The organism is Paenibacillus sp. LX16 (assembly GCF_036252815.1).
Classification (GTDB): Bacteria; Bacillota; Bacilli; order Paenibacillales; family Paenibacillaceae; genus Paenibacillus; species Paenibacillus polymyxa_B.
Map to the genome: position 1 here is coordinate 4,307,304 of NZ_CP141152.1, position 115,343 is coordinate 4,422,646.

General features: G+C 46.9%; 99 protein-coding genes, 11 tRNA genes, 3 rRNA genes and 1 other annotated feature (2 of these 114 cut by a window edge). Of the genes, 11 read left to right on the forward strand and 102 right to left on the reverse strand.

What is annotated here, in order from left to right; all coding sequences use genetic code 11:
• The 7 genes from glcT to T3H97_RS19240 form a co-directional block, all read right to left on the reverse strand.
• Nucleotides 1-570: the 5' portion of a glucose PTS transporter transcription antiterminator GlcT gene (gene glcT, locus T3H97_RS19210; protein WP_103049339.1), read on the reverse strand. The gene continues 291 nt to the left of window position 1, outside the view; 570 of the gene's 861 nt are visible here — the first part of the coding sequence; its start codon is at nucleotides 568-570; its stop codon lies off the left edge, out of view.
• 191 nt (nucleotides 571-761) lie between these two features.
• Nucleotides 762-2,297: a flotillin lipid rafts scaffold protein FloT gene (locus tag T3H97_RS19215; RefSeq protein ID WP_103049338.1), complete on the reverse strand. Its 1,536-nt coding sequence runs from the start codon at nucleotides 2,295-2,297 to the stop codon at nucleotides 762-764.
• Between the two features lie 48 nt (nucleotides 2,298-2,345).
• A complete protein-coding gene (locus tag T3H97_RS19220; protein ID WP_025723288.1) occupies nucleotides 2,346-2,864 on the reverse strand; it encodes an NfeD family membrane protein in 519 nt (172 codons plus the stop codon).
• A gap of 174 nt (nucleotides 2,865-3,038) precedes the next feature.
• The gene (locus tag T3H97_RS19225; RefSeq protein ID WP_103049336.1) at nucleotides 3,039-4,202 is read right to left on the reverse strand and encodes an iron-containing alcohol dehydrogenase; all 1,164 of its coding nucleotides are present in this window, start codon (nucleotides 4,200-4,202) and stop codon (nucleotides 3,039-3,041) included.
• Nucleotides 4,203-4,387: 185 nt separating this feature from the next.
• The gene (locus T3H97_RS19230) at nucleotides 4,388-6,031 is read right to left on the reverse strand and encodes a UDP-glucose--hexose-1-phosphate uridylyltransferase (protein ID WP_103049335.1); all 1,644 of its coding nucleotides are present in this window, start codon (nucleotides 6,029-6,031) and stop codon (nucleotides 4,388-4,390) included.
• Between the two features lie 17 nt (nucleotides 6,032-6,048).
• Nucleotides 6,049-7,038, reverse strand: a complete 990-nt coding sequence (galE, locus tag T3H97_RS19235; RefSeq protein ID WP_328800593.1) for a UDP-glucose 4-epimerase GalE — start codon at nucleotides 7,036-7,038, stop codon at nucleotides 6,049-6,051.
• A 1-nt stretch (nucleotide 7,039) separates the two neighbouring features.
• Nucleotides 7,040-8,218 carry a galactokinase gene (locus T3H97_RS19240; RefSeq protein WP_328800594.1) on the reverse strand — a complete coding sequence of 393 codons (1,179 nt, stop codon included), beginning with the start codon at nucleotides 8,216-8,218 and terminating at the stop codon, nucleotides 7,040-7,042.
• 221 nt (nucleotides 8,219-8,439) lie between these two features.
• On the opposite strand from T3H97_RS19240, the gene T3H97_RS19245 reads away from it, so the two are divergent.
• Nucleotides 8,440-9,306, forward strand: a complete 867-nt coding sequence (locus T3H97_RS19245) for an AraC family transcriptional regulator (RefSeq protein ID WP_134902634.1) — start codon at nucleotides 8,440-8,442, stop codon at nucleotides 9,304-9,306.
• Nucleotides 9,307-9,433: 127 nt separating this feature from the next.
• Here T3H97_RS19245 and mgrA read toward each other — a convergent pair whose 3' ends face one another.
• From mgrA to T3H97_RS19265, 4 genes are all read right to left on the reverse strand, one after another.
• Entirely contained in the window at nucleotides 9,434-10,432 is a 999-nt protein-coding gene (gene mgrA / locus T3H97_RS19250) for an L-glyceraldehyde 3-phosphate reductase (RefSeq protein ID WP_039272878.1), read from the reverse strand.
• Nucleotides 10,433-10,516: 84 nt separating this feature from the next.
• Complete coding sequence (locus T3H97_RS19255; protein ID WP_328800595.1) at nucleotides 10,517-11,257, reverse strand: NAD-dependent protein deacylase; 741 nt, start codon at nucleotides 11,255-11,257, stop codon at nucleotides 10,517-10,519.
• Nucleotides 11,254-12,024 (reverse strand): HAD family hydrolase, encoded by a 771-nt coding sequence (locus tag T3H97_RS19260; RefSeq protein ID WP_328800596.1) that lies wholly within the window; start codon nucleotides 12,022-12,024, stop codon nucleotides 11,254-11,256. Before T3H97_RS19260 ends, T3H97_RS19255 begins: the two co-directional genes overlap by 4 nt.
• Before the next feature lie 14 nt (nucleotides 12,025-12,038).
• A complete protein-coding gene (locus T3H97_RS19265; RefSeq protein WP_328800597.1) occupies nucleotides 12,039-12,845 on the reverse strand; it encodes an alpha/beta fold hydrolase in 807 nt (268 codons plus the stop codon).
• 312 nt (nucleotides 12,846-13,157) lie between these two features.
• Between T3H97_RS19265 and T3H97_RS19270 the strand changes: the two genes are divergently transcribed.
• From T3H97_RS19270 to ilvD, 3 genes are all read left to right on the forward strand, one after another.
• Nucleotides 13,158-14,192, forward strand: coding sequence for an acyltransferase family protein (locus T3H97_RS19270; RefSeq protein WP_328800598.1), 1,035 nt, complete (start codon nucleotides 13,158-13,160; stop codon nucleotides 14,190-14,192).
• A 176-nt stretch (nucleotides 14,193-14,368) separates the two neighbouring features.
• Nucleotides 14,369-14,617 (forward strand): KGG domain-containing protein, encoded by a 249-nt coding sequence (locus tag T3H97_RS19275; protein ID WP_029515716.1) that lies wholly within the window; start codon nucleotides 14,369-14,371, stop codon nucleotides 14,615-14,617.
• A gap of 344 nt (nucleotides 14,618-14,961) precedes the next feature.
• Nucleotides 14,962-16,650 carry a dihydroxy-acid dehydratase gene (ilvD, locus tag T3H97_RS19280; RefSeq protein ID WP_246772683.1) on the forward strand — a complete coding sequence of 563 codons (1,689 nt, stop codon included), beginning with the start codon at nucleotides 14,962-14,964 and terminating at the stop codon, nucleotides 16,648-16,650.
• A gap of 99 nt (nucleotides 16,651-16,749) precedes the next feature.
• Here the strand turns inward: ilvD and T3H97_RS19285 are convergent, their stop codons facing one another.
• Nucleotides 16,750-18,135 (reverse strand): polysaccharide deacetylase family protein, encoded by a 1,386-nt coding sequence (locus tag T3H97_RS19285; protein ID WP_328800599.1) that lies wholly within the window; start codon nucleotides 18,133-18,135, stop codon nucleotides 16,750-16,752.
• A gap of 178 nt (nucleotides 18,136-18,313) precedes the next feature.
• On the opposite strand from T3H97_RS19285, the gene T3H97_RS19290 reads away from it, so the two are divergent.
• Nucleotides 18,314-19,468, forward strand: a complete 1,155-nt coding sequence (locus T3H97_RS19290) for an AI-2E family transporter (RefSeq protein ID WP_307347744.1) — start codon at nucleotides 18,314-18,316, stop codon at nucleotides 19,466-19,468.
• Here T3H97_RS19290 and T3H97_RS19295 read toward each other — a convergent pair.
• The 11 genes from T3H97_RS19295 to T3H97_RS19345 all read right to left on the reverse strand — a co-directional run bounded on the left by T3H97_RS19295 (nucleotide 19,456) and on the right by T3H97_RS19345 (nucleotide 32,752).
• A complete protein-coding gene (locus T3H97_RS19295; protein WP_328800600.1) occupies nucleotides 19,456-21,231 on the reverse strand; it encodes a peptidoglycan D,D-transpeptidase FtsI family protein in 1,776 nt (591 codons plus the stop codon). The genes T3H97_RS19290 and T3H97_RS19295 overlap by 13 nt on opposite strands.
• 126 nt (nucleotides 21,232-21,357) lie before the next feature.
• A complete protein-coding gene (locus T3H97_RS19300) occupies nucleotides 21,358-23,607 on the reverse strand; it encodes a methyl-accepting chemotaxis protein (protein ID WP_328800601.1) in 2,250 nt (749 codons plus the stop codon).
• Between the two features lie 224 nt (nucleotides 23,608-23,831).
• Nucleotides 23,832-25,163 (reverse strand): peptidase U32 family protein, encoded by a 1,332-nt coding sequence (locus T3H97_RS19305; RefSeq protein ID WP_328800602.1) that lies wholly within the window; start codon nucleotides 25,161-25,163, stop codon nucleotides 23,832-23,834.
• A 37-nt stretch (nucleotides 25,164-25,200) separates the two neighbouring features.
• Nucleotides 25,201-26,130, reverse strand: coding sequence for a peptidase U32 family protein (locus T3H97_RS19310; RefSeq protein ID WP_328800603.1), 930 nt, complete (start codon nucleotides 26,128-26,130; stop codon nucleotides 25,201-25,203).
• An 11-nt stretch (nucleotides 26,131-26,141) separates the two neighbouring features.
• Nucleotides 26,142-27,170 carry an endolytic transglycosylase MltG gene (gene mltG, locus T3H97_RS19315; RefSeq protein WP_328802852.1) on the reverse strand — a complete coding sequence of 343 codons (1,029 nt, stop codon included), beginning with the start codon at nucleotides 27,168-27,170 and terminating at the stop codon, nucleotides 26,142-26,144.
• Between the two features lie 94 nt (nucleotides 27,171-27,264).
• Nucleotides 27,265-27,570: a DUF1292 domain-containing protein gene (locus T3H97_RS19320; protein ID WP_328800604.1), complete on the reverse strand. Its 306-nt coding sequence runs from the start codon at nucleotides 27,568-27,570 to the stop codon at nucleotides 27,265-27,267.
• Nucleotides 27,567-27,863, reverse strand: coding sequence for a DUF1292 domain-containing protein (locus tag T3H97_RS19325; RefSeq protein ID WP_069290188.1), 297 nt, complete (start codon nucleotides 27,861-27,863; stop codon nucleotides 27,567-27,569). Before T3H97_RS19325 ends, T3H97_RS19320 begins: the two co-directional genes overlap by 4 nt.
• 13 nt (nucleotides 27,864-27,876) lie before the next feature.
• On the reverse strand, nucleotides 27,877-28,293 hold the full coding sequence (gene ruvX / locus T3H97_RS19330) for a Holliday junction resolvase RuvX (RefSeq protein ID WP_014282932.1): 417 nt from the start codon (nucleotides 28,291-28,293) through the stop codon (nucleotides 27,877-27,879).
• Nucleotides 28,294-28,302: 9 nt separating this feature from the next.
• Nucleotides 28,303-28,563: an IreB family regulatory phosphoprotein gene (locus tag T3H97_RS19335; protein WP_007431624.1), complete on the reverse strand. Its 261-nt coding sequence runs from the start codon at nucleotides 28,561-28,563 to the stop codon at nucleotides 28,303-28,305.
• Between the two features lie 136 nt (nucleotides 28,564-28,699).
• Nucleotides 28,700-31,333 (reverse strand): alanine--tRNA ligase, encoded by a 2,634-nt coding sequence (gene alaS, locus T3H97_RS19340; RefSeq protein WP_328800605.1) that lies wholly within the window; start codon nucleotides 31,331-31,333, stop codon nucleotides 28,700-28,702.
• A 351-nt stretch (nucleotides 31,334-31,684) separates the two neighbouring features.
• Complete coding sequence (locus T3H97_RS19345; RefSeq protein WP_328800606.1) at nucleotides 31,685-32,752, reverse strand: AI-2E family transporter; 1,068 nt, start codon at nucleotides 32,750-32,752, stop codon at nucleotides 31,685-31,687.
• A 225-nt stretch (nucleotides 32,753-32,977) separates the two neighbouring features.
• Here T3H97_RS19345 and T3H97_RS19350 point away from each other — a divergent pair, with 225 nt between their 5' ends.
• The gene (locus T3H97_RS19350) at nucleotides 32,978-34,951 is read left to right on the forward strand and encodes a methyl-accepting chemotaxis protein (RefSeq protein WP_328800607.1); all 1,974 of its coding nucleotides are present in this window, start codon (nucleotides 32,978-32,980) and stop codon (nucleotides 34,949-34,951) included.
• A gap of 167 nt (nucleotides 34,952-35,118) precedes the next feature.
• On the opposite strand, the gene T3H97_RS19355 is transcribed toward T3H97_RS19350, so the two are convergent.
• The 4 genes from T3H97_RS19355 to cymR form a co-directional block, all read right to left on the reverse strand.
• Nucleotides 35,119-35,331, reverse strand: coding sequence for a hypothetical protein (locus T3H97_RS19355; RefSeq protein WP_013311529.1), 213 nt, complete (start codon nucleotides 35,329-35,331; stop codon nucleotides 35,119-35,121).
• Between the two features lie 10 nt (nucleotides 35,332-35,341).
• Nucleotides 35,342-35,863, reverse strand: a complete 522-nt coding sequence (locus T3H97_RS19360) for a PRC-barrel domain-containing protein (protein ID WP_069290192.1) — start codon at nucleotides 35,861-35,863, stop codon at nucleotides 35,342-35,344.
• Nucleotides 35,864-35,998: 135 nt separating this feature from the next.
• Nucleotides 35,999-37,150, reverse strand: coding sequence for a cysteine desulfurase family protein (locus tag T3H97_RS19365; protein WP_328800608.1), 1,152 nt, complete (start codon nucleotides 37,148-37,150; stop codon nucleotides 35,999-36,001).
• A gap of 11 nt (nucleotides 37,151-37,161) precedes the next feature.
• Entirely contained in the window at nucleotides 37,162-37,581 is a 420-nt protein-coding gene (gene cymR, locus T3H97_RS19370) for a cysteine metabolism transcriptional regulator CymR (protein WP_013311532.1), read from the reverse strand.
• A gap of 299 nt (nucleotides 37,582-37,880) precedes the next feature.
• On the opposite strand from cymR, the gene mnmA reads away from it, so the two are divergent.
• Nucleotides 37,881-39,008, forward strand: coding sequence for a tRNA 2-thiouridine(34) synthase MnmA (gene mnmA / locus T3H97_RS19375; protein ID WP_061829363.1), 1,128 nt, complete (start codon nucleotides 37,881-37,883; stop codon nucleotides 39,006-39,008).
• Nucleotides 39,009-39,157: 149 nt separating this feature from the next.
• Here the strand turns inward: mnmA and T3H97_RS19380 are convergent, their stop codons facing one another.
• Both T3H97_RS19380 and T3H97_RS19385 read right to left on the reverse strand, forming a co-directional pair.
• On the reverse strand, nucleotides 39,158-39,508 hold the full coding sequence (locus T3H97_RS19380; RefSeq protein ID WP_013311534.1) for a hypothetical protein: 351 nt from the start codon (nucleotides 39,506-39,508) through the stop codon (nucleotides 39,158-39,160).
• 14 nt (nucleotides 39,509-39,522) lie between these two features.
• A complete protein-coding gene (locus T3H97_RS19385; RefSeq protein WP_328800610.1) occupies nucleotides 39,523-39,786 on the reverse strand; it encodes a hypothetical protein in 264 nt (87 codons plus the stop codon).
• A gap of 462 nt (nucleotides 39,787-40,248) precedes the next feature.
• Between T3H97_RS19385 and T3H97_RS19390 the strand changes: the two genes are divergently transcribed.
• Nucleotides 40,249-41,079 carry a PPK2 family polyphosphate kinase gene (locus T3H97_RS19390; RefSeq protein WP_328800611.1) on the forward strand — a complete coding sequence of 277 codons (831 nt, stop codon included), beginning with the start codon at nucleotides 40,249-40,251 and terminating at the stop codon, nucleotides 41,077-41,079.
• A gap of 114 nt (nucleotides 41,080-41,193) precedes the next feature.
• On the opposite strand, the gene crcB (T3H97_RS19395) is transcribed toward T3H97_RS19390, so the two are convergent.
• The 14 genes from crcB (T3H97_RS19395) to T3H97_RS19460 all read right to left on the reverse strand — a co-directional run bounded on the left by crcB (T3H97_RS19395) (nucleotide 41,194) and on the right by T3H97_RS19460 (nucleotide 58,539).
• Nucleotides 41,194-41,550 carry a fluoride efflux transporter CrcB gene (gene crcB / locus T3H97_RS19395; protein WP_328800612.1) on the reverse strand — a complete coding sequence of 119 codons (357 nt, stop codon included), beginning with the start codon at nucleotides 41,548-41,550 and terminating at the stop codon, nucleotides 41,194-41,196.
• Nucleotides 41,547-41,948, reverse strand: coding sequence for a fluoride efflux transporter CrcB (gene crcB, locus T3H97_RS19400; protein ID WP_328800613.1), 402 nt, complete (start codon nucleotides 41,946-41,948; stop codon nucleotides 41,547-41,549). The genes crcB (T3H97_RS19395) and crcB (T3H97_RS19400) overlap by 4 nt, the downstream gene beginning before the upstream one ends.
• 87 nt (nucleotides 41,949-42,035) lie before the next feature.
• Nucleotides 42,036-43,346, reverse strand: coding sequence for a replication-associated recombination protein A (locus T3H97_RS19405; RefSeq protein ID WP_328800614.1), 1,311 nt, complete (start codon nucleotides 43,344-43,346; stop codon nucleotides 42,036-42,038).
• Between the two features lie 359 nt (nucleotides 43,347-43,705).
• The gene (locus T3H97_RS19410; RefSeq protein WP_328800615.1) at nucleotides 43,706-45,847 is read right to left on the reverse strand and encodes a HelD family protein; all 2,142 of its coding nucleotides are present in this window, start codon (nucleotides 45,845-45,847) and stop codon (nucleotides 43,706-43,708) included.
• A gap of 294 nt (nucleotides 45,848-46,141) precedes the next feature.
• On the reverse strand, nucleotides 46,142-47,959 hold the full coding sequence (locus T3H97_RS19415; protein WP_328800616.1) for an ABC transporter ATP-binding protein: 1,818 nt from the start codon (nucleotides 47,957-47,959) through the stop codon (nucleotides 46,142-46,144).
• A gap of 97 nt (nucleotides 47,960-48,056) precedes the next feature.
• The gene (locus T3H97_RS19420) at nucleotides 48,057-49,355 is read right to left on the reverse strand and encodes an NCS2 family permease (protein ID WP_061829368.1); all 1,299 of its coding nucleotides are present in this window, start codon (nucleotides 49,353-49,355) and stop codon (nucleotides 48,057-48,059) included.
• A gap of 174 nt (nucleotides 49,356-49,529) precedes the next feature.
• The gene (locus T3H97_RS19425) at nucleotides 49,530-50,279 is read right to left on the reverse strand and encodes a tRNA threonylcarbamoyladenosine dehydratase (protein WP_328800618.1); all 750 of its coding nucleotides are present in this window, start codon (nucleotides 50,277-50,279) and stop codon (nucleotides 49,530-49,532) included.
• 152 nt (nucleotides 50,280-50,431) lie between these two features.
• Nucleotides 50,432-52,210: an aspartate--tRNA ligase gene (gene aspS / locus T3H97_RS19430; protein WP_328800619.1), complete on the reverse strand. Its 1,779-nt coding sequence runs from the start codon at nucleotides 52,208-52,210 to the stop codon at nucleotides 50,432-50,434.
• Between the two features lie 83 nt (nucleotides 52,211-52,293).
• The gene (hisS, locus tag T3H97_RS19435) at nucleotides 52,294-53,538 is read right to left on the reverse strand and encodes a histidine--tRNA ligase (protein WP_328800620.1); all 1,245 of its coding nucleotides are present in this window, start codon (nucleotides 53,536-53,538) and stop codon (nucleotides 52,294-52,296) included.
• Between the two features lie 690 nt (nucleotides 53,539-54,228).
• Entirely contained in the window at nucleotides 54,229-54,699 is a 471-nt protein-coding gene (locus T3H97_RS19440) for a hypothetical protein (protein WP_328800621.1), read from the reverse strand.
• Nucleotides 54,700-54,760: 61 nt separating this feature from the next.
• Nucleotides 54,761-55,267 carry a type 1 glutamine amidotransferase domain-containing protein gene (locus T3H97_RS19445; RefSeq protein ID WP_025720221.1) on the reverse strand — a complete coding sequence of 169 codons (507 nt, stop codon included), beginning with the start codon at nucleotides 55,265-55,267 and terminating at the stop codon, nucleotides 54,761-54,763.
• Between the two features lie 230 nt (nucleotides 55,268-55,497).
• Nucleotides 55,498-55,659, reverse strand: coding sequence for a hypothetical protein (locus T3H97_RS19450; RefSeq protein WP_167686443.1), 162 nt, complete (start codon nucleotides 55,657-55,659; stop codon nucleotides 55,498-55,500).
• 118 nt (nucleotides 55,660-55,777) lie between these two features.
• The gene (dtd, locus tag T3H97_RS19455) at nucleotides 55,778-56,224 is read right to left on the reverse strand and encodes a D-aminoacyl-tRNA deacylase (protein ID WP_013372633.1); all 447 of its coding nucleotides are present in this window, start codon (nucleotides 56,222-56,224) and stop codon (nucleotides 55,778-55,780) included.
• A 137-nt stretch (nucleotides 56,225-56,361) separates the two neighbouring features.
• Nucleotides 56,362-58,539, reverse strand: a complete 2,178-nt coding sequence (locus T3H97_RS19460) for a RelA/SpoT family protein (RefSeq protein ID WP_025720225.1) — start codon at nucleotides 58,537-58,539, stop codon at nucleotides 56,362-56,364.
• Nucleotides 58,540-58,807: 268 nt separating this feature from the next.
• Between T3H97_RS19460 and uraA the strand changes: the two genes are divergently transcribed.
• Complete coding sequence (gene uraA, locus T3H97_RS19465) at nucleotides 58,808-60,118, forward strand: uracil permease (protein ID WP_061829372.1); 1,311 nt, start codon at nucleotides 58,808-58,810, stop codon at nucleotides 60,116-60,118.
• Between the two features lie 457 nt (nucleotides 60,119-60,575).
• Here the strand turns inward: uraA and T3H97_RS19470 are convergent, their stop codons facing one another.
• From T3H97_RS19470 to T3H97_RS19495, 6 genes are all read right to left on the reverse strand, one after another.
• A complete protein-coding gene (locus T3H97_RS19470) occupies nucleotides 60,576-61,088 on the reverse strand; it encodes an adenine phosphoribosyltransferase (protein ID WP_023989926.1) in 513 nt (170 codons plus the stop codon).
• Nucleotides 61,089-61,157: 69 nt separating this feature from the next.
• Nucleotides 61,158-63,554: a single-stranded-DNA-specific exonuclease RecJ gene (gene recJ / locus T3H97_RS19475; RefSeq protein WP_328800622.1), complete on the reverse strand. Its 2,397-nt coding sequence runs from the start codon at nucleotides 63,552-63,554 to the stop codon at nucleotides 61,158-61,160.
• A gap of 33 nt (nucleotides 63,555-63,587) precedes the next feature.
• Nucleotides 63,588-64,544, reverse strand: a complete 957-nt coding sequence (locus tag T3H97_RS19480) for a cation diffusion facilitator family transporter (RefSeq protein ID WP_023989928.1) — start codon at nucleotides 64,542-64,544, stop codon at nucleotides 63,588-63,590.
• 158 nt (nucleotides 64,545-64,702) lie between these two features.
• A complete protein-coding gene (gene secF / locus T3H97_RS19485) occupies nucleotides 64,703-65,620 on the reverse strand; it encodes a protein translocase subunit SecF (RefSeq protein WP_013311568.1) in 918 nt (305 codons plus the stop codon).
• Entirely contained in the window at nucleotides 65,610-66,866 is a 1,257-nt protein-coding gene (gene secD / locus T3H97_RS19490) for a protein translocase subunit SecD (RefSeq protein WP_190297823.1), read from the reverse strand. Before secD ends, secF begins: the two co-directional genes overlap by 11 nt.
• 91 nt (nucleotides 66,867-66,957) lie before the next feature.
• A complete protein-coding gene (locus tag T3H97_RS19495; RefSeq protein ID WP_013311570.1) occupies nucleotides 66,958-67,215 on the reverse strand; it encodes a post-transcriptional regulator in 258 nt (85 codons plus the stop codon).
• Nucleotides 67,216-67,522: 307 nt separating this feature from the next.
• Between T3H97_RS19495 and spoVB the strand changes: the two genes are divergently transcribed.
• The gene (spoVB, locus tag T3H97_RS19500) at nucleotides 67,523-69,097 is read left to right on the forward strand and encodes a stage V sporulation protein B (RefSeq protein WP_328800623.1); all 1,575 of its coding nucleotides are present in this window, start codon (nucleotides 67,523-67,525) and stop codon (nucleotides 69,095-69,097) included.
• A gap of 4 nt (nucleotides 69,098-69,101) precedes the next feature.
• Here spoVB and T3H97_RS19505 read toward each other — a convergent pair whose 3' ends face one another.
• Nucleotides 69,102-69,878, reverse strand: coding sequence for a DUF421 domain-containing protein (locus T3H97_RS19505; RefSeq protein ID WP_328800624.1), 777 nt, complete (start codon nucleotides 69,876-69,878; stop codon nucleotides 69,102-69,104).
• A 206-nt stretch (nucleotides 69,879-70,084) separates the two neighbouring features.
• Here T3H97_RS19505 and T3H97_RS19510 point away from each other — a divergent pair, with 206 nt between their 5' ends.
• Complete coding sequence (locus tag T3H97_RS19510; RefSeq protein ID WP_061829378.1) at nucleotides 70,085-70,474, forward strand: TIGR04086 family membrane protein; 390 nt, start codon at nucleotides 70,085-70,087, stop codon at nucleotides 70,472-70,474.
• An 88-nt stretch (nucleotides 70,475-70,562) separates the two neighbouring features.
• Here the strand turns inward: T3H97_RS19510 and yajC are convergent, their stop codons facing one another.
• From yajC to hemB, 52 genes are all read right to left on the reverse strand, one after another.
• Nucleotides 70,563-70,898, reverse strand: coding sequence for a preprotein translocase subunit YajC (yajC, locus tag T3H97_RS19515; protein WP_061829379.1), 336 nt, complete (start codon nucleotides 70,896-70,898; stop codon nucleotides 70,563-70,565).
• Nucleotides 70,899-70,932: 34 nt separating this feature from the next.
• Nucleotides 70,933-72,072, reverse strand: a complete 1,140-nt coding sequence (gene tgt, locus T3H97_RS19520; RefSeq protein ID WP_039275028.1) for a tRNA guanosine(34) transglycosylase Tgt — start codon at nucleotides 72,070-72,072, stop codon at nucleotides 70,933-70,935.
• 20 nt (nucleotides 72,073-72,092) lie between these two features.
• Nucleotides 72,093-73,121 (reverse strand): tRNA preQ1(34) S-adenosylmethionine ribosyltransferase-isomerase QueA, encoded by a 1,029-nt coding sequence (gene queA, locus T3H97_RS19525; RefSeq protein WP_061829380.1) that lies wholly within the window; start codon nucleotides 73,119-73,121, stop codon nucleotides 72,093-72,095.
• A gap of 7 nt (nucleotides 73,122-73,128) precedes the next feature.
• On the reverse strand, nucleotides 73,129-75,222 hold the full coding sequence (locus T3H97_RS19530; RefSeq protein WP_328800625.1) for a SpoIID/LytB domain-containing protein: 2,094 nt from the start codon (nucleotides 75,220-75,222) through the stop codon (nucleotides 73,129-73,131).
• A 227-nt stretch (nucleotides 75,223-75,449) separates the two neighbouring features.
• On the reverse strand, nucleotides 75,450-76,457 hold the full coding sequence (ruvB, locus tag T3H97_RS19535) for a Holliday junction branch migration DNA helicase RuvB (RefSeq protein ID WP_023989937.1): 1,008 nt from the start codon (nucleotides 76,455-76,457) through the stop codon (nucleotides 75,450-75,452).
• 50 nt (nucleotides 76,458-76,507) lie between these two features.
• Nucleotides 76,508-77,122, reverse strand: coding sequence for a Holliday junction branch migration protein RuvA (gene ruvA / locus T3H97_RS19540; RefSeq protein ID WP_311079489.1), 615 nt, complete (start codon nucleotides 77,120-77,122; stop codon nucleotides 76,508-76,510).
• The gene (gene ruvC / locus T3H97_RS19545; protein WP_025716926.1) at nucleotides 77,119-77,622 is read right to left on the reverse strand and encodes a crossover junction endodeoxyribonuclease RuvC; all 504 of its coding nucleotides are present in this window, start codon (nucleotides 77,620-77,622) and stop codon (nucleotides 77,119-77,121) included. Before ruvC ends, ruvA begins: the two co-directional genes overlap by 4 nt.
• A 229-nt stretch (nucleotides 77,623-77,851) precedes the next feature.
• Nucleotides 77,852-78,556, reverse strand: coding sequence for a BofC C-terminal domain-containing protein (locus T3H97_RS19550; protein WP_328800626.1), 705 nt, complete (start codon nucleotides 78,554-78,556; stop codon nucleotides 77,852-77,854).
• A gap of 114 nt (nucleotides 78,557-78,670) precedes the next feature.
• Nucleotides 78,671-78,744, reverse strand: a tRNA-Pro gene (locus T3H97_RS19555).
• 7 nt (nucleotides 78,745-78,751) lie between these two features.
• A tRNA-Leu gene (locus T3H97_RS19560) sits at nucleotides 78,752-78,831 on the reverse strand.
• Between the two features lie 12 nt (nucleotides 78,832-78,843).
• Nucleotides 78,844-78,920 (reverse strand) — tRNA-Arg (locus T3H97_RS19565).
• A 5-nt stretch (nucleotides 78,921-78,925) separates the two neighbouring features.
• Nucleotides 78,926-79,000, reverse strand: a tRNA-Gly gene (locus tag T3H97_RS19570).
• A 35-nt stretch (nucleotides 79,001-79,035) separates the two neighbouring features.
• A tRNA-Lys gene (locus T3H97_RS19575) sits at nucleotides 79,036-79,111 on the reverse strand.
• A 28-nt stretch (nucleotides 79,112-79,139) separates the two neighbouring features.
• Nucleotides 79,140-79,216 (reverse strand) — tRNA-Asp (locus tag T3H97_RS19580).
• 26 nt (nucleotides 79,217-79,242) lie between these two features.
• Nucleotides 79,243-79,319 (reverse strand) — tRNA-Met (locus T3H97_RS19585).
• Between the two features lie 29 nt (nucleotides 79,320-79,348).
• Nucleotides 79,349-79,424: transfer RNA gene (locus tag T3H97_RS19590), tRNA-Val, on the reverse strand.
• A 10-nt stretch (nucleotides 79,425-79,434) separates the two neighbouring features.
• Nucleotides 79,435-79,506 (reverse strand) — tRNA-Glu (locus T3H97_RS19595).
• Between the two features lie 17 nt (nucleotides 79,507-79,523).
• Nucleotides 79,524-79,615, reverse strand: a tRNA-Ser gene (locus tag T3H97_RS19600).
• Between the two features lie 3 nt (nucleotides 79,616-79,618).
• Nucleotides 79,619-79,694, reverse strand: a tRNA-Asn gene (locus tag T3H97_RS19605).
• Between the two features lie 19 nt (nucleotides 79,695-79,713).
• A 5S ribosomal RNA gene (gene rrf / locus T3H97_RS19610) occupies nucleotides 79,714-79,830 on the reverse strand.
• A 152-nt stretch (nucleotides 79,831-79,982) separates the two neighbouring features.
• Nucleotides 79,983-82,910: ribosomal RNA gene (locus tag T3H97_RS19615) — 23S ribosomal RNA — on the reverse strand.
• 353 nt (nucleotides 82,911-83,263) lie between these two features.
• Nucleotides 83,264-84,819 (reverse strand): 16S ribosomal RNA (locus T3H97_RS19620).
• The 16S, 23S and 5S rRNA genes sit together here with 11 tRNA genes alongside, the layout of an rRNA operon.
• Before the next feature lie 490 nt (nucleotides 84,820-85,309).
• The gene (locus tag T3H97_RS19625; RefSeq protein WP_328800627.1) at nucleotides 85,310-86,920 is read right to left on the reverse strand and encodes a LysM peptidoglycan-binding domain-containing protein; all 1,611 of its coding nucleotides are present in this window, start codon (nucleotides 86,918-86,920) and stop codon (nucleotides 85,310-85,312) included.
• A 158-nt stretch (nucleotides 86,921-87,078) separates the two neighbouring features.
• The gene (ilvE, locus tag T3H97_RS19630) at nucleotides 87,079-87,963 is read right to left on the reverse strand and encodes a branched-chain-amino-acid transaminase (protein ID WP_025722735.1); all 885 of its coding nucleotides are present in this window, start codon (nucleotides 87,961-87,963) and stop codon (nucleotides 87,079-87,081) included.
• Nucleotides 87,964-87,980: 17 nt separating this feature from the next.
• Nucleotides 87,981-88,880, reverse strand: a complete 900-nt coding sequence (gene pheA / locus T3H97_RS19635) for a prephenate dehydratase (protein WP_328800628.1) — start codon at nucleotides 88,878-88,880, stop codon at nucleotides 87,981-87,983.
• Nucleotides 88,877-89,848, reverse strand: coding sequence for a homoserine kinase (thrB, locus tag T3H97_RS19640; protein WP_328800629.1), 972 nt, complete (start codon nucleotides 89,846-89,848; stop codon nucleotides 88,877-88,879). Before thrB ends, pheA begins: the two co-directional genes overlap by 4 nt.
• 27 nt (nucleotides 89,849-89,875) lie before the next feature.
• Nucleotides 89,876-91,162: a homoserine dehydrogenase gene (locus tag T3H97_RS19645; protein WP_274482419.1), complete on the reverse strand. Its 1,287-nt coding sequence runs from the start codon at nucleotides 91,160-91,162 to the stop codon at nucleotides 89,876-89,878.
• A gap of 43 nt (nucleotides 91,163-91,205) precedes the next feature.
• Nucleotides 91,206-91,643 carry an ACT domain-containing protein gene (locus T3H97_RS19650; RefSeq protein WP_013311587.1) on the reverse strand — a complete coding sequence of 146 codons (438 nt, stop codon included), beginning with the start codon at nucleotides 91,641-91,643 and terminating at the stop codon, nucleotides 91,206-91,208.
• 156 nt (nucleotides 91,644-91,799) lie between these two features.
• Complete coding sequence (obgE, locus tag T3H97_RS19655; RefSeq protein ID WP_328800630.1) at nucleotides 91,800-93,110, reverse strand: GTPase ObgE; 1,311 nt, start codon at nucleotides 93,108-93,110, stop codon at nucleotides 91,800-91,802.
• 13 nt (nucleotides 93,111-93,123) lie between these two features.
• Nucleotides 93,124-93,861: a Spo0B domain-containing protein gene (locus T3H97_RS19660; RefSeq protein WP_328800631.1), complete on the reverse strand. Its 738-nt coding sequence runs from the start codon at nucleotides 93,859-93,861 to the stop codon at nucleotides 93,124-93,126.
• Nucleotides 93,862-94,007: 146 nt separating this feature from the next.
• Nucleotides 94,008-94,325 carry a 50S ribosomal protein L27 gene (gene rpmA / locus T3H97_RS19665; RefSeq protein ID WP_039272574.1) on the reverse strand — a complete coding sequence of 106 codons (318 nt, stop codon included), beginning with the start codon at nucleotides 94,323-94,325 and terminating at the stop codon, nucleotides 94,008-94,010.
• A gap of 5 nt (nucleotides 94,326-94,330) precedes the next feature.
• Nucleotides 94,331-94,669 carry a ribosomal-processing cysteine protease Prp gene (locus T3H97_RS19670; protein ID WP_013311591.1) on the reverse strand — a complete coding sequence of 113 codons (339 nt, stop codon included), beginning with the start codon at nucleotides 94,667-94,669 and terminating at the stop codon, nucleotides 94,331-94,333.
• Between the two features lie 13 nt (nucleotides 94,670-94,682).
• Complete coding sequence (rplU, locus tag T3H97_RS19675) at nucleotides 94,683-94,994, reverse strand: 50S ribosomal protein L21 (RefSeq protein WP_013311592.1); 312 nt, start codon at nucleotides 94,992-94,994, stop codon at nucleotides 94,683-94,685.
• A 13-nt stretch (nucleotides 94,995-95,007) separates the two neighbouring features.
• Nucleotides 95,008-95,095 (reverse strand) — a sequence feature (ribosomal protein L21 leader region).
• Between the two features lie 101 nt (nucleotides 95,096-95,196).
• A complete protein-coding gene (locus T3H97_RS19680; protein WP_029518425.1) occupies nucleotides 95,197-96,381 on the reverse strand; it encodes an Rne/Rng family ribonuclease in 1,185 nt (394 codons plus the stop codon).
• A gap of 48 nt (nucleotides 96,382-96,429) precedes the next feature.
• Entirely contained in the window at nucleotides 96,430-97,308 is an 879-nt protein-coding gene (locus T3H97_RS19685) for a M50 family metallopeptidase (RefSeq protein WP_328800632.1), read from the reverse strand.
• A complete protein-coding gene (locus T3H97_RS19690) occupies nucleotides 97,301-98,146 on the reverse strand; it encodes a M23 family metallopeptidase (protein ID WP_328800633.1) in 846 nt (281 codons plus the stop codon). Before T3H97_RS19690 ends, T3H97_RS19685 begins: the two co-directional genes overlap by 8 nt.
• Before the next feature lie 254 nt (nucleotides 98,147-98,400).
• Complete coding sequence (minD, locus tag T3H97_RS19695; protein WP_061828810.1) at nucleotides 98,401-99,198, reverse strand: septum site-determining protein MinD; 798 nt, start codon at nucleotides 99,196-99,198, stop codon at nucleotides 98,401-98,403.
• Between the two features lie 3 nt (nucleotides 99,199-99,201).
• The gene (gene minC / locus T3H97_RS19700) at nucleotides 99,202-99,864 is read right to left on the reverse strand and encodes a septum site-determining protein MinC (protein ID WP_013311597.1); all 663 of its coding nucleotides are present in this window, start codon (nucleotides 99,862-99,864) and stop codon (nucleotides 99,202-99,204) included.
• A gap of 82 nt (nucleotides 99,865-99,946) precedes the next feature.
• Nucleotides 99,947-100,477 carry a rod shape-determining protein MreD gene (mreD, locus tag T3H97_RS19705; protein WP_069290212.1) on the reverse strand — a complete coding sequence of 177 codons (531 nt, stop codon included), beginning with the start codon at nucleotides 100,475-100,477 and terminating at the stop codon, nucleotides 99,947-99,949.
• Nucleotides 100,477-101,298 (reverse strand): rod shape-determining protein MreC, encoded by an 822-nt coding sequence (gene mreC / locus T3H97_RS19710; protein ID WP_043882320.1) that lies wholly within the window; start codon nucleotides 101,296-101,298, stop codon nucleotides 100,477-100,479. The genes mreD and mreC overlap by 1 nt, the downstream gene beginning before the upstream one ends.
• A gap of 55 nt (nucleotides 101,299-101,353) precedes the next feature.
• On the reverse strand, nucleotides 101,354-102,388 hold the full coding sequence (locus T3H97_RS19715; protein ID WP_013311600.1) for a rod shape-determining protein: 1,035 nt from the start codon (nucleotides 102,386-102,388) through the stop codon (nucleotides 101,354-101,356).
• Nucleotides 102,389-102,493: 105 nt separating this feature from the next.
• Nucleotides 102,494-103,186 (reverse strand): RadC family protein, encoded by a 693-nt coding sequence (radC, locus tag T3H97_RS19720; RefSeq protein WP_274482429.1) that lies wholly within the window; start codon nucleotides 103,184-103,186, stop codon nucleotides 102,494-102,496.
• A gap of 13 nt (nucleotides 103,187-103,199) precedes the next feature.
• A complete protein-coding gene (locus tag T3H97_RS19725; RefSeq protein ID WP_061828812.1) occupies nucleotides 103,200-103,808 on the reverse strand; it encodes a Maf family protein in 609 nt (202 codons plus the stop codon).
• Nucleotides 103,809-103,830: 22 nt separating this feature from the next.
• Nucleotides 103,831-104,073, reverse strand: a complete 243-nt coding sequence (locus T3H97_RS19730) for a DUF4321 domain-containing protein (protein WP_023989955.1) — start codon at nucleotides 104,071-104,073, stop codon at nucleotides 103,831-103,833.
• 121 nt (nucleotides 104,074-104,194) lie between these two features.
• A complete protein-coding gene (locus T3H97_RS19735) occupies nucleotides 104,195-105,460 on the reverse strand; it encodes an SPOR domain-containing protein (protein ID WP_328800634.1) in 1,266 nt (421 codons plus the stop codon).
• 165 nt (nucleotides 105,461-105,625) lie between these two features.
• Entirely contained in the window at nucleotides 105,626-107,005 is a 1,380-nt protein-coding gene (gene murC / locus T3H97_RS19740) for a UDP-N-acetylmuramate--L-alanine ligase (protein WP_328802853.1), read from the reverse strand.
• Nucleotides 107,006-107,011: 6 nt separating this feature from the next.
• Nucleotides 107,012-108,388 carry a bifunctional folylpolyglutamate synthase/dihydrofolate synthase gene (locus tag T3H97_RS19745; protein WP_328800635.1) on the reverse strand — a complete coding sequence of 459 codons (1,377 nt, stop codon included), beginning with the start codon at nucleotides 108,386-108,388 and terminating at the stop codon, nucleotides 107,012-107,014.
• Between the two features lie 36 nt (nucleotides 108,389-108,424).
• Nucleotides 108,425-111,091 carry a valine--tRNA ligase gene (locus T3H97_RS19750; RefSeq protein ID WP_328800636.1) on the reverse strand — a complete coding sequence of 889 codons (2,667 nt, stop codon included), beginning with the start codon at nucleotides 111,089-111,091 and terminating at the stop codon, nucleotides 108,425-108,427.
• Nucleotides 111,092-111,500: 409 nt separating this feature from the next.
• Nucleotides 111,501-112,832, reverse strand: coding sequence for a LysM peptidoglycan-binding domain-containing protein (locus T3H97_RS19755; RefSeq protein ID WP_328800637.1), 1,332 nt, complete (start codon nucleotides 112,830-112,832; stop codon nucleotides 111,501-111,503).
• Nucleotides 112,833-112,958: 126 nt separating this feature from the next.
• Nucleotides 112,959-113,873: an RluA family pseudouridine synthase gene (locus T3H97_RS19760; protein WP_328800638.1), complete on the reverse strand. Its 915-nt coding sequence runs from the start codon at nucleotides 113,871-113,873 to the stop codon at nucleotides 112,959-112,961.
• Nucleotides 113,870-115,174 (reverse strand): glutamate-1-semialdehyde 2,1-aminomutase, encoded by a 1,305-nt coding sequence (gene hemL / locus T3H97_RS19765; RefSeq protein ID WP_025722720.1) that lies wholly within the window; start codon nucleotides 115,172-115,174, stop codon nucleotides 113,870-113,872. The genes T3H97_RS19760 and hemL overlap by 4 nt, the downstream gene beginning before the upstream one ends.
• A gap of 30 nt (nucleotides 115,175-115,204) precedes the next feature.
• Nucleotides 115,205-115,343: the end of a porphobilinogen synthase gene (hemB, locus tag T3H97_RS19770; protein WP_028541574.1), read on the reverse strand. It continues 860 nt past the right edge of the window; the window shows 139 of its 999 coding nt (coding positions 861-999); its start codon lies off the right edge, out of view; it ends in the stop codon at nucleotides 115,205-115,207.

Genomic DNA, 115,343 nt, shown 5'->3' on the forward strand with positions numbered 1-115,343 from the left:
CTCGACAACCTGAACCATATCAGCAATCAGACGAGAATCCTTCCTAACCTCGGAGATATGCTGGTTTGTCATGGCGCTATAAATATGCAGGGCCACGAATCCGATTTCATCTTCTCCCAGATCTACATTCATCTTATCCCTAATTAAAGCAACAGCCTGCTCAGCCATCTTGTATTCCTGAGGATATATTTCCCTAGTCTCATACAAAAACGGATTATGAATCGTAATTCCCTGTTTATGACGGTTGATGGAAAAAGCAATATGATCAGTTAAAGCAATCAGTATGTGCTCATTTAGAGGCTTCTTTGCTTGAAGCTGAACAAGATGAAGCACCTCACCGATGACCTCAATGAGCTTTTCATCCAGCTCAGGAAGCAACCGTTTGTATTGCTCCTGTTCTTCATGGCTTTTTAATATAAATAATTTTTCAACTGAATCCAACGGCATAAGATCGCCGGGTCTGCGATTGAAACCGATTCCTTTTCCAATCACGACAACCTCATCATGCTCGGGATGCATCCCTATAATCACATTGTTATTCAGCGCTTTGGCCACTTTTAGGCTGCTCACATCCGCACCTCTTTTATCAGAACCTTGATCCTAAGAATTATAGCATGAAGCTCAGAGGAATCCACGTTAAAGTACCAAATATTCGGCTAAAGGTCAATAAAAAGAAAACGCTTTTCATCACATTGCCGGGAAATGCTGTGATGAAAAGCGGTCTTTTTGGTTAGGGATAGATGCTCCCCAAAGACTTATCGTTATTCTTTATCTGCTAGTGCTGCCTCCACCGAGGCTGGAAGAGGCTGCTTATTCGCTTCACCGGAGGACGGCACCGAATGAAGGCCTTTTTTCCCAGTGGTCAGCCCCTTGATTAACTGCTCCACATCAATACCGGATACACTCTTCAGCATCTCAGGTGCCGTAGCCATCAGTTCGGTGACATAATTGCTGACACGCGCTGCTCCTTCTCCTTTTCCCGTATCAACTACGGTGAGTTTATCAATGGACGCGATCGGTTCAGCAATACGTCCAGCCAGATCAGGCAGCATTTTCACGATAATATCGAGCACGGCGGCCTCTCCAAACTTCTGGAACGCCTCCGCCAGTTTTTCCTTGGCCTCCGCTTCTGCAAGTCCACGCAAACGGATAACATCTGCGTCTGCCGTACCTTTGGCGCGTTCTGCATCTGCTTCTGCTTGCCCGTTTAGACGTTTTTGTTCAGCTGACGCTTTAGCCTGGGTCTCAATCGAGTATTGCAGCGATTCAGCCTCACGCATTTTACGCGATTTATCTGCTTCCGCCGCTTGCTCGACCGCATACCGATCGGCTTCGGCCTTCTTTTTCACTTCCGCATCATATTGCTTTTCACGTACCTGTATTTCCTTGGTTTGAAGATCAATTTCCCGTTCCTTGCGCACCAGCTCGACCTTCATCTGCTCCTCGACAGCAGTCTGCTTGGCACGGGCCTCCTGAATGTGATAAGCCTGATCGGCTTCGGCCTTCGCTGTATCCTGTTCTTTCTTAAACGAAGCCACTTTGAGTTCCTTCTCCTTGGCTGCCTCGGCAATGTTGGTATCCCGCAGCAGTTCGGCCTTCTGGCCTTCCTGTTCCGCACGCGCCTTCTGAATCCTGGCATCCCGCACAGCCTCGGCTTCCGCAATCTCAGCATCCCGTTTCACAGCGGCAATTCTCGGCTTACCGAGTGCATCCAGATATCCGTGCTTATCACGCACATCTTTGATGGTGAATGAAACGATTTGTAAGCCCATTTTTTTCAGATCGCGAGCAGCTACGCCCTGTACTTCCTGCGCAAACCGATCCCGATTACGATATACTTCTTCCACTGTCATCGAGCCAAGGATTGCGCGCAAATGTCCCTCCAGTACTTCCTGAGCCTCTCCCCTAAGAGCCTCCAGTGGCTTCCCGATGAACTGCTCGGCTGCTGTGGCTACATCCTCAATGGAACTGCCGACCTTGATGATCGCCACACCATCCGCAATTACGGGAACTCCTTGCTCCGTATACACTTCCGGTGTGGTTACGTCCAGTTTGTGGGATAACAGAGAGATAAATTCGGACTGCTGGAAAATAGGCCAAATGAAGGCGCCCCCACCTCGTACAATTTTAATTTTGCGACCAGAGTCATCCTCGGAAATATTTTTATTTCCCAGAAAAGAACCTGTCACGATCATCCCTTCATCCGGTCCTACCGTTTTGTAGCGGGCCCAAAAAGCGATCCCTAATATGACGATAACGATAACAACAATCCCAGGGACCAACACAATATCTTGCAAATTTGACACTCCCGATCACGCTCCCTTCAAGTTAAGCGAATGCGCCGTCTATGTGTCCAGGTACGCTACGCGGACGACGCCCTCTGCGACCTCAACCACGACGATACGGGTTCCCGCAGCAAGCGGTTTGTGATCGAAGCTCGATGCTGTATGTATGGTGTTGCCTGCACCCAAGCGGATCATAACCTCCCCGTAACCAACCTCAGGTACAGGAATGGTGACCTCACCGATTCTGCCAGTCAGCTCACGCATGGAGAAGCCGCTGGATACCTCCGAATTCGCCATGGGCTTGATAAACGCAAAAAATACGAGCACTCCAATAACAAGTGCAATCCCTAAAGCAAGCACAACGACCCAGCCCATGGTCAGCTCGGTATACTTTGTCAGTAGTACACCAGCCCCGCCAAAAGCGGTCATGGCTCCAAGTAATACGACAGGCCTGAACCAATCAAGGCCCGGTAGCTCCAATGCACCATCCAGCCAACTACCGAGTACATCCCCGATCAGCACACTGACTACGGTAAAGATAGCGCCCCCTGCCAATAGCCACCAAAATATGGTTTCCATGCGACTCCTCCTTCCATGTACCTTTTCAGCCTGGTTTCCAGTCTATAACTATGTTTACGTATTCAACCTAAAAAAGTTTCAAAATTTTCCTCTAATATCCCAAATGAAACCCAAAAAAGCACGTTCGTACGTCTAATGACGTACAAACGTGCTTATAATGATATAAATGTCGGTTTACAGGGATGCTTTGTAAATTTCGACTACATCTTCGCGATTGAGCTTGTTAAAGCCACCAAAAGATCCGAATTTCACAGCTTTATCAGCCATAACATCGATTTTGGACGCATCAATATCGTAATCAGCCAGACGGCTTGGTGCACCAATCGAGTTCCAGAAATCACGCAATGCCTGAATACCTTCCAGCGCCACTTCTTCATCACTCTTGCCTTCTGGGTTTACATGGAACACATTGACGGCCAGTTGTTTGAAGCGTTCAGGCTTCACATGCAGATTGTGTTTCATCCAGTTCGGGAACAGAATAGCCAGTCCTCCACCATGTGGAATATCATAAACAGCAGACACAGCATGCTCAATATTGTGAGTAGCCCAGTCACCTGTTAGCCCCATGTTCAGGAAACCGTTCAGCGCCATCGTACCACAATACATAATCGTTTCACGCAGCTCATAGTTTTCCAGATCGTTGACCAGACCTGGAGCCGCATCCATGACCGTACGCAAAATCGTTTCGCACCAGCCAAGTTGGACCGGAGTATTGGATTCCAAATGAAAATAATGTTCCAGCGTATGTGACATCATATCTACGATTCCGTAAACGGTTTGATTTTGTGGCAGTGAGTATGTGTTCACTGGATCAAGAATGGAAAACGCAGGGAACGCAAATACGCTACCCCATCCCAATTTTTCCTGTGTTTTTTCATTTGTAATAACAGAACCCGCATTCATTTCAGAACCGGTAGCTGCCATGGTCAAAACCGTACCTAATGGCAATGCTGCCTGTGGTGCCGCTTTACGCTCTGCAAAATCCCACATGTCGCCATCATATTTTGCACCAACAGCAATGGCTTTGGAACAATCCAGCACACTACCGCCGCCTACAGCCAGAACGAGGTCGATTTGATGTGTTTTACACAATTCCACGCCTTTATGTACTGTAGATAAGCGAGGATTCGGTTCCACACCAGCCAGTTCCGTTACCTCTGCACCGATTTCACCAAGCAAACTTATTACATTATCGTACAAACCGCTGCGCTTAATGCTGCCGCCGCCATATACAAGCAGTACACGTTTACCATATTTAGGAACTTCACGCTTGAGAGCCTCCAATTGTCCTTTACCGAAGATCAATTGTGTAGGATTATAAAATTCGAATGCTTTCATCGCAAACGCCCGCCTCCAATAGTTCTAAAGTTTAATGTTAAGAAACTACTCTATTATAACCTTTTCGGTTACAGGAAACAAATATGCTTTATTTTCAGAAAAAAACCACACTCCTTGAGGGAGCATGGTTCCATGTCATATCTTGGGAGGGTTCTCGTAGTGTATTATGTGCTGCACAAGCAATTTTATTCTCCCAAAGTATATCCCAATTGTTTCATAAAACGACCAAACGCTTGCTGCCCGGATTCATTCCGCTTATACACTCCTGCATGCTCTAAAATTTCACTGAATTTCAGTCCAACTTCATTTTGTACGGTACGAACAGCCGTCTCCTTGTCAGGCAAACGACCGAACCGGGTATTTAACTGGTAAATCCAGTCTGCATGCTTAAACAGTGGATGTCCTTCCTGCTGCATAGCCACAGCCAGTTTGTCATCCCCACACAAAATATCTGCAATTCCATCCAGTTCATTCTTGAGCCGCCCTGGTAATATGGCAAGTCCCATAACTTCGATCAGACCGATATTTTCCTTCTTGATGTGATGCATCTCGCGGTGAGGATGGAAAATCCCCTCCGGATACTCTTCACTCGTTCGGTTGTTACGCAGTACGAGATCCATCTGATACCTGCCTTCGGAATCACGGCGCACAATCGGCGTCACAGTATTATGCGGAATCGTTTCCCCCTCCTGCTCTGTGTGAGAGAGGACATCGGCTACAGGATCACTATAAGCTTTCCAAGCTTCAAAAGCAGCATTTCCCGCCTCCAACAGAGCCTCGGCATCTGTTGACGTAAAACGGATGACCGACATCGGCCAGTTTACAATCCCTGCTGTAACCTGCGGGAACGCTTCATTATGGTATACGCCGTCCACACCCGCTTTTTCAATTGGGAATGTATGACGACCACCCTGAAAATGATCATGGGTCAGAATCGATCCGCCGACAATCGGCAGATCCGCATTGGAGCCAATAAAATAATGCGGAAACGCTTTCGTAAAGGCCAGCAATCGGCGCAGTGTATCCTTTGTAAGCTTCATCGGTACATGATCATGATGGAACACAATGCAGTGCTCGTTGTAATACACATAGGGTGAATATTGAAAAAACCACGGTTCCCCATTCAATTCCACCGGAATGATGCGCAAATTTTGACGGGACGGATGATTTACTCTGCCTGCATATCCGACGTTTTCACGGCATAATTGACACTTGGGATAAACAGGCGGCGGCAAAAGCTTCGCCATCGCAATTTCCTTGGGACTTTTTTCTGGCTTGGACAAATTAATCGTGATTTCCATATCTCCGTAAGATGTCGACTGATTCCAGTACACATTGCTGGCAACCCGATCCATTCGGATGTAGTTCGAATCGATGGATAATTGATAAAAAGCATCTGTCGCCGCCTCTATGCCACGTTCAGTCTCCGTTTGATGAAAGTCACGGATGACTTCAGACGGTCTTGCCATCAACAGTCCCATGATTTTGGAATCCAGCAAATCACGATACGTATCTGTGTTTTCAGGGATAAGTCCAGTGGCAAAACCATAATCTATCAATACATTAAGCACAGGCTGGAGAGCTTCGGGGGCCATAACGCCCCCTGCTTCCCCACCTGAATAAGGCTCCGAAAACCCAAACTGCTCCAATAGCAGATTACGGCTATAATCTGTATCCTGCGGACCGATCAAGCCCTTGTTTTGTGCGAATGCAACCAGTTGCTCCACCGCATATAGAGCCGATTGCTGCACAGTTTCGTCGATGTCATGGGCCAAATGCCGGGAATGTTCCCGGCCTTGGCCTTTATCTGCGGATTGGCGCTCGCTCATATGTCATCGTCTCCCGTCTATTCGTCGCCGTAGCCGTGAGGGTGCGACTGATGCCATCCCCATGCTCCGCTAATAATATCCTCCAATTGGGTACGTGCTGGACTCCAGCCCAACACTGAACGAGCCTTGTCAGAAGATGCAACCAATATCGCTGGATCGCCTGCGCGGCGTGGCTCTGTAACAACTGGAATGTCGAGTCCAGTGACCTTGCGTGCCGTCTCAATAACTTCTTTCACAGAGAAGCCCTGTCCATTGCCCAAGTTGAATACGTTGCTGTCATTGCCTTCGCGCAAGTAATTTACTGCACGCACATGAGCATCCGCCAGGTCACTCACGTGAATGTAATCCCGAACACACGTGCCGTCAGGTGTCGCATAATCCTCACCAAACACAGCGATGTGTGGACGTTGTTTCAAGGCTGTCTGGAGCACTAACGGGATCAGATGGCTTTCTGGTCGGTGATCTTCACCGATCTTGCCGCTCTCATGCGCACCAGCTGCATTAAAATACCGTAAAGACACATATTTGATGCCTAAAACTTTATCAAACCACGACATCATGCGCTCCATCATCAGCTTTGTTTCACCATACACATTGGTTGGCTCTGTACGGTCACCCTCTTCAATCGGCACTTTTTCCGGTTCGCCGTAGGTAGCCGCAGTAGAGGAAAACACGATTCGGCGCACTCCAGCATCCTTCATCGCCTCCAGCAAGCTCAGCGTGCCAAATACATTGTTGTCATAGTATTTACCAGGATTTTGCATACTTTCTCCAACCAGCGAGTTAGCTGCAAAATGGATAACTGCGTCGATACTATTTTCAGAGAAAAGTTTGGACAGTAGTTCTTTATCCCTCAAATCCCCTTCATACAACTTGCCTCCAAGCAATGCTGCTTTGTGCCCGGATTGCAAATTATCCAGCACCACAACTTCTTCTCCCAGATCCAACAGTTCTGCTACGGTATGTGAACCGATATATCCAGCTCCACCTGTGACTAAAATGGCCATGTTATTCGTCCTCCTTCAGTTCTTTTACTCCGTCTCCTGCCTTGCATACATAAAAGCTGGCTTCCAGCCCTGTGCGGGTTTGATAAGCTTCGCCGACTTCCTTCACAAAACGTTCCACATCGTCCTCATGAACCAATGAAACCGTACAACCTCCAAATCCGGCTCCTGTCATACGGGCACCCAGCGTGCCAGGAATACGGCGTGCTTCTTCAACCATGACGTCCAGCTCCGTGCAGCTGACCTCATACAAGTCGCGTAATGAATCATGAGAAGCATTCATTAACTGACCAAAAGCTGCAAGTTCATTCGCTGCGAGAGCATCGACAGAGGCCAACACACGAGCGTTTTCCTCCACTACATGCTGTGCCCGCCGACGCACTGTTTGGTCCGCGATGTGATGCTGAAGCTCTCCGAAACGCGTCTCATCCAGCTGAGCGAGGTATTCCAGTGACGGCTCCTGCTGCTGTAAAATGGACAGTGCTTCGGCACACTGGCTACGACGCTCGTTATAGGCTGAGTCCACCAAACCGCGACGCTTGTTTGTATTGCCGATCACGAGCTTATAAGCCCCCGTGCGGAATGGCACTTTACGGTACTCCAACGTATCGCACATCAGCAGAATTGCATGATCAGCTGCTCCGTTCGCTACAGCGAACTGGTCCATAATACCGCAATTGACACCAACGTAATTGTTTTCTGCCCGCTGGGACAACAAAGCGATTTCGACCGTATCTGTTTCCTGTTTCTCGATCGTGAGAAACGCGTATCCTGTGACAACCTCAATGGAGGCTGAGGAGGATAATCCAGCACCATTCGGTATTTCTCCATGATAGAGCAGGTCATATCCGTTAGACGGATAAACTCCCTTTTCAGCCAACTCCACCAGCACACCCACCGGATAATCTACCCACTCATCCGTTTTGTTTTTACCTAGTTCTTCGCGGGAAATAGACACTTCATACGACAGGTTTGTCGAAGCAAAATGAATTTCATCATCATTGCGCGCACGAAGGATCAGCGTCGTTCCAAATTCCAGCGCAGCCGGGAGTACATAACCACCGTTATAGTCGATATGCTCTCCAATCAGATTGACACGTCCAGGTGCATGAAATATCCGCAGTTCATTGCTGCTTTCACCATATTTTTCAATAAAATGTTTCTTTAATTCAGTAGAGTTCATATCCGCATCCACCTCATATACCGTTAGTAAAGTGCCCTCCTGATTTCCCTGTAACATCTTAATCAGGTTGACATCTCTTATGATTTCAGTATAAATGAAAGCGTCACACAATGTAATGCATCCATGTGTTTAAGCTATGGATAAATGTGACTTGGATATGTACAATGTAAGTATACCGCATCCGCTAAACCATTCACAAATGCAGGAAGGATGACCCTATTTTGCAAGCGCATTCATATAGTTATGCCGTCGCCTCTAATCCGGTGTTTTATGAAAATAGCCCGCTTCATGTGCTTTTTGCAGGAGAGAGCCAAACCAAATCCGGTCATGCCGTAGGGCCGAAAATCTATGATTACTATCTGCTTCACTTTGTAGAATCGGGCAAAGGCATCTTCCGAACGGAACAGCACACATATCAGCTGGAAGAAAACGATTTTTTCCTTATTCATCCCGGTCAGCTGGTGAGCTATACCTCTGATCAAGACGAACCGTGGCGTTATCGTTGGTCTGCGTTTACCGGACACCATACTGAGCAGGTGGTGCAGGAGGCCGGGCTACGTGTTCACCAGCCTGTCTTTCATGCTTCCGATCAAAGTCCCATCCCCGGTTATTTGGAGCAAATGCAATTGGCCTTTTATAGCAGAAAATCTAGTTCTCATCTATCAGCCTTGGGCTATTTGTATCTGATTATGGGGGAAGCAGGCAATTACCTGAGTGACTGGACTGATCCGTCCGGGGCGGATTCGCAAATTCAACGTACAGTCAAGCAGATGGTTCAATATATGTCCACTCAGTACGCACACCCCGTTTCCATTGAGCAAATGTCTGAAGGACTTGGTTATAATCGTGCGTATTTGTCGCGGATATTCAAAAAGGAAACGGGCATCTCACCCGTCACCTATCTGCTTAAGCTAAGAATCGACAAATCACGTCAACTGCTGCGTGAGCGTCCTGAACTATCTGTAGAGCAAGTGGCCGCTTCGGTCGGACTAACCGATGCCTTATATTTCTCACGTCAATTCAAACGCTTCTGTGGTCAGTCTCCAACCGAGTACCGAAGCAAGGTTAAGCAGTATCCACAGTCGTAAAACAGACTTAAACAGCCCACATCCTTCAAACCGATGCGGGCTGTTTAGTATATATTGTATAAGAGAATGCGAAATTAGACCGATGACTACAAATTAACCTTCGCCATTAGGGTGTGCCGCCGTCCTGTCAGTTCCCGGCATTCAGAATCGAATCAATCCGATCCAATTCCTCCTGAGAAAAGTCCAGATTGGATAAGGTAGCAACATTTTCTTCAATTTGGCTTACACGGCTTGCCCCAATCAAGACAGAGGTCAGACGTTCGCCGCGCAGAGCCCAGGCCAGCGAGAATTGAGCCAAACTTTGTCCCCGTGCAGCAGCCATCTGATTCAGGGCGCGTACCTTGCGAAGTGTCTCTGGCGTCACATGGTTCTCATTCAGGAAAACCGATGTACTCGCTGCACGTGAATCCTCGGGAATTCCGTTCAAATATTTATTGGTCAGCAGTCCCTGCGCCAGCGGGCAAAAGGCAATGCTGCCTACCCCGTTTTCGTCCAGCACATCTTGTAATCCATTTTCAATCCAGCGGTCGAGCAAGGAGTATTTCGGCTGATGAATCAGAAGCGGTGTTCCCAGCTCCTTCAGAATGCGAGCTGCTTCTGCGGTTTGCTCCGCACTATAATTGGACACACCCACATACAGCGCTTTGCCGGATCGTACGATATGATCCAGTGCTCCCATCGTTTCTTCCAGCGGCGTATCAGGATCAAATCGGTGAGAGTAGAATATATCGACATAGTCCAGCCCCATCCGCTTCAGGCTCTGATCCAGACTAGATATCATATACTTGCGGGATCCCCAGTCACCATAAGGTCCTGCCCACATATTGTAGCCCGCTTTGGTGGAGATGACCAACTCATCCCGGTACGGTTTCATATCACTGGCTAATACTTGTCCAAAAAATTCCTCAGCTGATCCCGCAGGAGGGCCATAGTTATTAGCTAAATCAAAATGCGTAATTCCCAGATCAAAGGAGCGGGTAATCATGCTACGGCCATTCTCCGCGTTGTTAATCCCGCCAAAATTGTGCCACAAGCCCAGCGAAATAGCCGGCAGTTTTAGACCTGATCTCCCTGTACGGTTATATTTCATACTTTCATAACGATCTTCGCCAGCTAAATAAACCATGCTATCCCAGCCTCTCTCGAAACATTGTAATGTCCATCACAACATCATCATAGCGCTTTTATCCAGGCGTTGACAAGAAAACGATTACAGACCTAATTGATGAGCAAGTTTTTCCATAACTTTACCGATTGGATCGGTGATTAAAAGATCCGCCTTATGATCATACGAGGTGGGATCTGTATTCAGCAGCACCGTATGTTTGCCACGAAAATAAGTAATCAAGCCCGCAGCAGGATGTACTGTCAGCGACGTTCCTCCAATTAACAGCAGATCAGCCTGCGAAATAGCCTGAACGGATTGAATAAGGATATCCTGATTCAGCTCCTCCTCATATAAAACGACATCCGGTTTGATAATTCCTCCATCTATTGGACATTTAGGTACAACCTCAGAGCTGTTCATCACTTCATCTAGACTGTAAAAGCGTCCGCATTCCATACAGTGGTTCCGATGCACCGAGCCGTGAAGTTCCAATACATTCACACTGCCGGCAGCTTGATGTAAACCGTCAATATTTTGGGTCACAACCGCTTTTAGACGGCCTTGTTTTTCCAATGACGCGAGGAAATGATGACAACCGTTCGGCTCCGCATCGGGATGCAGCATTTTGCTGCGATAGAAGTCGAAGAACACCTCAGGATGCTTCACAAAAAATGAACGGCTCAGCATAACCTCAGGGGAATAAGGCAATTTCTCCTCACTTTGATACAGGCCTGCTGCCGAACGAAAATCCGGAATACCGCTTTCCGTCGATGTGCCTGCTCCGCCGAAAAAAACAACATTCTGCGATTGCTGTATCCATTCCGCCAACGTATTCACTTTCATACCCTACGCACCTCCAGTTCTTCATATCCACGAACAACCTTATCCGCATCCAGTAAATGACCAGAACGTTCTGCTTCTGGCGCAAATCCAATAGCGAGCCGCACTCCGGCACGTTTGCCCATCTGCATGTCCCCATTACTGTCTCCGATGACTACCACGTCCGCCGGCGACAATCCTAGTAATGCGCAGGCTTTTTCAGCCATTTCCGGGTCAGGCTTACCGTATGTAACCCTATCGTGTCCGATGACCTCGTCAAAATAGGATGTCAGCCCCATCCACTCCAAATGCTCCTGTGCAGCCTCTGTACTGTCAGAGGTCACAACCGCTAGTTTCAGCCCGGCATGGCAGCTTTGCTCAAGCAACGTCCGCAACCCTGGAAACACCTTCGCTGCCCGATGTCGCCGAATATCAGCCATCGCCGTTTTATTAAAGTCGCGGACAAGCCGTACAGCCTCATTCCACGGTACACCAGCAGTATAAAGCTGCCAAGCCAGTATCCCCGTACTTTCGTCCACCGTCCCCATGGCCAGCGGGCCAGAAGGATCGTAACCGATCACACGTCCCTCCTGATCGTGAACAGTACCTAGAATACTGCCTTTTTCCACCGTAAAACCAGCACCCGCCACGGTAAGATGCTGCTCCATCATATCCAGTATAGAACGAGCCCAGGGGCCCCACAACTGAATAAAATCCAGCAACGTTCCATCTTTATCTAATAAAATACCACGGCATGGGTACCGCTCCCCCTGCACGATCAGCTCAGACATGCAGCACACCTCCTTTACTGATTCTTAGGAGCCACATCCACACTCTCTTTCATCCAGTCCTGTAAAGCCGTTACCGTCTGATTCCATTGCTCAACAGCGCTAATTTTTGCAGGATTATCTCCTTTTTGGACACCATAACTGCCGAATTGGGCATGGTTTCCCCCTTCGACTGTAAAATACAGCGTGTTGGCCGGTAAATAAGTTCTTCCACTTTGGACATTTTCCATCTTGACGACTCCATCATCACTTCCCAATAGAGAAATAACGGGCAGATTTTTATCCTTTAAATTACCCTTGTTATCCGGGTAGGAGGCAAGGAAAAATACACCTTTGACCTGATCGGGATGTGCAGCTGCATATCGGGCCGCCATCACACCGCCTAACGAATGGCCTCCAATAACAAACGCTTCTTTCGGATATGCCTTCAGCACTTCATTCGCTAGATCCGGGGAGATCAATGCAAGGTTCAGTGGCATTTTTGCAATGATCACATGATGACCCTTTTCCGCCAGACGGCGTGCCAAGGGCGCATAACTTTCGGGCTTCACCAACGCCCCTGGATACAAAATGACTCCAGTTCCGCTTCTTTTTACAGGCTCAAAACCAACCCAATGTTCTTGTTCATTTACTTTTACAGCATCCGCTACTTCGGCTAATGCAGCAGCAGCCGTCTCGTCAGGCTGATAAGGCGTAAATATCTTCCATGCTCCCCACCCTGCGATCAGTGCAATAACAATCAGGACGCCTAACAGAACTTTCCATATTTTCCGAGGACCACGTGTCCCATATGAGTTGTATGATCTTCTTGTTCTTCTTCTCATTTTAAAAGTTCCTTTCGCCTTTTGTACCTCGTAATTTGTAATTTGAATATAAAATATGCCGCTGTATTCATCAGCGTAACTAGCCTTGTTAGGGTAACATCGTTGTACATACAGGGTCAAATCAGCATACATTTCCAGATATTAGCCCATCTTTGTCCGGTGTTCAAGCATTCGCCACACAATAAGGTCATGGTAGCGCTTACTATTGTGAAAAAAATCACAATGATAAAGTCCAGAGTATCGTACCTTGTTCCTTGTAAAGAATTATTTTTTAAATAGTTTAGTCGGCAGAAGCCGTTCGGAGGGAAACACATGACGACAAGCCATGATGTACAAGGGGAAAGCTTCTTTCTCAATTTGCGATTTCTGTTGATCATATGCGTATTTGCAGGAAATTCTCTGGAGCCTCTAGTCGGTTCACTTCATATTGCCCAACAATGGTTCAGCTGGATATTCATGTTCCATATGCCGTTGTTTGTACTCGTTACAGGCTACTTTGCCAAATCATCTTTGACCGGACCCGCAGGCCAAAAAGTTCTGCTTCAGATCGGTATGCAATATCTTATTTTTCAATCGCTCTATTCGATCTTGGATGTTGCACTCTTCCACGTTCCCCATATCCATCATTCTTTTTTTGCTCCTTATCTGCTACTCTGGTTCCTCGCCAGTCATATCTGTTGGAGACTGCTGATGCTCGCTCTTCAGAAAGTACCGCCTGTCTTCCAATTAGGTATATCCGTGCTGCTGGGTATCCTCGTCGGGTATCTCCCTGTGGATGGTATATGGCTGAGCGTATGCAGAACCTTTGTTTATTTGCCTTACTTTGTAGCAGGTTATCATTTGAATTATGCGGACGTTCGACGGTTCTTCACAACACCAGTCCGCATAATCGCTGGCATGATATCTCTTCTGCTTATGATGCTGGCGGGAACGTCGTATTTTGGCATCCCAGCAGGCTGGCTGTATGGCAACATGACTTACGGTGAATTGGGCCATACCGAATGGTACGCAGGAATTTACCGCATCGGAATTTATGGAGTTCAATGGATAGCATCGATGGCGTTTCTGAGCTTTGTTCCGGCCGTCACAGGACGTATAACCGAGATGGGAAGACGGACACTATATGTCTTTTTACTCCATGGCTTGATCGTCCGTACCGTTGTTGCGAAGGGAGTCTACGAATATATAGATACTCCAGTGGAAGTCATGTTGATTGTAGTGTGTGCTGCAGGTCTGTGCTGTATGTTGACCATGCCTTGGGTTCGAACCGCAACACGACCTCTGATTGAGCCACAGGTAGAATGGATGCTAAAGCCAGCTCCTTATCCTTTTAGACGATCCGCGTAATCTTTTTATCCATTTTTTATTTAACATTGAATACGCGACAACCCACTTACAGACGAACATGTAAGCGAGTCTATCCCCTCTTTACTCCACTTGGAGCCTGTTTCATACAGGCGTGATGTGGTAAGTAAAGGATGCGCGCAACAAAAAACAACTTTTTTATTAAGGAGTGATTTGTAATGGCACGTAATCAAAATCAGGAGAAAATGAGTCGCGAAGAAGCAGGTCGTATGGGTGGAGAAGCTACTTCCAAGAAGCACAATAAGGAATTTTATCAGGAGATTGGTAAAAAAGGCGGGGAAGCAACCGCAAACTCTCATGATAAAGAATTTTATCAGGAAATCGGCAAAAAGGGCGGCGATGCTACAGCTGAGTCGCATGACAAAAATTTCTACAGAGACATCGGTCGTAAAGGCGGCAGAAATTAAGGTGTAGTGTCATATTCGCCCTCCTTTAACATAAAAACAAGCCTGAGCCCATCCGCTTTATTGCGGAATGGGCTCTTTCATATTTTACCTGATACGCAAACCTATCAGTATACGTATTTCTAAGAGAATCACATTCTAACCTCTTCTAAATGCAATATATAGACAAATAAAACTGCTCATATCTATATATTGTTGATCACAGAACACTTCTTGTACTTTTTCAAAATCTTCATATATGTAGAAAAAAGCTCACATCTATGATAGACTCTTTAGAAAACATCTGCGCTATTACGGCGTCCATTGAACGCCATACTATTTTTATACTTTGGGGGGAAACCAGCATCATGACAGCTAAGACGAAAATGCGTTCCGATATGATTAAAAAAGGCTTTGACCGCGCTCCTCACCGCAGCTTGCTGCGCGCAGCGGGTGTCAAGGAGGAAGATTTTGACAAACCGTTTATTGCGGTATGCAACTCGTATATTGATATCGTACCGGGCCACGTCCATTTGCAGGAATTTGGCAAAATTGTCAAGCAAGCCATTCGTGAAGCAGGCGGTGTACCTTTCGAGTTTAACACCATCGGTGTAGATGACGGCATTGCCATGGGACACATCGGTATGCGTTATTCTCTGCCAAGCCGCGAAATTATAGCTGACTCTCTGGAAACTGTCGTTTCTGCTCACTGGTTTGACGGTATGGTTTGTATTCCTAACTGTGATAAAATTACCCCTGGCATGATGATGGGCGCATTGCGCGTTAACATTCCAACTATTTTCGTCAGCGGCGGCCCTATGAAAGCTGGTAAAGACAAGAACGGACGCTCTATTTCCCTGACCTCCGTCTTCGAAGGCGTAGGTGCATATCAGGCTGGCAAAATCGATGATCAAAGCTTGCTTGAATTAGAACAATATGGCTGTCCGACATGTGGCTCCTGTTCAGGGATGTTCACAGCGAATTCCATGAACTGTCTCGCAGAAGCGATGGGTCTGGCTATGCCGGGTAACGGCACCATTCTTGCAGTAGCAGAAGAACGTAAAGAATTCGTTAAACAATCTGCACGCCAATTGATGGAATTGATTAAGCTGGATCTTAAACCACGTGATATCGTGACTAAAGAAGCTATTGATAATGCATTTGCATTGGATATGGCAATGGGCGGTTCCACGAATACCGTATTGCATACATTGGCACTTGCCCATGAAGCAGAAGTTGACTACCCTATCGAACGTATTAATGAAGTGGCAAACCGCGTGCCTCATTTGTCCAAATTGGCACCTGCTTCCGACTATCATATTGAGGATGTTCATAATGCAGGCGGCGTAAGCGCAGTGTTGAATGAATTGTTGAAGAAACCGGGCGCACTGCATGGAGACTGTATTACTGTAACCGGAAAAACCATTCGTGAAAACGTAGAGGGTCAGGAAATTCTGGACACTAACGTCATCCACAAACTGGACAACCCTTATTCCGAACGCGGCGGTCTGGCTGTATTATTCGGTAATCTGGCACCGCAAGGCTCCATCATTAAAGTCGGTGCAGTTGATGCTTCGGTTGGTGGTTATCACAAAGGTCCTGCTATCTGCTTTGATTCACAGGAAGATGCACTGGCAGGTATCGCCAACGGTAAAATTAATGAAGGACACGTTGTTGTTATTCGTTATGAAGGTCCAAAGGGCGGACCTGGTATGCCTGAAATGCTCGCTCCAACTTCACAAATCGTGGGCATGGGGCTTGGTGCCAAGGTGGGTCTGATTACAGACGGGCGTTTCTCAGGTGCTTCCCGTGGTATCTCCATCGGTCATATTTCCCCCGAAGCTGCAGAAGGCGGACCTATCGCTTTTGTTGAGGACGGCGATATCATCGAGCTGGACTTGAACAATCGTAAGATTGAGCTCCAGATTACGGACGAAGAATTCGAACGTCGTCGCGCCAACTGGAAAGGCTTTGAGCCGAAGGTGAAAACGGGTTACCTGGCGCGTTATTCCAAGCTGGTGACGAACGCAAGTAACGGCGGAATTATGAAAATCTAAATGTTTTGCCAAGATAGGATTACTTTATGAACGGCTAAAGAGCCTCTCGATCCCTAACAAGGGATCGAGAGGCCTTTTTTATTAGGTCATTAGGTTAGCCTATTCAGTCAGTTCGCTGTTGAGTATATGGACATCATCTCTCTGAGCTGTTTGCTCAAGAGCTTCGTCTGAGCAGTGTGAGTCTCCCTGATGAAAACGGTCAAACAAGGTATCCATTGGCATCACAATCAGTTTCGGTACCATTACATCTTTTTTTTCACTCAATTGCTCTGAACCCGAAGGATGGATAATACGAAATAACAGCTTTAGATATACAGTGGATACATGCTTGAACAGTCCTTTGGGAAGCTCCCGAACTTGAAATCCCAACTTCTCTGGTCCCCGATGAATCATACTAACTGCATAGATCGCCTTTACACCCTTCATTTCAGAATCATGTACAATGCGTTGGGCCAGATCAGGAAGTTGTTTTTTTACAATCCGAATTAATTGAATAGCTAGATGTACCATCGACTTTGCCGTCGAACCCAAGTGAAACAACTTTTTATTATCAAAATGAAGCTCGATTACCGAGTCCCCTTTTTCTAGCCACCTGCTGTTCTCCATATCTACATTTGGCCCATGATAGATACGGCGACGATAATAAAAGATCGTATCCTCCTTGCTTACGGGACGAAGACGAAACAAAACATGGAATAGCCGCTCATACTGGAGCCATCCATATACCAGCGTTCTTTTTGACCAGCTCGTACTGGACATCTCGGAGGCAGTAGGTTGATTGACAGACTGACGGCAAAACAATGTATCTACCCGTACGCTGCGTAATTGTCGTTCTTGGGCGACCCTCAGCAGCTTCTCCAGTGCGATTAGCATATTTTGGGGCGCTTCCGCGTCCGCCCCCAATGTCGTACCACAGTCATGGAGCAGCATCACCTCGCCACCCCTCAGCTTTTTAAGCATTCTCTCCGCTAATTGTTTCGCTCCAATGCTTGCCTTCCAGTCCCCGAACATGGAGGACCATAATACGATTCGACGACCATGGGTGTTGGAAATATCAAAAAAGTTCACTATCCCCCAAGGTGGGCGATAAAAGGTCGTTCCCTCACCAGTTACTCGACGAATGACTGACTCTGTCTGGGCAATTTGTCTTCTGACCGTAACAGGCCGCATAAGCCAATTCGATTTGTGCACGTAATTATGAATACCGATCAGATGACCTTCATCATGCATGCGCTTCAGAAGCTCAGGGTGTTTTTCTGCATTTATCCCAACAACAAAAAAAGTAGCCTTGGCATCAAAACGCTTCAGTAAATCAAGCAGCTGTGATGTATACACTGGATCAGGGCCATCATCAAAGGTGAGCGCATATTCTTGCTCACTTTTGCCGCGCCTGAACACCCGAAAACCAAATATACGACTAACCAGCGCCGGAATAAAAGCATAAAAAGTTGAAATGTAAAACATCCATAACAGCATAGTCTGCACGTTTTATCCCCACTTTTCTATTCTGAACTCCCCAAGCAGGCTTCCTGAGAAAAACTCACTTACTTATATGTTATCACAATGACGTACACATGCCGAGATTTCGCTACTCATATGGTCAGCATTGAGGTCCAATTTAGTGTACAATAAGTAAAAATCTAAAAGGAGTCGTTGTATACATATGCTTCCATTGTACAAAAAATATTGGCGTACCGTTTTTGATATCGGTCTGATCGTATTAACCGTGTATTTAATTATGTTCGTATCCAGCAAGCTGTATCAACTTGCCGCACCTGTGTTCCTTTCGTTTGTTGTGTTCTGGTGCATTGAACCTGCTGCCCGTTATTTTCATCGGAAAGGAATGAAAAAGCCTTTTGCCTCCGCACTCTCCGTATTGCTGTTTATCATCCTTTTACTTGCTATTTTTTTCGGATTGGGCTTGATTCTGGTTACGCAATTTACGAAAGTCGCGCAAAACCTCCCACAATATACTCAGATTATCCAAGCGGAATTCACACGATATCTTCATCTTTCTCAAGATAAAATCGCTGCTTTACCTCCGGGTGTTACCGAACGTGTGAATGAATATTTTGCGACTGCCACTACCATTGCTACGAAATGGGCACAGTTAGGATTATCCTTTTTCATACAGTTCCTCAGTTCTTTCACTGTTTTTATGGGCAACTTTGCCATTGCAATCATTTTAGCGTTCTTTTTAAGTATGGAAATTAATCTTTGGAAGGGCATTGCCCGTAGTAAAACACCCAAGACACTAAAAACTGCTTACCTTTTTCTAAAAAATCACGTACTTAAAGCCATCTCCGCTTTTCTCAAGGCTCAAGCTCTGCTGGTAGGGATTACCTTTGTTCTCGTATTTATAGGTTTACTCATTTTGCAAGTGGATAATGCCCTCTCATTGGCGCTCGTGGCGGCTTTGTTTGATATCCTGCCCTTGTTGGGTGTGCCTGTTATCTTTATTCCGTGGGCAGTGTATCTGTTCATCACAGGCAATACCGGCCTGGCTGTAGGCCTGCTTATTGTCATGGCTGTCACGGTGATCGTCCGCCAGCTGGCAGAGCCTAAAATCACTGGTAATTCCATCGGTGTTTCATCTGCCTATCTGATGCTTTCCTTTGCCATTATATCGTTGTCCATCTTTGGACTGGCTGGATTAATCCTGTCTCCCATTCTGATCATTTTGCTCAAGGAATTGTGGCAGCAAGGCTATCTGCAGAAATGGATTCGGTTTCCGACAGAGGAATTTGACGAGCCTCCGTTTATCGTTAAAATCCAGGAGGAAGATCGTGAAGCTACCCGTGGAACTCAGGAGGATTGAGCTAACAGATCCATGACTTGACCAAACAGTGCTGTAGCTTGATTTGCAGAATGTGTTGAAGCATTTTGCACAAGGACGGCGACCGCATAACGAGGCCGCTCTATCGGACCATACCCTATAAACCACTGGTGATTGATAGGTTGATCGTTCTTCAAAGCTTGGGCCGTACCCGATTTGCCGGCCAGATTCCATGATTTATTACGCAAGGAGGCACCAGTGCCCTGTGTCACAACCTTTTTCATTGCTTCACGAAGCATGCGAGCCGTCGATGTGTGAATCGAACGGCTACCCTCGGATGAAGGTACAGCGTGAGCAGGTAGTTCCAGTAAGGTGCTACCGTCTGCGTAGCTAATACGTTTTACAATGCGTGGTGCATGTACTTGACCATCGTGCAGCAAGGTGACGATGAGATTAGCAGCTTGGAGAGGCGTTACCAGCACATCGCGCTGACCGATAGCTGTCTGTACACGTACGCCCGGATCAGACGCGTTCGTATGGGAGCCGAATACGGCTCCCTTTTCTTCGTGATCCAGCGGTCTGAATTGAGGTAGCCCTGCAAGATTCCGCTCCTGCCAGCCCACAGTTCGGCTCAATCCCAGTGCAGTGGCTGTAGCCTGAATTTGCTCAGGATTAAGTCGTTCGCCGAGATGAGCGAACACACTATTACAGGATACGGCAAGCCCTTCCTCTAGATTCAGGGTACCGTGTCCTTCTTTTTTCCAGCAAGCCAAACCGTACTTGCCATAAGTTCCATGACAATGGAATTGTTCCTGCGGTTGGACAACACCTGATTCAATTGCAGCAGCAGCCGTAACCAACTTAAAAATGGATCCAGGCGTTATCGCCTTGAGGGCACGATTAGACCAGTCTGTTTTTTTCTGGGGATCAACATGACCGGGATTATAAAAAGGGCGAGACACCATCGCCAGTACATCCGCGTTGCCTGCATCGAGCACTACCACCGCCCCTTCTGCCAAATGACTAGATTCCGTCAGCTTTTCAATCTGTTCCTGTATAGGTAGATCAATTGTAGTCTGTACCTGCAATGGATAGTGACCATTGGATGGAGCACTGACACGCAGCGGTATATGAGTCAATGGACGACGCTGCGCATCTACAAATCGGGAGACGAACGTTTCACCGACGCCGCTCAGCAGCGGCTCCAGCGTTCTTTCCAGTCCGGCTGCTCCCATCGGCAGTTCACTCGCTCGGTCGGCACGTTGATACAGAAAGCCAAGCCATTGCCTGCCATTGGGCAAATCCCTGTAACGTTTCGCATAAGGTACAAGCTCGATAAGCGAAGGGGCTAGCTTCAGCAACTTGCCTGCTTCATGCGGATTGATTTGTACTGGCTCTCCGCGCCCATCACGCCATAAGAGCGGGGATTGCAGTCCTTTCCAGCGTGTCAGTAGTTGATTCTTGTTCGTACGCAGTAGTTCGGCCAGTTCTTCGCCATGTATAGCCGCTTTGCCATCTACATCGGGAAAAAGCACTGGCGCCCATACGACTCCGCCAGTCAAGGGTTGCCCATGCCGGTCCGTAAACTGTCCACGTCCAGAGTCGATAGAAATGCCCTCCTGTCGCTGACGTGCTGACATTTCCTTAAGCGAATGCCCTCCATAAACAGACATATGAATGCCCGCTGTCCCCTGAATCCACGCCAGTCGGAATAATAAAATCAGGAGTAGCGCCATCACCCCCAAGGCCATATATGCAATTCGACGTTTTCGTATGAAACTGCTACCACGCCTCGGCACACCCATCCTTCTTTCATCTTTTTTCCAGTAGTATGTCCTGTAGTTGAAAAAGAAAACCCACTCAACTTTTAACGTTGAATGGGTTAACCACGGAGATCAGTGACAATCCTGATTCCCATGGTTTAGTTATATCTACACCGTAAACCGCGAAAGCTGTTCCTTCAAATTCACCGATACTCCTTCCAGCTTATCCGACAAACCTACCAGTTGATTACCAATATTGGCCTGCTCAGTGCTGAGCGAAGCGACTTCCTGCGAAGTAGCTGAGGATTGCTCGGCCACCGCACTTACATTGGTCATGGCCTCGGACAAAGTGGTCTGCGATTCACTCAGATGATGAATGGAGGCAGTGACCGTTCCTAATCGAAGCGCGAACTCTCCCATTTGCTGCTGCACCGATTGGAAAATATCCGTCGTTTCCTGCACGGCTCCCATCTGCTCCCGGAACAGCGGGTACACTTCAGATAACGCCTGTACCGTTTCATTCATCTCATTGACGATGTTATTAATAATACCCGTAGCCGTGCGAATGGCTTGACGTGATTGTTCAGCCAACTGCCGAACCTCATTGGCTACCACCATAAAACCACGCCCGGCCGTCCCTGCTCGCGCTGCTTCAATCGTCGCATTCAGTGATAGAATATTCGTTTGTTTCGCAATATCCTGTAGTACATCCAGCACTTTAAAAACATCGGAAGTGGTCTTCTTCAGTTCATCTACTTTGCCCACCAGAGCATGCGTAGTTTCTTCCGTAACCTTAGTCTTGCTCAATAGATTTTTCAGTTGAACTGTTCCTTGTTCACTGGATTGTTCAACTTCTTGTGCGACCAGACTCATTTCATGATTGGAAGCCATAACCGTATCCATTTGCTGAGATATATTCCCGGTTAGTCCGCTGCCACGTTCAGCCTCAGTTGCCAAACTGGAGGCGCCATGAGCAATTTCTTCCGTTGCTGCTGCAATTTCTTTGGCTGAAATAGCTGTCTTCTTCGAGGCATCACCTAGTTCTGTCGCTGTATTCAGAACCTCCTGAGCTGAGGCATTCGTCTGTTGTACCAGCAATGTAATTTGCTCCATCATCATATCAAAGCTTTCTGACAACTGCCCAATTTCATCCTGAGCCTTATAGTTCGTTCGAATTTGCAAGTTGCCTTTGGCGCCTTCGACCATTAAATCCTTTAGATGTGTCAATGGACGAGCCACGAGGCGCACGATCCACAGGCCAATGAACAATGCAATGAGTGCAGCCACTGCAGCAAATATCCAGGTTGTGGTTAGAATCCCCTTAGCATCTCTCACCAGCTCAGATACAGGTACTACACCCACGAGAATCCACTTGGAAGTTCCCAGTGTATTATGAACCGTAAGCACATTTTGCTCTTTGCCGTCTGCTTCCTGCTCCATAATTTGATTTCCTTCGATCCCTTCAAGCTTGGAAACGTAATCCAGCTTTGTCTTTCCTCCTGCCAAGCTCTCATTATTAGAACCTACAAACTCACCCTTGTCTGTCACAAGGCTAATCATACTGCCTGAGCCCAAATTAACACCTTTCAACTCGTCCTCCACCGCACTGGACTTTAAATCCATAACCAGAACGTAAGTCCCTCCCAACCCGGACATACTGTTCATGGAGCGTGCTAGGCGAAAAGTCTTGCTGCCATTGTCATTCACCTGCGTAGGTAGCCAAACAATTCCCTTGTTTTTCAAAACATCCTTAAACCACGCTTCCTGCCGTACATCCTTTTGTGTTCCGGTGCCCATTGCAGCTAACTTGGTTTCTTCCGGGTACAAGTACAATGAATCGATTGCTTTATTCGTAAAAGCAATATTCGTTAATTTCTTGTTTACTTCGCCCATAGCAACAAAAGATGCAAAAGGATTTTTATCTTGCTTTACAGCCTTTTGCAACTGATCACTTAATTCAGTATCGAAAAATACCTGTGTCGATGTGTCTTGAAAACGCTCTAGAATAATATCAAGCTTTTCTGAAGTTTGCTGAACGGTCTGCTGATAAGCCGTAGCTGCATTTTGCTCAATCGTACTTTTAGCCTTGTAGTATGAGAGCATCCCCAAGCTGACCACAAATAACATAATTGCCGCAAAAAAGATCAGAAACAACTTCATTCCAACCGAACGTATCGGATTATAGTTTTTGACCAAATGCATGAAATCTTTACTGTACCTTTCCGGCTTAAGTAAACGCTTTAAATTGTGTGTACCTTTACGAGTCGCCTTAGCTACCCAGGGGGCAACCTTCGATGACACCGCAACCTTTTGTTCCTCTTTATCCGTTGTCACTTTACTGCCTTTCAAACCCTGCATTTGATCCGTTTTCTTGGGTTGCCTTTTTGCTGTAGTCCCCTCTTTTTTCCGTAAACCCATTTCTCTCACCTACCACCATATAATTAGTTTCTAATTCCACGTCATCCATTATGTATCTATTATCTATATAACTTCTATCGGAACTATTCGACAAGGAATGTAGCTTTCCTTTGAGTATCAACTAAATTTTGTGAAACTTTTTTCCTAGAAAACTATTCAAAAAAAAGCCTCTCCAACCGATAGGAGAGGCTTTTGAATCTTTTCACCTGTGACTTAAGGCTTATTTACTTCTTTTTACGCATCATATCAAAATACGATACGGGTTGATCTACCTTCATTCTAATTCGTTGAAGCGGGTGACGAGCAGCATCCAATTCGTTGCCTTCCTCATCCCAGATCGTTCCGACCGTTTGTTTAAAAAATGTTCCGTTCGGACCGAAAAATTCAATTTCATGCCCTGGTTTAAAATGGTTCCGTTGTTGAATGGTTGCGATGCCACTCGCGGCATCGTAGTCCATGACCAGTCCGGCAAAATCATAAGGGACTGCTTTTTCTTCCGGCTCATAAATATGATCCTCATGATCCGGTGTATCGTAGAAAAATCCTGTATTCAGCGGACGATTGGCTGCCTTGTTAATTTCCTCAATCCATTCTGGTTTGAGCACATAATTTTCAGGATCAGCCATATAGGAATCAATCGCTTGACGATAGACATTCACGACCGTAGCCACATAGTGTATAGACTTCATACGTCCCTCTACTTTAAAACTGTCTACACCCACATCAATCAGATCAGGGACATTTTCAATCATACACAGATCCTTGGAACCCATAGAAAAAGCATTATCGCTCTCTTCAAACAGTGGAAGCTGGTTAACACCAAGCTGGAACTGTTTCAGTGCATTACTCTCCTGTGCCTCTTCCTCAGATATCCAAACCTCACCTGAGCGGGCATCCTCAAACAAATCGTATTTCCAGCGGCAAGACTGACAACATCCCCCACGATTGGAATCACGGTCTGTAAAGTGATTGGACAACACGCAGCGGCCAGAAAATGAAGAGCACATCGCACCATGGACGAATGCTTCGATTTCGATGTCCACATGCTTTTTAATTTCTTCGATTTCCTCCAGACTGGTCTCACGTCCCAATACCACACGCGGTAGCCCCTCATTTTTCCAAAACTTTACCGCTTGCCAGTTCAGCGTGGACTGCTGTGTGCTCAAATGCACTTCCAATCCGGGAACAGCACGCAATGCCACGGATACAATAGCCGGATCAGCTACGATAACGGCATGAATTCCTGCCTCGTACAGATTGCGCAAGTATTCCTCGATTCCGGCAATATCTTCATTGTGGGCATAGATATTGGTGGCCACAAGCACTTTAGCACCATACTTGTTCGCAAATTCTACACCTTCGCGCATTTCTTCAAAACTGAAATTATCGGCGTTAGAACGCAGACCATATTTTTGTCCACCAATATATACAGCATCCGCGCCATAGTGAACGGCAAACTTCAGCTTTTCCAGATTTCCGGCAGGAGCCAACAGCTCCGGCTTATCCAGACGATTCCGTTTACCTATATATTTTCTCGTTTTAGTTATCGTCCCCATGACGTTCCCCCCTCTGTGAATTCAATTCATTTTAAAATTAATAAACCTGCTCTTTATAGAAAAATCCGAAGGAGAGTTCCCGTTCTGGATCTTGAAGACGGCGAACTTCATCCAGCCAGCTTTCATCATAAGCATAAGCATCCGGGTCAGCTGTATAACTATCTATTGCTTTACGATAAGCACGAACAACCGCCTCGTTGTAAGCCGTAGGTTTCAATAAGCCCTCGATCTTAAAGCTATGCACGCCCGCCTCCATTAGAATATGCAGGTCCTCCATGATACAAAAATCATCTGAACTCATAATATGTGTCCCATTCATATCCTCGTAGATGGGGAACTTCTCTTCTTTCCGCTCTGCTTCAATCAGAAACAAGCCACGCCCTCTGCCCAAATCGCCTTCTACATTACGTCCCTGGTGCAGCATATAACTTTGAACAAGCTTACGCTTGGAGTGATAAATATTGGTCATGCCATGTACCTGAACCTGTGCTTCTATGTTCAACTTTGGTATCATTTCGGTAATTTCATCCATACTGAGCTCACGAGCCAAAATAACCCGGGAAGCCCCTTTTTCACCCCAATAGTTGGCGGTTGCGAAGTTGGTGGAGATCATCTCACCGTTCCAGAACAGCTTAAGATGCGGAGCATACTCCTTCACGGCCATGAGCACTGCGGGATCATTAAATTCAATGGCATCAATGCCGCATCCAGCTAGGGTCTGCACATATTCGGGAAGGAGCGGCAATAGCTCGTTCGTCATCAAATTCGTCATGGATACATATACCTGTGCCGTATGCTTGCGTGCCTCTTCCACCACTTCACGGATTTGGTCCGGTGTAAAATGTCCCGGCAACCGCATTCCAAAGCGGTCATCTCCAATAAGCAATGCAGTAGCTCCAGCCTCCAGCATATGGCGGGCATCCTCTGGAGAGCTGGCAGTTGCCAGTAGTTCGGGTTTGTAAGCCATAGGCTCACCTCCTAATTTGTCTTACGGTTACTTACCTGAATGTTATGCAAATGTTCTTTATACGTTTTGGCAAACAAATGTTCATGTGTTCCATCTTTTTTGGTGACATAAAATAAATAATCTGTAGCTTTTGGCTGTAAAGCCGCTATCACTGAGTTTAGACTGGGACTTGCAATCGGCCCTGGCGGAAGTCCCAGATGCAAATACGTATTATAAGGGCTTTCCACAGCCAAATCCTTGTAATACAGCCGTTCTTTTTGCTTGTCCAGCATATATTGAACCGTAGCATCAATTTCCAGCTTCTTACCCTGTTTGAGTCGGTTATAAATGACGCCAGCTACTACAGACCGCTCATCTTCTACAACCACTTCGCGCTCTACAAGAGAAGCAACTGTCAGCAGTTGATGCAGCGTTTCACCCCGTTGTTTCAGCTTGGCATCCAAATCGGAAACAGTCTCCAACCGCTTTTGTGTCTGTTCTAGCATCACCTGTATAATATCTTTGGCCGTACTGCCCTTTTTCAGCTCATAGGTTTCCGGGAAAAGATAGCCCTCCAGCGCATAGCGAAGCCCCGCCTGCTTTGGAATGTCCCGCACTAGCGCGACGTCAAAAGCGGACGGATCGTTGGCCAGCTGCAAAAATTGCTGCCGGTCTGCCAATCCTTCCTTTTGCAGCTTATCAGCCATCTGTCTAATCGTAAAACCTTCCGGGATTGTAAAACGAATCATTTCCTCTTTGACAACATCTCCAGCCGATAACTTAGTAATCAACTGATCAAAGGTTGCGCCAGGTTGCGCCTCATATTTTCCAGCCTGAAATGCGCTTCCTTGCTGTTTGAATTTCACATAAGCCTTAAACACGAGCGCATTACGTATAAGTCCCTTTTGCTCCAGCGTATCTGCAATAGCCGATGTTCCTGTTCCCTGCACCACCGTAAAAGCAACGGGTTGTGTTTGGGGCTGAACAGGCTGCATGGAATTCCAAATGTAGAGGGTTGCCCCTCCTGCTATAATGATAAGCAGTAGAAACAACGTAAACATCCTCGTCCTTCGCTTCACATCCACCCAACTCCTTCACAGCCAAAAAGGGCGGACTGGTCCGCCCTTTCAGGTTTGATCTCATCGCTATCCAGACTTACAGTTCTTCCGGCAACGTACATTCATCGTACAGTTCGGAAATATCTTCCCACTCATCATCATCTTCAATGGTGGTGATAGAGATTTCGCCGTCTGCGGATGAGCTTACATGGTATAGTTCATGTTCGCCAACAGCAGCCCCAGGTCTACGCAATACAGCGTACCGTTGTTCGCCTACCTTGAACTCTGCTTCCAATTCCATGCGAATTGCATGGCCCTGTTCATCCTGCAACTCTACATCGCCGTTGAACGTTTCCTTCAAATCAGAGGTCCAACTCAGGTCTTCACGTGAATAGCTCGTCATTTCCCGTCTTCCTCTTCCTCTACAAATGTATTAAAGGTCTCTTCGACGATTTCCCATTCGGCATCGTCTTGGATCACAAACAATTTAATATCATCGCCTTCTTCCTCGTAACGGAAGGCGTACACATCGGACTCATCAGCTTCAGGGTCCACTGGCGCAACCATCATGTACTTCGCTTCGGAACCATCTACCTCAAACTTCATAATGACCTCGAACTCTTCCTCGTTGCCCTCGTCATCGGCAATATAAATAATTTCCGGCTCTTCTTCCATACCCACTTGATTTTCAGCCATTACGAAATCCCCCTCACCTTGTACTGTGTGCGTCCAAATAGTTTTGCAAGATCAGGCTTGCGGCCAGTTTATCTACCACCTGCTTGCGTTTTTTTCGGCTGACGTCGGCCTCCAGAAGCGTACGCTCCGCCGAACGCGTCGTCAGCCGTTCATCCCAAAGGTGAACGGGTAAACCCAGTAACTCCTTGAGTCGGTTCGCAAACTCGATGCAAATCTCACCGCGTGGACCCACGGTTCCGTTCATGTTTTTCGGCAAGCCTACAACAACCTCACCGACCTCATTGTCACGAACCAAATTTGCAATTTTACCGAACTCGCTGTCGTCACCGCGTCGTTCTATGACTTCCAATCCTTGGGCGGTCCAGCCGAAGGCATCACTTACGGCGACCCCAATTCGGCGATCCCCGTAATCCAATCCCATTACTTTCATGCCTGTCTCCTAACGGTGCTTGGCGAGATAGAAACGAACCAATTCTTCAATCAACTCATCGCGCTCTTTTTTACGTACCAGGCTTCTGGCATTATTATGCCGTGGCACATAAGCCGGATCACCGGATAGCAAATAGCCGACAATTTGATTGATCGGATTGTATTCTTTTTCCACCAGCGCATCATATACGGTCAACAAAATCTCCTGAGCAGAAGCTTCCTTCTCATCTGCCTTGACATTAAATTTGACCGTTTTGTCCATGGAATCCATTGTTGACACCTCGCTTCCACAAAACATGTGTACATGTTTATGCCAGCTTATTCTTTTACATCATACCATAAGCAAAGCCCTACAAGGAAATATCTAAGCCCGTTTTTTTCCAAAAATCCGCAAAAATTATCGAACTTTATCCTTGTGAGGCTGCCGACACCAGTTCATGCGCACGTTGAAGTGCTTCGTCCAGCTTGCTGGCATCCTTACCACCGGCTTGCGCCATGTCAGGTCGTCCGCCACCACCGCCACCGCATACGGCAGCAATTTCTTTCACGAGCTTGCCTGCATGAAGTCCAGCCTTGGTATGCTCTGCCGGAACTGCTACGACAAAATTAACTTTGTCGTCCATTGCAGCGCCGAGCACCAGCACAGCAGCCGGAAGCTTCCCTTTCAGTTCATCAGCAATCGCACGCAACGCATCCATGCTGGAAGCCTGCACGCGTGCAGCCAACAGCTGCACCCCGCCTGCTTGCACGACCTGATCGGTCAGCTGGCCTGCCTCAATAACGCTCAGCTTGCTTTGCAGCGATTCATTTTCACGACTGAGGTCTTTAATTTGTTGCTGCAAAGATTCGATACGCTTTGGCACCTCGGACAGCTTAGATTTTACAAGCCCAGCCGACACCTTCAACAGTTCTAATTGACCTTCCATATATTCAAAGCCAAAACGTCCGGTCACCGCTTCAATACGACGTACACCTGATCCAATGCCGCTCTCGCTGACAAGCTTGAACAAGCCAATTTGCGAAGTATTGCTGACATGACAGCCACCGCATAGTTCAATGCTGTAATCGCCTACCTTAACGACCCGTACGATATCTCCATACTTTTCACCGAACAGCGCCATTGCTCCGAGAGCCTTGGCTTCATCAATCGGTTTCAGTTCAATATTAACGTCCAGTTGGCTCCAGATGGCACGGTTTACACGCAGTTCAATATCCGCCAGCTCTTCTGGTGTAATGCTTCCAAAATGGGAGAAGTCAAAACGCAGACGCCCAGGCTCTACCAAAGAACCCGCCTGATTGACATGGTCACCCAGCACTTCTTTAAGCGCTTTGTGAAGCAAATGCGTAGCCGTATGGTTTTTCTCAATTTCTCCACGTGAAGCTTGATCTACTTCTGCTTTCACCGTATCGCCAACGTTCAGCTCACCGGCTTCTACAACAACCTGATGCACATGCTGACCTTGTGGCGCCTTAAACAGCCCTTCGACCTTCGCAGTTACCGTACCTCCACGCAGCAAGCCTTGGTCACTGACTTGTCCTCCGCTTTCGGCATAGAAAGGAGTCACATCCAGCACGACCTGACAAGACTGCCCTTCATTAACACTGTCCACCAGTACATCTTCATATACAATCGCCACAATTTTAGACTCAGTTACGAGGTCATTATATCCAACAAATTCACTTTTAACCGCCAGATCGGACAAAGCTCCGCCCTGAATCTTCATGCTGGCGTTGTCCTGATGAGCATCACGGGCACGTTTGCGTTGCTCCTGCATCGCTTCATCAAAGCCTTCACGATCTACTTTCAAGCCCTGCTCGTCCGCATAATCCTCTGTGAGATCGAAAGGGAACCCGTACGTATCATACAGTTTGAAGGCATCTGCTCCGCTAATGACATTGCGACCTTCGGCCTTCGCCTGAGCACTGATATCGGACAAAATGGCCAATCCATCTGTCAGTGTTTCATGGAAGCGTTCCTCTTCCGTTTTGATCACTTTGATGATGAAATCACGTTTGTCCACTACCTCAGGGTAATACACACCCATGACATCCCCAACGGTTTCCACCAGTTCAAACATAAATGGACGGTTCATGCCCAGCATTTTTCCATAGCGCACAGCCCGGCGCAGCAAACGGCGAATCACATAACCCCGTCCTTCATTAGAAGGCAGCACACCGTCACCAATTGCAAAAGCTACGGTCCGGACATGGTCAGCAATAACCTTAAGAGCCACGTCACTGTCCACATTTTCGTTATATTTTACTCCTGCCATCGCCGCTGTTTTTTGGATTAGCGGCTGGAAGATATCCGTATCAAAGTTGGAATCCACATTTTGCAAAATGGATGCAAAACGCTCCAATCCAGCCCCCGTATCAATATTTTTGTTTGGAAGCGGCGTATAGCTGCCGTCTTTGTTATGGTTGAATTGTGAGAATACGAGGTTCCACACTTCCAGATAACGCTCATTTTCTCCCCCCGGATACATTTCAGGGTCCGTCATGTCGCTACCGTAGGCTTCGCCACGATCATAAAAGATTTCCGTACAAGGTCCACAAGGACCTTCACCGATATCCCAAAAGTTATCTTCCAGTTTGATGATACGTTCGGCAGGAAGTCCAACTTTTTCGTTCCACAGCTTGTACGCTTCCTCATCCTCAGGATACACAGTTACAGCCAGACGTTCCGGATCAAAACCAATCCATTTTGGATCCGTCAGAAACTCCCATGCCCATGTAATGACTTCTTCCTTAAAATAGTCACCAATGGAAAAGTTGCCGAGCATTTCGAAAAAAGTATGATGACGGCGCGTTTTACCAACATTCTCAATGTCGTTCGTCCGGATACATTTTTGCGAATTAGCAATACGTGGATTCTCCGGCTTCACACGTCCGTCAAAATAAGGCTTAAGCGGCGCCATACCCGCATTAATCCACAGCAGGGAAGGATCTTTATGTGGAACAAGCGGTGCGCTTGGTTCAATCACATGTCCCTTGCTTTCAAAAAACTCCAGCCATTTGGAGCGGATTTCACTAGCTTTCATATAAGTAGCCTCCTAATTATGGTGTCACTGGTTCCTGGCACTGGCCATAAAAAAACAGAAAAACGCCCCTGAACGGATCAGGGACGATTGTATCGCGGTACCACCCTGGTTAACGCCGTCCCCTCTGTACGAAATGCCCATGCGCAAGCTGCACACCAACATTTGCTTAACGGACGATCGATCGCCTTGTTTTCACTGGTAACGGGAGCATCCCGGCGGGTTCAGCCCGCACTTCGAAATGAGCTTTCCCTACTGGATAAACACATTTAAACATACTCAATTCAGTATATCCGTGTCATTTAGCCGTGTCAACGCGATTTCAGACAAGATACATACGGTGTATGGACAAAATCAGATCGTTTTCCGCTTCACGTAATAAGCAAAAAAATGCTGAAGCCCTACCTTTAATACCGCCATCACGGGAACCGCTAAAATCAAGCCGGTAATTCCCGCAATTTCACCACCCACTAGCAGAGCGAAAATAATGGCTATCGGATGCAGATGCAGCGTTCGTCCTACCACCTGGGGAGAAATGACATTGCTCTCCAACACTTGAATACAAGTGTTAACGACCACGACAAAAAGCACCATTTTGAAGGATATTGTAGAAGCCATGATTACTGCCGGAGCGGCTCCCAAAAAGGGCCCCAAATATGGAACGATGTTAAAAATCGCTACCACTCCTGCCAGCAACAGCGCATAAGGCATGCCAATCAGCATATATCCGAGATAAGCCAGCACTCCAATAATCACGCATACCAGTAACTGTCCCCTGACATAGTTGCCAAGCGCCTGATCAATTTCCTTAAGTACCGTTACAATCGCCTTACGACGAGATCGCGGGAGGTAAGACACAATCGTCCGCTCGAACACATCAAAATCTTTCAAAATATAAAAAATGAGGAACGGTACAATGAATACATTGAACAGCATGTTGATCATCCCGCCGATGTTATCCATAAAGGTAGAAATTCCGGTTGCCATCCGATTCTCTAGTTGGAAAAACCATTGATTCATACCCGTTCGCACCCCTTGGGGCAAAATGCCGCTATCCATATTCGTCATTAATCCCTGTGCATGCATGGTCAGCTCAGGCAGATGCTCATTCAGCTCATCCAGTTGTTCAATGAACATCGGAATCAGGTTCATCAGAATCACAACGAGACTGGCCAAAAATACAGCATAGATGAGCAGCACAGCTACGCTTCGAGGCACCTTGCGACCGCCCAGCATATTGACAACAGGATTAAGTACATAGGAGATGATCATCGCTACCGCAAACGGAGCAATGATTGTTTTCAGAAATTCATACAAATGAAAAAACAAAGGTCGCAGCAGCCAGATAAAATATAGAATGACAAGTCCCAGCAGCGTCCATATTCCGTATCGGAACAGTCTACTTTTCGTTAATTGCTCCATTTCGTGCCTCCTTACCGGACTAGCCTCCTTTAAGTATATGCCTGTACCTCTGCTTTAATCCTTCCCCTGACTCTGAGGCCTTAACTTGGAAAAACTTTCAATAATGATTATGAAGAAAGAATGAAAACCATTGAAAATGATTAACAAATTCAAATCTATCTGACGATATAAGTACAAAGCACTATATTAAGCTTTCACATTTCTGAAACACCGGGGGGTCGTTACATGAACTTAAAAATCAAACTAATTCTCCTTTTCACTTGCATTGTTATCGTTGCAGCGGGGCCTTTGTCCGTCATTAGTATGACAAGCGTTAAAAATCAGGCCAACCATGATATCCAAGAGCTTATGAACAGCAAAGCCTCCGAAACCGTCCATCAGCTCGACGGATGGATAGGTGGTAACGCCAAAATTATTGAAACACTGACTGCAAGCCTGGAATCCAGCGATATTTCATCAGATGCCAAAGCCGTATCTCTAAAAGCAGCTTTTCAAAACTATAAAGATCAAAATATTTCTAATATTTATGCGGGCTTTGAAGATGGATCTTACTGGGATGGATCCGGCTGGTTTGAAGCAGGTTATGATCCTCGCGCTCGTCCGTGGTACAAGGACGCCAAAACCAAGGGAGAAATGTATTATTCCTCACCTTACACTGATGCAGGCAGCAATGACTTCACCATTTCCATTGCTAAACCTCTCAAGAATTCCAACGGCTCTATCACCGGGGTAGTCAGCGAGGATATTATGCTCAACGATATGACAAAAATGATTAAAAGCATAGATCTGAACGGATTAGGCTACGCATTTTTGATTGACCAAAATGGAGCCGTGATCGCGCACCCAGACAACAAACTGGCTGGTAAAGATCTCAAGGACAACCCCGAGTTGGGTTCATCAACCGCGGCCTTACTGAGCACAGCTTCGGGAAAAACAGACTATAGCTACAATGGTAGTGAACGTCAGCTTTATTTTAAAAAGATGCCTAGCACAGGCTGGATTGTAGGGTTGTCTATTTCCAAAGATATTGCTTTTCAGGAGTATTACTCCACTCGTAATACGTTGATTATTACGGTTGCTATCATCTTGGTCGTCGCTATGCTGCTAGCAATCTGGGCGGCAAACAACTTTATTAAGCCGATTCACAGACTCCAAGCGAATGTCAAACGTATAGCTGAGGGGGATATGACCGCTCGTGTGGATATTAAGGGTAAAGATGAAATTGCCAGCCTGGGGACAGATTTTAATATCATGTCTGATAATCTCTCTCACCTGCTGCGCAAGGTATCAGATACTGCGGGCGATGTCAGCTCAGCTTCCCATGATATGCATCAGCATGCTAAGGATACTGGAACCATTGCGTCACAAATCTCCAGCGCAGTTCAGGAGCTTGCCCAAGGAGCGAGCGATCAAGCTGAGGCTGTATATTCCGGCTCCGAGAAGCTGACTCACATGACAGGCTCCATCGACCAGATTGGCGAAAGTGTCAAACGGACCCAAACTGCCGTATTCGAAACAGATTCTGCTGTGCTTGCAGGGTATGAAACAGCAGAACGTCAAGCGAAACTGGCCGCCGAGTCCAGACAAACGACGACTGCGGCAGGAGAAGCCGTAGATTCGCTCGCGCTGAAAACTCAGGATATTGAGCGGCTGGCCGGGGCCATTCACGATATCGCCGCACAAACAAACCTGCTGGCCCTTAATGCATCCATCGAAGCAGCACGGGCCGGGGAACACGGACGAGGTTTTGCCGTCGTCGCGGGAGAAGTAAGAAAGCTGGCTGAGCAAGCGGGCAGTTCCAGTGACAGTATCATGAGTAAGCTGGAAGAAATTAAAATTGCAGGAGTACAAAGCGCAGAGGAAATGAAGAAGGCTCTTGCTGTAACTGTAGAACAGGAGCATGCTGCCATTGCAACGAGACAGGCTTTTGAATCCATTCGTGGGGCTTCTCAGCATATGCTTGCCCAAATTGAGGACGTTACCGCCGCTGCAGATCATCTCCGTGTGAATGCTGGACATATTTCCGATGTCATTTCCAGCGTTGTCGCTGTTTCTGAACAAAGTGCAGCATCTACAGAGGAAGTGGCTTCTTCTGTACAAGAACAAGGTCATGCCATGAACAATATTGCCGACCTTTCTGCCAAACTCGATTCTCACGCTGATCTTCTATTGGAAGAGGTCAAACGCTTTAAATTGTAAGACTAACCATCTTCATAAATATGGTATACAAAAGAGGGTGCCCCGAACGGCCATATGGCCGTTCGGGGCACCCTCTTCGTTGTTTTTTATCAAGCGTTATCCAACCTACTAAGCCGTATGTAGACTACACCTCTTAGTAAGAAGCCTGTCCACTTTCGGTGTCCAGCTTAGGAAGAAGCGTGAATTTGCGGCAAGTCCTGTTGTGCCATCTCATCTCCAAAGAATAGGTCGTCCAGCGAACTGAGCGTTCCATCCTCTTCCACTTGGTAGACAGACATTTTTTCACCATTCACCTGAAGTTCGATAAAGCATCCCCAGCAATAAAATTGATGGGAGCCGATTTTGCCGATATCTTTGGAATTACAATTCGGACATCTCAATAAACTCACCCTATCCATTAACAGAATATATGGCTTTTTCCAGACGCTGCTCGCTTAACGGGGGAACCATAACAGCATTTTCCCCGATGGACATATCTTCGGTGCAGGGCAGCCATTTCCGCCCTTCTATAATATCCGATACAAAACCATCGCTGATTTCCAAGCCTATTATGTTATTGCCCATTTCCTGGTCAAAATAAACATCCGAGATGTGCCCGAGCATAAGCCCTTCCTCTGTTAGCACGGATAGATCCTTCAGTTTACCGGGTCCAAGCAAGTACGTATGTTGTATATCATGGGCCTCCGTTTTACGGACAGCCTGCTGATTGCGAATCATGATCGCATCCTCACCGTAAGCAACGATGTCATCCCAAGCAACCATTTTCACGTGAGAAGAAAAAAGCCCTTTTCCTTCCAACTCGATCCCTGTGATTCGCCAATCAGCTGTCACCATAAAGTCATGTATTTTGCCAATCTGCTTCCCGTTCTCCACATCGAAAACGGCAAGTCCGATCATATCTTGAAGCTTCATATATAGGGTACCTCCTCATTCTGCAATCCGAACGAAGGTGCGGTCCTTTTCCTACATGCCTGTCAGACCTTGCTTCCGTTCATGCAATGAAATGGAAAACCGCCCCTCCCTTCTTATTAAAATGCGGAGAAATCCCTAGTACCTAGTACGCAGCCGCTTCCATATGGTTTCAATTTTCTTGGCCGTGTATTCCATTTCTTCCGTAGTATTACCCAAACCGAAGCTAAACCGAATCGCTGAATGTAAAACATCTTCAGGAAGATCCATCGCTTGCAATACATGCGATAGCTCTAGAGATCCGGAAGTGCAGGCTGATCCGCTTGCTGCTGCGATTCCTTCCATGTCAAGGTTCATCAGCATGGTCTCTGTACCAATGGCCGGAAAGCTAACATTGAGGACATTAGGTAAAGAATGATCAGGATCACCGTTAATTACAAAATTTTGGCTGCCCAGAGTATCTTCCAACCCTTTAAGCAACGTCTGACGAAGAACCGTATCGTGCGCACCACGCTCCTCAATGGAAGCATTAGCAAGAGTCGCAGCTTTAGCCAGACCCGCAATACCAGCGATGTTTTCTGTTCCGGCGCGGCGTTTCTTCTCCTGAAGTCCCCCATGCATTAGCGGCTGAATGCGTGTACCCGGACGGATATATAATGCACCCACCCCTTGCGGTCCGTTAATCTTATGACCCGACACACTCAGTAAGTCAATCGGGAGATTCCGGCAGTCGATGGATATATGACCGAAAGCTTGAACCGCGTCTACATGGAATACAATGCCATGTTCTCTCGCAATCTGCCCTACTTCTGAGATCGGCTGAATGACGCCCACCTCATTGTTGGCATACATCATGCTGATCAAAAAAGTGTCCGGTCGAATGGCAGCCTCGATATCCGCAGGGTTCACGCGTCCAAAACCGTTGACCGGGACATAAGTCACCTCATACCCCGCTTTTTCCAGCTCATCACAAGCATGAAGCACTGCGTGATGTTCAACCGCGGTTGTAATCATATGCCCGGAAGTACGGCCGTCTGCCGTAGCCGTCCCAAACAGGGCCAGATTATCGCTTTCTGTCCCTCCGCTCGTAAATATAATTTCTTCAGGCTTACAGCCCAAAGAGGCCGCAACGGCATCCCGAGCAGCGCTGACGGTGCGCTTGGCATCGCGACCAAAGGCATGAACGCTCGAAGCGTTGCCAAATTGGCCGGTCATGATGTCCATCATAGTCTGCGCAACCTCAGGATGCATAGGAGTCGATGCGGCATGATCCAGATAAATTCTGTTCATGTTAATCCACCTCAAATATAGAACATATAATTGTCCAATTCATCATGTTCTTGGTATGTGATCAAGTCCTTAAGTGTAGTAGAATCCAACACTTCAGCGATGCTGTCACGAATTCGCAGCCACAGCTGACGTTTTGCCGGATCGTCTTCTTCCGTGAAATCGACCGGAGAAATCGGACCTTCCAGTACACGAATGATGTCTCCCGCTGTTACTCCTGCCGGTTCATTCGCCAAAATGTAACCGCCGTAAGCACCACGGATACTTTTTACCAAACCTGCATTACGCAAAGGCGCGATGAGCTGTTCCAGATAATGCTCTGACAGCTGATTTTTTTCGGCAATACTTTTCAAAGAAGTTGGACCTTCGCCAAACCTGGCTGCAAGTTCCATCATAATGGTCAGGCCGTAACGGCCCTTCGTTGATATTTTCAATTGTGCCACCTCACTTATAGTAACAATTCCGTTAAACACGCGGAATAACTGGTGTTGTAAACCTCTCTATTCCGATCCTAACCCTCAGCTTATGTTAACATATTAGGGCAGGTAAAGGGAAACATTACGGTAACAATCTTAAAAAAAGTTGCTTTCGGGCGATTTGGAACAGCTTTAGCCCGTTTTATGTAGCTTTCTTCCATCGTTCGCCGTGTCGTTGGATCGTCCAAACATCGTATCTTATTATCGTTTATGTTACAATAGGTGGGTTCTACAACTATATTGAAAAGAATTGGGTGATGACCATGGCTAAAGCCAATCATGAAACCCGTGTCGTCGTCGGGATGTCCGGTGGCGTCGACTCATCCGTTACTGCGCTGCTGCTGAAGGAGCAGGGCTATGACGTAATCGGCATCTTCATGAAAAACTGGGATGACACGGATGAATTTGGCCGTTGTACGGCTGAGGAGGATGCGGAGGATGTGCGCCGTGTCTGCGAACAGATCGACATTCCTTACTATACCGTCAATTTTGAAAAAGAATACTTCGATAAAGTATTCTCCTATTTTCTTGATGAATATAAAGCTGGACGCACACCCAATCCGGATGTCATGTGCAACCGTGAAATTAAATTCGGCGAGTTTCTAAATAAAGCGCTGGATTTGGGTGCAGATTATGTTGCTACTGGACATTATGCACGGGTTGTGGAAGAAGACGGCCACTTTACTTTGCTGCGAGGCGTGGACAGCAACAAGGATCAGACTTATTTTCTGAACGCGTTAAGCCAAACACAGTTGTCCCGAGCCATGTTTCCCATCGGTCATCTGCCGAAGCCAGAAGTGCGTAAAATTGCGGAAGCTGCGGGACTGTATACGGCCAAGAAGAAAGACAGCACGGGCGTATGTTTTATCGGCGAACGCAATTTCAAGGAGTTTCTGAGTGGATATCTGCCTGCAAAAGGTGGAGATATGGTGGATATCGCTACTGGTGAAGTCAAAGGACGCCACGATGGTCTGATGTACTATACACTGGGTCAACGACAAGGCTTGGGCATTGGCGGCTCAGGTTCAGGCGAACCGTGGTTCGTAGCGGATAAGGATCTGGAGAAGAATATTCTGTATGTGGTACAAGGTGATCGTCACCACAGCCTGTATTCTACCAGCCTGATTGCAACAGATGTGAACTGGATTGAAGGCGCAGATACTCGTCCGTCCGGCGAATTCCGTTGTACAGCCAAGTTTCGTTATCGCCAACCTGATCAGCAAGTAACTTTACAATGGCTTGCCGATGGAACCGTGCATGTCATATTCGATGTACATCAGAAGGCCATTACGCCTGGACAAGCTGTTGTATTTTATGATGGAGAACGCTGTCTGGGTGGCGGAACCATTGATAAGGTTGAAAAACTTCAGCCTGAAACAGTTTAATAAATGACCATTTTGCATTGATATAGCAGGAAATAAAAAAGTCGTCTCTCCAGATTGGGAAGGGACGACTTTTTTATGAAAGTTGTTTTTATTTAATGGATTGAAAAGAGTTCATGATCTGCTCTTTAAATGGACTTCTAGCATAAATATTAACTTATTCCCTCTGTAATTCTTTCAACTATTCCTTTATCAAAATCGTCGAGTTCAGACATTAACAGCTCGTACTGTTTTATAGATTCAGATGTGTTCAATACTCGAAGCACAGCAATACTATAGTGTCCAAGCGTATCAATACCAAAAAGCTTATTTACCTTAGGGTCTCTGAACTGGCTAATATGTTTCAATTTTTCGATTATTTTCTCATTGCATAGTTTCTTTTTAGCGATCTGACTCATTGCATTCAACTGTACCTGATTATGCTGGATATCCAAACATTCCACCAATTGATCGTCACCTATTTTTCCCTCTCGTATTTCTTTTGATAAAGTAAGTAGCTTCATTTTATTATCTTCCATCAATCTAGTTTAACTGGCCCATAATTCTCTAAGAGATACTGCCGTTCATCCCTGTAATTGTTCCAAAGGTGTTCTGCAAGTGCCTTATTTCCAATCCTCTCTGCTTCTTTTATCTCCACCATATAGGCTCTTAGTTCCATGATAATCCTATTTTTGAATTCAAATGTTACATCCAAACTAGGAAATCCTTTAGCATTATTATCAAGAAAATGTTGGTACTCATGCCGCAGTGCACTAATTGAAGCATCCTCATATATATTCAATTACCCAGGCTTTCCTGATCCTTTGGGTGCATACGCCATAATGTCTCTATCTAGAATCCTAACTTCAACTCATGGCTGCTTGCGTATTCTTAATAATGGTACTCCACTCTTCTGAATGAGAAAGTCGTCCGGGACCATATATATCCCTAAATGGATCAGCATCATTCTTACCTAACATAGTATCAGATAATCGATCGAAGTCCCTTTAACTTCAATAGTAGCCTCAGATTTCACCTCATATTTTATTAACAGCCCAATCCAATCTTAGGTTTAATTACTGATGCCTAAAGACTTAAAACTTGACTTTTTAATTGTTGAACCTGAAGAAAATTTCGTGCCCAGAGGCATCACCAGTAGAAAAATCGCTAATAAAGACCATACATAAGAAACTTTTGATAACATCCTCATTTGGGTATATGATGTAGACAAGATCATACTTCAATTGAAAAGGAGCGTGCCTTTATGTCTGATTCATTAGGAATGCTGACACCGGGTAAAAAAGTTTCTTTGAAAGAATGGGACCCCAAGGATACGAAGAATATCAAAAATAAAGAAGAAATCCGACAGGAAACAGATCAATTGAAGGAACGCTTCACGGAATTACAAAGCAAATTATTTACAGAGAAAAAACAATCCGTTTTGTTTGTATTTCAGGGTATGGATTGCAGCGGCAAAGATGGCGTCATCAAACAGGTATTTTCCAACCTTAACCCTGCGGGGGTGACTGTCCACAGCTTTAAATCACCTACGGCTGAGGAATTAAGTCATGATTTCTTGTGGCGTGCTCATAGCGTTACCCCAGGACGTGGATATATTGCAGCATTTAACCGTTCTTATTATGAGGATGTGCTGATTACACGTGTTCACGGACAGATATCCGATAAGCAGGCCAAACGGAATATTAAGCATATCAAGCATTTTGAACAGTTGTTGCTGGATAATGGTGTAAAGGTGGTTAAAATCTTTTTACATATTTCAAAGCAATTTCAGTTAGAAAAGCTGATCGACCGAATTGAAAAGCCTCATAAAAACTGGAAACTCGATCCAAGTGACTTGCAGGAGCGAAAATTTTGGAAGCAATATATCCAGTATTATGAGGATGTATTAGAGCTAAGCGCAACCAAACAAGCTCCTTGGTATGTCGTTCCTTCAGACAACCGTTGGTATAGGGATTATACTGTGCTACGGATTGCCGTTCAAACGCTGGAGGAAATGAAGTTGTCTGATCCTGATCCAAGACCTGAACTTGAATCCCTTTTACCTGAATTGTACAAAGAACGAGATAAAAAATAGCTGTATAGGTACAGCACTAAGCTTCCAAAACCGTATCACGGCTGAGAATGCCTTGAGTCGAGATTGGAAGCTTTTTATTGCATTTTTACATATTATTTCGAAAATGTATAAAGCTTAACTGACTCTGTACCCGATAGCCGCAGCTACAACTCCTACCACAACAGAAGACAGTACATACGTAGCCATGCGTCGGTATTCTTTACGCTCCATCAGTTGAAGAGATTCATAGCCGAATGTAGAGAAGGTGGTGTAGCTGCCACAAAAACCTGTTCCTAGCAGCATCCAGAGTGCAGGCGACAGATGATTTTGCGTAAACTCGCCATAGAGCCAGCCTAGCAGCAATGAACCGCTGATGTTAATAATCCACGTCCCCCACGGGAATACGGTACCCAACCTCTTTCCGGCCCACATGCCAAGCCCGTATCTCGCCAGTGTACCCATGATCCCGCCTGCCGCCGCCCACCAGATCATAAGCGTTCCTCCTTGGGGGCAGCCTGTGTCATTTTTGTACCTAGGCGGATACCTGTCCATGTCAAAAACAGCCCTCCACCTACGCTAAGCAGCAGGTACAACATAGCCGTCAGCATTCGATCATGAACCGTGAGGCGTACAGCATCTACTGCAAAAGTGGAAAAGGTGGTAAAGCCCCCTGTAAAGCCTGTTCCGATGGCAAGTCGAAATCGCGGCTTGATCCGCCATGATCGCAAGGTTACCGTAAAGAACCAACCAAGAAACAGGCAGCCGATCCAATTGATTAGCAGCACACCAAGTGGAAAATCCGCACCCGCCGCAGGCAGCAGCGATTGCAGGCCATAACGGGTAGAGGTTCCAAGCGCTCCGCCCACGGCAACGAATAGCACGTCTTTCATCTTTTTATCCCCTTCTTCGCTCTTGCACGATCATGGTGTAACGTGACGATTTCATACACACCCTGTATATTAAGTCGCATATATATATTAAGTCTGTGAATCCCGCCAGCGCTGGTTTTGCCTGATTTTGGACTCATTCCCCTGCTCAGTAGCCTGATAGAAGGTTTGGTCTGCTATCGAATCGGGCAAATATTGCTGCTTCACATAATGATTCGGATAATTATGTGGATATTGATAGCCAACATGACCGAGCTTTTCCGAGCCTTTGTAGTGTGCGTCACGCAAATGGAGTGGCACCTCGGCCGATTTGATATCGTCCATAGCCGACATGGCCCGTGAAATCGCCGTATATACAGCATTCGATTTGGGGCTTTCCACAGCGAACAAAATGGCCTGTGCAATGTTCAGCTTGGCCTCGGGCCAGCCGTTATTGCGATAGGCTTCAAGCGCACTCACCGCTTGCACCATTGCCTGCGGGTTCGCCAGGCCAATGTCCTCGCTGCTCGCCGCGATGAGGCGGCGGATAAAGGTCATTGGGTCCATGCCGAGCTTTTCTACGGCGTACAGGAACCAGAACAGCGCGGCGTCGCTGGAGCCGCGAATGCTTTTGTGAAAGGCCGACAGCACGTCATACTGTGTGGACTCATCTGCTTTGACAATCGGGCGACGGATGGATTCCTCTGCGACTTCCAGTGTCACGTGAATCGTGCCGTCTGCCAGCGGAGGCGTCGTGAGCGCCGCCAGTTCCAGCGCGTTCAAAGCGCGGCGGATATCACCGTTCGCCATGGACGCGATGTGATCCAGTGCAGCTTCATCTACCTGAAGCTGCATGTAGCCGAGCCCTTTGTCCGCATCGCTCAAGGCGCGGCGCATAGCAGCCAGCGAATGCTCCTGCGTTAGCGCTTCAAGCTGGAACAGCGTAGAACGGCTCATTAAAGCGCCGTTGACGTAGTGAAAGGGATTTTCAGTCGTGGCGCCAATAAACACGATCGTGCCCTTTTCCACCGCAGGCAGCAGTGCATCCTGACGCGAACTGTTAAAACGATGTACCTCGTCGAGAAACAAAATGGTTTTTTTGCCATACATCGATTTATTCGTCTGTGCACGGTCAATGACTTCTCTTACGTCTTTCACAGATGCTTCTACAGCATTCAGACGTACAAAATCGCCTTGCGTGTGTTGCGAGATGATATGTGCCAGCGTTGTTTTGCCGCACCCCGGTGGTCCGTACAACAAAATAGAAGAGACCTGATCTGCCTCTATAGCTCTTCGCAGCAGCTTGCCCGGACCCACAACATGCTCCTGTCCAATATATTCATCCAGCGAAGTCGGACGCAGGCGATCTGCAAGCAACCGATTGCTTGGCGTTGAGTCTTGGGAATATGAAAATAAGTCCATTTCATTCACTTCCTTATGGTTTATGAACGAACACTTTCTTTTATCTTTGAAAACATACTATATTATGTTCGCTCATACGGTTGAAAATCTTGAAAATTCAAGTCATCTATAATCCTGATACGGTGTAAACCGCCTTTTATTCTATCATATTCGTTAACAAGTTGCAGATAGCATGGTCACGGGATAACTGTAGACTTACAAGTCAGCCGCCCACAAAAAAGAAAGAACAGCCTTAGACGAAAGATGAATTTCGTGGCTGTTCTTCGGCTCGCATGACTTCATAATGTCCTTTACTAAGATAAACAGTAAACAAAAAGGAATACACCAACTCAGGCGATGCTTTACAACGCTTTTTCTGCTTACTCCGTCTGTGCCTGTACGTAACTAGGAAGTGAGCCATCATGCAATAGCCACAACTCATGCAGCGCACGGGTACATCCTACATATAGCAACTTGGCATCCCATGCCCGTTCTCCATAATGCTCATGGTCGGCATCCGCCACAATAACTGCATCGAACTCCAGACCTTTAGATAGATACACAGGCAGTACCGACAAACCGCCTTCATATTGCTTTTTACCACCGTCAATCAAATTCACATCTAACCCCGCACTTGTGAAAACCTCATGCAGTTCCACAGCCTCTTTTAAGGTACGGGTCAGCACAGAAACAGTACGATACTCCTTGGAGGACAGCTCTTTTAGAGCGGTGAGCAAACTCTGCTCACGCACCGATGAGTCGTAAGACATCGTACGCACCGGATCGCCACTACGAAATACCGGAACTGCCGTAATACCGCCGCGAACTCCCTGCTCCAAAATCGTGTTTGCAAATTCTATAATTTCCAAGGTTGATCTATAGCTCCGCGTAAGTGCAAAATACCCTGTATGTTCCGGCGCAAAAAGAGAACTCATTTCCTCCCACGCATGTACGCCACGGTATTCATGAATGCCCTGCGATAAATCGCCCAGTATCGTAAAGGAATGCCCTTTCACGAACAAATCCAGCAATGCGATATGAAAAGGTGAAAAATCCTGTGCTTCATCAATGACCACATGGTCAAAACGTTGAGATGACTCTACCTCATGAATCAGCACGTGGAGATACACTAACGCAGTTAGATCTTCTTCACGGATAATCTGTTTTCGCAGATCCGACTGTGTGGCCTTAAAAATAGCAGTCGGCAGAGAAGCCTTCATCTCCGCAGCCGTATCTGCGGGTAACCCTTTAGCTGTCTGAAAAAGCTGCTTGTAGAGCGTCAGTGCATCGTATTGTGGCCATTTTTTAGCATATGCCTTTTCCCGTGCCCCTGCCTTTTTCTTGCGTTCCTTGAGCGCTGCCGCTGAAGGCGACTTTTTCAGCTCCATTTCAATCCAGCGGTGCACTCTTGCCAGCACACGCTCCTTCCGCTTCGCGAGCGGATAAGGCTTATATTCCTCATTGAACCAATTCAGAATCTCAGCTTGTGGCAGTACCGCTCCATCCCATGGTGAAAAATCCCCCTCGGGCACGGAGATGGGCTCCAGTCGTTCAACAAAAGCTTGAAGCAACTCCATAAAATGAACCGAACCCTTGAATCTCCCCGGCGCCTCATCCATGGATTCCTTTCTCAGACTGCCACTCTCAAACCAATAAGATAACGTTTCGGCAGGATCAGCCAAAGGTAAATCCAAACCCAACAAATCCAATGCCCAGTCTGCAAATGTACTTTGCTGAATATTCCCGACCCCCAGCTCTGGAAGTACATCTGAAATATAGTCGAGAAACATATGGTTTGGTGCGAAAATCACCATTTTGTCCGCCGATACCTGATCCTTGTATTGATACAGCAAAAATGCGAGACGATGCAGCGCTACCGTCGTCTTGCCACTACCCGCTACCCCCTGAATAACGAGGGCTGTATTTTTTGCCGCGCGGATGATCTGATCCTGCTCCGCCTGAATGGTAGATACGATATCCCGTAAACGGTTATCCTTGTTTTCTCCCAAACGATAAACGAGAAACTCATCGGAAACAGCAGGCTCGTCGCTTTCACGATTATACGTATCGGCTACCCGTTCCAAGATTTTTTTCCGAATGACAACGTTGCGCTTCAGATAGACCAAGCCCTCAATGGTTCCCTCGGGAGCTTCGTAGGATGCGGTTTCTTCACCACCTGTAAACGAATAAAACAAGCTGGCAATTGGAGCACGCCAATCAATAACCAGTGGATATGCCGACGTTTCTTCACGCTCCACTCCAATTTTACCGATATATAGTGGCTTCCGCTGCCCTCTGCCACGTTCGTCAAAATCCATACGACCAAAATAAGGCTCCTGCGAGCTTTTGGCCAAAGCCTGACGTTTTTCCTCCCGAGCCGATTCTAGCACTTGCTCCGTAAAATCATGCCCGGTGTACACCGGCGTATTGCGAAGCCGTTCCAATCTCCGATCAATTTCCTCCATAGCAAGCGACAGCCTGTGCTGTTCTTCTTGATAGGCACTTTGAAACTCATTCTCCATTTCAGTTACCTCCTAAGAATATCAAGTCTCGATTTCTGCATCGCATTCACTTGCTCCGACACAAAAAGGAAAGTAAGCGTAACACATTTAACCATAAAAATCCAACCCTATTTCCTAATACGCCTATTTCCCTACTCTTTCACAAAAGTATGAAGCTTTGCGGCACCAGTGGAGCGGGTGATTTGAATCCGAAGAAGCGGAGCATTTGCCTCTGGATTCCCCCTGTCCTCATCACAATAAGAGGAATTCAGAGGCAACAGCGATCGGAGGATCAAATCACACGCGAAGCGGCCACTAATACTCCATACTTCTCTCCCCCATCTCCACAAACTGCTTTTGAGCCAGCTCACGGTACACCTGATGTGACTCTAATAACTCAGTATGAGTTCCTGCACCGGTCACCTTGCCCTTGTCCAACACAATAATCTGATCGGAGTGAACCACCGTAGACAAACGATGAGCAATGACAATTGTCGTGCGTCCTTCCATCAAGTTCGCTAGGGCCTTCTGTACCTCATGCTCAGATGAGCTGTCCAAACTAGATGTAGCCTCATCCAGCATGAGAATGTCAGGGCTACGAAGAAGCGCACGCGCAATAGCGATCCGTTGACGCTGCCCTCCGGACAGCTTCATTCCCCGTTCTCCCACCTCAGTATTGTAGCCTTGAGGTAGATCCATAATAAATGTATCCGCATACGCCATCGTGGCTGCTCGTCTCACTTCTTCCAAGTCAGCTTCGCGCCCCAAGCCATATGTAATGTTATCTCTGACCGTTCCGGTCATCATTGAGCTTTCCTGCGATACATAACCAATTTTGGAGCGCCAGGAGGAAAGTGTATATGACGATATCGGTTCGTCTCCATAACGAATTTCCCCTGTATCTGGCACATAAAAGCGTTCCAATAATGAAAACAAGGTGGACTTCCCACTCCCGCTAGGACCCACGAATGCTGTCGTCTGGTTAGCCGGAATGACCAAGTTCGCATTATGAAGGACCTCTTCACCTTCGGTATAAGAAAAGGCAACATCACGAAGTATAATATCTCTGCTCTCTTTTGCCGCTTCCTGCTTCAACTCGAGCGGTTCCTCTTCATGATCTAAAATCGTCTGAATCCGTTCAGTAGCCCCAACCACCTTTTGTAGACGTGAATACAGGGTCGTGAATTGTGCCATCGGTGTGATCACCTGAAACAGCAGCAAAATAAAAGCCACCAAATCCCCAGCGGTCAGCACACCCGATGCGACACGAACACCACCAACACCCAATATAATGACCAGCACTGCAGTCAACAAGAAGGTAGAAATGGGACCTACAAGGGCCAAGATACGTGACTCTTGCAGACCAAAGCGGAACATCCGGTAAATACGATCCTCCCCGGCCTGTGCTTCTCTGCTTTCGGTTCCATAAGCCTTCACCAGTCTGATTTCGCCGATAACCTGACTCAACACTGAGGTTAGATCTGCCATCTCATCCTGCTGTTTTTTGGAGATGCGGTACATTTTTCTGCCCACCGGAAATAAAATCAGGGCTGTTAGCGGAACAATGGCCATAATAATGAGTGTCATCACCCAATCCAGATAAAATAACAATGCAATACCACCAATAATTGCGATCACATTAGAAATCAGATTGACTAGATACTCTGTAATTAAGTTCATAATCAGGCTTGTGTCATTGGTGACGCGACTCATCGTATCTCCTGACCGATTCCGATCAAAGTAAGGGATAGGTAGAGATAAGATTTTATGCCATAAGCGTTTGCGCAAATTAGCCACAATCTTATGCCCTGCGTAGTTCAACATATAAATAGAAACCGCCGAAGCCACCGCTTGAAGCACAAAAGCGCCAAGCAGACCAACAATGACCATACGGTTTAGTGAAGAAAAGGTCAAGCCATCAATCAACCCTTTGGTCATCATGGGTACGATTAAACCAGCCATGGTCTGAATCAGCGTCAGAATCAGGGCGATGATCAGAATAGCCTTGGGCGGATGCGCACTCGCAATCAATTTGATAAACCGCCCCATGCCAGCCTTATCCGGTCTTTTACCCGGCTTTTCCTTCATCTGGTCCTCCTGCTCATCTTGGTGTATATGATGTTCTTTTTCCATATGCCATCAACCTCGCTTCCTGTCTGACCATTCTTGTTCAAACAACAACACCCGCGCTCTGCGCGGGTATGAACAGTACAATCTATCTTCGAGTTTACTACACCAGAGAATGAAGCACAAAGTTAGCCACAAATAGTACAGAAATGATATATAATGCGACAGGCACTTCCTTGCCCCGTCCTGCTGCCAGCTTGGCTACGGGGTATGCAATAAAACCAAAGGCCATCCCGTCTACAATACTGTAGGTAAAGGGCATCATCACCATGATCAGAAATGCAGGAAACGCTTCAGTAAAATCACTGAAATCCATCTCTCGCACATTTTGCACCATTAGACCCCCAATGATGATCAACACGGGCGCAATGGCACTGTCAGGAATATAAGCCAACAGAGGAATAAAGAAAAACGTCGCTCCGAATAAAATAGCAGTTACCAGCGGTGTCATTCCCGAGCGTCCCCCCGCTGCAATGCCAGCCGTCGATTCCGCAGCAGCTACCGCCGGACTGCTGCCCAAAATACCGGCAAAGATATTGGTTACAGCCAACACACGCAAGCTGTTTTTAAATAAATCCGGTCTTCCAATCATGTTGGTTTGTGCAGTAATCATACCAATATTCTCGAATAGCACAATGAGTAGTAGCAAAAAGACAGCGATCCAGAAAGCTACCGAGACAATGCCTGAAAAGGAAAGCTCTCCAAACAATTGCCCGTACTGTCGCACCGTTTCAGAGGTTCGTACCGTGCTTGTAGGCTCTACAGCTCCCAGTATATACGCAAGCCCAGTTCCCGCCAAAATGCTAATTAGTAAACCTCCCTGAACGTTACGCACAAACAATACAATAGCGAGCAGCAACGTTACACAAGCCGTAATTACCTTGGGATCATTAAAATGGCCAATAGCCACAAAAGTCGTCTGATGAGCAATCACGATGCCGCTTTTTTGCAAGCCGATAAAGGTTAAAAACAAACCAATGCCCACCGTAATTCCGTGCTGCAAATTATGGGGAATCGCTTGGCTAATCAGCTTGTACAATGATGTAAAAGCCACAATGGCGAACAAAATCCCTGTGACGGCAACCACCATCAGCGCTTCCTGCCAGCTCAGCTTCATAGAATGTACAAGCGTATAAGTGAAAAAGGCATTAATCCCCATCCCTGGTACAACGACCATTGGAGATTTCCCACCAAAAGCCATAAGCAGGCAGCCGATCATCGATGTCAGAAGCGTCCCGAGCATCGCCCCTTGGAGGGGAATCCCGGCATCTGCCAAAATAGTTGCATTAACCATAACAATGTATACAACGGAAAAATAAGAAATGGCCCCAGCGGCTAATTCTTTTTTCCAATGATGCTCGGGCTTGAAACCGAGACTTCTGGACCACAGTCCATCCTTCATACCAAAACCCTCCAGCAAGTTGTTCAATCTGTTTGCAGTAAGCTGCGCTTTTTCAAAACAAAAAAGAGCTGTAGCAACTGTGACACAAAGGATGTGATGCACAGAACTACAGGTCTTAAAGTGAATATATACTGCTGTAAATCTACGAATGCACTGCCATGCTATTTTTGCAACTTACACACCAGCGTGTTCTAACAAATCCTTCACGGCTACACTAACCATGATCAGTCCTGCTACCGGAGGTACAAATGCATTGCTTGCAGGCGGCTGCTTCGCCTTCCGGATTTCAGGCGCGTTTGCAGGTACAATTTTTTTTGTAATTTCTTCACGCGGCTTCATGGGTTCCTCATCGGAGAACACAACTTTGACGCCTTTGGTAATACCTTCCTTGCGCAACTTAGTGCGGATGACACGGGCAATCGGGTCCATTTTCGTCTGGGAAATATCCGCTACTTGAAAACGACTTGGATCCATTTTATTCGCAGCGCCCATACTGGAGATCAGTGGAATCCCCCGTTTTAGGCATTCCTTAATCAAATGAATTTTGTAAATAATCGTATCCGAAGCATCCAGCACATAATCTAGTTCGTACTTGAACAGCTCCTCATATGTTTCTTCCGTATAAAACATGTTCAGTGCAATCGCTTCACATTCAGGATTAATCAGCTTCACACGCTCTACCATTAGATCAGCCTTTTTTTGACCTACCGTCGTCGTCAACGCATGAATCTGGCGGTTAATATTGGTGATATCTACAACATCTTTATCAATCAAAATGATACGTCCAACACCCGTGCGCGCCAGTGCTTCCACTGCAATCGAACCGACACCGCCGATACCCAGCACGGCCACCGTGCTATTTTTCATAACCTCTAGACCTTCAGTTCCGATAGCCAGTTCCGTTCGTGAAAATTGATGCAACAATATGGTATATCCTCCCTCACTGATTTAAACTCTATGCCTGAACTCCAGCATACAAACCACGAACCCATTATCCATAAAAGGGTAACGGGTTCACGGCACTCTATAATCTATCCACAAGCCATTGGGTGCACTTGCAAAGTCAAACGTTCATCTTAAGCTTTAGGAGTAACAGGTTTCGGGGCAAGACGGATGTGAAGCTGTTCCAATTGAGCTTGATCCACTTCGCTTGGTGCATCCATAAGCAGGTCTGTCGCACTGGCTGTTTTCGGGAATGCTATGGTTTCACGCAGGTTTGTACGACCTGCAAGCAACATCACAAGACGGTCAAAGCCGAAGGCAATGCCACCATGTGGAGGCGTACCATATTCGAACGCATCCAACAGATAGCCGAATTTATCAGTAACTTCTTCCGGCGCCAGGTTGAGAGCTTTGAACATTTTCTCCTGAACATCACGTTTGTAAATCCGCATCGATCCGCCACCCACTTCGTAGCCGTTCAGCACGATATCATAGGCTTGAGCGCGAACTTGACCTGGATCGGTATCCAAGAGGCCAAGGTCTTCGTCCTTCGGACGGGTGAACGGATGGTGTTCCGCCACATAACGTTTTTGTTCTTCGTCATAGCCGAGAAGCGGGAAGTCTACAACCCAGGCAAATTTGAATTTGTTATCGTCGATCAGTCCCAAATGACGGCCAATTTTCAGACGAAGCGCGCCCAATACATCAGCAACTACCTTTTTATTATCGGCAGAGAAGAGTAACAGATCGCCTTCTTCGGCTCCTGTGCGCTCCTTCAATGCTTCGATTTCTTCCGGTGTGAAGAATTTAACGATAGGCCCCTTGAATTCGCCTTCCTTCACTTGAATCCAAGCCAAGCCTTTAGCTCCATAACGTGCAGCATAAGGACCCAGGTCATCAATGTCCTTACGACTCCAAGTGCCACATCCTTTGGCATTGAGGACTTTTACCTCGCCACCCTTTTCAATTACGGAAGCGAACACTTTTACACCACTAGTTGCCACGATATCATTGACTTTAATCAACTCCAGACCAAAACGCAGGTCCGGCTTGTCCGAGCCGTATTTGTCCATTGCATCGGCATGTGTAATCCGTTGGAACGGTGTTTCCAGTTCTACCCCAACGGTTTCTTTGAACAATTTCACCATAAGGCGCTCCATCATTGGCAGCAAGTCGTCCTGTTGCATAAAGGAGGTCTCAATATCGACCTGCGTAAATTCAGGCTGGCGGTCAGCACGCAAGTCTTCATCACGGAAACAACGTGCAATTTGGTAATAGCGCTCCAGGCCACCCACCATCAGCAATTGCTTGTACAGTTGTGGCGATTGCGGCAAGGCGAAAAACTCACCTTCATGCACCCGGCTAGGTACCAGATAATCACGTGCGCCCTCTGGGGAGCTTTTCGTCAAAATTGGCGTTTCCACCTCGACGAACTCTTCTCCGTCCAGGAAGTCACGGAATATTTTTGCTGCTTTGGAGCGCAGTTTCAACGTCTGGTACATTTCCGGACGACGCAGGTCCAAATAACGGTATTTCAAACGCAGAGACTCGTCCACTTCTACACCATTTTCAATGAAGAACGGAGGTGTTTTAGATGCATTCAATACTTCGATTTCAGTGACGCGTACCTCAATTTCACCTGTAGGCAGGTTCGGATTAATCGTTTCTGCATCACGCTTAACAATAGTACCAGTAACCTCAAGCACATATTCACTACGAACACGATCCGCAATTTGCAGTGCGTCACCGGAATATGCCGGATTAAACACGATTTGTACAATTCCGCTACGATCACGAAGGTCTATAAAAAGTACGCCCCCCAAATCACGACGGGTTTGTACCCAACCGTTCAATGTAACTGTTTCTCCGATATGCGCATGAGTCAATGCGCCGCATTGATGACTCCTTTTCATAATACACACTCCTGTTTATGTTTAGTAGTTAAGCTATATGACAACCAGAGGAAGCTCCACCGATTGATGTTACATTATTTTGTTTATCCTAATTCTTCCACCAGCTGATCCAGCTTAACGGTACGCTGCTCGCCGGTTTCCATGTTTTTCAGTGCAATTTCACCTTGAACCAGCTCATCCTCGCCCAGAATCGCAGTATACCTTGCTTTAAAGCGATCGGCTGATTTCATCTGGGCCTTCATTTTACGCCCCAAATAATCTCGCTCTGCGGAAAATCCGGCTTGACGCAACTTGAATAGTTGTTTGGTTACTTCCGTTTCTGCTGCTTCTCCCAACGCTACCATATAGATATCTAACGGTTTGGCTTCGTTTAGTTTGACACCTTGATGCTCCAGGATCAGCTGAATTCGCTCCAGCCCAATGCCAAAACCAATGCCCGGCTGGTCCGGTCCGCCCAGATCTCCAACCAATCCGTTGTAGCGGCCGCCTCCACCAATTGTGTCTATGGCACCAATTCCTTCAGCTTTGAATTCAAAGGCTGTCAACGTATAATAATCCAGCCCCCGTACCAAACGCGGGTTAACTGTATATTCCACGCCCATGGCATCCAAATTTTGCTTCACTTTCTCGAAGTGCGTACGGGACTCCTCGTCCAAGCTATCCAAAATCGAAGGTGCCCCGTCAAATTTGTCCTGATCGTCTTTGCTATCCAGCACTCGCAACGGGTTACGCTCAATACGTGCTTGGCTCTCCTTGGTCAACGTATCTTTCATCGGCATCAGGAAGTCCACCAAATGCTGCCGATAAGCTGCCCGGCTGGCTGCATTACCGACGGAGTTAATCTCCACCTTTACCCCTTTCAGGCCCAGTTCACGGCAGAATTGATACCCGAAAGCAATAACTTCTGCATCCAGCGCCGGATCGACCGCACCAAATGCTTCAATTCCAAATTGGTGAAACTGGCGCTGACGCCCAGCCTGTGGACGCTCATACCGGAACATCGGGCCGATATAATACAGCTTAGTTACATCCGGCTCCCCGTATAGTTTGTTCTCCACATAGGAGCGGACAACCCCTGCTGTTCCTTCCGGACGCAAAGTCATGCTGCGCTTCCCTTTATCCTCAAAAGTATACATTTCTTTTTCCACCACATCCGTCGTTTCTCCCACACCTCGAACGAACAAATTCGTTTGTTCGAACATTGGCGTACGAATCTCTCGGTAATTAAAGCGGCGGCTAATCTCACGGGCTTTTTCCTCGACCACTTGCCATTTTTCTACACTGCCCGGCAGCAAATCTTGTGTACCCGTTGGTTTTTGAAAGGCCATTAACGTATCCCCCCATCGTTGTATTTCGTATTGTGCACTTTCTTCTTGCTCCACTTTCAATATAAAACAAAAAATCCCTCGTCCTGTTAACATTAACAGGGACGAGGGATTGTCGTTTACAATCACCCGTGGTACCACCCACATTCCGGAGTTTGCCCAGACAACCAGCATAAGAATCACTCATTGCCCGTCAGCATTATACTGACTCCGCTCATACGTATAACGCCCGTAACGCGCAGTACGGCTATTATGCAGGACCATCCACTGTCGGCACAGTTGCAATGTACTTTCAGTAGGGTTTCCTCAATTGTTCGCCGCCTGTTCTCGGGGAGGTCATTCATCCGCTCATCAAGGGAATTTTTACAGCCTGGAAATTCCTCTCTGCGCTTGTGGGTTCGGAGTACTTGGTCCCGTCATCAAATCATTTTTCATTATTTTATGATTTTAATGAACCGCTTCGACAAAGTCAAGACATTCTCCCTATAATCGGACAAATAAGGCTTATAAAAAGAAAATAACCTGCGGAAACGGTCCGCAGGTTTAAAAAAAGATATATCAAAAGGGGGTCATGCTGTTATTATAAACAACGAATATTAAGGAATGATGTTTCGAATATTACAATTGTATTACAGTCACTCTTTTGTAGCTAAATTCCTCAAGTATCGTCAATCTTGTATCGCGCGCTCAGCTTTAATCCAACTGCGATACATATCCACGATTGGAACGTAGCTTATAAATGACCTCATCATAATCGGCATCATTTACCTTTGCTGATAATACATACCGCAATTCATCTTGATCACCGTTAATATACACATCTGTCGCACGGAGCAACCCTCCGTCATGATTCGTTGTTCCGCTCCGATCTTCATCCAGATCCCTTTGGGCTGAGACAGAGTTAATCTGGCCATTCTTCGCATCTGGTAGAATATTCTCGCCATAAGCACCCGCCGAAGGGATTGCCGCACCTGCAGAGCCTCCTGTGCTCACCGAGCCTGTATTGTTATAGGGGACCTGCGGAATTAAAACTCTCGTCTCACGACCGAGCGCCTCATCCAAAGCACCTACTTCCAAATGTTCGGTTCTATAAGCTTGAAGCGAAGCTCTGGCACCCTCAGCTTCATCTTCTGTGCGAAAATAAGCCTGAATCTGTTTAGCCATATCAAATCCTCCTCATTTGGGAATTGTACTGGCATAAATCTACAGAAGCACTCACGGTTAATTACAATGCCTTTAACAACTCACGCACAAAAGCAGGCTCATCCTTAGGGGTCCGAGACGTAATAAAGTTACCGTCCACAACCGCCTCTCGATCCTCAAAATGAGCACCCGCATTAATCAAGTCATCCTTCAACGGAGGATAAGCTGTAATCGTCCGGCCTTGTAACAAATCGGCACTTGCCAAAATTTGCGGCCCGTGACAGATAGCGCCAATCGTTTTTTTGGACTCATTAATTTCAGTCACAAATTTCAGAACATTTGCATCCAAACGTAGATTTTCCGGAGATGATCCACCAGGAATAACAACTGCATCATAGTCACTTGATTTCACATCTGCAATGGCTTTTTCAATAGTGTAGCTTGCTTTACCTTGCTTACCGCTCACTTTCTCACCTTGCTTCAGCCCAACAATATCTGCCTCATGTCCAGCCTTTTTTAATTCATCATAAGGTACCTTCATTTCGGAATCTTCAAATTGGTCAGCTAATAAAAATGCAATTTTACTCATGAATGTTCAGATCTCCTTTCCGGTTATCCTCGAAACAAGTTAAAATTAAGTTTGTTTGTCTACCACGATTTGTTATTACCCGCTTGATCTGTTTTTATAACAATTCGCAGCGGTGGAAAAGAAAAAGGAGCCTTTCGGCTCCTGCACTAATTCAATGCTACATATTTTATTTTTGGCCTCTTTATGCTACTTTCGGGTAGCACCTCATTAACGCTCCATTTAACCTGATGTTACCTGCGCGGCAAAGCACCGCGTCCTGGCTTGTCGATGGCTGTTGCAACATGCTGTAATAACGTATCAGCATTACGAGTAAGGCTGATTGCCTCCTGCATGCTACCAGGGAAAAGCATCACAGTGCTTCGATGCCCGTCCATTTTTGGGGTTTGACGCATAGCTTCGTCTCTCCTGTCACCCTTAGGCTATCCGCCTGGCTAATCACCAATCGGGATGACATTATGGTCCCTCTGAACAGCTATTTTATTCTACTCAGGTCAAGCCATGAACGCATAGCTACGAACGCTCGCTATCCAAAATCAGTGTCACTGGGCCCCAGTTCGTCAATGAAACATCCATCATAGCTCCAAAAATCCCCGTTTCTACCTCCAGGCCCTTGGCTCGAAGCTGGCTGTTGAAGAAATCATACAGCTTCTCCGCTTCCTCAGGTTTGGCCGCCCCCATAAAGTTAGGCCTTCTTCCTTTACGGCAGTCACCGTACAACGTAAATTGAGAGACAGACAAAATAGCTCCACCGACATCCAGAACGCTGTCATTCATTTTACCTTCAGCATCCTCAAATATACGTAATCCCGCTGTTTTATCCGCCAAATAAACGGCATCTGCTGCTGTATCTCCCTGACCAATACCGACCAACAGCATTAATCCGGTTCCAATCTTGCCGACCACCTTTTGATTCACCGTTACTTGAGCGTCTTTACAGCGCTGAATAATAATCTTCATCGCCTATCCGATATCTCCTTTAACCTTCCCTTTTAAAAGGTGCTCACAGCCGTATTACGGCTCTTTTAGCAGCCTATGGGTCTTTCTACCCAAGATGTGTTACAAAGGCTATAGACCTATCTGTACGCTTAATAAGGTTATTGCATAATACGATGCACAGTGTATACATCCTTCACCCGTTTAATCCGTTCGACAACAGAATGCAAATGATCCGTGTTGCGAATGAGAATCGTGATGTGAATCATCGCCATTTTATTTTTATCTGTACGACCTGTAACGGCCGAGAAGCTGGTTTTGTTCTCAGAAATGGCCTGAAGCACTTCATTCAGCAAACCGTTGCGATCATGCCCCGTAATCTCAATATCGACACTGTAGTTGACTTCCGCTGCTTCTTCCCACTCTACTTCAATCACACGTGCCTGGTCTTCGCCCGTACCCGAAGGAATATTCGGGCAATCCGTCCGGTGAACGGATACGCCGCGTCCACGTGTTACATAGCCAATGATGTCATCTCCCGGTACGGGATTACAACATCGTGCAAAACGAACGAGTAAATTATCGACGCCTCTGACGCTGACACCGTTGGTCGGTGTTTTTTTCCGTTCGCCCTGCGGCTTGTACTCCTTGACCTCGGTCGTCAATTCGATCAACCGGGCCTCTTCTTGTTCCTTACGCAGCTTCTCTGTCAAACGTGTACAGACCTGCGCTGCGGTTATACCACCAAAGCCAATCGCAGACAGCATATCTTCGGAATCGTTAAAAGAGAACTTCTGTGCCACTTCCTGAAGCTTGTCGTCGCTCATCCACACCGATGGCTCGATATCACGTTTTCTCAGTTCGCGTTCCAGATTTTCGCGGCCTTTTTCAACATTCTCCTCACGCTTTTCTTTCTTGAACCATTGTTTGATTTTACTGCGCGCGTGAGAGGACTGAGCAATTTTGAGCCAGTCCTGACTAGGTCCATAAGAGTGCTTGGACGTCATAATTTCGACAATATCACCGGTTTTAAGCCGATAATCCAAAGGTACGATTCTTCCATTTACCTTAGAGCCAATCGTTCGATTGCCAACTTCGGTATGAATACGGAAAGCAAAGTCCAGCGGAACGGATCCGGCCGGCAACTCAATGACCTCTCCCTTAGGAGTAAACACAAACACAAGGTCTGAGAAAAAGTCCATTTTGAGCGATTCCACAAATTCCGACGCATCCTTCGCTTCATTTTGCAGCTCCAGAATTTCTCGAAAAAAGGTGATTTTATCCTCAAAGTTAGTGTTGTTTGCTCCGTTGCCTTCTTTATAGGCCCAATGGGCCGCAATCCCGAATTCAGCGGTACGGTGCATATCCACTGTGCGAATTTGTACCTCGGTAGGCTCCCCGTTGGGACCTACTACTGTCGTATGAAGGGACTGATACATATTGGCCTTAGGCATAGCGATATAATCCTTAAACCGCCCCGGCATCGGCTTCCACAACGTATGGATAATCCCCAGTGTGGCGTAACAGTCTTTAATGTTATCCACAATAATTCGAATCGCCAGCAAATCATATATTTCATTGAATTGCTTGTTCTTCGTCGTCATTTTTTTAAACACACTGTAAATATGTTTAGGGCGTCCGGACAGATCAGCCTGAATGCCCATCTCTTCCAGCTTTTCTCTGATACGCTGTATGACATTATCAATAAACTGCTCCCGCTCTGCCCGCTTTTTATGCATCAAATTGGCGATGCGATAATACTGCTGAGGATTCAGATAGCGTAAAGCAATATCTTCCATTTCCCATTTAATGGCCGAAATACCCAGTCGGTTTGCAACCGGACAGAAAATCTCTAACGTTTCATAAGCAATCCGACGCTGGCTTTCCTCTGACTGATATTTCAAAGTACGCATGTTATGCAGACGATCTGCTAACTTAATGACGATGACACGAATGTCCTGCGCCATAGCAATAAACATTTTTCGATAATTTTCGTTCTGTTGTTCTTCCTTGGAACGGAACTGAATACGCTCCAGCTTCGTCAGACCATCGACAAGCATCGCACATGTATCGCCAAAATGCTCGCGAATCTGCGCCAAAGACACCGTCGTATCCTCCACAACGTCATGTAAAAGAGCGGCGATAATGGAGATGGTATCCATCTGCATATTAACGACGATATCAGCAACCGCAAGCGGATGCAGAATATAAGGTTCACCGGACTTACGAGTCTGGCCGGAATGGGCCTGCTCGGCAAAATCATAGGCGTCCCTGATGCGGATAAGATCTGCTTCTCTGGTATAGGCCCCGGCCTTTTTAAGTAATTGCTCTATCCCCATTCTGCTCTATTCCGTGTCCTTTCTATGCAAAATGGAACCCGCCGATCAATGTCGCGCAAAGGTTCCCTTTTAAAAGTGATTTCCTACAATTATGACGGTTAGCACGTCACACGTCAACTATTACAGGTTTGGCATTGTCGCATTATTCTGTCACACATGGTAAGTAAAATCAGGATTGTTGACGAAATGAAACGAATTATATTGAAAAAATTACGAAAAGTAATTAATGTATATAAGAATAATTGAAAGAACTAAGGAGTGAACTGCGTTGCAACGCGAAATTCAAGTTAATGAAAAGCTTCCGGCAGGACCTGGGTTCCTGCTCAGCGTACAGCATTTGTTTGCCATGTTTGGCAGCACTGTGCTGGTGCCGAATATTTTCGGCGTCGATCCCGGCATGATTTTGCTAATGAACGGTATTGGCACATTGTTGTACATATGGATCTGCCGCGGCAAAATTCCCGCCTATCTCGGCTCCAGCTTCGCTTTTATCGCTCCCGTCAGTCTTGTGCTTAAAAACAATCCCGGCGGCAACGGCTATGCTATGGCCCTCGGTGCTTTCATCGTTACAGGTATTATTTTCTGCCTCGTCGCACTGGTGATCAAATATGCCGGAACCCGTTGGCTGGACGTCGTTTTTCCTCCAGCTGTTATGGGCTCCATCGTAGCCTTAATCGGTCTGGAACTGGTTCCGGTTGCAGCAGGCATGGCAGGCATTATCAATGCCGATCCTACTAAGGCCTGGACTCCAGATCCCAAAACGATTACTCTTTCGCTCGTTACACTCGGGGTCACTGTTCTGGGTGCGGTATTGTTTCGCGGGTTTGCCAAAATCATTCATATTCTGATTGGTATCGTAGTGGGCTATGTACTTGCTTATTTTATGGGCATGGTCAATACACAAGCCATTGCAGACGCTCCTTTTTTCGGACATCCTGCAATTACCACTCCAGTTTTTAATACCTCTGCTATGCTGACGATTCTTCCTGTTGCTCTGGTCGTCATCGTAGAGCATATTGGTCACTTGCTTGTGACTAGCAACATTGTCGGGCGCGAACTGTCCAAAGATCCTGGTCTCCATCGCTCTCTGCTAGGTAACGGTATTTCCACCGTCATTTCCGGTTTTGTGGGTTCTACACCTAATACGACTTATGGTGAAAATATTGGTGTCATGGCATTAACTAAAGTGTACTCTGTATGGGTCATTGGCGGAGCAGCTGTCATTGCCATCCTATTGTCCTTCTCAGGCACGTTCTCAGCGATTGTTTCTAATATTCCAGCTCCAGTTATGGGTGGCGTATCCTTACTATTATTCGGTGTCATCGCTGCCTCCGGTCTAAGAATCTTCGTTGAGCAAAAGGTTGATTTCGCCAAGCCAACCAACATGCTGCTTGCGACCATCGTGCTTGTTGTCGGAATCAGCGGTACTACGCTCACTTGGGGCGCTGTAACCTTGAAAGGTATGGCATTGGCTACAATCATCGGCATCATCCTCAGCTTGTTCTTCAAGCTGATTGACGTGCTCGGCTGGTCCAACGATAAATCGCAGGAACCTTTAACCGAGAAAACACCAGATTGATATCTGTTTTTTAACTTTACCGCCGCTCCATGAGGTCACGGATTAATACGCTTGAGCTGTTAAGATAAGCGTGTAAGGATCCGTCTCCCATGGTGTCGGCGTTTTTTATGCACAGCCTTTTTTTTAAAAATAGATACTCCTTCAACCTTCTCCAAAGCACCCATCCACGTTAGTTGCAATATCCGCTTTAACCCTCGATAAGCAACGAGTAGCATTTTTGACTTATTTCCGTATCTAGCTTCTGATTAGTAAAAATAAAAAACTGAAATGAATCCAATATGACCACCTTTGCTCCTTTTTTATTGTTCATAGACATTTCCGAAATTTTTTTATACCTATTTCCAACAAAGAAACAAAATAGTCCGATGGAGCAACTCTTTAGAAAAGAGATGTTCCATCGGACTATTTAGGCGATCCGCACATAATTATTTCCCGGGAAACCCGGGTTTTGAAATACTTAATACGTAATCAGGGTGAATACATCTACATCAGGCAGTTTCGCCCGACCGTTTAGATCAGACAGCTCGATAAGAAAAGCAGCCCCTGCCACATTGCCACCAAGCTGGCGTACCAAGTTCACGGATGTAGCAATGGTTCCACCTGTAGCAAGCAGGTCATCAGCAATCAGAACATTTTGTCCCGGCTCAATAGCATCCTTATGCATCGCCAGCGTATCTTTACCATACTCCAAACCGTATGCTTCCTCAATGGTTTCCCCAGGGAGCTTGCCACTTTTACGGATGGGGATAAAACCAACACCAAGCGCATAAGCCAAAGGAGCACCAACAACGAACCCACGTGCTTCTGGCCCTGCAATCAAATCAATTTTCAAATCCGATACCAGTTCCTTCATATCGTTGATAGCCTTGCGGTACAGTTCACCATTTTTCATCAGGGTCGTAATGTCCTTAAAACTAATCCCTGGTTGTGGAAAATCGGAAATCACCCGAATATATTCTTTGTAGTCCAACTTAGTTCCTCCTACTGTAAACTTCAAATTAGTATATACATTTTACAACATAAATAGCGAAATAGTATCTCAAGACGCACCCTTCATAAGCGACATAATCCAGCTCGTCATCTGGGTAGTGTCCGCATCCAGCAAATACTTCTCCATCTCAGCCATATTATACAATTCCTGATAGCGTGGAGAAGCTGTTAAATCCCGCTTAGGCGGATTAGATACAAATTGGAATTGACCATCTGTACGCGTCATAAACTCAAGCTCTTCGAAGATGTCCAATACTTTGGATAACATGCGTACTGAACAGGAACACTGTCGGCTAAGAGCAGGCAGCATTGCTTTTTCATCAATAGGCTGTGTCCCCATTCGGGAAAGCACAACGTAAATACGCTTGAACAGCTCTCTGTCGGGGCTTACGAGTCGACCGCCACGCTCACTGACCGAATGAAGGAGAAATACATTCTCTACATTCTCAAAGGTAGACCATAAAGCCTGAAACTGATCCGGTGTATCCGGCGGCTCCAGTACGAACAGCGACTTCACAGAGTGCTGTGCATCTCTTTGACCATCACTGGGAATAACGTTGCCGTCTTTATCGTATAACCATAAGGATTCAGCGTCCATGGAGCCCGATGAACGAAGCCTAGATGAAGGATGGATCAATACCGCTACGTCTTTCTTTCTTTCCTCTATGCGTGGATGAAAGATCTTCAGTCCCCGCTCTAATTCGGCAAAAGGGTCCGACACTCCACGATAATCAAAAATTTGCGGCGCTTGCACTCGAATGTCCTGCATCATGAGCTGGAGAGACCTTTTACCGTTCCATTCGTTAATTGACAATTCACCCAGGAGATCTATCTCCGTTTGTTGCTGTAAAAAATCAGCCAAATCGCCACGACGGAAGGCAATCGCGTCCAGCGATAAACCGTTCTGCTCCAGCAGGAGCTTCACATGGTTTTTCTCACGTCCCATTTTACGAGCCTCGCGCAATTGTAGACCCTGTAATACGAATCGTGGAGAAGGATTCCCCATACCAAAAGGCTGAAGCAACTCCAGTTCTTCAACCACTTGTAAAGATACCTCGTCCAGACGACAGACCATATCGGCCTCAGCTACAGGAATGAGATCTTCTGGTGTCAGAATGGAACCCGCATAGCGGTTCAGCTGCTCTTCAAACAATTTCAGATTGTCACGGGACAGCGTCATACCCGCAGCCGAAGGGTGACCCCCAAAATGCTCCATAAACTCATGGCTGTCCGTAAGAGCACTGTAAATATCCAATGCAGGAATAGACCGGGCAGAACCTTTGCACGTGCCTGTCTCAGCATCTATACCAAGAATAATGGTTGGTCGATAATAGCGATCCAATAGCTTGGATGCCACAATTCCGACAACGCCGACATTCCAGCCTTCACCAGCCAACACAATAACTGACGGTAGCTTGCCTCCATTAAGTTTGGATGCCAATTGTTGCTCGGCTTGCTCCACAATACGTTCGACCACCTGTTGACGCTCACGATTGAGCAGGTCCAGCGCATGCGCAAGTTGGTCTGCTTCTTCCTCTTTTTCTGTCGTCAGCAGAGAAACTGCTCGTCCCGCATGATCCAGGCGCCCGCTGGCATTAATCCGCGGAGCCAATGCAAATGCGATGTTGACTGAAGTCACTGTAGATATATCCACGCCCGCTACATGGAGCAACGCACGAATACCCGGAAATGCAGAGTTTCTCATGGATTGAATCCCTCTTCGTACCATCGTCCGATTTTCACCATGTAGTGGCATCAGATCGGCTACCGTGCCGATAGCAGCGATTTCAAACCATTCCTCCGGCACCTCACCCAACAGCGCCTGAGCGAGCTTCAGGGCAACACCAACACCTGCAAGACCTTTAAATGGATACGGGCAACCGGGTAGCTTCGGATTAATCAAAGTATACGCCTCGGGAAGTACAGCAGGCGGCTCATGATGATCTGTCACAATAACATCTATACCCAAGGAAGTTGCATAAGCAATTTGCTCTACTGCACTAATTCCCGTATCTACCGTAATGACCAGTGTAACTCCCTGCTGATGAGCCCAATCAAGGGCATGGTTATGCAGACCATATCCCTCATTAGAGCGATGGGGAATATAAATATCATAAGAAGCCTTCAGAAAACGCATGAGCTGAATCATCAATGATGTACTGGATACGCCGTCCGCATCATAATCACCATAGATTAATATATGCTCGCCACGTTCCAGAGCCTGGCGAATTCTCGGCACGGCCTCTTTCATACCAAGAAGCAGAAAAGGGTCGTGTACATCGTCCACACTTCCGTACAAAAAGCGGTTTGCTTCCCCGGCGGTAGTGACGCCCCGGTTCACTAAAAGCCGGGACAACAATGGTGAAATCCCCAGCTCTTCTGTCAACAGCTGAGCCGCTTCCAGGTTAGCCTCTGGGGTCTTCCATCTGTACTGCGAATGAAGCAATCCTATTCACCTTTCTTTCATAGTCGTCCTGCTCTATTGAAGCAACGACGACACATCATTATCTGGCAGTTCATGATTGGATTTGTAAGGATACCCGGCTTGATAAGAAATGAACTGCATTTGTACATGGGTCACCTGTGGAAAACGGGCTAACAGTAGATTTTTGGCTCGATCGGCGATTTCCTGCGCTTCCTGTACCGTAATCCGCGGGTTCACACTTATCGTTACATCCACTGTTATGAAATGGCCTGTTTCCTGGGCATGTAAGTGTTCAACCGTCACAATACCATACACCCGTTGAATCGTCTCCATAAAGCGTCGGGAGTCTTCCTCCTGCAAGGGCTGTGCAGGAACCTGGTAAGCGGTATTCATTACCATCAGATATCCTTTACGCAGCACCAGACAGGCTACCAGCAAAGCTGCGGTTGGGTCAAGATATAATAATGCAGGCCATTCCATTGCTTCGCCAGTCATTGCACCGATCATGCCGATCAATGCAATCAACGATGCATACAGCGAGTAACGTTCATGGTTAGCGTACCGATCTGCTTCCGCTTTATGACCATGTTTAATCGAGTAGCGATATTGAAACTGAAATAGCGCTTCTCTCAACACCAACGCAATAAATACGGTAATTAATGCATACAGACCGGGAGCCTGCGGTTCCGAACTGCTTAATGAACGAACCGCCGAGATAGCTAGCTGAAGACCGCTCATCAGCACTAAAATAGCCAGCACCACAGATATGACTGTCCGAACTTTTTCACCGTTCCGCAACCGTGCCAGCATTCCGTGCCCTGTAGCACCCTTGGAAAACAGAAGTTCCTGCAAACGGGAAGCACTATCCGCAGCCGTGTGCAGTGCATCCCCCAACAACGCCTTGCTGTTTGCCGCATAACCGACGGTTCCCTTTAGAACAGCCAGCGCGAGATTACCTACAATCCCGCTCAACGCCGCAGTTTCCAATGATCGGCTGCGTTCGCTATTCACAACGTTTCCCCCTCAATCTGAACTAACCCTACCAAAAACCATTCACATTTAAGTGTCCACTACTGTGCCTTACTCAAGGTAAATCTCAAAACCTTAGAAAACCGCGCCCAAGCAGACGCGGCTTTCTCTTTAATTTATACTACTGGTATTTGCGTAACTTAAGACTTTGCAGTTTTGACCGCGCCCCCGCCAGCTGTCGGAGATTTTTGTTTTCCTTTCAAAGCCACCCACAGCGGACTGGCAATGAAAATGGAGGAATAAGCACCAAATAACAAACCAATGACCATCGCAAGTGAGAACATGCGGATCGATTCGCCGCCAAATATGAACAAACATAAGGAGGCAATAAACACCGTAAACACGGTTGCAAGTGAACGAGTCATTGTCTGCGCAATACTGTGATCAACTACCTGCTCTAAGTCGTCCCTGGACTTCTTCTTCGCAAATCGTAGATTTTCCCGAATACGGTCAAAAATAACGACGGTGTCATTAATGGAGAAACCAACAATCGTCAGAATTGCCGTAATAAAGGTCAAATCCACCTCAAGACGGAAAATCGAGAAAATACTGATAACGAGGAAGGCATCATGCAACAACGAAACGATGGCTGCAATGGCAAACCGCCATTCAAACCGGATCGAAATATAGACTGCGATGGCTACACATGCTAGCAATATCGCCCATATTGCATTTCGCTCCAGTTCTTGCGCCATTTCCGTATCCACTGTATTGACCTCAAAGGAAGCCTTCGGATCCAGCTGTTTGTTAAAAGAAATCTTAAAGTCATTCACTTGCTGATCCGTCAAAACCTGTGAGAAGCGAATGCCGAAACGCTCTTTCCCCGGTGTATAATCCACCTCTTTGCCGATCCCCTGCTTATCCAGCAAAGTTTGAATCTGTTCCTGTGTAACAACTTTAGTCAAATTGACATCCACATTGGAACCGGAACGAAAGTCTACCCCGTAATTCAAGCCAAATATCGACAAACTCAGAATACCAAGCAGTGTGATAATAATCGAGAACGTGTAAAACCACTTACTCATCTTGATATATTTCAAGTTCCAATTAAAGCGCACTGATATCACTCTCCTTCACACCAAAATACTTTGGCTTCTTCACAACATCCGCTTTAACCAGCAGATTGAGCAAGAAGCGGGAGAAGAAGATATTCGTCAAAATACTGGTGACAATATCAACGATGAGCACCAGAGCGAAACCTCTAACAGAGCCTGTCCCCAGACCAAACATAACCGCTGCTGCTATAATTGTCGTAACATTGGCATCCATAACGGTACGGAACGAGGCCTTACTACCTGCAATGACAGAAGAACGAATCGTTTTGCCTGACTTGATTTCTTCTTTAATCCGTTCATACGTAATGATGTTGGCATCGACCGCCATCCCGATCCCGAGCACAAAGGCGGCGATACCTGGGAGTGTGAGTACGAATCCACCCAAGTAGAAAATCGCAAGCACTACCCAGGTATGAACAATGAGACAGAAACTGGCCACTAATCCCGGTACACGGAACATTGCAATCATAAATACCAGAATAATGATCGAGCCGATCAATCCAGCACGAATCGTCTGATCCAGTGACAATTGACCCAGCGTAGCACCTACACTCTGAGAATATTTTTCCGTCAGTTTGAGTGGAAGTGCACCCAGATTAATCGTATCCGCCAGTTTATTCGCTTCATCACGAGTGTAGCTACCTGTGATTGACGCGCTACCGTCCGTTAATTCCCCACGTACTGTAGGTGCAGACAGCAATTCCTGATCCAGGAAAATAGCTAATTCTTTATTCAGAAGTCGCTTTGTGATTTCTGCAAATTTAGCTTTGTCCTTCACTTTGATACTAATCTCAGGTTGGTTCAGCTGGTCATAGCCGACAACAGCGCCATTCTCCACAAAATCATTACCGCGGAGCTCAATTTTGCTGTATTGGCCTGGCTTTTTAGCATCTGCTGCCGTTGCACTGCGGAATGTTAATTCTGCAGGTTTTTTCAGCATGGAGCGGACTTCTGCCTCATTAGTGACACCAGCAAGCCGCACGCGAATACGGTTGCTCCCCTCTGTTGTTACTTCCGGCTCAGTCGTACCGAGCGCATTAATCCGTCTCTCCAGACTCTGAGCTGTTTGTATAAGAGACTGTCTGGTTACACTCTGCCCGGCTTCCAAAGGCTGGGCTTCATATAAAATTTCAAAGCCTCCCTTTAAATCGAGGCCTAATTTTAAACTGTTCAATAGGCCCGGGCTTGTCCCGATCATAACACCAGTAGTTATGAGCACGACCACGATGAAACTTAGAATTCTCTTCATTCCGTCCCATGTTCCCCTTTCATTCTCAATATTCCTATTATAGCTACCCCTCAAAAAGCAGTCAATTTGAACGCAAAAAAAAGACCCCCTTCTATTCGAAAGTGGAGCCCCGTAATGCGGACATAGTCAAATAGTTCATAAAGCTCGTCGCTTTAAGGGAAAGTATATCGTTAACGAGCTTGTGCAGCGGAGGGATACCCTCCTTTTCATATTTATGGCTGACGCAATTCCACACGTCCTTACTTGTGACATGCTCATAGCCTACGAGAATCAACTCGTCCGCCTTACTTTGACAGAGCATCTCAATTGCGTCATCCCAATCCTGCTCATCCAGCTCTTCCATACCCACGATGGCCGTTCCTCCTCCCAGCGATTACCGGTTCCGCAGATCAGCAATTAGCGGGGTTATTGACTGCTTTGTAGAACATTTCTGTCCTGATCCTGGAAAACCCTTCTTTTCGTCGAAAATAGCCTTAAATCAACAATATATGCATTCATTTCGCTCGTCAATAGCAGAATTCACCACTCTCCCTCTTGTTGTCTAAATCACTTTGTTTCTGAACGGAAAAGCTTGTCATGAACATGGACAGGTCCAGCATATCTTCTAAAGTAATGTATAGACGCAGAATTACATTTTGGGGAAGAGGGAGTTGCGATTGAAAAAGCAGACATTCATCCATGGAGCAATTATTTTATTGGCAGCAGGAATTATCAACCGGATACTAGGTTTTATTCCCCGAATCGCACTCCCGCGTATCATCGGCCCCGAAGGAGTTGGCTTGTACCAACAGGGGTATCCCTTTTTTATCGTTCTGGTGACGCTTATTACCGGGGGTATCCCTCTTGCGGTAGCCAAGCTTGTAGCCGAAGCTGAAACGGCGGGACATCCCGAAATGTCGCGGCGTATTTTGCACACCAGCCTGCGCTTCACCATTACACTCAGTCTAATCGCCATGGTGCTCTGTCTTGTGTTCGCGCCTTGGATCACAAGCCATCTCCTGACCGACAGCCGCGTGTATTATACATTCGTGAGCATGAGCCCAATGATTGTCATTGTAGCTGTTTCTTCAGCTTATAGGGGCTATTTTCAGGGAAAGCAAAATATGATTCCTTCCGCCAGCTCCTCCATTGCGGAGACCGTTATGCGCATTTTTTGTGTCATTTGGTTTGCTTACTTGTTACTACCCCATGGGGTAGCCTACGCTGCTGCAGGTGCCATGCTCGGTGCTCTGGCGGGCGAAATCATTGGCATGATTGTACTGCTATGGCAATACGTGTGTAACCAGCGAAAAGATCGCATTCTTCAGCCGAAGTCGCCTGCTCCCTCCTCTGAGATTCAACCCGAGCAATCATCCGTTTTGTCACGTCTTATGTCTATATCCGTTCCCGTTACTGCTGGAAGGCTTGTCGGTTCCTTATCCTATTTGCTCGAATCTATCTTGTGCATGCGCAGCCTCGCCGTAGCAGGCATTGCAACTGGCGTGGCAACCGCACAATATGGAGCCATGCAGGGCATGGTCATTCCTGTGTTATTATTACCTGGGGTTCTAACCAGTTCGCTAGCAGTTTCACTCGTTCCTTCGTTATCCGAAGCAGCAGCTAAGGGGCATATTACAGCCATTCACAAACGTCTACATCAATCGCTTCGGCTCGCTTTGGTTGCAGGAGCCCCATTTGCCGTTATCATGTATGTATTGGCAGAACCTCTGTGTCTGCTACTCTACAATAATGGCGATATTGCAGGCATGCTTAAGCTCATGGCACCTTTTGCACTTTTTATGTACATTCAGGCCCCGCTTCAGGCAGCACTTCAGGCGTTAGACCGTCCTGGAAGTGCCTTATTAAATACCTTTATCGGAGCCGTTATCAAAATTGTACTGATTGTCTGGCTTGCTTCCCAACCTCAGTATGGTATCTATGGAGCTGTCATCGCCATTTGTATTAACAGTGCTATTGTTACTCTCCTTCATGGCTTCAGTGTCAGCAGACTGCTTCGCTTCCGCGTACGTTTGCTCGATTTCTGGAAGACTGGGATAGGCATGATCATCATGGCAGCAGCAGTATTATATACCTACAGACATCTAACGATGTTCAACCAAATGTGGCTTCAGTTTATTTTTGCTGCAGGCTTGGGAATTATACTGTACCTTTTCCTGATGACCTTGATCAAAATGATTGATTGGGACAACCTTACACGCATTCCAATCCTGAGAAGATGGTTTAAAGCATAAAAATCTAATCCAAAGATTTTCCATAGGCTGGTGGTGTAATGTACACATCACCTCTATGGTTAACCGAGCATAGAAAAACATCTTTAAAATCTTTGTGTCCCTTCGCTTGAATTTGATTCTTAAGCCAAAAACGGTTCATATCCATCCGTTCTAAATTTCGATCCAGCACCTTGCCATCCATGATTAATGGAATAGGCAGTCCCTCATATCTAAACTTTCCGCCAATTTGTGGAGAAGGATGAACTTTATTCACCTGGTGCTCTTTGTTTGTCCAATCTCTTGCTCTTAATTCCTGCTTTATTTTTTCATGTTCCGCTCCATCATAATCATCCTTGCCTATAACCGTTAGCTTACCTGTTGTTTCCAAAATAACATATTCAACTTCGTCCAGACTTTCTATATTTTGTTCTCGAAGTTGTAACAGCAAGTCATCTAAATTGTAGCGCTGCTTCGCCATTTCGTCCTTGTTTATTTGTCCATTGGAGTACAATACACTGGGCCGACCATCAAATAGTAAGCGTAGGCGCCGACTTTTCAGACTGAAATATGAAATCCCGATTTGCAAAATCAACAGCACTCCTAAAGGAATCAACCCTTCATAAAGTGGACGTTTTATATCCTCCAGGCTGAATACAGCAATTTCTGCAATCATAATGGATATGACGAGATCGAAAACAGACAATTTGCCGATCTCCCTTTTACCCATCAAGCGCATCACCAGATATACAATAAAATACATGAGCAGCGTCCGAAAAATATGAGCAAAAATATCGTGACTCAATATGTTCGCCTCCTCCCCTGTACTTGCAATAAGACATTAGTCGTTCATTGTACACGTATTCTGACCGTTCCTCACTTGGCTCATACAAAAAACAAAAGGCTAAATTATTGAAATAAAGAGAAAGACTGCTTGCGACTTGGTACTAAGCCGGAAGGCTTGGCCATAGAATGATAATAGTTCAAACCTTGGTACAGGAGGAATTATCAATGGAGCTCATTCGCCGCTGGTGTTCGTTTCGTCTGGCCCATCCCATTTTATCCGGCTTATTTTATGCTTTTGCATGGATGCTGCTTGGCGCATTGATTCTTTCACTACTCTTGTGGCTGACACAGATGCAGGAACAGGACTTATCATTGTATACGTACATCGTCCATGCATTCGCCATGCTATCTGGCGGCTTCGTCGCCGGTAAAAGATCCACAAACAAAGGCTGGTATCAAGGCGGTATTACAGGCATCCTGTATGGACTAATCGTTCTTCTGGTCGGTTTTCTGGCATTGGATGCGGGTATGAACGGCAAGGACCTGTTACACTTAGGTTTCGCGTTTGTCATAGGCGCAGGTGGTGGGATGTTTGGCATTAATCTCAACAAGTAATCAAAATGTTTGTATCCATGTAATAAAACAACACAAAAAAACCGAGCCTCCTCAAAGGCTCGGTTTTTGCATAACGGTCACCAGCATTTTACGATTTGGAAACAACTTCCTCAGATGCCGTGTCTTTTGCAATCGCGTTGCTGATTGCACTGCGGTCAAAGGTCAGCTTCGTGACATCATTCACACGCAAAACTACTACATCATCCGTAATCTCCATAATTGTACCGTGAAGACCTCCGATTGTAATTACTTTATCTCCCTTTTTCAAAGCTTGAAGCATCGTTTGACGCTGCTTTTGTTTTTTCTGATTCGGGCGAATCAGCAAGAAATAGAAGATTACAAACATCAGAGCCAGTGGCCAGATCATTTGAAAAAGTCCGCCAGTTCCACCGGGTGCAGCAGCGGCTGTAGCAAAATGAAACATGTTAAATCCCCCTTTCGTATACTCTCCCTAAAACTTAAAAACCTTTATCATTATCATGAAGACCGTACTGCTCAAAAAATTCATCTCGGAAATCAAGCAGCCTGTCATCCATAATCGCTTGTCTGACATTACGCATCAATTGTATTAAGAAATGCAAGTTATGATACGTTGTCAGTCGGAGCCCGAAGGTTTCATCCGCTTTAATCAAATGTCGCAAGTAAGCACGTGAATAATTGCGACAGGTATAACAATCACAAGCAGGATCGAGCGGGCCAAAATCGCTTGCATATTGGGCATTGCGAACGACAAGACGACCTTGGCTGGTCATCGTTGTCCCATTGCGAGCAATTCGCGTTGGAAGTACACAATCGAACATATCCACACCACGGATAGAGCCTTCAATCAAAGCATCAGGCGAACCCACGCCCATCAAATAACGTGGCTTGTTGGTAGGAAGCAGAGGAACCGTATAATCGAGCACTTCATACATCAAATGTTTCGGTTCACCTACGCTCAGTCCACCAATAGCATACCCCGGGAAATCCATGGAAGTCAAATCCGCAGCGCTTTGCTTGCGCAGATCTTCATGCATGCCTCCCTGAACAATGGCAAACAGACCTTGATCATGAGGACGCGCGTGTGCCTCTAGACAACGCTCAGCCCAACGGCTGGTGCGTTCCAGTGACTTTTTAACATACTCATATTCAGCCGGAAACGGCGGGCATTCATCGAAGGCCATCATAATATCTGAGCCAAGCGAGTTTTGAATTTCCATCGCCACTTCTGGTGAAAGAAACTTCTTATCTCCATTTAAATGAGAGCGAAAATGAACACCCTCCTCTGAAATTTTACGCATTTCACTTAAAGAAAACACCTGGAATCCGCCGCTGTCTGTTAAAATAGGGCGATCCCAATTCATAAACTTGTGCAGTCCACCCGCTTCACGAATAATATCGTGGCCGGGACGAAGAAACAAATGGTACGTGTTACTCAAAATAATTTGAGCATCCATCGCTTTCAGTTCCTCAGGACTCATCGTTTTAACAGTTGCTTGAGTTCCCACAGGCATAAAAGTTGGTGTCTCAATAACTCCGTGAGGTGTGTGTACACGCCCGAGACGGGCTCCCGATTGCTTGCAGGTTTTAATATGTTCGTATCTTATTGCAGGTGCCATATTTTCTCTACCATCCTTAATTAATAAATGAACATTGCGTCCCCAAAGCTGAAAAACCGATATTGTCGGTCAATTGCCTCCTGGTAAGCATGCATAATATTCTCCCTGCCCGCCAGTGCGCTGACCAGCATAACCAAGGTAGATTTAGGCAAATGAAAATTCGTAATCATCGCATCCACCACACGGAATTCATAGCCTGGATAAATAAAAATCTGTGTCCAGCCACTGCTGGCCTGCAGCACTCCATCTGCGAATGTATTGCCTACCGTCTCCAGCGTTCGGCAACTGGTTGTTCCCACTGCCACGATTCTCCCACCGCGCGCCTTGGTTGCATTAAGTACATCTGCCGTTTCCTGTGATAATGAATAATACTCTTCATGCATGACATGCTCTTCAATCGTATCCACAGACATCGGTCTGAACGTCCCTAAGCCAACATGAAGTGTGATAAAGGCAACGGTAACGCCCTTCTTTTTAATCTGGTCCAGCAATTCTTCTGTAAAATGCAGCCCTGCTGTTGGAGCCGCAGCCGAACCTTCATGCCGAGCATAAACGGTCTGATAACGCTCGCGGTCATCCAGTTGTTCCTTGATATACGGCGGAAGCGGCATCTGCCCCAGACGGTCCAAGATCTCCTGAAAAATACCGTCATATGAAAATGAAAGCACCCTTCCGCCCATATCTCCTTCTTCCTCAATTACTGCTTTCAGCTCATCACCGAAAACAATAACAGCACCCTTTTTTAGCTTTTTACCGGGTTTCACCAATGCTTCCCATCGGTCCCCTTGCAGTTGCTTAAGCAGCAAAACCTCAGCCTTAGCTCCTGTGTCTTCCTTGATGCCAAACAAGCGTGCAGGAATCACTCTCGTATCGTTTAACACCAGCGTATCCCCTGGTTGGAGATACTGCACAATATCCGAAAACGTATGATGACCCACTTCACCGTTATTTTTGTTTAGCGTCAGTAATCTGGAAGCGCTCCGATCAAGCAAAGGCGTCTGCGCAATTAATGTTTCAGGCAGTTCAAAATCGTAGTCGTTTACATTCATATATTGGTCAGTCCTTAACTATATCCACATTTTTGTAATAGTGTTGCAAAATTTTCTTGTAATCATACCCCTGCTCGGCCAAACCGTTGGCACCCCATTGGGATAAGCCCAAACCATGACCATTTCCTTTACCTGTAAAAATAAAGCTTTGTGTTTTGTCAATGACTCGTGCATGACGATCTTCATTCATGACGATCACCCCGTTACCACTTGAAGTACTGCTGCCAGATGCGGACAGGATTTGAGTAGCTTGTGTACCACTTACATGAGAAGTAGCCCCATCAGCGCCTAATACAGTATAACTTCCGGTACTCGCAATATCAAACAGTGTGCTCGGGAGTCCACCCATCGCTGAGCGAAACATATCCGGATATTTCACTTTCAAAGGGGATCCGTTCGCTTCAACCTCCAACACTCGCCCTGATGGACCACGTTTGGTGACATCGAGGTGATTAATAGAGGAAGGCACTGTGCCCGTTACTTTCCCTTGCAGGGATTTAGCAAGCTGAGCTGACGTAAAGGGCCCCCGCACCCATGCATAGTCTCCAGACTGAGGCACCTTTTCTAATACAATTATCTCTTCACCCGGCTGCGCCTTAGCTACTGGTGTAACCGTCGATTGGATTTGGGGAATAGGACGCACATTTGTATTTTCCGCAGTGACGGTGATTTTATCTAACCCCGCTTCTGTGACACCCTCCAGTTCCTTAGCATTATCCTCACGAATATACCCTGTCTTGCCACTGGAGAGAAGTACATGATACCATTCCTGTGCTCCTTTTTGCGCCGAAGTATCCCCCGAGCTGTCTACGCTGGCAAAGGCTTCGCCACCACTGTTCCACACCTCGGAAGCATCTGCTGTCACACCGCCCGCATTAGATGAAAATACAGCTTCGACCACTTTGCCGCCACTTTTAATGACTTCACCAGCTGTTGCATCTACAGCCTCATTGACATTGGCATGTTCCGAGCTCTTACCGTTGTAAGCCTGGCTTAACGTGCCATCTACCACATTGCCGATCTGAAACCGATTGCCTTGGGCAAGTGCGTAGCTACGGGCCGCTACCGCTTGAGCCTTGAGCGCTTCATCTGGCCATGAGGAATAGACCTCTGCTCCTACCACGGAATACAAATACTGCTCCAAAGGAACTTCGTTCACAAGCGCCAGCTGGCCTGACGTCATGCCAATCTCCATCTCGCCGCGATATGTACGCTGTGATCTTTCCATCACTTGTATTCCATCATTACCACCGTTGACAATTACCTTGCTATTATCAGAACCACTTAGCATGTAATGAGACATCACCTGCGAGCCAGTCGTGACTCCTGCTTCCTGTCTTATAATGAGGCCGGTTTGAGTGGCATTAACTTTAGACAGCGTGAGTCTCGGTTGCTTGCTCTCCAACTCAGTTTTCAAAGCCGACAGCTTGCTGTCATTACATTCTTCTCCAACCCATACAGCATACTGGCCTCTTGATTGAATCACAGTAAAAGCATCAAAGCCCGCCGCAGCTATTGTCGTTCGAACGAGATTAGCTTCCTGCTCGCTTCCGTAGCTGCCTGTGGACCAATGCTTGTTTCCCTTAACCTCGGCCTGTGCTCCGGTTGCGGAGGAAATCCGCTGTACAGCGGCCTGCGCAGACTGCTCACTAGCATATATTCCCGCGTACACTTGATACACAGAGCTACCATTTTTTGAACCGATAAAAACCGTAGGTTTATCATTAGTCTTTTGCAGAGCTTGGGCCGCTTTTATCGCCGCTGCTTCATTTCCTTCAAGTACCTTCACCCGATAGCTGTCTACACTAAAACGAGCCGTACTGTCTGGCAGTCCCATCCAATTTTGAAAACCGCTCCCACTGTTCTGTCCAACACTCAGACCTCCTGGTGATTTCAAGGTTACAGCGGGGACTGTCGCTTTATATTTGCTACCTAGATCCGCAAAAATCACTACACGAATATCCTCTTGGGCGGCAGCAGCGTGAACTCCCGAAGACCAAGGTATGCACACTGTAGCTAATACCATAATCGCTGCTGCTCGTTTGGCCCGGCCCATCCATGCACCGAAAATACTTTTTCGGTTAAATGCTTCTCCACTCATTTCTGGCTCCCCCAATCTAGCTGTCTAGCACTTATATTGCGTAATTTATCGGGATCTCGACCTTGTCTATCCCTTTAAATACATCGGCGGAATAAACTAAAATATGAACCCGCTCGAAACTTGCTTACACTCTTACTTCCCTTAATCATCCGTCAGCCGATACCGTATTTACCATACTTGCGTGTAACCATGCAATGATTTTTTGAAAAGTGCCTCATGTTTCCTAATCACCGTGGATCCGTTGGCATCGGGATTCCAAGGTGGCCATATGCCGCCGGAGTCACTGTTCGTCCCCGAGGTGTTCTTTGTAAAAGACCAATTTGTAACAAATAAGGCTCGTACACATCCTCAATTGTCTGGCTCTCCTCACCAATGGTTGCAGCAATTGTGTCCAATCCTACAGGCCCGCCCCGGAATGAATGAATCATGGCCTTAAGCATTTTATGATCAATTTCATCCAGCCCGAGTGGATCTATTTGAAGTCTCTTCAGCGCCTCTGCAGCCAACTCAGAATGAATAATACCGTCTCCGGCAACCTGGGCAAAATCACGTACCCTTTTTAACAGTCGGTTAGCAATGCGCGGGGTCCCCCGTGAACGCAATGCGATTTCCTCCGCCGCATCCCCAACAATCTCAATCTCCATAATATCCGCATTCCTGGACACGATGTAAGCCAGCTCGTCTGTCGTATAAAACTCTAATCGACTAATAACACCAAACCGGTCACGCAATGGCGCAGAGAGCAGCCCAGCACGCGTAGTGGCCCCTATAAGGGTAAAGGGTGGCAAATCCAGACGGACCGAACGTGCACTCGGGCCTTTGCCAATCATAATGTCCAGCGCAAAATCCTCCATCGCCGGATACATGACTTCTTCCACCGTACGATGAAGGCGATGAATCTCATCAATGAACAAAACATCACCCTCTTGAAGATTGGTCAGCAATGCTGCCAAATCTCCCGGTCTTTCAATTGCAGGACCTGAAGTCGTACGAAGATTAACCCCCAACTCATTGGCGATAATGTTAGCAAGAGTTGTTTTACCCAACCCAGGCGGTCCGTACAACAGTACATGGTCCAACGCTTCTTTACGCATTTTGGCCGCTTCAATATATACTTTCAGATTTTCCTTAACCTGATTTTGCCCGATATATTCATTAAGATAACGGGGGCGAAGGCTTAGCTCCGCCGTCTGGTCTTCCATCATCAAATTGGCGGAAATAATCCGGTCATCCATGTTCCATCGCTCCTCTTTTCACCAGACATTCGTTAACGGACATCAGCGTCCTATCCGGCAAACAACAGTTGCAAAGCCCGCTTCATCAAAATATCGGCAGATTCATCAGGTTTCGCATCTTTCTTCATTCTGCTCCATACTTTATCCAACTCAGTATCAGTATAACCGAGCGCCTTGAGCGCCTCACGGGCCTCGCTCCAATATGAACCTTCGCCTTCTTCTACGACAGGCTCAGCAAACAATCCGGTTGCCATCCCAAACGAGCCAATACCGTCCAGCTTGTCTTTCAAATCCAGAATCATACGTTGTGCCGTCTTTTTACCGATCCCCGGTAACTTGGTGAGAAATGTGATATTCTCCTGATAAATCGCCGTTACCACATGAGCAGGCGTACCGCCTCCTAAAATACCAAGCGCAACACGCGGTCCAATACCAGATACATCAATCAGTTTACGGAAAAGCTGCTGTTCCTCACGGGTCGCAAAACCGAACAGTAAAATAGCATCTTCCCTTACATGATGGTGAATGTAAATAACCACTGGACCTTCAGTTTTGGCGAACGCGTAAGGATTCGGACAAAATACCCGGTACCCTACACCCTGCACATCTAAAACGACATATTCATTTTCCAAATGGGCCACAGAACCACGCAAGAAATCTATCATTTTCGCAATACCTCATTTAATTTTGAATTTAGCCCATAGGAGTGCGCATGACAAATTGCCACCGCCAAAGCATCCGCTACATCGTCCGGTTTGGGCACAGCTTGAAGCTTTAGAAACATTCTAACCATTTCCTGTACCTGTTTCTTCTCTGCCTTACCATACCCTACAATAGCCTGCTTTACCTGCATCGGCGTGTATTCACCTATAGGCAAATTACGTTGTTTTGCAGCTAGTACCAGCACCCCACGTGCCTGACTTACAGACATAGCGGTTGTAACGTTGCGATTAAAAAAGAGCTTTTCCAGTGCTACCGCATCAGGCTTATATTTATCTATTAATTGCAACATGCCTTCATATACATGAAGCAGTCTTTCTTCTTCCGGTGTATGAGCCTCCGTCTGGATACAGCCATACTGCACAGGAACCACTTTACTGCCAATCTTGTCTACAAACCCGAAGCCCACAATAGCAATACCCGGATCAATTCCTAAAAAACGCAAAAAAATCTCTCCCCTATCGCTCAAACATGGCGTAACTAAACAATAGCCAGCGTTATCCTGAATATAATCATGGCTAAATATCATATAAAGCGAACATATGTGTCGTTCTTTTCATTATAACAAAACTTTGTATCTAATAGAGGAAAAAATTTAAACGTGAGTAAAAACATAAAAAGAGACGCTTCAAGCCTCACCTCATGGGCAAAGCCTAACGTCTCCGTAGTTACAATCAATAGTGCTGCTTTAATACTCTCTGTGTTCGCTCTACGGCAAAGTCACTAAAAGTGGAGATTACACTGTTATACTCATTTATATCCTGTACACGGATCCCCTGCTGAAGTTGTTTATACACCCCTTCTGGCAAGGCGGTCTCCATGGAACCCACATCCAATTGAAAAAAAGTGCGGATAACTTTTTCCTTTTTAGGTAGCCCCTCATACAATGTAAGCTGGCCGTCAGTGCTCAAACCCATATATCCACGCTCTTTGCATGACTCTGACAAGTCTTCCACCCTTCGCTCCAGCCACACCTCTCCTTTGGTATTAAGTCGTCCCTTCCAATCGGGATGCTGCTTCAGTAAGGTCTCTAGCTGCTGTGAACTTAGCGTTCCCAAGGAAAGTGTTTCCGTACCACACACGTAGGTGGTTAACAGACGGGTCTTCCTGCTTATACCGGAAGCACGAATACTTTGCAATAGCTGCATCTGTGAGGAGTGATCTTCAGTTGGGCTCAGATATGAAGCCTCATCCATGCCCTCCTCTGCCATGACGGTAGTAGCGAGTGGCTGTGACAACATGGCCTGCATATAATTCGAAAACAGAATACCCAACCCTGCCAGCAAACAAGCCGCACCAAAAATGCTACAGGCCCACACAGTTCTTCTCCACTGTTTCCAGCGCCGTTTCATCTGTTTTTTCCAACTTAATCGCTTCACAGTAATCCCTTCCGTCCCACTTTTTGTGTTAGTGTGACCTGGCGATTACTGATTTATACAAAAAGATATTAATATAACAAAAAAGCCGCTGCTTCCAGCGACTTTCCTTTTGAATCGGGATGACACGATTTGAACATGCGACCCCCTGGTCCCAAACCAGGTGCTCTACCAAGCTGAGCTACATCCCGAAATACATGCCGGTGAGAGGACTCGAACCTCCACGGTTTCCCTCACGATTTTGAGTCGCGCGCGTCTGCCAATTCCGCCACACCGGCTTATGAAGTTAATGGCGCGCCCTGAGAGATTCGAACTCCCGGCCTTTTGATTCGTAGTCAAACGCTCTATCCAGCTGAGCTAAGGGCGCAAATATGGAGCGGACGACGGGAATCGAACCCGCGACCCTCGCCTTGGCAAGGCGATGCTCTACCGCTGAGCCACGTCCGCAATATCATTATATCCATGACATATAAGTGCATGAATGGTGAGCCATGAAGGACTCGAACCTTCGACACCCTGATTAAAAGTCAGGTGCTCTACCAACTGAGCTAATGGCTCCCAACAGGATAATATAACTTTGTAAAAATGGCGGAACTGACGGGATTCGAACCCGCGATCTCCTGCGTGACAGGCAGGCATGTTAGGCCTCTACACCACAGTTCCATAGCAATTTACATTCAAAAGTTAATTGGTTGCGGGGGCAGGATTTGAACCTGCGGCCTTCGGGTTATGAGCCCGACGAGCTACCGAACTGCTCCACCCCGCGATAATATGAGGGACTGCTATTTAAGTAAATGGTGGAGGCTGAGGGGCTCGAACCCCCGACCCTCTGCTTGTAAGGCAGATGCTCTCCCAGCTGAGCTAAGCCTCCATATTACTTATGACCCGTAGGGGATTCGAACCCCTGTTACCTCCGTGAAAGGGAGGTGTCTTAACCCCTTGACCAACGGGCCATGCAATAAAATAATTCTGGCGGAGAGAGAGGGATTCGAACCCTCGAGACGCTTTTGGCGCCTACACGATTTCCAATCGTGCTCCTTCGGCCAACTCGGACACCTCTCCATATGGCTCCCCGAACAGGACTCGAACCTGTGACAACTCGATTAACAGTCGAGTGCTCTACCAACTGAGCTATCAGGGAATAATAATCATAAAGCTCTGCTTGGCGACGTCCTACTCTCCCAGGACCCTGCGGTCCAAGTACCATCGGCGCTGGAGGGCTTAACGGTCGTGTTCGGGATGGGTACGTGTGGAACCCCTCCGCTATCGCCACCAAACATGAATTTGCTGTGCAAATTCTACCGTACGGTTATTCGGTCCATCACTTATCGTGTGAATGAATAGCCATGCGCTTGTTGTATGTATTTCTACATACCTTCAAGGTTACACCCTGAAAACTGGATCCGAAACTTATTTGCGTTTTATTCTTTAGGATAAGCCCTCGACCGATTAGTATTGGTCAGCTCCATGCATTACTGCACTTCCACCCCCAACCTATCTACCTCGTCGTCTTCAAGGGGTCTTACATACTGGGAAATCTCATCTTGAGGGGGGCTTCACGCTTAGATGCTTTCAGCGCTTATCCCTTCCGTACATAGCTACCCAGCGGTGCTCCTGGCGGAACAACTGGTACACCAGCGGTACGTCCATCCCGGTCCTCTCGTACTAAGGACAGCTCCTCTCAAATTTCCTACGCCCACGACAGATAGGGACCGAACTGTCTCACGACGTTCTGAACCCAGCTCGCGTACCGCTTTAATGGGCGAACAGCCCAACCCTTGGGACCTACTTCAGCCCCAGGATGCGATGAGCCGACATCGAGGTGCCAAACCTCCCCGTCGATGTGGACTCTTGGGGGAGATAAGCCTGTTATCCCCAGGGTAGCTTTTATCCGTTGAGCGATGGCCCTTCCATGCGGTACCACCGGATCACTAAGCCCGACTTTCGTCCCTGCTCGACTTGTAGGTCTCGCAGTCAAGCTCCCTTCTGCCTTTGCACTCTTCGAATGATTTCCAACCATTCTGAGGGAACCTTGGGGCGCCTCCGTTACTCTTTAGGAGGCGACCGCCCCAGTCAAACTGCCCACCTGACACTGTCCTCGCACCGGTTTACGGTACCAAGTTAGAACCTAGATACGATCAGGGTGGTATCCCAAGGATGCCTCCCTTCAAGCTGGCGCTCAAAGTTCTACGGCTCCCACCTATCCTGTACAGATCGTACCCAAATTCAATATCAAGCTGCAGTAAAGCTCCATGGGGTCTTTCCGTCTTGTCGCGGGTAACCTGCATCTTCACAGGTATTAAAATTTCACCGGATCTCTCGTTGAGACAGCGCCCAAGTCGTTACGCCATTCGTGCGGGTCAGAATTTACCTGACAAGGAATTTCGCTACCTTAGGACCGTTATAGTTACGGCCGCCGTTTACTGGGGCTTCGGTTCATAGCTTCGCCCCGAAGGGCTTACCACTCCCCTTAACCTTCCAGCACCGGGCAGGCGTCAGCCCGTATACTTCGCCTTGCGGCTTCGCACAGACCTGTGTTTTTGCTAAACAGTCGCTTGGGCCTTTTCACTGCGGCCCCCTCGGGCTATTCACCCTACCGAGGCACCCCTTCTCCCGAAGTTACGGGGTCATTTTGCCGAGTTCCTTAACGAGAGTTCTTCCGCGCGCCTTAGAATTCTCTTCTCGCCTACCTGTGTCGGTTTGCGGTACGGGCACCTTCTCCTGGCTAGAGGCTTTTCTTGGCAGTCTGAGATCATGACCTTCGCTACTATAATTTTCGCTCCCCATCACAGCCCAGCCTTACGATGTGCGGATTTGCCTACACACCAGCCTCACTGCTTAGACGGACATCCATCAGTCCGCGTCACTACCCTACTGCGTCACCCCATCGCTCATAACGGATTACGGTGGTACAGGAATTTCGACCTGTTGTCCTTCGACTACGCCTATCGGCCTCGCCTTAGGTCCCGACTTACCCTGAGCGGACGAACCTTCCTCAGGAACCCTTAGGCTTTCGGCGGATCTGATTCTCACAGATCTTTTCGTTACTCATACCGGCATTCTCACTTGAATGCAGTCCAGCGCTCCTTACGGTACACCTTCAACCCGCATTCAACGCTCCCCTACCCCTGATGCAATGCATCAAGCCATAGCTTCGGTGGTGTGTTTAGCCCCGTTACATTTTCGGCGCAGAGTCACTCGACCAGTGAGCTATTACGCACTCTTTCAATGGTGGCTGCTTCTAAGCCAACATCCTGGTTGTCTGTGCAACTCCACATCCTTTCCCACTTAACACACACTTGGGGACCTTAGCTGATGGTCTGGGCTGTTTCCCTTTCGACAATGGATCTTAGCACTCACTGTCTGACTCCCGGAACTAAATCTATGGCATTCGGAGTTTGACTGAGCTTGGTAACCCTTGCGGGCCCCGCACCCAATCAGTGCTCTACCTCCACGATTCTTTTTTCCGAGGCTAGCCCTAAAGCTATTTCGGGGAGAACCAGCTATCTCCGGGTTCGATTGGAATTTCTCCGCTACCCCCACCTCATCCCCGCATTTTTCAACATGCGTGGGTTCGGGCCTCCAGTGCGTGTTACCGCACCTTCACCCTGGACAGGGGTAGATCACCCGGTTTCGGGTCTACGTCCACGTACTCATTCGCCCTATTCAGACTCGCTTTCGCTGCGGCTTCAGCTCTTCACCTTAACCTTGCACGGGAACGTAACTCGCCGGTTCATTCTACAAAAGGCACGCCATCACCCATAGATCGGGCTCTGACTTCTTGTAAGCACACGGTTTCAGGATCTATTTCACTCCCCTTCCGGGGTGCTTTTCACCTTTCCCTCACGGTACTGCTTCACTATCGGTCGCCAGGGAGTATTTAGCCTTGGCAGATGGTCCTGCCGGATTCATACGGGGTTTCACGTGCCCCGCACTACTCGGGATCCGTCTCGGAGAGAACAAGTTTTGAACTACAGGGCTTTTACCTTCTCTGGCGGGCCTTTCCAGACCTCTTCATCTAACCGGTTCCTTTGTAACTCCATGTGAGACGTCCCACAACCCCAAGGAGCAAGCTTCTTGGTTTGGGCTAATCCGCGTTCGCTCGCCGCTACTGACGGAATCACTATTGTTTTCTCTTCCTCAGGGTACTTAGATGTTTCAGTTCCCCTGGTCTGCCTCTATTCTGCCTATGTATTCAGCAGAAAGTGACTGTCGATGAAGACAGCCGGGTTTCCCCATTCGGACATCCCCGGATCAAAGCTTGCTTACAGCTCCCCGAGGCCTTATCGTTGTTCGCCACGTCCTTCGTCGGCTCCTGGCGCCTAGGCATCCTCCGTGTGCTCTTTGTAGCTTAACCTAGTATTTACATCGTAAATACGATTTGCTTTGAATTCCGGTTCAACACTTACGTGTGAATGAAATTCAAGGCAGCTACCTTTATTTCACTTGTTTACACAAGATCAGCTTAAAGGAATATTCTAAAACGCAATTTCGTTTCGGTATCCAGTTTTCAAGGTGCAATTCGCTTCATCGAAGCGAAACCCGATGAATATTTCGGTTCCACACGGATGTGTGAATGAAACATTCGTCGAAGCTTGAGAGTTTGAGCTCTCAAAACTGAGCAACGAGTGAGTAACAGGCCTAAACCTGAGTTTTGAAGCTAATGCTTCATATTTGAATGTTTCCGTTGCAGGAAACGATTCTCCATAGAAAGGAGGTGATCCAGCCGCACCTTCCGATACGGCTACCTTGTTACGACTTCACCCCAATCATCTACCCCACCTTCGGCGGCTGGCTCCCTTGCGGGTTACCCCACCGACTTCGGGTGTTGTAAACTCTCGTGGTGTGACGGGCGGTGTGTACAAGACCCGGGAACGTATTCACCGCGGCATGCTGATCCGCGATTACTAGCAATTCCGACTTCATGTAGGCGAGTTGCAGCCTACAATCCGAACTGAGACCGGCTTTTCTAGGATTGGCTCCACCTCGCGATTTCGCTTCCCGTTGTACCGGCCATTGTAGTACGTGTGTAGCCCAGGTCATAAGGGGCATGATGATTTGACGTCATCCCCACCTTCCTCCGGTTTGTCACCGGCAGTCTGCTTAGAGTGCCCAGCTTGACCTGCTGGCAACTAAGCATAAGGGTTGCGCTCGTTGCGGGACTTAACCCAACATCTCACGACACGAGCTGACGACAACCATGCACCACCTGTCTCCTCTGTCCCGAAGGAAAGGTCTATCTCTAGACCGGTCAGAGGGATGTCAAGACCTGGTAAGGTTCTTCGCGTTGCTTCGAATTAAACCACATACTCCACTGCTTGTGCGGGTCCCCGTCAATTCCTTTGAGTTTCAGTCTTGCGACCGTACTCCCCAGGCGGAATGCTTAATGTGTTAACTTCGGCACCAAGGGTATCGAAACCCCTAACACCTAGCATTCATCGTTTACGGCGTGGACTACCAGGGTATCTAATCCTGTTTGCTCCCCACGCTTTCGCGCCTCAGCGTCAGTTACAGCCCAGAGAGTCGCCTTCGCCACTGGTGTTCCTCCACATCTCTACGCATTTCACCGCTACACGTGGAATTCCACTCTCCTCTTCTGCACTCAAGCTCCCCAGTTTCCAGTGCGACCCGAAGTTGAGCCTCGGGATTAAACACCAGACTTAAAGAGCCGCCTGCGCGCGCTTTACGCCCAATAATTCCGGACAACGCTTGCCCCCTACGTATTACCGCGGCTGCTGGCACGTAGTTAGCCGGGGCTTTCTTCTCAGGTACCGTCACTCTTGTAGCAGTTACTCTACAAGACGTTCTTCCCTGGCAACAGAGCTTTACGATCCGAAAACCTTCATCACTCACGCGGCGTTGCTCCGTCAGGCTTTCGCCCATTGCGGAAGATTCCCTACTGCTGCCTCCCGTAGGAGTCTGGGCCGTGTCTCAGTCCCAGTGTGGCCGATCACCCTCTCAGGTCGGCTACGCATCGTCGCCTTGGTAGGCCTTTACCCCACCAACTAGCTAATGCGCCGCAGGCCCATCCACAAGTGACAGATTGCTCCATCTTTCCTCCTTCTCCCATGCAGGAAAAGGATGTATCGGGTATTAGCTACCGTTTCCGGTAGTTATCCCTGTCTTGTGGGCAGGTTGCCTACGTGTTACTCACCCGTCCGCCGCTAGGTTGTGTAGAAGCAAGCTTCTAAACAACCCCGCTCGACTTGCATGTATTAGGCACGCCGCCAGCGTTCGTCCTGAGCCAGGATCAAACTCTCCATTAAAGACCAACCGAAGTTGGTTTATAGAAAGAGCGATAAGCTCATTTTGAAACTGACGAGATAAAAATATCTCTTGTTTGATTTTGCGAACAAAATCGTTTTACTCACTCGTTGTTCAGTTTTCAAAGATCAAACTTGCATAATGTCTCACTTTGTTTCACCACCGCATCTCAGCGGCGACTTAAATAATATATCATGTTTTCTAGGTCTTTGCAACACTTTTTTTCAAAAGAATTTTTTAATCAATTCTACTTTATTTTCGTGTTGCTAACTATCTTGTAAAAGACAGCTATAAGAATATACCACAAAATTACGATAAAAGGCAACACCTTTTTTAATTTTTTTCTCATCTTTAAAATCACTGCATTTAAATAAAGAGACCATTATTCCCACAAGCAGAATAACAGTCTCTTTAACATTCATTTCTTTCTCTTAATGAATAATAAAGCCGGGGCACTACTAGGAGGTCCCTCTCTTTTTACATTTAGTCACGTCAGTCCTTAATCCATGGATTTTTACGCGAACGAGCATTATAGGATGAGGAACGGGGTTCTCCTCCACTTGAATTACGGGATTTTTGCTTCTTATTGCTAGCATTTTTACTGGAAACCTTGGCTTTGGACGTCTCTTCTTTGGATGTACTGCCAGAACCGTCTTTTGATTTATCTTTACGCACGCTACGATCCTTTGGTTTAGAAGAAGAAACAACTTCATTTTGGGATGCAATAGTCAGATTGTTACCCATCTCCTGCGCTCCTGGAATTGCTGGTGCCGACTGGACGTTCTCTTCCCGGCATCCACAGTCTGGCATAAACATATAGGGGGTTGTATATCCCTCTAATGGATACATAGGTGCATTCCCATGCGCAAACGGATGATAAGGGGAATTCGCAGATTGTTGTCCTTGTAGCTGGCTATAGTCGGACACGTTTCCACCCGCAGGCAAACCATATTGAGATCCTCCCCATGCCTGGCTCCATTGACTGCCCTGTACTGTACTCTCTGGATACTGCTGTGGATGCCCTTGATGGATAAATGGAGGATAGACAGGGTAGGATGCATTTTCAGACGCCTCATGACTCGGATAATATCCGGGGGCGCAGCAATCTGAATAGGCAGGATAAGGTGTTGGATGGGCATTTATGGGTGATGTCTGCACAGGCCCCCAGCACCACGGATGCTCACAGTCATGATGATAGCCCTGATCAGAAACTACAGTAGGAGAGGCATATTCTGCTAAGGAGGTATTTATAGGCGCATTCCCCAAAGTTTGAGGAGACTCAATCCCCGGATACCACGAGTTCGGCATTGCATTTATTTGTGGGCTATAATCAAATGCCGGCTGTTGTATCGGCCACTCGGAATTTACCATCGGCTCCGATTTTGTGCAGCCGCAAAATTTCTCAGCTACAGGTTGCTTCACAATAGTTGTAGGAAGCTGTGGCTTAGATGCGATGGGTTGGGTAACTATAGGTTGCATTTGAGGTGGAGCAGGTGGAGTAACTATGGGCTGCATTTGAGGTGGAGCAGGATTTACGGGTGCCATAGGAACTTCAGGCAGTTTTAATTCAGGAAGCTTAGGAGGATTTACTGTTTCTTTTGGCTGTGTCATCTCTTCTTTAGGGCTAGGCATATTCTCCTGCTTAGGCTGCGTCAACTCCGCCTTGGGCTGGGTAAGTTCTTGCTTGGTTGGAGATTCAGGTTTAGGCTGTGTCATCTCTTCTTTGACTGCGGTATTTTTTTTATTCTCAGTAAAATCAGACGCCTCTTCTTTGTAGTGTGGAATATTAACTGTTTCTCCAACCAAAAGTGCGTTCGGGTTTTTAAGCTGGGGATTGGCATCAATAATTAGCTTAAGCGGTACATTCCACGCCTTGGACAACTTCCACAATGAATCTCCTTGCTTAACCTTGTGTTGATATACCGTTGACGGCTGTGTTTCCATCGTAACAGGGTCTGTTGGAATTTTAATTTTCTCGCCGATGCTCAACTGATTAGGGTCTGCCAATTGGGGATTGGCGGCAATAACTTTCTCCAGCGTCACATTATACTTCTGTGCCAGCAAGTACAGAGTGTCACCTTTTTTGACGATGTGTATTTTCACAGGTCACAAACCTCCTAGACTTTCGTTCGGGCGGGATAAACGCCCGGCTTCTGTTATTACATCCTATGCACCTCCCGGGCGAATGACCCCATACAAACAAAAAAATCCTCTCAACCGAATACTCTCACGAGCATTCAGTTAAAAGGATTCGGTTTTATTTAGTCCTGCCACACTTTGTAGCCATCCTGATCCACGATCTTCCGGAACTCAGCCAGAAGCTCCAAAGTCACTGGGCCAGCAACGCCGGAGCCGATCGTACGACCATCCACTTCATAAGCTGCAATAACTTCTGCCGCAGTTCCTGTAAAAAACACCTCGTCCGCAACATAAACATCATGCAGTGTAAAAGGTTGTTCCTTAAGGGGGTATCCAAGCTTAGCACACAAATCGATAATAGCATTACGAGTAATCCCTTCAAGCGCCCCCAAATAGCAAGGAGGTGTATATAACACTCCGTTTTTGACAATGAAAATGTTGTCCGCAGAGCCTTCCGTCACATACCCTTGGGAATTGAGCATAATAGCCTCACCTACACCAGCATAGTTAGACTGGATCTTCACGAGGATATTGTTGAGATAGTTCAATGATTTAATCTTCGGATTCAAAGCATCTGGGATGTTGCGACGCTGAGAGACAGAAATTGTCTTCAGGCCAGTCAAGTAAGCTTCTTCCGGGTAAATGGCGAGCTGCTCCACGATAATGATGACACTCGCCTTCGCACAACGAAGAGGATCTAAACCTAGATTCCCTGCACCTCGGGATACAATCAGACGGATATATCCGTTACGCATTTCGTTAAGACGAATCGTTTCAGCCATTGCTTCCAACATCTCATCAGGAGACAGCGGAATGTTTAACTGAATGGATTTCGCAGAATCATACAGACGCTCCAAGTGCTCCTTACATTTAAAAATATTCCCGTTATAGATACGAATGCCCTCAAATATACCGTCTCCGTACAAGAATCCATGATCATATACGGAAACCTTTGCGTTTTCCTTAGTCACATGCTGCCCATCCAGATAGATCCATTGTTCTGCCATTAAAACCACACCTCCGATTAATGTTCCTTTAAAATAGGTTCGATCGCTGCTTCAACATACTTGTAGCTTGGATAAGAGCCAAGAATACGTACATGGCACCCCAAAGCCTCGATCTCTGCAAAGGCTGCCGGAAGCAGAACGGAATGCAGAGATTCCAAAACTTCAATGTAAAAATAATAATTCCCCAATTGCTTTTTGGTCGGACGCGATTCAATACGCGACAGATTTAACCTGCGCCATGCAAATGCAGATAAAACCTGATGCAGCGCTCCCGGGAAATCCTGCGGCGGCGTGACCAAAATACTGGTTCGCTGACCTTCAGGCGTACCCGGGAGACTTATAGGTTGATGGCCGATCAAGACAAAGCGGGTAAAGTTGTTATCGTGATCCGTTACTTTGCTGGCCAAAATATCCAATCCGTGTTTAGCAGCCGCAAGCTTGGTTCCGAGAGCGGTCCAGCCTTTACCGGGGTTATGTTTAACAATTTCGACGGCTTCTGCCGTACTTCCTGCACTCTCCAGCTCGGCCTGAGGAGCGGAAGACTTTATGAATTCTTTACACTGGGGAAGCGCTACAGGATGAGACATAATTTTGACCACTTTGCTCAAATCCAGCTTGTCCTGATTATCAATAAATTCACTACGATGTCCAATAAGATTTTGAATTGAAGGATATACCCATTCCGCTTGCATTTGAATGTCTACTTCATGTACAAGCCAATCCATATGCAAACTTACAGAGCCATCAATCGTATTTTCAATGGGAATTACACTATAGTCTGCCTGTCCCTTGTCTACTGCCTGAAATACGTCCGCAATATGCTTGTAAAACAGTAATTCATGGGGCGTATCTCCTAACAAATACTTAATCGCTTCATGAGAAACGGTCCCCTCAGGAAGAAGTGCAATTCGTTTCATATCGTAAGTTCCCCTTTAATCATATCCATAAAAGGGAGTGTATTCCCTTCTGTATATACTTTAACTCCTTCACTCTCAGGGCGCAATTTTAAAACAGAAGCAGTGACCCCCTCTTTGTTCATAGTATCCGTTAAATACTGCTCCAACTCCGCTTTCCGATTCTCCCGTTGATCCGTCAATGCCAGCAGCGTCGGTCCAGCCCCACTGAGAGCCACACCCAAGGCACCATAATGGTGCGCATCCTGCAGGATCTCTGTCATACCCGGCACAAGCGCCGCACGGTAAGGCTGATGAAGCTGATCACGCATCGCTTCGGCAATTAAATCGGTTCTTCCCGACGCCAATGCTGCTACCAGCATGGAAGCATGACTTATATTATATACGGCATCCTTCAATGATACATGCGCGGGTAGAACCTCTCTGGCTTTCGACGTGGACAGCTGAAAATCTGGAATAACTACCATAACCTCCAGATTGGCATCTGGTTCAAGCCGTAAATGCCTAGCATGCTCGCCGTCCCACATCGCTGTAATAATACCACCAAACAAGGAAGCTCCAACATTGTCCGGATGTTTTTCAATGGCGCTTGCCATATCGAACAGCTTGGAAGGCGGCAAAGGTGAGCCAATCAACGTATTGGCAGCGACCAAGGCGCCCACAATGGCAGAAGCACTGCTGCCCAAACCACGAGTGAGTGGAATATCCGAGTACATCGAAATATCGAGCTCAGGAACAGATACACCTGCTTCCCGAAAAACCATTTGTGCTACCTTGAAAATCAGATTAGTTTTATCTTGGGGAACACCAATCATTTCATCTCCGTATAAATGAAAAGCCGTCTGTTCGGCCTCCTTTATTTCAATCCATGCATATAAGGACAATGCCATGCCCAATGTATCAAAGCCGGGACCCAAGTTGGCCGTACTCGCAGGCACACGCACTCTTGCTGTTTTTTTTAAAACGGTCATACAGACAATTCCTCCTGCTTTTATTGACTATCCCTCTACTCGATATACGCTCTTGATGCGACGGATGACGTCTAAAGTTTCAAAATGCTCCAAAACCTTTTTCATACTCGCTTTACTGGCTAAATGAGTCACGATAATAATTTCAGCATCGGGGTTAACCTCATTCGGTTGTTGCACAACAGATGCCAGACTGACATTAAATTCAGCAAACACTTGCGTAATCCGTGCCAACACCCCTGCTTTATCATCCACATGCAGAAGCACGAAGTTTTTGAAATACACATCTTCGTCGCTACTAATTTTTTTAGGGTTGTAAGGAACGATGGCTTTAAGCCCATTAACGCCAAGTTTAAGATTCTTTACTACAGCTACTAAATCGGCTACAACCGATGTTGCCGTCGGCATTTCACCTGCACCCGCACCATAAAACATGGTTTCACCCACTGCTTCACCATGCACATACACCGCGTTGAATACCCCGTTCACCGAAGCCAATGGATGCTGCTTGCGTACCATGGTCGGCTGAACGTTAATGGTAAATTCATCACCCTGACGCTCTGCAATGCCGAGCAATTTCATTTCATATCCTAGTTTTTTAGCAAAAGCAATATCTTCACTGGTTACCTTTGAAATACCGCTGACACTTACATCCTTGAGCTCTACATTAGAGCGGAAACCAAGCGTGCCAAGAATTGCCATTTTACGAGCTGCATCCAGTCCTTCCACGTCTGAAGTCGGATCGGATTCAGCATACCCAAGCTCCTGCGCTTCCTTGAGAACTTCCTCGTACGAGGCCCCTTCCTGACTCATTTTTGTTAAAATAAAGTTTGTCGTACCGTTCACAATCCCCATAATGCGGGTAATACGGTCGGAGGAGAACCCTTCAATGAGTGTACGAATAATCGGGATACCACCTGCTACACTAGCTTCATAAAAAATATCACATTGCTTTTCCTGCGCCTTTGCTAATACTTCAGAACCGTGCAAAGCCATTAAGTCCTTGTTAGCTGTTACGATGTGTTTACCCCGCTCCAGCGCTTCAAGAATGTACTCCTTCGTCTGATCAACCCCGCCCATAACTTCGATAATCACATCAATTTCAGGGTCTCGAATAACTTCCCATGGGTCCTCAGTAAGCTTGGCCGTGTCCACTTCAATGGAACGATATTTTTCTATGTTTTTTACAGCTATTTTTTCAATGATGATCGGTGAACCGACTTGTCTGCTCAAATCTTCCTGATTGCCTTCTACGATTCGAACGACTCCCGTTCCTACCGTCCCCAAACCTAACAATCCTACTTTGACCGGTTTCATCCATTCCCCTCCCGCGAACTTATGTCTAATGAACTGAATTGCCTTAACCTTGCCCAATCAGGCGAACACGTTTGACTCCAGAGATGTCCTCCAAGCCCTCCAGTAGAACACCCAACTCTTCACTGAGTCTGGACATTTCTACCGAGATAACTACGTTGGCTCTGCCTTGCAGTGGAATACTTTGCTGGATCGTCAGCACATTGCCTCCGAAATCAGCCACTCTGCCAAGCACCCTGGACAACATTCCGGATTGATGCTCTAAATCAATAGAGATATTGACAATTCGCTCACGCTCCAGCTGGTTAACCAAATGTATGCCATCCTTATATTTATAAAAGGCGCTTCGGCTTAGCCCAACTTGCTCCACGGCATCATGCACGGTTTTAACATCTCCTGAAGCCAGCAGCAGTTTCACCTGTATAGTCTTAACAATAGCTTCAGGCAAAATATCTTCCCGTACCAAGTAATAGCGCTCTTTCAAGAACGTCCTCTCCTCAAAGACTTATGTTTTTGTATAGAGGACATTATATCGAAACTCATGAAAATCGGCAAGCTAACATTGCAAAAAACGGCTACTGCCTCTATAGAATTTCCCATAGTACAGTAACCGTTCAGGTTTTAGACCTTTATTTGATTTTTAGTAGTAGCTGCTGCCTTCAACAAATTCGAACTCGAAATCAGCAATGCGTACAGATGTACCATCTTTGGCGCCACGCTTGCGTAACTCAGCATCCACACCCATATGGCGTAACGTTCTTGCTAATTTTAAAATGGCATCATGCGAGTTCAACTGCATGCGCTTCATCATGCGCTCAATTTTAGGGCTATGCACCACGAATGTGTCGTTTTCGCGCACAATTGTAAAGCCATCGTCTTCTGCTGTATCCAGCTTAAATACCTTACGTTCATTGACTTCTGCTACTTCCTCAACAACCGGCTCGTCCGGTATTTGATCCAGCAAATCAGCAGCCCGGTAGAGCAGTTCCTTTACACCTTGACGTGTCAGTGAGGAAATAGGCATGATTTCAAGATCAGGACGTATAGAAGCAATCTGCTCTTTGAAGTGAGCCAGGTTTTCTTCAGCTTCTGGCATATCCATTTTATTGGCCGCCACAATTTGCGGACGCTCAGCCAATGCTGCATTATATTGCTTTAATTCGTCGTTAATTTTAGTCCAATCTTCAAACGGGTCACGTCCTTCGGAGCCCGCCATATCCACGACATGGATAATAATACGCGTCCGCTCAATGTGCCGCAGAAATTCATGTCCCAGCCCAATACCTTCATGAGCTCCTTCAATCAAACCAGGCAAATCCGCCATCACAAAATTACGATGATCACCCACATCCACAACACCCAAATTCGGAGTAATCGTTGTAAAGTGGTATGCCCCAATTTTCGGTTTTGCGGAAGATACAACCGACAACAAGGTAGACTTCCCTACACTAGGGAAACCGACCAAGCCTACGTCAGCCATTACTTTTAACTCCAGCGTGATATAACGTTCTTGTCCCTCTGCACCGTTCTCAGCCAACTCAGGCGCTGGATTACTCGGCGTAGCAAAACGGATGTTCCCACGTCCTCCGCGTCCTCCTTTAGCTACGACGACTTGTTGACCATGACGTGTCATATCTGCTACTACTTCACCAGTATCATCATCTATGATGACCGTTCCCGGTGGTATACGTACGATCATGTGCTCCGCATTGGCTCCGTGTTGGCTTTTGTTGCGACCTTTTACTCCACGCTGGGCTTTAAAATGACGTTGGTACCGAAAATCCATCAAGGTACGCAAACCCTCATCTACACGGAAAATTACGTCTCCACCGTTCCCTCCGTCACCACCACCTGGGCCACCTTCAGGAACGTATTTCTCACGGCGAAACGCAATTAATCCGTCTCCACCGTCACCGCCTTTAACAAAAATCTTCGCTTTATCTACAAACATGGTTACACCTTCCTTATGTCTGGCACTGCATCCGAATTTGAAGCATTTCGCCCGTAGGGAGCTTCTCTGTTCGAATGCGTTTACTTCCGGGTACGGATCTGACCTGCTTTAGGATATTCAAATCCGCAGGTATGTCACTTCCTTCAAAACGAACGATAACATCATTCTGATCCATACCGAAAAAAAGTGTCAATCTGCGCACTTCTCCCCAGGACGACCGGCCCCCGCCATATTGATACGCACGCACCGTTTCTATGACGGCCGAGGCAAGCGACTCGCCGTCTTCGGGAGACATGACAGCGTCTAACTTTAACTGCTCCTCAACCTGTACCGACAACTGTAAATTACCGGCGTTCACCCGAAAAGACTGCAAATAAAACACCAGTGAGGGAATACCCAACTTAGATATTTTACTGTCTTCCGCCACGCGCCCTTTTATTGTTTCCACATAAGCAACAGATTTATCATGCTTATTCATACGAATATATCCATAAAGCACTTGCAAGTCATTCATCCAGTCATGCCGATGATGGTTAAGCATTGAAATCGCTGTACGCTCAAAAGAACGTAAAGCAGCTTTCCGTTCATGCTCAACCTGTCTTTGCGTATACCACATACCAAAGCATGCAGTAACTACAGACCATACTGCTAATAAGATAATCGTTAATACTTCAGGATAGAGCAGTGAAAAAACCAAAGGAATCAGAATGGAACCCAACGCCAGATAAGGCGCTCTTATCCGCTGGAACATGGCTTCTCTCCGTTCTGCGATAATTAAATGGATTATTAAAGAACCTTAATCCAGTATAGCACAGACTAACTTTCCAGTTCATTACCATCATGCAAAAAAGCCTCCGACAAAAGTGCCGGAGGCTTTTCAGCGTGTCTAAGCCGCTATTAAGCTTCTACAGTAGCTGCTACTGGAGCAACGTCGATCGGGTAGATGCTCACCTTTTTGCGATCACGGCCCCAACGTTCGAACTTCACAACGCCGTCCACTTTCGCGAACAGAGTGTCGTCCTTACCGATGCCCACGTTCGTGCCCGGGTGAATTTTCGTTCCGCGTTGACGAACCAGGATGCTACCGCCGGTAACTGCTTGACCGTCAGCACGTTTCACTCCAAGACGTTTCGATTTACTGTCACGTCCGTTTTTTGTGGAACCTACACCTTTTTTCGATGCGAATAATTGAAGATCCAATGTCAATTTCAACATGATGTCTACCTCCTTCTTTGATTATTTTCTATTTGAATATACTTACCGTATGATTCAGCAATACTTGTCAGCATAATCACCATGGACTCCAGCAACAGTTGAACCTGTGCGTTTGCATCATGATAACTTTCAGGAGAAAGATACGCGCTTAAAAAGCCGTTTTCCATTTCCGTTTCCATCTCAACGTCCGTAAGAGCTCCAATCGAATTGACAGTTCCTACCGTTACCGCTGAAACGCCAGCACATACGATATCCTCGCCAGATTTAGCGAAATTCGCATGTCCTTTAACGGAAAACCCCTGTATGCTGCCATCCTCCAGTCGTGTAATACGCACGATAATCACTTATCGCACCCTCTTACGCTTGGATTTTTTCAATCGTCACTTTCGTGTACGGTTGACGATGACCTTGCTTCACATGGTAGTTCTTTTTAGGTTTGTATTTGTATACGATGACCTTTTGACCTTGACCATGCTTCTCAACTTTAGCTGTTACAGAAGCTCCAGAAAGAAGCGGTGTACCTGCTGTCAAGCCATTGTCGCCGGACACTGCCAGAACACGATCGAACGTTACAGTTTCACCATCATTAGCTTCCAACTTCTCGATGAACAATACGTCGCCCTCTTGAACTTTGTATTGCTTACCACCTGTTTCGATAATTGCGTACATTTGCTTGCACCTCCTTATGTCTCAGACTCGCCTAATAGCAGGTGGCAGATTCCCTTAGGATACTGCACTTCAGTACCTGATTGGAGCGGTTACAGCATGTGCAGCCAATCTTACGCATCACACATACTAAATGATTATAGCACAAGCTTTATACACATTCAACCTTTAGTTTTAAAATGATTTTTGGTTACGCATCGTCGCTCTACACGAGCGTCTTTTCCTCACGCACTTTTTTGCGGGTCATTTCCAGCAAACCTAACCGCGTCCAACCGACAACATAAGATTTGGTCCGATCCTTCTTCAATCTTGCTTCCAGCACAGAGGATACTTCCCGACGGTTCTCCTCTTGTTCCATGTCAATAAAATCAATGATGATGATACCACCAATATCACGCACACGTACCAGGCGGGCAATCTCTTCAGCTGCCTCAATGTTAGTCCGGGTTACCGTTTCTTCCAGATTACTGCCTCCCGTAAACTTCCCGGTATTCACATCAATGACGGTTAGTGCCTCCGTATGATCAATGACAATGTATCCACCGCCCTGCAGCCATACCTTTCGCGCAAAATCGCGTTCCAGCTGCTCATGAATGCCATATGCTTTGAAAATCGTTTCTTCTGCACCACGAAATATACTTACATGAGCTTTCGCAGGACCAATCTGTTGCAGCATGATTTCTGCATCCTTTGCTTGCTCTTCACTGTCAATGACCAGTTCATCCTGTTCAGGTGTAAACACATCTCGAATCAACCGTTGAACAATACTTAAATCCCGGTGTAATTCGCACGGAGCCGAGTGTTCACCAGCTTTACGCTGAATAGCCGCCCACTGCTTACGTAGTTGATTCAGATCATTTTCAATCGCCTCTATACTCATGTCCTCCGAAACGGTACGGATTATGAGTCCTTCCTCGCTTGTGCGTAGCTGCTCTCCCATTGCTTTCAAACGGGTACGTTCGCCCTCACGTTCGATCTTCTTGGACACGGCCACATAATCAGCACGGGGCATATATACGATCCAGCGACCCGGAAGTGAAAAATGAGTGGTGACCCTCGCTCCTTTGCTACCAACAGCCTCTTTTAATACCTGTACTACAATTTCCTGCCCTACCTTTAGCACTTCAGAAATAGATGGCTTTACCTCCGGCTGCTTGTCCAAATGAGCATGAAGTACGTCATCTACATACAAAAAGGCATTTTTTCGCTGTCCAATGTCAACAAAGGCGGCTTGCATACCTGGTAGCACATTGACCACCCTCGCTTTGAAAAAAGAACCTAGAATTCCCCGTTTTCGCGGTAGTTCAGCCGCATATTCAACCAATCGTCCCTCTTCCAACAGCGCCATTTGGGTCATCTGCTGCTGGCATTGTACAATCATTTGCTTCATGGTTTTTCAACCTCTCTGGATACAGCCTCTTCCTTAACTCATAAAATATTATTTGGGCTTGGGTTCTCCACCATCTGGCGGGCGTGTCGCAAAATAAGAGCGAATAAGACGTTGCTCCGGCAGTACGGCTACAATCCGTCCCTGTTCATTCATAACATAAACCATATGATACCGATCTCTTCTGAAAAGACGCAAAATAGGCTCCAAATGTTTCACTGGTAGGGATACAATAGGTAAGGCAATACTTCCCTTAGCTACTTCGCGGTAAAAAAGCTCGTCCCTCCCCAGCAAAAACCGTATAAAACGGTAAGGGATATTCCGATAATCCACAATATTAGAATAAAGCAAAAAAATCCCTACCGCCAGCAGATTTAAATGGATAGGTCCATTTTGCCTTAACAACGGCGAAATACCATATATACAAAATAGCAGACTCGTTACGATACTGGCTCTAAAAGTCCACACTAATGTGCGGTGATAAGAAAAGGATAAGCTAATCAGTGCCTGCAATATTTTCCCACCGTCAAGTGGTAAAATGGGCAGCAAATTAAACAGTGCAATAACTGCATTCCCCTGAATGATATAATTTACATAATCATACTCCAGCCCACTCACATTTCTGAACCACAAAAGGATGATGATCATGATTCCGTTTTGCAGGGGCCCTGCTAGCGCAATGACAATCTCCTTCCACGCATTGAGCTTCCCCTGATCCTCAATGACCGCCACTCCTCCAAAGGGTAACATCTGTATGGAAAGCACCCGCGCACCCAACAACGAAGCAGCTGTCGCATGACCTAGCTCATGAATAAATACCAATGTAAATAAAGTTATAATCTCGATAAAATGTCCAGTTAATATAGAGGTCAGCATGACCAATACAAACAGTGGATGTAGTGATAAGGTCACCCCTCGGACATTAATCAAGGGCTACCACTTCCGACGGGTCAATGTATTGATCCCCTCTCTGAACTGCCAAAAACAAAGTTGCCGCCTCGCTGCCGCTGTGATTTGCTGGCAGTACACCGATCTCATCTCCCTCCTGTACCCAGTCGTTCACTTTTAAGGTAGAGCGGGAAAGCCTTCCGTAAGTTGCTGTGATACCGCCAGTGTGCCGAACTGTAACCGAAATCCCGCTTTTGGGATGATTTAATATGTCTAATACTCGTCCTGCATCTATACTTTTAACAGCGATTGCCCCGTTATCGGTAATATTCGGCGTAATTTCTACCCCTTTAAGGCTCAGTACAAAAGGCTGTGTTATATTGCCTTCAATCGGTGGAGAGCCCTTTCGACTTGCGTCTACCTTGTGCGTTTCATGCTCCTCGCCAAAAATCGGTAAAAAGGAAGGTGCTCCGTCAAAATAAGTTTCATACCATTGCCCAACGGCTGCAAAATCCATATCCTTATTCAAGGCATCCGCAATAAACATTCTCAAATTCACTGCATAGGGAATATCCCAACGAAACATTCCCCATACCATTCCAAATAACACCGTTGCTATGACTGATCTTCGCCAAAAGGAAGTCCAAAAAGACGGACCACGATTCGTCCCAAAAGATTGCTGCCAGCGTTGCCGCTCATTTTTCCACTCAGTTTCTGGGTCTCTGGGCGAGTTGGCACTAACTATAGGCATCGACTTCATATCTTTATCCCCGTGCCTGTTCTGATATATGCCAGAGGGATACGACTCCGCTTTGCTTCCCGCGATTAGCTGCTGTATCCGTTCTTCTCTGCGCTGCTTGATTCCGGAATTTTTATTCATCCTGTTCAGCCCCCTCAGCGAGGTATGTTTGATACATCTTATGAGGACGGGCTTCAACTTATGTTGTCCGGTTCGGGATTACGCACCTAAAAATCAAAAAAACCGGCGCTAGCGCACCGGATATGTTTTGTATTTATGATATTTATGTAGTGACCCTAAATTTTGAGAAACCGTATTATAGGAATTTAAAAAGACAAACCAAAAACACTTAAATAAGATTATTACTTATTTAAGTGTCTAGTATTACAATTTTCTCATCCACCCATACCAAAAAACTTCTTAAAGCGTGTCATCACGCTTTTCTTCTGGTCCAGTTGCATGAGGGGCACTGTATCGCCCAAAATCCGTCTCGCAATGTTACGGTAAGCAATCGCGGCCTGTGAATCTGGATTCATAACGGTAGGCTCCCCTGTATTAGCGGCTTTAATTACCATTTCATCATCCGGCACAATCCCAATAAGGTCTATGCTAAGCACTTGTAAAATCCCATCAATATCCAACATATCTCCGGATTTAACCATGCTATTGCGAATGCGGTTAACCACCAACTTGGGTGATACCACATGTGAGCTTTCCAGTAAACCAATTACCCGGTCTGCATCGCGTACGGCTGCATTTTCCGGGGTGGTCACAACAATGGCCTGATCGGCTCCGGCAATGGCATTTTTAAAGCCTTGTTCAATACCCGCAGGGCAGTCGATCAATATATATTCAAAATCCTTTTTAAGTTCCAAAATAATATCCTTAACCTGCTCCGGCGTAACAGCACTCTTGTCCTTGGTTTGAGCGGCTGGCAGCATATACAGCTCCTCAAAACGCTTGTCCTTAACCAGTGCCTGATTTAAACGGCAACGACCTTCCGCTACATCAACAAGGTCGTAAATAATCCGGTTTTCCAGACCCATCACAACGTCTAGATTACGCAAACCGATATCCGTATCCACCAAACATACCTTTTTGCCGAGCAGTGCAAGCGCTGTTCCTATATTGGCTGACGTCGTCGTTTTGCCGACGCCGCCTTTTCCTGAAGTGACGACGATAGCCTCTCCCATGTGCTACACCCCTTTGAACACGTTAAAATCGCGGCCCAGACGCACAATATTGCTCATTTTATCTATTTGCATAGCGCCATCCTTGAGATACGCAAATTCCATACCGGATTCACGTGTCTCCCATTCGTCTGGTGGACGGCTGATCATTTCGGAAATTCGCAGCTGTGTCGGTGCAAAATAGGAAGCCGCAATAATCGCTTCACTATTTCCCTCCATCCCTGCATGCGCCATGCCTCGCAAAGCACCGAGGACATAAATATCACCAGTACATGTTATAATTCCACCCGGGTTTACATCTCCCAAAAAGAGTAGGTTCCCATTGTGATGAAGCACCTGGCCAGAACGGATAATCCCTGTCACCGTGTGAATAGGGGGCTTTCCCTGCACTTCCACAGGCAGTCCAGGTGATTCTACAGACCTGATGAGCAGATTCCCCTTTTGCTTCAAGATCTCCAGAATACTTTCCTTCTGTTCCTCTGTCACTTCTCGGCTTCCCAGCTTAATATCCACATGAATGATCGGGCCTGTTAAAATATTTTGATGACTGTGCTCCAGCTTAAAACGCAGCTCACCCAGCAAATCCTCAAACTCGCATTGATCGTCCAGCAGGAATACCAGGCCATCTTTGATGCCTTTAATCGTGACATGATTCGATTTCACCGCCATTAGCCTGTCCCTCCTATCTCAATCATTTCGTCCCCGGGACGTCAAATCCCTGCTAACCCGGACAAAATGTGTGTAAAAAGACCTAGACGGCCTCTTCCTTTTTCACACGGGTACCCAAACGCTGCAATTGCTTGCGAACTGGGACATAAATGATGAGGGCGAACAGAAAATGGATAAATAAATCAGGAATCATATACTGAGCAAGTGCCCAATTGAAAGTCTGATGATTCAGCTGGAACAGCTGATCAATAGCAAAAAGCATAGAATCCAGCAGGAAACTACCAATCAACACGGCTGCCATCATAATAGGCATCGGCGCACGTCGAGCTGTAAAAACAAGCCCCAATAAGTATGCAGACAACCCCATTGCAAAAGAGTAAGGCCCAATGATAAACCCGTAGAACACTACATCATGAATAAGTCCAAAAACAATACCTAGCACCAATGCTGTATGACGGCTGTAATACACAGACACAAACAAGATCACGACATACACAAAATTCGGAACCATTCTTGAATGCCAACTATCCGGAAGAAGCCACGGAAGAATCGTCCCTTCAGCTATAAACAGTACAAACAGCAGCAGTATTAGAACCTGACCGCGCATCTTCATTATTCCGGTACCTCAGGAGTATAAAGGATGAGCAGTTCTTTCCAATCCACAAAGCTGGCTGCCGGTTTAATAATCGCTGTCCGTGTTTTGCCAAACTCCCCAACCTGAATCTTCTCTACCGTTCCAATCATTAGGTTTTTGCGGAATTTCCCACCTGCCCCAGATGTAATAATCTGATCGCCCTTTGCGATTGGATCTTTTTCCTCAATGCGAGTCATTTGAAATCTGTTCGTACCCGGATCATAGCTTTCAATCATACCAAACGATTGATTTTCCTTGCCCAAGACTGTCGCTGCAATGGCATAAGAATTTGGATTTTTAGGATCTAATGTAGTTAACAACGTAACGGTGGACGTAAAATTCCCCGTACGACTAATGACTCCTACAAATCCTTCAAGCGAACTGACTTCCTGACCAACCTTCGCTCCGTCCTTCTCACCAATATCGATCACAAGCGTTTTGGAATCATTGCTGACGCTGTTCACTTGAGCAACACGATAATCATAATTATTCTTCGCCTTTTGCGTTTGGGTGAACTTCAGTTCATTCTGCAGTCTGGCATTTGTTTCAACATAATTATGGGTCTGAATCTGGTCACGAGTCAGCTTTGCCACAGCAATTTTTAATCGTTCATTTTCTTCGTAGATGCTGCGCATATTTCCGATATCTTCAAAGAAGCCCGCTATTGCTGAAGCGGGCCTGTAAAAGATACCTTGCACAAAGCCAATTGAATCTCTGGCGAACTTCTCGGGCCAGGTTAAGGAATTTCTCTGTCCAAGTGTAATCCCCATAAGGGCAATAAACAGAACGATTCCGATCAGTAGAACAAATAGTCTTTTATTGCCAAACAGCTTAAACAGTTCCTACACCCCCGATTCAACGTTTGGAACGGACGGCAGAACTGCTGCGCGATTTGAACAAATGAATATTTTCCAGCGCTCTGCCTGTACCGATTGCCACACAATCCAGAGGATTTTCTGCTACGATCACCGGCATTCCGGTTTCACCTGCCAACAGCTTGTCCAGATTACGTAGAAGTGCTCCACCACCAGTCAGTACGATTCCTCTATCCATGATGTCCGCTGCCAACTCGGGAGGGCATTTTTCCAGTGTTACTTTGACCGCATCCACGATTGCATTGACAGTATCCGATAATGCTTCGCTAATTTCATCAGAAGTAATCGTAATCGTCTTCGGCAAACCTGTTACCAGATCACGTCCGCGGATTTCCGAGGTTTCCACTTGTTCTAATGGCATAGCTGAACCAACTTCCATTTTCAGTTGCTCTGAAGTCCGTTCACCAATCATCAGATTGTATTGGCGCTTCACGTATTGGATGATGGACTCGTCCATTTCATCGCCTGCCACACGCACGGAGCGGCTTGTTACAATTCCGCCGAGGGAGATGACTGCCACCTCGGTTGTACCTCCACCGATATCGACAACCATACTGCCTGTAGGCTCCCATACAGGAAGATCAGCGCCAATTGCTGCTGCAAACGGCTCCTCTATCGTATATGCCTCTCTTGCACCTGCTTGCTTCGTCGCATCTTCAACAGCACGTTGCTCCACCGCAGTAATGCCTGAAGGCACACAAACCATCACGTTCGGATGACGTGGAAACAAAGAGCGTTGGGCTTGCGCCTGACGGATAAAATATTTGATCATCGTTGCTGTTGTATCAAAATCAGCAATGACACCGTCCTTCATCGGACGAATCGCACGGATATTTCCCGGTGTGCGACCGATCATTTTTTTCGCAGATTCACCAACAGCCTCAATGGTTTTGGTATCTGTACGCAAAGCAACTACAGATGGTTCACGAACCACAATTCCTTTACCTCTTACGTATACAAGCGTGTTTGCCGTCCCCAAGTCTATTCCCAAATCTTTTGTAAAGCCACCCAGCATGATGTAATCTCCTTTTCTCTTCCCTGAAATCTGTTATCCATGTATAAACGGTTTATTCAGGCCGGATTATCCGGTCGTATTTAAATGTTTGATTTAAATATTATATTATATCAGACCTTGTTCCTTCAAACTTACAAAGGTCCCGTCCCCGATCACAATATGATCAAGCACGTCGATACCCACGATGTTGCCCGCTTCCATCAGGCGGCGAGTCAACTGAACATCCTCCGGGCTTGGCTTCGGATCACCGCTCGGATGGTTATGAGCGCAAATTATTGAAGCACTGCTGCATTTGATTGCTGCCCGAAATACTTCACGAGGATGCACGATGGCAGAATTCAGGCTACCCATAGATAGTGTTTCCTGAGCAATGACATGATTTTTAGTGTTAAGGAACAAGCATACAAAATGCTCTTTCTGCAAATAACGAAGCTGCTCAAACAGCAGATCTGCCACATCCCGCGGGCAACTAATCACCGGGGTCTCCAAATGGCGAGACAATGCTAATCGACGCCCCAGTTCGATACCCGCTTTTAGCTGTATCGCTTTAGCATCCCCAATGCCCTTAATCTGGGTCAACTCGCTCAAGCTCATATCCACCAGTTGACGCAAATTTCCTGCCTGCTGCAAAATACGCTGCGCTAAATGCAACGAAGACTCATTTTGCGTTCCTGTACGCAGCAATATTGCCAGCAACTCCGCGTTGCTTAAGGCATCCGCCCCATATGTCATCATGCGCTCTCTTGGTCGTTCTTCATGGGGGAGGTCGCGAAGCATCAGTATTGGCGACTCCAGCATATGTTTATCCCCTTTATGGACGCAACACATTCACTCCAAAATCGGACAGCATGTCCGACAGCAAGGAAAGCGGCAATCCTACGACGTTAAAATAACAACCCTGAATAGATTCCACCAGCGTAGCACCCATGCCTTGAATGCCATACGCTCCTGCTTTATCAGACGGTTCACCAGTATTCACGTATGCCACAATTTGCTCTTGACTCAGAGGCTTCATTGTAACCTCCGTTTGGCGATGTCTGACAAGCATTTCGCCGGTTCCGGTATGTATGCAGGCTACCCCCGTGTACACACGGTGTGTTCTTCCCTGCAATGCAGTCAGCATACGAACCGCATCCGCATGGTCTGCAGGCTTGCCCAGTACCGAACCATCCAGCACGACAATGGTATCACTGCCAATCACCAGTCCGGCTTCCTTCGACTGAGTGGCGGTGTTCACGACCGCTTCGGCTTTGCGTGCCGCAAGGGTCTCCACGATTTGCTGAGGCGTCCAGCTCTCAGGCGTGCTCTCATCCGCATGACTCGGCACCACTTCAAAGGGGAGTCTCAAAAATGCGAGCAATTCCTTCCTTCTTGGTGAAGTCGATGCCAGAATAATGCGGGGCGTAATTTTCCCGTCCATAAGGGAAGCTCCTTTTCATCAGTTAGAGCCTGCGGTACAGCCAGAACGCGGCAATGATGCCGATCAGACTAAGCAGGCTCAATTCAAAATTTATCGTTATGTTGTAGCTGATAATATCTAGGTCCGCTCTCGGCGACCAAGATATCCTAGTGGGGTGGGTCAGAAAGGAAAGGAATTTGATCGATTGAAGGGCTTTGGCAATCCATGCACCCAAGAGCCAACCGAGCAACAAAAACAGTATAAGCATTCCTACATTTTTTTTCATCCTGATCTTCCCTCGCCATTTTTTGACACCTTCATTATTATACGGTGATTTGTACTGCAATACAAACAGAAATCCGGCATGGGGAACTATTTCCAGTTCCTTGCCGGAAAATATGGTTAGCCTATTGTTTTATGAATTGGATAAATTCCTTCTCACGCAAAACATATTCCATCATGGAGGACTGAATCTCCCAAATGTGTTCCTTGGCTGTATTCTTATTATATTCCCCAAGTGCAGAGATCGCACTGTTCATCGCCTTTTCAAGTGAGGTTGCGGAGACAGTCGCTTCCTTCGAAAGACCGGTGGGAAGTGCAGTGATATTTTGTGTCCACTGCTGATGCAGGTCGTTCAGCTCCTTCATGTCGGAGGCTGGCACCGTATTCGGACCTCCTTCCCCGAGCAAGGTCGAGGAAAGTCCGCTCAACTTACCCACCAATGAACTGCTTAACTGAAAAAAGCTAGTGAGTTTATCACCTTCGCCTCCGTAAGCCGCTTTTTCGAATCCAGGCAATTCAAGCTCACGAACATACAATTCGACTCCTTGTGTTTTCAACTGATTGCTGAGCAACTTGGCTTGCTCCCTATCTGGTGATATTCCTGCATATACCCGGTTTTGGTCTTCGGTATCCCCTCCTGCTGCAATGCCTGCCTTCAACAGTTCTTCTTTTGCTTGCAAGGCACGTTCTGGAGTGCTGAACACCCCATATTGCAGCAAATAGTAGGTTTGTGGAGGTACCTGAGCCTCTATGACAGTGACAGGGGCAGAATTCTCTTTTGCAGATATTGCATCCACACCAACAGATTCTTTAAAGACCGGTACAGCCTCTTCTACTGAAGGATCTGCTCCCGGGACCATGCCTCCTCCGTTAAACAGTAATAACATAATATATCCAAACATCCCCCCGGTCACCAGTGCGCTGGCTACAGAGCCAACCAGTTTCCATCTAGAAGGGTGGGGCGGACGCTTTCTGTACTCTTGACCAGAATGATAAGCTTCCTCATCCTCTTCCAGGCTATCTGGTAGAACGTCCGCATCTGACCAAGAAGCCGCCGAACGGCCAAAGGGGTCATCCCATCCCTCTTCTACTCTTAATGTCGGAGCAAAGCGCCGACTTGAAATGCGTTTATTCAGATCCTCAGGCTCATTGAGCTCTGCTTCTTGCGTAGTTTCAGTATTTTTCTTCATTCCTCTAATCCGTTCCGTTTCTTTTTGCGGGTTATCAGCTTGATGAAGCTTATCTTTTTGATATAACCCCTTATCTCTAATCGTTTCACGCTGCTCGTTCGTAATCGACTCGTTTTTGTACGGAAGCACCTGTAGCTTATCCTCCCGGCTTGTCTCCGGCAACTGTTGGTCGAACCGGAATGTCATCTTGGTCTTGTTCATGGATGCACTCCCTCCTTGTCCCATACTTCCTCATAGTCTGTTGTATGAGTCAAGCTAAGAATATATGCCCCAGCATTACAAAAAAGGGTATCCCGAAACACAGTCGTGTTCGGAATACCCTTGAATAAATGTAATACATTGGCGTAACAGCTCATTATATACGTATTACACTTGCTGTCCGCGAAGATGGCGCGCTAACGCGTCACCTGCTTTCCAGATATCTCCCGCTCCCATCGTCAGCACAAGATCACCCGGCTGTAACCGATCTTTCAACTCCTCGATCACGGCTTCTTTGGTCGGCAAATAGATTGCATTAGCATTGCTGTTTTGGACGATTAAATCCACGAGCTTGGAAGAATGCACGCCTTCAATCTGTTTTTCTCCCGCTGGTGAATAAATATCGGTAATGATGACTTCACTAGCCTCGCTAAACGCGCGGCTGAACGCATCGAGCAGGAAAAAGGTGCGGCTATAGCGTTGCGGCTGGAATACAGCAATAATACGCTTGCCAGTCGCTCTCGCTGCGCTAATCGTAGCCTCAATCTCTGTTGGATGATGCGCATAGTCATCAATAATCAGTATGTCATTGCTTTCACCTAGTACTTGAAACCGACGCTTCGCTCCGTGAAATTCTACAATAGTAGCAGCAATTTGATCAAATGGAATCCCTGCTTCCAAACAGGAAATCACAGTAGCCATCGCATTATACATGTTATGTTTACCCGGTACAGATAGTTCGATCGTTCCGAGTGCTGTTCCCTTACGGCTCATAGTGAAGCTTAATCGACGGTCACCTAATTGGATATCTGTCGCCATATAATCCGCTTCATGCTCCACTCCATAAGTAATGACCCGAGTCTGGAGTTGAGGCAGCATTTCCCGGATGTTCTGATCATCTGCGCATACAATAGCCGCTCCATCCGGTTGAATTTGACTCAAAAACTGTACATAGGCACTTTTCAGACGATTAAAGTCGCCATCATAATTTTCCAAATGATCCGCTTCAATATTGGTTACAATGCCTTGCCAAGGATGATATTGCAGGAAGGAACCATCACTCTCATCCGCCTCAGCAACGACAAACTCACTTTTACCTGCTTTGGCATTCGTCCCCAAATTCGTGATTTCGCCGCCAATAATATACGTTGGATCAACGTTACATCTCTCCATAACCAGAGCAATCATGGAAGAGGTTGTCGTTTTACCGTGCGCACCCGCAACAGCTATGCCCTTACGTTCGTTAAGCAAGCGAGCCAGCATCTGCGAACGATGCAGAGTTGGAATATTCAATTCCTCCGCTGCCACCCGCTCCACATTGTCACGTGACAATGCTGTTGAATAGACGACGATATCCGCGCCTGCAATATGCTCAGGCGTGTGTCCAATATATATTTTTGCGCCTTTTGCCGCCAGTTTTTCTGTCAGCTCCTGTGATGCCACATCTGAGCCAGTCACGGTATAACCCATCTCCAGCATGACCCGAGCAATCGCGCTCATCCCGTAGCCGCCGATACCGATAAAATGAACATGTTCCGAAGTAATCAACAAATTTCACCAACCTTTTTCCGAATCGGTTTGATACATAAGGGTAGCCCGTACATCCGCAATAAGGTACAGCGTGCCGGACACCACCCCCAGATCTTCCGCTTCCGTATGTGACTGAAGCAGGCCAAGGGCCTTTTTCCAGTCACCTTCTACAATTATTTTTAAATCCGTTTTGGCATAAGACGGCCGCAGCTTTTCCACGAGATGAGCCAATTCAGCGGCATTCATTTTGCGGCGAAAATCGGGCTCGGTCAGGATAAGCGTATCCACTAGTGGCAGTATATGCTGCAAGTATGCTTCATGATGCTTGTTTGACAGCATCCCCATCATTAAAACCAATTTTTTGTACGAATACACTTGAGGAAGACTCTTGGCCAGCGTCTGTGCTCCTTCTGGATTATGAGCTCCATCAAGGACAATCCTCGGCGAGGTACTGACTTGTTCAAGACGCCCTGCCCAGGCAGTTTGCCTAAAGCCCTCCAGCAATTCTGCATCATCCAACACAAAAGCCATATACTGACGTAGGACCTCAAGTGCCATCACGGCTCCTGCCGCATTAGAACATTGGTGCTCGCCTAACAACGTGATGTCAATTTCCATATGTCGGAAGGGCCCCGCGAATGAAAAGGTCTGAGCTGTTTCATCCCCATTTAGCCGTTTATACGTAAACTGTTCTCCTGCCAGGTACAAGGTAGCTCCTTGCTTTGCCGCCGTTTCACGTATGACCTGAATAGCCTCGGGTTGGGAAACACAACTGACGACAGGTACACCCGGTTTGATGATACCGGCTTTTTCCCTTGCAATCTGTTCGAGCGTATCTCCCAAAATATCCGTATGGTCATAGCCGACATTCGTAATAACCGAGAGGATTGGATTCACGATATTAGTTACATCCATCCTTCCCCCGAGACCTGTCTCCCATACCACAACATCTGGAAAAGCTACCGTAGCATAGTATAAAATAGCCAACGCTGTCGATACCTCAAACATTGTAGGTGACCCCAATTCACTATCTGCGATTTCTTTCACCAACGGATACAAGCGATTGGCAAGCAAAACCAGCGTTTCATCGGGAATATCGGTACCATTGAATTGAAAGCGGTTCGTAAATCGGGTGATGTACGGAGACGTAAAAGTTCCGACATCGTACCCACATTTCAGTAGCACAGAGGTCAGAAAGGCACAAGTTGAGCCTTTACCGTTGGTTCCCGCAATATGCACAAATTTCAGATGTCGTTGCGGATCACCTAACTTACTCATTAGCTGTTCAATTCGTTCCAATCCGGGTCTGATACCAAACGGAATCAAGCCGTTAATCCATTCCACTGCTTCATCATAGCTTTGTAAAGGAGCCGTGTCTCCGCCCCTGATCGTATCTGACATCCTCTTCACCTTCAGGTCATTTTATTGTGAGTGAAATTATCCCTTGAGTTCTTCAATACGTGCGATAACTTTAGCGCGCTTATCTGAGTAATCGGCTTGCTTGGCCTTCTCTTCCTCGATGACTTTAGCTGGTGCCTTCGCCACAAAGCCTTGGTTAGATAACTTTTTCTCCACGCGCTCCACTTCACTGTTCAAATGCTGAAGTTCTTTTTCCAGTCTGCTAATTTCCTGGGCAATATCAAGCAGTCCGGCCAGCGGCAGGTATAGCTCTGCGCCGCTAACTATAGATGTCATCGCTTTATCTGGAACGGTGAATTCTAATCCCGCGTCGAATTCAGACGTATTACAGAATCTACGTACATATTCCCCATTGCGGTTAATGATATCGAGAACGGCTTGATCGCCGGGTTTTATGAGTAATTCAATTTTTTTACTCATCGGCACGTTGACTTCAGCACGGATATTGCGCACAGCGCGAATTACGTCGATCAGCAAATTCATTTCTGCAACTGCATCCTTATCCTCAAGAGCCGGATCATAAACAGGCCAAGCGGCCAGTGTAATCGTTTCTCCCTCATGCGGAAGATGCTGCCATATTTCCTCAGAGATAAACGGCATGAACGGATGAATCATGCGCAGTGTCCGATCCAATACATATGCAAGTACGGACTGCGTTTTCTTTTTCGCCTCTGCATTGTCGCCATATAGGGAAAGCTTCGCAAACTCGATGTACCAGTCGCACAAATCATCCCAAATAAAGTTATACAGAAGGCGGCCTGTCTCGCCAAATTCATAAGCATCTATTAGACGCGTGATGTCGCGTGAAGTTTCGTTTAGACGATGCAGGATCCAACGATCAGCGGTGCTCAAGTCACCAGTAATGTCTATATCTGCCGAAGTGACGCCTTCCAGATTCATCAGCGCAAAGCGTGACGCATTCCAGATTTTATTGGCAAAGTTACGGGCCTGCTCCACCCGCTCCCAGCGGAAACGAAGGTCTTGCCCAGGCGTGCTACTGGTGGAAATCATATAACGCATAGCATCGGTACCATATTGGTCAATCACGTCGAGCGGATCAACACCGTTGCCGAGGGATTTGGACATTTTTCTACCGTCCGCATCACGAACCAACCCGTGCATAAGTACGTCCTTGAACGGAATCTCTTCCGTAAACTCCAACGCGGTAAAAATCATACGCGATACCCAGAAATAAATAATGTCGTAGCCTGTAACTAGAACATTAGTCGGATAATAGCGTTTGAGATCCTCTGTCTGCTCAGGCCAACCCAGGGTCGAAAACGGCCACAAAGCAGAGCTGAACCAAGTATCCAGCACATCCTCATCCTGTTTTAGCTTTCTGCCAGCATACTCAGGCAAAGTGGTAGGGTCCTCCGCCGATACAATCACTTCTCCGGTTTCTTCATCATACCAAGCCGGAATACGGTGTCCCCACCATAATTGACGGGAAATACACCAATCTCGCACATTTTCAATCCAATGCAGATAAGTACGTTCAAAGCGATCCGGCACAAAGTTTACCCCGTTGCCAGCCTTCTGCACTTCAATGGCTTTAGCTGCCAGAGGCTTCATTTCCACGAACCATTGCGTGGACAAATAAGGTTCTACAACTACACCTGTGCGCTCACTGTGGCCTACTTGATGTACATGCTCTTCAATACGAATCAGTACACCCTGCTCTTTCAGATCAGCGACGATTTGCTTACGGCAATCGCTGCGATCCAGGCCCTGATATTTGCCTGCTTCGGCATTCATCGTTCCCGTTTCGTCCATCACCGTAATTTGTGGCAGCTGGTGACGTTGTCCCATTTCAAAGTCATTCGGGTCGTGAGCCGGTGTAATTTTAACCGCGCCGCTACCGAAATCTTTATCAACGTAGTCATCCGCAATGACCGGAATTTCCCGTCCGATGATTGGGAGCACAAGCGTTTTGCCGATCATTTGCTTGTAGCGTTCATCTTCCGGGTGTACAGCTACAGCTGTATCGCCCAGCATCGTTTCAGGACGTGTAGTGGCTACCGTAATAAATCCGCTACCGTCTTTCAGTGGATATTGCAGGTGATACAGATTTCCGTTCACCTCTTTGTATTCCACCTCAATGTCCGATAATGCAGTACGTGCAGCAGGGTCCCAGTTAATGATGCGTTTACCGCGATAAATCAGACCCTTCTTGTACAGTTTAACGAATACCTCACGTACCGCTTGGGACAGTCCCTCATCCAGCGTAAAACGCTCACGAGAATAATCGAGAGAAAAACCCATCTTTTCCCATTGGTTATGGATATTATCTAGATAAAGATCCTTCCACTCCCACACTTTCTCCAAAAACTTCTCGCGGCCCAAATCATAACGTGTCAGGCCTTCTTCACGCAGCTTTTGCTCTACCTTTGTTTGGGTAGCAATCCCCGCATGGTCTGCCCCTGGCAGCCACAAGGCATCATAACCCTGCATCCGCTTGGCGCGAATAATAATATCCTGCAAAGTAAAGTCAAGAGCATGTCCAATATGCAACATACCTGTAACATTCGGTGGTGGAATAACAATTGTAAAAGGCTCTGCCTCTGGATGTTGCCCAGCGCGGAAATAGCCCTTCTCCATCCACGTTTTGTACCATTTTTGCTCTGCTGATTTTGGATCGTACGTTGTTGGCATTTCCAAGGTTGTCTTGTTGTCTTGTTCTGACATATCAGGATACCTCCATGATTTTTCAATTGGCAAATAAAAAAAGCCCTTCATCCTCAAAGGACGAAAGGCTGTTCTCTCGCGGTACCACCTTTGTTTCACCCCTAGTGTATGTATCCACTGATCCATTACACATGGTGTGACACTTTATGCAGATAACGGTTGCGGACCGGCCTTATTCTACCGTGAACCTCTTATCTTCCGTAGGAATGAAATGAGGAACCGTTCAAACAGGCGACTCCCGGGTGACTTCGGCCAGTAGCTTCCTGCGGAACCTCACAGCGCTGCAATTCCACTCTCTGAAGGGCTTGCTGCCTACTCTTCCCGATCTCAGTCTTTCAATAACTATACCACATCATACATTTCCCATTGACTATAGTCAACACCCGCTGTGCATTTTTCAGCAACCGGATCAAGGGATGTACAATACCTGTCCTTCTTCCACATGATGCTCCGCCAATCTGTTATACAGTTGAAGCTCACGTGTGCTGAGCTGATAACGGTCAGCTATGGTTTCCAGTGTATCTTCGCGCTGTACGATGCATAACCGCACCTTGCGAAAAGGTGTTTCATCCTGTGTATGAAAAAAAAGGTTCTTCCACTTGGCATTCTCCCGCTCTTCTTCGGCTTTCTGATCCTGGTCCTGCGGCTCCTGCTCCAACTGCTGCTGATATTCGGCTTCCTTCACCGAACGGCTGGATTGGAGCAATGATGAGTAGACAACCGGGTCTGGCTCGTCTGCCCCTTCATCCTTTTTACTGTTGAGCGCTACACGCATCTCTGGCTTATCCTCAGTAAAGGTGTCATGGGCCTCGTGATTCGCCTGTTCTGACGCTTCAGGCCTGAAGTCGAAGTTATCTACTGGACTCGCTTCCAACTGTGGCTCCAGATAGACCTCGGACTCCGTGGCAGGATGCGGTTCAGACAGCAAAGGTTCATATACTACATTAGGAGATGCGGAAGATACTTTGAGCTCATTTCCCCCTGCCCATGCTTCCTCTTGCTGAAATCCCCACACTTCTGGAGACCCATGCTCATGCTTGACCTCGGGAGAGCTGTTTTCAACTGCTTTGCCCGTCCAAGGCTCATAGAATCGGTTAGGATCTACTACCGACTCATAAGCTTTCTGTTCCGACGATGACTTCTGTTCCTCATGGTCCTCAGACGGCTGTTCCCAAGAAACGGACTCCTGTTGTGCTGGCCCTCTGTAGGAAGTTTCAGGATCTGTAACGTAATCGGAGGACGAGTCATTGGTAGAATAGGCCTCTGCATGAGGATGCTCTCCATCGGCGGAAAGGGATTGAACCGGATGCTCAGGTGCATGCACTACGGTAAATTCCTCATCCAGCCAAACCGCCGTCTCCTCCGCGTGCGAGCTTTCTACGCCATGCAAAGAAAGAACGCCTGTAATGTTTAGACTACGTAAAGAGAGCAGGTCCACATCAAAATTTTCAATCTCGACAGAGATATCTTCCAATCTCCCTACGCGGTTTAGCGGAATGGTAATTTCCACAGGGATCAAATGATGAAGCTCGCTCGTGAACTGTTCAGGTGTGCGGTACACGCCCTCCAGCAGCAAATGCCCTCGCAAAGCGGCATGGTCGCCGTGGGTTACAACCTGAATGCGTGGCAGAAGCTCAATTTCCTCCAACTCAGCAATCCCGGCAGCTTCCTCCGTCAAATGAATGCGTTCATAAATATCAAAACGCAAGCCTTGCGGCTGATCATTCTGTTGTTTGTTCAAGGATGGCATCCTCCTTTGGGCAGTCTCCGCACATCCTCTGACTTCTGGTCAGGCGCACGGAAACTCCATATTGCAAACCGTTTCTAGGTTCAAGTATATGCGCCAAAATAGAAGGCATGCCATCTTTTATAGCTGTTTGTGTAGCTTTTGAAAATCATCCGGCCAAGCATCCTCCACGGTAATCGTTTCGCCACTCAGCGGATGACAGAAGGTAAGACGCTCTCCGTGCAGCGCCTGCCTGCCAAAATCAGTAGCCCGCCCCCCGTATAATACATCCCCAAGCAACGGGTAGCCAGCATGACTAAGATGTACGCGAATCTGGTGCGTCCGGCCTGTCTCCAGCGTCAGATATACGAGACTCACTGCACTTGGACCGCTTCCCCATACTTCCCCGAGTTCAATATGGGTAACCGCCTTTTGCCCAGTTGGAGATACACGACGGCGCTGCTTATGATGCCTGTCCTTGCCAATCGGCCAATCCAACGTTCGCAGCGATGGGGGTACTTTCCCTCGTACCAAAGCTACATACCTGCGGCCTATATCCTTAGCTCGCATTTGCTCGTCCAGCTTGAGCAACGCAAATTCATTTTTGGCATATAGCACTGGGCCCGTCGTATCCACATCCAGACGATGTACATGCCGTACCGCCGCATGAATGCCATTCATCTCATAGTAGGATGCGACAGCATGATCCAACGTCAGCGGACCATCCTGCACAGCGCCGTCCGGATGTACTGCCATACCTGCCGGTTTATGCACTACCAGGCAAAAATCATCTTCATACAGTACCTTCAAATCATACCAACGAGGGGTGATTCCAAGGTTTATTACAGGAAAAAGGGCCAGCCGCAGCCGGTCCCCTGTAAGTTCAATCTCTTTTGCATGACGCAGTCTGCGCCACAGCTTTTCCGGTAATTTCAAACGATTCAGCAACCACTGATCTACAGCATCAGCATTGTTTTTTTCCCCGTCTGTGATTTCCCGTCCTGGCGTGACTTCCAGCCACGGTCCTCTTCTTTTCCAGCCACCTTGCCAGCTCATAGACGTTTGAGCGCGCGATAGTTCGCCTCAATGGTGGCATCAATATCCTCTACCGTATGCACGCCCGACACAAACATACCCTCAAATTGAGATGGTGCCACACTGACTCCCTCATTCACCATTTCAGTAAAGTAACGGCGGAAGTGGTCCTGATTACTCGTTTTAGCTGTGTCAAAATTGACAACCTTTTCTTCTGTAAAAAATGGACAAACCATGGAACCCACGCGATTGATCGTGACAGGGATACCCAGCTCGCTCGCATTACGTTCGAATCCGGCTTGAAGTCTTGCTGCCCGCTCTTCCAGGCGATCGTATACTTCTGGCGTCAGCAATTTAAGTGTCGAATAACCTGCTGCCATAGCCAGCGGATTTCCGCTAAGCGTACCCGCTTGATAAATTGGCCCCGATGGAGCAATCTGCTCCAGAATATCCCGACGTCCGCCGTAAGCACCTACAGGGAGTCCACCACCAATCACTTTACCCAGACAGGTAAGATCCGGCGTCACACCAAAGCGACCTTGAGCCGAATGAAGTCCAACCCGGAATCCAGTCATCACTTCATCAAAAATCAGCAGACTTCCGTACTGCTGGGTTACCTCACGCAAACCTTCCAAAAATCCAGGCTGTGGCGGTACAACTCCCATATTGCCTGCTACTGGCTCGACAATAATTGCGGCAATCTCTTCGCCAAATTTCTCAAAAGCTAGCTTCACCGAAGCCAAATCATTATAAGGGACGGTGATGGTATGGGTGGCTACGACTTCAGGTACACCCGGACTATCGGGCAAGCCTAATGTCGCAACACCAGAGCCTGCTTTAATCAGCAAACTGTCCGCATGACCGTGATATGATCCCTCAAATTTAAGGATTTTACTACGGCTCGTAAATCCGCGTGCGAGTCGAATCGCACTCATAGTCGCCTCAGTTCCGGAGTTAACCATACGTACAATGTCCATAGAAGGAACACGCTCACATACGAGCTTGGCCATTTCGGTTTCTGCCAACGTTGGTGCGCCGAAGCTGGTTCCTTTTACAACAGCAGCCTGTAAAGCTTTAACCACTTCGGGATGTGCATGGCCCATAATAAGCGGTCCCCATGAACATACATAGTCTAAATAGGATTGACCATCAATATCATATACACGCGATCCTTCGCCATGGTCAATATATACAGGTGTAATCCCAACAGATTTAAAAGCCCGTACCGGGCTGTTAACGCCACCCGGAATGTATTGTTTTGCCTCATCAAAGGCTACTTTGGAGTTCGTATCCTTGCGCACTTTCCGTTGTTCGTCGATCAATCTGACCACTCCTATCTTCTGAAAATAGACTTATTGCTTCAACCATCTTGCCGCATCCTTGGCCGAATAGGTGATAATCATATCTGCACCCGCACGCTTCATGCTTGTCAGAATCTCCAGCACCATTGCTTTTTCATCAATCCAGCCTTGAAGAGCGGCTGCCTTGACC

Coding starts and splice junctions, on each gene's coding strand:
- T3H97_RS19220 (WP_025723288.1), bottom strand. CDS start 2,864: ATGGAAACCATATTTTGGTGGCTATTGGCAGGGGGCGCTATCTTTACC.
- T3H97_RS19225 (WP_103049336.1), bottom strand. CDS start 4,202: ATGAAAGCATTCGAATTTTATAATCCTACACAATTGATCTTCGGTAAA.
- T3H97_RS19230 (WP_103049335.1), bottom strand. CDS start 6,031: ATGAGCGAGCGCCAATCCGCAGATAAAGGCCAAGGCCGGGAACATTCC.
- galE (WP_328800593.1), bottom strand. CDS start 7,038: ATGGCCATTTTAGTCACAGGTGGAGCTGGATATATCGGTTCACATACC.
- T3H97_RS19240 (WP_328800594.1), bottom strand. CDS start 8,218: ATGAACTCTACTGAATTAAAGAAACATTTTATTGAAAAATATGGTGAA.
- mgrA (WP_039272878.1), bottom strand. CDS start 10,432: ATGGTTTATTTAGCTGGCGAAGATCGTTATGAAAGTATGAAATATAAC.
- T3H97_RS19255 (WP_328800595.1), bottom strand. CDS start 11,257: ATGAAAGTGAATACGTTGGCGGAATGGATACAGCAATCGCAGAATGTT.
- T3H97_RS19260 (WP_328800596.1), bottom strand. CDS start 12,024: ATGTCTGAGCTGATCGTGCAGGGGGAGCGGTACCCATGCCGTGGTATT.
- T3H97_RS19265 (WP_328800597.1), bottom strand. CDS start 12,845: ATGAGAAGAAGAACAAGAAGATCATACAACTCATATGGGACACGTGGT.
- T3H97_RS19270 (WP_328800598.1), top strand. CDS start 13,158: ATGACGACAAGCCATGATGTACAAGGGGAAAGCTTCTTTCTCAATTTG.
- T3H97_RS19275 (WP_029515716.1), top strand. CDS start 14,369: ATGGCACGTAATCAAAATCAGGAGAAAATGAGTCGCGAAGAAGCAGGT.
- ilvD (WP_246772683.1), top strand. CDS start 14,962: ATGACAGCTAAGACGAAAATGCGTTCCGATATGATTAAAAAAGGCTTT.
- T3H97_RS19290 (WP_307347744.1), top strand. CDS start 18,314: ATGCTTCCATTGTACAAAAAATATTGGCGTACCGTTTTTGATATCGGT.
- T3H97_RS19295 (WP_328800600.1), bottom strand. CDS start 21,231: ATGGGTGTGCCGAGGCGTGGTAGCAGTTTCATACGAAAACGTCGAATT.
- T3H97_RS19300 (WP_328800601.1), bottom strand. CDS start 23,607: ATGGGTTTACGGAAAAAAGAGGGGACTACAGCAAAAAGGCAACCCAAG.
- T3H97_RS19305 (WP_328800602.1), bottom strand. CDS start 25,163: ATGGGGACGATAACTAAAACGAGAAAATATATAGGTAAACGGAATCGT.
- T3H97_RS19310 (WP_328800603.1), bottom strand. CDS start 26,130: ATGGCTTACAAACCCGAACTACTGGCAACTGCCAGCTCTCCAGAGGAT.
- mltG (WP_328802852.1), bottom strand. CDS start 27,170: ATGTTTACGTTGTTTCTACTGCTTATCATTATAGCAGGAGGGGCAACC.
- T3H97_RS19320 (WP_328800604.1), bottom strand. CDS start 27,570: ATGACGAGCTATTCACGTGAAGACCTGAGTTGGACCTCTGATTTGAAG.
- T3H97_RS19325 (WP_069290188.1), bottom strand. CDS start 27,863: ATGGCTGAAAATCAAGTGGGTATGGAAGAAGAGCCGGAAATTATTTAT.
- ruvX (WP_014282932.1), bottom strand. CDS start 28,293: ATGAAAGTAATGGGATTGGATTACGGGGATCGCCGAATTGGGGTCGCC.
- T3H97_RS19335 (WP_007431624.1), bottom strand. CDS start 28,563: ATGGATTCCATGGACAAAACGGTCAAATTTAATGTCAAGGCAGATGAG.
- alaS (WP_328800605.1), bottom strand. CDS start 31,333: ATGAAAGCTAGTGAAATCCGCTCCAAATGGCTGGAGTTTTTTGAAAGC.
- T3H97_RS19345 (WP_328800606.1), bottom strand. CDS start 32,752: ATGGAGCAATTAACGAAAAGTAGACTGTTCCGATACGGAATATGGACG.
- T3H97_RS19350 (WP_328800607.1), top strand. CDS start 32,978: ATGAACTTAAAAATCAAACTAATTCTCCTTTTCACTTGCATTGTTATC.
- T3H97_RS19360 (WP_069290192.1), bottom strand. CDS start 35,863: ATGAAGCTTCAAGATATGATCGGACTTGCCGTTTTCGATGTGGAGAAC.
- T3H97_RS19365 (WP_328800608.1), bottom strand. CDS start 37,150: ATGAACAGAATTTATCTGGATCATGCCGCATCGACTCCTATGCATCCT.
- mnmA (WP_061829363.1), top strand. CDS start 37,881: ATGACCATGGCTAAAGCCAATCATGAAACCCGTGTCGTCGTCGGGATG.
- T3H97_RS19380 (WP_013311534.1), bottom strand. CDS start 39,508: ATGAAGCTACTTACTTTATCAAAAGAAATACGAGAGGGAAAAATAGGT.
- T3H97_RS19390 (WP_328800611.1), top strand. CDS start 40,249: ATGTCTGATTCATTAGGAATGCTGACACCGGGTAAAAAAGTTTCTTTG.
- crcB (WP_328800612.1), bottom strand. CDS start 41,550: ATGATCTGGTGGGCGGCGGCAGGCGGGATCATGGGTACACTGGCGAGA.
- crcB (WP_328800613.1), bottom strand. CDS start 41,948: ATGAAAGACGTGCTATTCGTTGCCGTGGGCGGAGCGCTTGGAACCTCT.
- T3H97_RS19405 (WP_328800614.1), bottom strand. CDS start 43,346: ATGGACTTATTTTCATATTCCCAAGACTCAACGCCAAGCAATCGGTTG.
- T3H97_RS19410 (WP_328800615.1), bottom strand. CDS start 45,847: ATGGAGAATGAGTTTCAAAGTGCCTATCAAGAAGAACAGCACAGGCTG.
- T3H97_RS19415 (WP_328800616.1), bottom strand. CDS start 47,959: ATGGAAAAAGAACATCATATACACCAAGATGAGCAGGAGGACCAGATG.
- T3H97_RS19420 (WP_061829368.1), bottom strand. CDS start 49,355: ATGAAGGATGGACTGTGGTCCAGAAGTCTCGGTTTCAAGCCCGAGCAT.
- aspS (WP_328800619.1), bottom strand. CDS start 52,210: ATGAAAAGGAGTCATCAATGCGGCGCATTGACTCATGCGCATATCGGA.
- hisS (WP_328800620.1), bottom strand. CDS start 53,538: ATGGCCTTTCAAAAACCAACGGGTACACAAGATTTGCTGCCGGGCAGT.
- T3H97_RS19440 (WP_328800621.1), bottom strand. CDS start 54,699: ATGGCTAAACAGATTCAGGCTTATTTTCGCACAGAAGATGAAGCTGAG.
- T3H97_RS19445 (WP_025720221.1), bottom strand. CDS start 55,267: ATGAGTAAAATTGCATTTTTATTAGCTGACCAATTTGAAGATTCCGAA.
- T3H97_RS19450 (WP_167686443.1), bottom strand. CDS start 55,659: ATGCGTCAAACCCCAAAAATGGACGGGCATCGAAGCACTGTGATGCTT.
- dtd (WP_013372633.1), bottom strand. CDS start 56,224: ATGAAGATTATTATTCAGCGCTGTAAAGACGCTCAAGTAACGGTGAAT.
- T3H97_RS19460 (WP_025720225.1), bottom strand. CDS start 58,539: ATGGGGATAGAGCAATTACTTAAAAAGGCCGGGGCCTATACCAGAGAA.
- secD (WP_190297823.1), bottom strand. CDS start 66,866: ATGAAGAGAATTCTAAGTTTCATCGTGGTCGTGCTCATAACTACTGGT.
- T3H97_RS19510 (WP_061829378.1), top strand. CDS start 70,085: ATGGAGCTCATTCGCCGCTGGTGTTCGTTTCGTCTGGCCCATCCCATT.
- yajC (WP_061829379.1), bottom strand. CDS start 70,898: ATGTTTCATTTTGCTACAGCCGCTGCTGCACCCGGTGGAACTGGCGGA.
- tgt (WP_039275028.1), bottom strand. CDS start 72,072: ATGGCACCTGCAATAAGATACGAACATATTAAAACCTGCAAGCAATCG.
- queA (WP_061829380.1), bottom strand. CDS start 73,121: ATGAATGTAAACGACTACGATTTTGAACTGCCTGAAACATTAATTGCG.
- T3H97_RS19530 (WP_328800625.1), bottom strand. CDS start 75,222: ATGAGTGGAGAAGCATTTAACCGAAAAAGTATTTTCGGTGCATGGATG.
- ruvB (WP_023989937.1), bottom strand. CDS start 76,457: ATGGATGACCGGATTATTTCCGCCAATTTGATGATGGAAGACCAGACG.
- ruvA (WP_311079489.1), bottom strand. CDS start 77,122: ATGATAGATTTCTTGCGTGGTTCTGTGGCCCATTTGGAAAATGAATAT.
- ilvE (WP_025722735.1), bottom strand. CDS start 87,963: ATGGCAGAACAATGGATCTATCTGGATGGGCAGCATGTGACTAAGGAA.
- pheA (WP_328800628.1), bottom strand. CDS start 88,880: ATGAAACGAATTGCACTTCTTCCTGAGGGGACCGTTTCTCATGAAGCG.
- thrB (WP_328800629.1), bottom strand. CDS start 89,848: ATGACCGTTTTAAAAAAAACAGCAAGAGTGCGTGTGCCTGCGAGTACG.
- T3H97_RS19645 (WP_274482419.1), bottom strand. CDS start 91,162: ATGAAACCGGTCAAAGTAGGATTGTTAGGTTTGGGGACGGTAGGAACG.
- obgE (WP_328800630.1), bottom strand. CDS start 93,110: ATGTTTGTAGATAAAGCGAAGATTTTTGTTAAAGGCGGTGACGGTGGA.
- T3H97_RS19660 (WP_328800631.1), bottom strand. CDS start 93,861: ATGTTCCAGCGGATAAGAGCGCCTTATCTGGCGTTGGGTTCCATTCTG.
- rpmA (WP_039272574.1), bottom strand. CDS start 94,325: ATGTTGAAATTGACATTGGATCTTCAATTATTCGCATCGAAAAAAGGT.
- rplU (WP_013311592.1), bottom strand. CDS start 94,994: ATGTACGCAATTATCGAAACAGGTGGTAAGCAATACAAAGTTCAAGAG.
- T3H97_RS19680 (WP_029518425.1), bottom strand. CDS start 96,381: ATGAAGCAAATGATTGTACAATGCCAGCAGCAGATGACCCAAATGGCG.
- T3H97_RS19690 (WP_328800633.1), bottom strand. CDS start 98,146: ATGAATAAAAATTCCGGAATCAAGCAGCGCAGAGAAGAACGGATACAG.
- minD (WP_061828810.1), bottom strand. CDS start 99,198: ATGGGAGAGGCTATCGTCGTCACTTCAGGAAAAGGCGGCGTCGGCAAA.
- minC (WP_013311597.1), bottom strand. CDS start 99,864: ATGGCGGTGAAATCGAATCATGTCACGATTAAAGGCATCAAAGATGGC.
- mreD (WP_069290212.1), bottom strand. CDS start 100,477: ATGAAGATGCGCGGTCAGGTTCTAATACTGCTGCTGTTTGTACTGTTT.
- T3H97_RS19715 (WP_013311600.1), bottom strand. CDS start 102,388: ATGCTGGGTGGCTTTACAAAAGATTTGGGAATAGACTTGGGGACGGCA.
- radC (WP_274482429.1), bottom strand. CDS start 103,186: ATGCTGGAGTCGCCAATACTGATGCTTCGCGACCTCCCCCATGAAGAA.
- T3H97_RS19725 (WP_061828812.1), bottom strand. CDS start 103,808: ATGGACGGGAAAATTACGCCCCGCATTATTCTGGCATCGACTTCACCA.
- T3H97_RS19730 (WP_023989955.1), bottom strand. CDS start 104,073: ATGAAAAAAAATGTAGGAATGCTTATACTGTTTTTGTTGCTCGGTTGG.
- T3H97_RS19735 (WP_328800634.1), bottom strand. CDS start 105,460: ATGAACAAGACCAAGATGACATTCCGGTTCGACCAACAGTTGCCGGAG.
- T3H97_RS19745 (WP_328800635.1), bottom strand. CDS start 108,388: ATGTCAGATACGATCAGGGGCGGAGACACGGCTCCTTTACAAAGCTAT.
- T3H97_RS19750 (WP_328800636.1), bottom strand. CDS start 111,091: ATGTCAGAACAAGACAACAAGACAACCTTGGAAATGCCAACAACGTAC.
- T3H97_RS19760 (WP_328800638.1), bottom strand. CDS start 113,873: ATGAGCTGGCAAGGTGGCTGGAAAAGAAGAGGACCGTGGCTGGAAGTC.